Source organism: Nitrospira sp. (genome assembly GCA_015709715.1).
GTDB lineage: Bacteria > Nitrospirota > Nitrospiria > Nitrospirales > Nitrospiraceae > Nitrospira_A.
The window spans coordinates 1,776,027-1,891,369 of the sequence record CP054184.1; the positions used below are offsets into that span (position 1 = coordinate 1,776,027).

A 115,343-nucleotide genomic window follows, 5' to 3' on the forward strand; every position below is an offset into this window, starting at 1 on the left:
AGGCATTGACTTGGCTCGCGCCGACTCGCGGCTGGCAGGCAAGGTGCAGACGCTGCAGGGTCATGGTCTGCTGATGCAGCCGGATAAGGGCTTCTTCAAGAACGATCCGGGGTACGGGCACCGCACGATCTGGATCACGTTTTCGCAGGGGCAGGCTGGAGATCCGAAGTTCTGGGCCGTCGTGGACCTGACCGACGACCGCGTGTTGGAGGCGGGCGAAGAGCCGCCGCGTTAGGCGAAAGGAATCGGCATGAGACGGATGACATTCGGCCTCCTCCTGGGGCTCGCACTCCTCACACTTCCCCCGACCGGCTCCGCAGAAACGACGGCGGAACATCTGGAATGGGGCCGCTGGACCCTCGACTACGAGGTCAGGGACAACACCGGCCTCGCCCTGCGCAACGTCTCTTATGGCGGCGAGCTGGTGTTGGGCAAGGCCAGTATGCCGGTCGTGCGGGTCAAGTACGTCAAGGAGCGCGTGTGGTGGAATCCGTTTACGTGGTTCGGATCGCGCGCCGATAGCGGCCGCTGCGGGCCCTTCCAGGACCGGCTGCGATGGCAAGATCTGGCCCCGATCGCCAATTGCGCCGACAACAAGGTGTGCATCGAGAGCGCCACCGTGAACGGCGTGAAGTGGCTGGAGTTGGGCGTCTACGCGAGGATCGGAGAATACCACCTCTACCAGGCCTGGCACCTCTCCGAAGACGGCGAGATACGTCCCGTCCTGCATAGCCGAGGGCTGTCCTGTAACACCGACCACCATCATCACCCGTACTGGCGGCTGGATTTCGACGTGAACGGCAACGGTCTGGATCAGGTCTTCGTGCGCGATGACGGAGGGCCGGACATAGGCTGGGGACCAGGCTGGCGGAAATATACGAATGAACGGAACGATGTCAAAAGCCCCGCGACGCACCGAGTCTGGTTCGTCCGTGACCAACCGACCAGGCACGGGGTGTGGATTCTCCCTGGTGACGGCTATCTGCCCCTCAAGGACGACGGCGAACGGGACGAATTCGGTGATCACGACGTGGCCATTCGCCGAGCGAAGCCGACCGAAGATGTACCGTGGACCTTCGGCGCCAGAGGTCAACTCGGATACGACGAAGACAACCAAGGCGTACAGGAGCAGGACATTGTCTTCTGGTACGTCGCACACCTCCCGCACATGGCCGCACTCGGCCCCACCAAGTGGCTGACCCTGGGGCCGACCTTGAAAATTCAGCGCTAGGTTCGCCCTTCTCCCTCCTGCTTTCTTCCATTGCCGTTCCTACCTTAGGCACCTTATACTAGGGTCGAATGGCCCTATATACGGATTGCCATCGACAGTACAATCGGGTAGGGCTATCCGGTCGTAGTTGTTTGATTGTGACGCATCATCACTCCTGTGGAAGCACCGTGTTGAAACGTCTTCTCTATCATGAGTCGCCGCACTGACCGGGAGAGCACCAGATGAGCCAGGCCGCGTTTTCCCCAAAGGAATTTCAACGCCTCGGGGAAATCATGTATGAAGCCCGCGCCCTGAGCCGACCGGAGGGCGTGTGGCAGTTGGTCACAGCCGTACAACAGGTCGTCCCGTTCGAATTCTCCGGATGCGGCGCCGTCAACCTCCTACACGGCATTCAACCCTCCCTCGGCCACTCTACGTATCCCAAGGAGTTTTGTCAGCTCTACATGGGGCAAGGTCTGGCGACGGATCCCGCCGTGCATCGGCTCATCACATCCGGACAAACGGTCACGTCGAGCGCGGATCAGCCGGCCGCCGCCGAATCGAGAGAAGTGGCCTCCCTCAAGCTCGATTATGGCATCAAGACCTGCCTGTCCTCCGGAGTCCGCGGAGCCACCGGCACCTGCTCCTATTTCGCCTTCAGCAACTTCGAGCCCACACAAACGGATAGGCTCCGGCTGCTGCTCGACATCCTGACGCCGCACTTCCATCTGAGTTTCCAACGCTGCCTCTCTACGTGGAAGCCACAGGCCCCCGCCACGGTCCTCCTCAGCAAACGCGAGGAGGAGATTCTGCGCTGGGTCGCCGCAGGCAAAACAAACTGGGAAATTTCCGTCATTCTCAAGGTCAGTCTGAACACCGTCAAATTCCACCTGAAGAACATCTTTCAGAAAATCGGCGTCGAAAATCGGTGGAGCGCCATCGCCTATTGGCAGAACGGCGAACAACACCGAGCCACGCCCCTGTCGCCGTCGAGCGACGATCGCTTCGCCTCACCCGACCAACCCAACTAACGCACGCGAGCCTCAGTGATTCGTTCTCCCCCGCCCGTCACCCAGTGACCGATCCGGGGAGGCGGAACCGGCCCACTCCTGTCGGCCTACCCCGACGGGTAGGTGACGTCTACCCGCGCCTCTAGTAGGGTGCGTCCACGAGAGCTTGTGCTTCGTGGAACGCATCAAGTCCCCAACGATTGAAGAACCCGGACCGGCCCGGAAGGCCTTCACAGCCCGGGAAGGAGGACCCTATGAAACAACTCGCGACGCATCCTGCCTCCATGGAAGCCACGTTCACGCTCCTCGATCTACTGCAGCAACGAAAGACCCGACGATTCGGCCGCGGCATGACGCTGCCCGACGGCCCTCTTCAGTATGTGAGCCGGCACGAACCGCTGCCGCTGAGCCGGGAAGAGGAGCGGTATCTGATTTATGCCGCAGTCGGTAAGACGGGCCGCAATCTGGGCGACATGCACTTCACCGGTCGTCCCGGCGCCAACCACGGCCAGGGCAACGCCTTGATGAACTTCCGGAGCCGCACGGTCCCCAGCCCCTGTGCCGCCCATACGACCCAGCTCTTCTACACCAACGACGACGGCGTCTTCTTCGTCGCCGAGTCCGCATCCCCCGACCACCCCTGGGATCTGGAGGTGGTACAACTGCAAGACTCGCGGCTGGAGATCCCGCGGCAGGCGCCCTTCATGCTGCCGTTCAATCAGTGGTACACGAACCGTCCCGGCACAACCCTCTTCATCCCCGTCACGAACCTCGCGCTCCTGTACCTCAACCTGCTGTTGATGATGTTCAGCGAAGAAAGCGGGTACTTCATCGTCGACACCGACAACGGCAACGCCGCCTGCGGGCTCGATGCGTTCCGGAAGAGCGCCGGCGGGCACCTGCACGATGATCTCGCCATGCGCCGCATGTTCAGCCTGCGCGAATTGGAGGCTGCCATCAGCGAAACGGCGGTTCAGGAACAAGGCATCATCTGCGAGCACATCGTGCTGATGCAGCAGGCGCTCGGCTTGGGCGGCGGCATTCAAAGCGTCGGCAGCGGGCGTCATCTGCTGGGGCTGGAGCCACACCTCTATCCGGGTCTAGGCTTCCGCTTCGTGGTGCCGCCCGGGAAACCCTTGCGCGCCAATCCGGTTGGTTTGCCAGACCTGTGGGAGGGGCCCACGCCGCCCTTCGTCCCTTCGATGACCGAGGCGGTGACCCGCTTGGTGGAGGCGAAGTTCGGACCGGAAGGCACCTATCGCAAAGCCGGCCAACAGCCGTGGACCGGCGCGGCCTCCGCCAGCCGGGTCCCGCAACATTCCGAGCGAGCGGTCGCCGCCACGATCGCCTTTGCCGAATATGTGCAGGCGACGTACGGACGATTCCCGGCGCACGTCGACGCGTGCAAGTCGGTCGTGGCCTGTCAAACGCACCATCTCGACGAAGACTTTTACGCTACCTTTTATCCTGAATCGGCCTTGCCGGAGGCGCATCGCGAACACATGCACGTCTGGCACGCGTCATGACGACACACAACCTTTCCTCTCTTGAACACACAGGAGGACATTATGAAGCGCTCTGCATCACGTCGAGTCGTCATCACGGGGATGGGCGTCGTCTCTCCCCTGGGCTGCACCGTCGATCTGTTTTGGCATCTGTTGAGCCGGGGCGAGAGCGCGGTGAAACCGATCACGTCGTTCGACACCTCTCCCTTTCAGGCCTGTCTGGCCGCCGAGGTCCAGGATTTCGACCCCGAAGACTTTTTGCACCGGAAACAGGCGCGCCGCATGGGGCGCGCCACGCAATTCGCTGTGGCTTCCGCCATGATGGCGGCCCGCGACTCGGGCATTGATTTGGAGCACGAAGATCGTGCCGCCATCGGCATCAGCATCGGCACCTCCATCGGCGGGTTAAAGGAAGCTTTCGATTTCCATGACGCCGCCAGGCAAACGGCCTATGGACGGGTAAATCCCTTTACCATGGGCATGACCTTCCCCAACGCCATCTCGTCCGAGGTGGCCATCGTGTTGGGACTGCACGGTCCCTGTGAAACCTATTCCATCGGCTGCTCCTCGACGGCCAATGCCATCGGCCGCGCCTACGAATGGATCAAGTCCGGCCAGTCCGCAATCGTGGTGGCGGGAGGCACGGAAGCTCCGCTGCATCAAAGCATTTATGCCGCGATGGATGCCGGCCGCGCGCTGGCGCCGGATGGTCGCGGAACCATCCGCAATCTCCCACGCCCCTTCGACAAGACACGCTGCGGCATGGTGCTGGGGGAAGGGGCCGGCTGCTTCATTCTGGAGGAGTACGAGCACGCGCGCGCCCGAGGCGCCAAAATGTACGCCGAGCTCGAAGGGTGGGGCTTCACCTGCGACGCCCATTCGATGATCAAGCCGGCGGCCGACGGGCACGAGCAACGTCGAGCGGCGGCGCTGGCCCTGTCGACGGCCCATTGGTTCCCTGAGGAAGTCGATTATGTCAATGCCTGCGGGCTCGGCACGATGGAGTTGGATGCGCTCGAGACCGAAACCTTGAAGCAGGTCCTGGGGGACCACGCCTACCGTGTCCCGGTCAGCTCGTTCAAGGCGGCGCTGGGACATGCCTTCGCGGCCAGCGGAGCCTTCCAAGTCATTGGCACCGCCAAAGCCATGGAGCACCAGTTCATTCCTCCTACCCTGAACCTGACAACGCCGGACCCCACCTGTGACCTCGACTACGTCTCGGGACGGGGACGCTCGGTCCACCTCGACCGGGCGCTGATCAACAGCTTTGGATTCGGGGGCAAGAATATCGTCCTCGCGCTCTCGCGTGTGGATGTGGGCGTCGCGGGCACCGCCCCGATGGCCGCCACACAATCCCACCATATGAGCCACTTGGTCGGAGTGTCCTAGGTGCGCATGGCAGAGACCATCAGCAAGACAGCGACGAGCGGCCGGGAACGGGATCGGACGGGGCGGCGGCATCACCGTCGCCGCTCCGTGACGGGCCCGGCCCGGAGCATGCAATCATTCACTGGAGCAGAAGGAGACCATCCACAAGAGTTGGGTACCACATCATGACCATGACACAAACCAAGACCACACAGGTATTCATCGTCAATCCCCAGGAACTCGTTCGAGTCGGACTGCGTACGCTCTTGGCGACGCAGGACGATTTCGCCGTCGCCGGCGAATCGTCCTCCCGCGGGGAGGCGCTGCCGCTCCTCCTTCACACCAAGCCCGACATCGTCATCCTGGACCTCCGGGCCCAGGACGGGAAGAGCATCAACACCGCCAAGGAAATCCTGGCGCATCTCCCGCACACACGGCTCCTCTTCCTCGCGGACAACCTCAACGACACCATTCTCCTGTCCGCCGTCGCGACCGGGGCACATGGGTATGTTCTACAAGACGCAGGCAACGAGACCCTACTCCAGGCCCTACGCTCGCTGGCCAAGGGGCAATCCTTCCTCGATCCGGGAGCGACGCGCCAGACGTTCGCCTATCTTCGCAAGATTGCAGACCGGGAACCGGAATGGGGGCAACATCTGCTGTCGCCGCAAGAGCGACGACTCTTGCCGCTCGTGGCCCAGGGGAAGACCAACAAAGAAATCGCCGCCGAACTCGGGTTGAGCGACAAGACGGTCAAAAATTACCTCGCGAACGTCTACACCAAACTCCATCTGACCAGGAGGTCCCAAGCCGCCGCCTTCTATCTGAAACATTTGTCCTGAGCGGCGGCGTTCCGCGCCGTCGCTCAAGTTCGCCTTTCTCACTGCCGACAGAGTAGCCACACAGCCCCTCGGCCTTCACGAGGCACTCTGTCGGCATGTACCATTTCCCCTCTTTCCATCTCGGCGACATGACGGCCTGCAGCGCGGCCCTGCGCCGGCTGGGCGACGATGCAACCGGCCTCCAGGACGTGGCCGGCCGCATCGTCGCGCATCTGTACCGCTCCTTCACCATACTCGGCACCGATCAGCCCGCCTGCGTACTCGTTCGGTTGTTCAAAACCATCCGCTACGACCGGCTCGCACCCGAACTGCAGCGCCTGGCCGCCCAACGGATAGGCGGCGCGCCTGCCGATCCCTCCATCGCCTGCCTGACCCTGCTGGGCAGCGCGGGAGTGATCCCCGGCTGGAATGATCCCACCCAGTCCGGTCGATTTCGGGTGATCCCGCTCAGTTCTCCGGAGGAAGTCGATCGGCTGCCCATGTTCAGCCAACTCTTTCATCAAATCGGTTGGTCCCTTCCCTCTCGCACCCAGCCGTCCGCCGACCTCTTGGTCGATCGGCAGGAACACGCCTTCAATGTGTTCCATATTCTCCAGGCCGCCGGCAGCCCCTATGTGCCGGCGCAGGAGGAGTTTGTCGGACCGTTCGGCGTCCGTTCCGTGCTGGGATTCGGTGCCGTCCTGCCCGACAACGAACTGTTCACCGTCATCCTCTTCAGCAGAGATACGATTCCTGAGAGCGTCGCCCAACTGTTCAAATCCCTCGCCCTCTCCGTACAAGTTGCGCTGGCTCCCCATGTCGATGGAACGGCGGCCCCCGAGAACCGCGCCGGCTCATCCGTCCGCGGCGCCCAGCCCATCAACGCCCTGTGCGGCGCCGATCCGAAACAGGCGCGCATCGACGAGTTGGAACGACTCCTGAGGGTGCACGAGGAAACCGCCAGAACCCAAGCCGAACAGATCGACATGATCGTGAAGGGCTCCGGAATCGGCACCTGGGATTGGCACATTCCCAGCGGCCAGGTGGTCTTCAACGAGCGGTGGGCGACAATGCTGGGGTACGAGCCGGCGGAGATCGAACCGCATGTGCGGGCCTGGGAGCGGCTGGTCCATCCCGACGATAAACCGGCAATCATGCAAGCCGTGGCCGCTCACCTGCGAGGAGAAACCCCGGTATATTGCAGCGAACATCGATTGCGTCACAAGTCGGGAGCTTGGCACTGGGTCTACGATAGCGGGAAAGTTCTGGTACGCGATGCCGGCGGAGCCCCCATTCGCGCCGCCGGCATCCATCTGGACGTTACCGAACGCAAACAACTTGAACAGGCACAGGCCAGGGCGCAACAGGAGATTCGCGATCAGCAGCAGGCGCTCCACCATGCGCAAGCGTTGGCCCATCTAGGCTCCTGGGAATGGGATATCGTCACAGGGGCCGAACGCTGGTCCGATGAACAGTTCCGGGTCTTCGGCTATGCGCCGAACCAAATCTCCCCCACGTACGATCTTTTTCTCCGCGCGCTCCATCCGGATGATCTGCTGCGGGTGCGAGAGGCGGTCGACGCTGCCCTCCATCGGCACGTCTCCTACAATATCGACTGCCGCATCATCCGTCCTAGCGGTGAGGTTCGCCATGTGAATTGCCGCGGCCTCGTCCACCGCAATGCCGAAGGGCAGCCGATCCGGATGGCGGGCACCGTCCTGGACCTGACCGAATCGAAGCAGGCGGAGTCGGCCCTGCGCGCCAGCGAGACCCAGATCCGCTCGATTTTTGAGACGGCGATCGAAGGAATCGTCGTCATCGACGACCATGGCAAGATCGAACAGGTCAATCCCGCCCTGGTCACTCTCCTGGGATACGAAGAACAGGAGTTGGTCGGACAGAACATCAGCATGATCATGCCTTCGGCGCACCGCGGGGACCACGACGAGTACCTCGCCAACCATCTGATCATCGGCAGAGGGTCCATCATCGACATAGGCGGGGAAGTCGTAGCTAAAAGAAAAGACGGTCTCTGTATCGACATTCATCTGTCGGTCAGTGAAATGCAGGTGGGGAGCGCGCGCAAGTATACCGGGATGATCCGCGACATCACGGGACGGAAACGGATCGAGGCCAATCTCCGAAAAAGTGAGGAGCGGTTCCGTCAACTCGCCGAACATATCGATGCCGTCTTTTGGCTCACGACCCCGGACAAGCATGAAGTACTGTACGTCAGCCCGGCGTTTGAAACGATCTGGGAATGTCCGCGGGCCACCCTCTACGCCAGAGCGGATTCTTGGCTCGAACATGTCCATCCCGATGATCGGGAACGTATCGCAAACGCCTCAGCCTGTCAGGCCTCCTTCCCCTACGACGAGGACTACCGCATCGTGACACCGAGCGGAGCCGTCCGCTGGATTCGAGACCGCAGCTTTCCAATCAGGGATGAGAAGGGTACGGTCTCTCGCCTGGCCGGAATCGCAGTCGACATCACCGCCGCCAAAACCATGGCGGAGAAGGTGGGGGCCAGCGAAGCCCGATACCGCGCCCTGGTGGAGCTCTCCCCCAACGCCATCTTCGTCAACTGCGGGGGACAGATCGTCTTCGCCAACCAAGCCTGCCTGCAATTGCTGGGCTGCAAGACCGCACACGACCTCCTGGGAAAACCCGTCATGCACATCGTCCATCCCACCTTCCGTTCGCGGGTGGCAGAACGGATCGTGGCAATGGAATCCGGCCGGCAAGTAGCTTCCCCCATCGAGGAGCAATTGGTGCGACTCGACGGGACTGTCATCGATGTGGAAGTAACCGCCGCCGCGATCACCCACGAGGGGCGACCCGCCATACAGGTCATCGCGACGGACATCAGCGCCCGCAAACATCTTGAGCAAGCCCTGCTCTCCACGAACCTGCAACTGACCGCCATCCTCAACGGCGCAACCCACGAATCCATCATCGCCACCGATCCGAAGGGCCTGATCACCACCTTCAACGCCGGAGCGGAACACCTCTTGGGGTATGCCGCGTGCGAGATAGTCGGCGAGCGATTCTTGCCCCACTTCCACCTTCCCGGAGAATTGGAGGCCCGTAGTCGTCAGTTGAGCGAACTGTATGACCGCCCCATCCAGGGGTTCGAGGTCTTGACTCGGAACGCCGAGAGCGGAGGCTTCGACGAGCGGGAGTGGACCTATGTATGCAAGAACGGCGCTCACCGGACCGTCCTGCTGACTATCACGGCGCTGCGTCAGGAAAACGGCACGCTGACGGGCTTTCTGGCCATGGGCAAAGACATCACCCGCCGCAAGGAAGCCGAGGCGGCGCTGGCCCAAGCCCGTGATGAGGCCCTGCGCATCGCTCAACTCAAGACCGACTTCCTTGCCACCATGAGCCACGAGATCCGCACGCCCATGAACGCCATCATCGGCATGACCGATCTCCTGCTCGAAACGGCCCTCACCGAGGAGCAACGAAGTTTTGCCGACACGGTGCGCCGCTCCAGCGATGCCTTGCTGACGTTGGTGAACGACGTTCTCGATTTCTCGAAAATCGAGGCGGGCAAACTCCACTTCGAAAACATCGACTTTGACTTGCGACTGACGGTGGAGGATACGCTCGACCTGCTCGCGGATCAGGCGCAGGGGAAGGGGCTCGAACTGGTCGGCTTGGTCGAGGCCGCCGTCCCGATGGGGGTACAGGGCGATCCGGGGCGTCTCCGGCAAATTCTGGTCAACCTGGTGGGCAACGCCATCAAATTCACCCCGTCGGGCGAAGTGTTCGTCCATGTCAGACGAGACGACAGCGGAGATCCGAACCTCCTCCGCTTCAGCGTCACCGATACCGGCATCGGCATACCCACGGAAGTCCAGTCACGCCTATTTCAAGCCTTCGTCCAAGCCGACAGTTCCACGACGCGTCGCTTCGGAGGGACCGGGCTGGGACTTGCCATTTGCCAACGACTGGTCGCGCAGATGGGCGGCCAGATCGGCATCGAGAGCCAGCCCGGTGAAGGCAGCACGTTCTGGTTCACCGTACGCCTCCCCGAAGCAGCCATCGCGCCGCCCGCCTCGGCGGGTTCGTGGGCCGCACTCAACGGTTGCCGCGTGTTGCTGGTCGAGCAGAACGGCAGGGCCGAACGCACCCTTCGACAACAACTGACGAGTCGCGGGATGGATTGCACCTGCGCGCTCAACGGCAATCAAGCCATCGACATGGCCATGACGGCTTCGGTCACCCAGAAACCCTTCGACGTCGCCTTGATCGAACTCTACCTGCCCGGCATGGATGGATTCGAGACGGCTCGTCGCTTGAAGAACGATCCGCTCACCTCCGGGCTGCGGGTGGTCATCCTCACGACGGTCGGCCGACGCGGCGACGGCGAGAAGGCCCAGGCCCTCGGCATCGACGCCTATCTGACGAAGCCGATCCGTCAGGCCCAACTGTTCGACTGCCTGACCCTGCTCCTGAAGGGGCCGAGTCCGGTCTCCCAACCGGGCGTCGTAACGCCACAACCGTTGATTACCCGTCACACCTTGGCGGAGTCGGGCGGGTCCGGCACACCGCGCCTCCTGCTGGTAGAAGACAATCCGGTCAACCAGAAAGTCGCCTGTAAGATGCTCGAAAAGCTGGGGTATCGAGTCGATGTGGCGGCCAATGGGCTGGAGGCCGTCACAGCCCAGGAACGAAGCCCCTATCCGCTGATCTTCATGGATTGCCAGATGCCGGAAATGGACGGGTTCGAGGCGACGGCTCTGATCCGTAAGAAAGAAGGCAGAACGGCACACACGCCGATCATCGCCATGACGGCGAACGCCCTGTCGGGGGACCGCGAACGATGTCTCGCCGCAGGGATGGACGATTACCTGGCCAAACCGATTCGTCCGACCGACCTGCAGGCGATCCTTGATCGCTGGCTCGTCCAAACACACAGCAAGACGGGGACTGAGGGATAACCGGAACGATGCCTCACGCCCGTCCATCCATTGCCCCATAGACCGCGACCGGACAGCGCGCTGCCCCCCACATCCTCAACGTCCTGCCGGCCAATGTCGCCGTGCTCGATGCCACGGGGACCATTCTCGCCGTCAACGAAGCCTGGAAGCGCTTTGCCGCCGCCAACGGCTTCAACGGCGAGGGCCACGGCGTCGGGCTCAACTACCTGCACATCTGCGACGCGGCCGGTGCCCACCAGGACGCCTCGCACATAGGCCAGGGCATTCGCCACATCCTGGACGGCACCATCCGCGCCTTTTCCTACGAATACGAAAGCTCCAGCCCGTTCCTTCGCCGTTGGTTCCGCGTGATCGTCACCCCGCTCCAAGGCCATCAGAGTTGCCCGAGCCCTACCATTCCGAGCACGATCAATACCTGTTCAATTACCTTTCGTCGGATCAGAAAAAGGTCATCGGGGTCGGCCGCGAGGTGATGGGCCTTCGCAGCAATGATGCTGGTCGATGGCGGCAAGAAATTCACCGGCATCGTGCGCGATATCTCCTCCCGCAAGCAGGCCGAGAAGAACTGGGAGTTGTCGGAGCCCGTGATCAAGCCATCCGCGCCGGGCAGGCAAAGGCCGATTTTCTCGCCACCATGAGTCACGAAATCCGCACCCCCATGACCTGCGGCTCACCATCGAAGACACGCTGGACATGTTGGCGCCGACCGCCCAGTGTAGAGAACTGGAATTGGTCGGGCTGATCGACGCCCAGACACCGCGCAAGGTGATGGGAGACCCCGGCCGGATCCGTCAGGTCCTGCGCATCGACGATGATCCCACCTCCGTCACACTCCGCTTTGAGATCATCGACACCGGCATCGGCCTGAGTCTCGAAGCACAGGCCAAGATGTCCACATGCCGGGGATGGCCGGTGCGGTAGCCTACCGCACGAAACCGATCCGCGAACGCCAACTGGCCGACTGTATTCTGGCTCACTGGTCCCGGGCGTCGCTTTCAGCCACACGACTCCTTCGCCGGACAGTCCCTCGATGACGAGGCCGTCGCAGGAAGCGGTCGGACCGCTCGTGCTGCATGCCGAGCGATTTTCTCCGCGCCCCACGATTGACAGAATCACACGCGCCCACTAGGATACGCGCTCACCAGGAGGTCGAGTGCACGCGTGAGTCATCCGTCCCCGTCCCAACCCGCATCGTCGTTCTCAGCTCCCCATAATCGAGTCGAACAGTTGTTCGAAGCCCTGGTGTTCGGCAGCCGCTGGATCCAGGCGCCGCTGTATGGGGGCCTCATCGTCGCGGAACTCCTCTATGCCTACAAATTCCTGGCGGAACTGTGGGACATGGTCTTCCATATTCGCGACCACAGCGAAACGCTGTTCATGCTGAGCATCCTCTCCTTGATCGACATTACGATGGTGGCCAACCTGCTCACCATGGTGGTCATCGGGGGGTATGCCACCTTCGTGAGCAAATTGGATCTGGAGCACCATCCCGACCGGCCGGATTGGCTGAGTCATGTCGATCCCGGCACGATCAAGGTCAAACTCGCCGCCTCCCTGATCGGCATTTCCAGCATCCATTTGTTGAAGGCCTTCGTCAACGTCGCCAATGTGCCCATCGAGCACATCAAGTGGCAAATCTTCATCCACATGACCTTTCTGGCGTCGGCCATCCTATTGGCCTACACCGATAAGCTCATGCAGCGCGACCGGCGGCATTAATCCACGCGTATCGGTTGCGATACAGCCTGTATCCAATTCGATAAGACCGGCGCGTAGCGGCGGCAGAGACCTTCGGAGCGCCTTCTGTCTCCCCGACTGTGCGTGGGCGGCACATGCCTTGCTTTCCATCAACGTGAGCAGGCGGAGCGGCCGGAGCTTCCCACCATGAAGCAAGGCAAGCACCTCAGACTCGCTGAAATTCTTACAGAAGAAACCGAACTGCTGGATGGCCCCTTCCCGGATCACCACCCCGTGAAGGTACTCTCCAAGGACGATCCCGCCGGAACGCGAGACAAAGAGCTTCTCGACGAACTCCGTCGGCACGTCCACGCCCGACACCCGAAACGCGCGGGGCTCTGCTTCTCGGGCGGCGGCATCCGCAGCGCCACCTTTGGGCTGGGGGTCTTGCAGTCCCTCGCCCGCCTGCAGCTGTTGGATAAGTTCGATTACCTCTCGACCGTGTCGGGCGGAGGCTACATCGGCAGCTGGCTCACCGCCTGGATCCACCGTCACCCTCGGGGACTCTCAGGCGTGATAGACGACCTGAACCACGCCCCCAAGACCGGCTCGGCTGAAGCGCCGCCACCGATCCAGTGGCTCCGAAACTACAGTAACTACCTCAGCCCGCACTTGGGATTTTTCTCCGCCGATTCCTGGACGCTGTTGGGGATCTATCTGCGCAATCTGCACCTCAACTGGATGGTCCTGTTGCCCCTCCTGCTCTTCCCGCTGCTGATCCCGCGTTGGACCATTGCGCTGACGCAGTTGAACACCTGTACGCAATCGCTTCCGGCTTGCGGGGCGTCGCTTCAGAGCTATGCGCCCTTCCTGGTAATAGGCGGATTGGCCTTGGCCGTCGTCGCGCTCATTTATCTCCATCTCTGCCGTCCCACGCTTCGTACGTATCGACGGGACCGCTGGTGCCAACAGTTGGAATCACAAGGATGGTTTCTTCGCGTCTGCCTGGTCCCCTTGATCCTCTCGGTCTTCTGCCTCACCACGGCTTGGGCCTGGTATCGGAACGGCGGCGGAGCGCCGGAGCGGTTCACCTATGGACAGGCCATCGTGGGCGGCATGGTCCTTCATACCGGCAGTTGGCTCTTCGCCATGGCAGTGCTCAAACGTTGGGCCTCGCCCTCCTGGTGGTTACTCGGAGAAACCGGAGCTGTGATTGCCACGGGAGGCCTGGGCGGCTTACTGCTTCGAAGCGCCCTCGCGAAAGTGCCCGATCACCTCGTCGTCTCAACGTATGCCGAATGGTTCGCCGGTTTTGCGGTACCGGCCGTCCTGGCGATCTTTCTGTTGACCGCCACGGTATTCATCGGGCTCGCCAGCCGGTTTACGGAAGAGCAGGATCGCGAATGGTGGGGCCGCACCGGTTCCTGGATGCTGATCGTGATGGTCATCTGGTCGGGGCTTTCGACCATCGTCATCTTTGGCCCAGGCCTCGTCAGCTGGCTCACGCCGACCGTCGCCGCCTCCCTTGGCGGCCTCTCCGGCCTCGTGACCTTGGTCTTGGGATTCAGTGCCAAGACCACCGCGCAACAGCAGGAAGAACGGTCGACGGTCACCGCGCTCACCGACCTAGTGGTGCGGGCGGCCGCCCCGTTGTTCATGGTCTGCGTGCTTATCGCCCTGGCCCTCGGCGCCAGCTGGCAATTGGACCTCTTCGCCCACCAGTACCACATGCACCTGAACGATCTCGTCGATCCCAAGCAGACCGGCCTGGGAATCTGGACCGATCCCTGGGGCCACGATCAAGTCCTGCACCATACACCTTGGTGGCTGCTGTTCCGGTTCACATTGACCGTGCTGTTGCTCGGGCTGGTCATGTCCGTCTTCATCAACATCAACCGCTTCTCACTCCACGCGATGTACCGCAACCGCCTCATCCGCGCCTACCTGGGGGCTTCACGCAGGAAAGCGGAGCGGGAAGGAACCTTCAACCCCTTTACCGGCTTCGACAACCTCGACAACCCGGCGATGAGCGACATGCGGTTCGACGAGGTGCGCATCGCCCGGTGGTTCCATGCGAAACACATGACCGTTCCCACCCGCAAAGCACTGGATCTCTATCGGCGGATCCCTCACCCAACACAGGACCAGCAGCAGACCATGCGGACGACGCTGCAGAAGGACCTGGCGGACGCTCGCCAGCGCAAGGTCTTCAGCCACGTCGCGCATGAGTTGCGTCTCGGGCCGGCTTCCACGGCGCCCCTCACCGCGTTGCAACAGCCGGGCACGGTCGGCGGACAGAAGGCGAGCGAGTGGTTTACCGCGCTGTTCTTGAACGGCCTGCACGAGCATACCCCGCGCCCCCTTCACCTGATCAACGTCGCGCTGAACCTGGTAAAGGGTGACAACCTGGCATGGCAACAGCGGAAGGCCCAATCGTTCACCATCAGCGCCCTCCATAGCGGCAGCTGGAATCTGGGGTACCGCCGATCCGAAGACTACGGCGGCAACCGCTACATCGGCCAGCCGCTCTCTCTGGGCACGGCGCTGGCGATTTCAGGAGCCGCCGCCAGCCCCAACATGGGCTACCACTCATCCTCCGCGGTGACCTTCCTGTTGGCGCTGTTCAACGTGCGGCTGGGCTGGTGGCTCGGCAATCCGGGACCGGCCGGCGCCGACACCTATCGGAAGGCGTCGCCCACATTATCGATCAGACCCCTGCTGGCCGAAGCGTTCGGACTCACGGATGCCTGCCACCCCTATGTCTACCTATCCGACGGCGGACATTTCGAGAATTTGGGTCTCTACGAAATGGTGCTCCGCCGCTGCCACTGCATCCTCGTGGTGGATGCCGGCTGCGATCCTCGGCTCAATTTCGAGGATCTCGGCAACGCCATCCGCAAGATCCGGATCGATCTCGGCATCGATATCGAAATCGACCTCGAGCACATCAAACCACAAGGCGAGGCAACAGCCGGCAGCCGCCACCATGCCATCGGCTTGATCCGTTACGACCGGGTGGACGCGAACGCCACCGCCGGCACCTTGATCTACCTGAAGCCCTCGCTGACCGGCAACGAGCCGTCGGACGTGCTGGACTATGCCGCGCGCCACCCCGCGTTCCCCCATGAATCGACGTCGGACCAGTTCTTCGACGAAGCGCAGTTCGAATCCTATCGCCGGTTGGGCGAGCACGTGACCCAGGAAGTGCTGCGCCCCGCCGTTCACGCAACCCGTCAGGACTTTTCCACCCTCTGCCATGCCCTCCGCTCCCACTGGGTAGCCACGCCTCCGGGCATGCGCGAGTCCTTTCTCGGAGAAACGGACGACCTCAGGGACCTCGAACGGCTCCTGCGCGACGACCCGGATCTCCTTCGGTACGATCTGGAAATCTACCCGGAACTGCGGACGGTGTTCGGCATCGATCCGGGCGACACCCCCATGAACCCTCGCGCCGCCCTGCACACGTGCAACCTGCAAATCCAGTTGATGGAACAGGTCTACCTCGCCGTCCATCTGGACGAGTTTCACGTCCACGCGCTCAACCGCGGCTGGATGAACCTCTTCCGTCGCTGGACCTCCACGCCGACCTTCCGGCTCTTCTGGCCCACGCTCTGCGGCATGTACAGCCAGCAGTTCGTACGCTTCGCCGAACAGCACCTCAATCTGGGTCTCGACCACGTCGTGGTGATCGAACCGATGGGCAGGACGAACGACCTTGCCTCGCTGTTCAGGGAATTGTCGATCGAATGGGGAAGTGAACCGGCGTACGCGGAGCGGTTTCTCGAAGCCGTGCGGCACCCGCTGCCCTTGGAGGAACCGACCGGCGACCACATCCGCCGCGCGGCCTGGCAAGCGCGGCTGAATGCCCAGCCATCCGGTCCCGACCGGTCCGGTTCCGGCGAGGTCCTGGCGGTGGTGGCGGCCATTCGTCTGTCGGTTGAGGGCCATCGGCTCGCACTCTATGGCTGGGTGAGACCGGCCTACCGCGGCTTGGGATTCGGCGGGCGGTTGTTCCAGACCGCCATTCAGGAACTCCAGCGCTCCTATCCCGGCCATGGCTTGATCGTGGATCTAGGCCCCGAGGACCCGTCCTGGGCCGGCACGTCCGCGCGCAACCTCGGCTGGCTACGGTTCTATGAGCAGTTGGGGTTCACCAGGGACCGGACGGATGCGAGCCGCTTCCGCATGTGCCGGCTGCTGTCGTTGAACGTGGACCAGACGGACCGGGCGTCGTAAGGCTGCGCCGTCACTGCCAGGCGGACAGGAGGCCCCCGTCGGCCTCTTGCCAATGCGGCACCCAGGCGAGGGCCACGAGCTTGACCGTAATGTTCGATTTGGTGGGTTTCAGCGACAATCGATCCAGTTTTTCGGTGAGGGGATCGGTGGCCGACGCCAAGGCCTCGGCTTCGGCCTTGAATTGCGCCTCCAACTCGGCCAGCTGCCGTTGCAAAGCCGCCACGTTTTCCTCGGCTTGGCCCACGTCTTTCGATTCCTTGAGCACCCGGCCTGCGCCGCGAATGGCGGTGGTCGCCTTGCCGAGATTGCCGGCGCTGATCGCCTTGCGGCCGAGAAACGCGCCAAGGATCGTGGCGCCGACCGAGATCGCCGCCTGCAGCTGACTGCTCCGCGCTTCCGTCTGTTGCCGTTCCACCATCTGCTCGGCCCGCCGAATGCGGTCCTGGAGGCTCGAAATTTTGGGCGCATACTTCTTGCGCAGCATGTCGCTCTGGCGGTCGCGCTCTTCCCGTCCGGCCTGCTGCAACCGCACGCGAAAATCCCGTTCCGACTCGCCGGGTGTCGAGAGGAGCCCGGTACCGGGACTTCGCCACAGCTCGACCTTTTGCGTCCGGAACAACCAGGCCGACAGGTCGCCCTTCCAACCATCGTACTGTTTCGCCTTGCTCGCCACAGCGGGGAGCCGGCCGAACCGCGCGCCGCCTACCGGCTCACGCTCTAAATCATCCAAGACCAGATCGACGAGCGTGGCCTGATCCCACTCGACAGGGACCGCGGCATCCGTAACCGGCGCCAGCAGCGCCAGCCGTTCCGTCACATCGACCCCGGCCTTGTTGTCCGCCACCCGCACCTGCGCCACCCCCAAGACCATGGGCTGGTAGAACAGCGTCTGCCCCGACGAGGGCCGCCCGCGCAGCGGCACCACATATTGCGGCACCTCCGGCGGCAACATGGGCCGTTGTTCCTGCGCGGTTGCCCGAGCCATCCCGGCTGATGGCGTCCCAGCCATCCCGCTCCTGCCTCCTGCCGCAGCGGCGGCCTGCTTGACGGGATCCATGAGCTGTTTGATCTGTGTGCGCGTGAGCGGCCCACGGAGGTACGACAATGTCCAGCGGGTTTGAAACACCGCGGGCGCGTCTTCATGGACATTGTTCAAGAGGAAGACGCGATTCCCCAGCCCCGCGAGGATTTGCTCCATCCGCTGCCGATCGAACTTCTTCCCGCTGCTTGCGGCGGCACCCTCGAGGCCCTCGATCACCCGTGCCTTATCGCGCTCCGTCTGCAGGCGGCCGATAAACCAAGTCCCGGTATTGGCGAGTCCTTTGTAATCGAGATCGACCGGGTTCTGCGTCGCCAACACCACGCCGAGCCCGAAGGCGCGGGCCTGCTTCAGCAGCGTCAGCAACGGGCCTTTCGACGGCGGATTGGCCACCGGCGGAAAGTAGCCGAAAATCTCATCCATATAGAGAATGGCGCGCAGGCTGGTCGTCCCGGATTGGCCGCGCACCCATCCCAGGGTCTGGTTCAACAACAACGAGACGAAGAACATCCGCTCGGCGTCGTTCAGGTGGGCGATGGACAGGATCGCAATGCGCGGTTTTCCCGAGGGGCCGTACAACATCCGCCCCACGTCCAACGGTTCCCCTTCCATCCAGGCGGCAAACCCCGGCGCGGCCAGCAAATTGTTCAGCTGCATGGCCAAGGCGAACCGCTCCTTCGCCGGGAAGAAGGATTCGAGATCGAGCACGCCCACCTTCGTCAGGGGCGGAGATTGGATCTGATGGATGAGGGCCGCCAGATCGAGATCTTGGCCTGCGCGCCAGGCCTGATCGAGGATCGAGGACAGCAGGATGTGCTCGCGGCTTGTGATCGGATCAGCTTCGACGCCGATCAGGCCCAACAGACTGGTGACGGTCGTGCCGATCCGTTCCCGCAGCAGTTCGGCATCGTCGAGCAACTCCGGCCCCGGCGCAGCGAAGGATTTCAGGATTGAAACCGGGACACCCGCCTGGCTCCCCGGCGTGTAGACGACGAACTCTGCGGCCTCGCGTAACTTTTGGATACGTTCGCCGCTCTGTCCCCACTCGGCCAAGCCCTTCTGCCACAGGCCGGCCTGCTGCGCGGCATAGTCCGCCGCGGAGAGGCCCTTCTTCCGCGCATCGTCTTCATTGATCCAGGGCGCGAAATCCTCCCCGCGCAAGTGCGGAAAGGTCAGCAAGAGGTTGGCGAGGTCCCCCTTCGGGTCGATCACCAACGCGGGGATGCCGTCGATGGCCGCCTCTTCCAACAGGCCCAGGCACAGGCCGGTCTTGCCGCTGCCCGTCATACCCACGCAGACCGCATGGGTCACCAGATCTTTGGAGTCGTACAACAGCCAACCGGGCTTGCCCTGCTTGGCTTCGAGGTCGTACGGCCGACCGAGATAAAACACCCCGAGCTTTTCGAATTCGGCGGCGCTGCCTGCCGCCGCACTCGTCGTACTCACGGAGGTCGTTCCGGCCTTCTCTCCGGCTTTGCCGATTGCATCCTTCTTTTTCGTCGGCATCGATCACCCCGGGATGATTCGTCGCGCATTCTAGTGAGGGCAGCGGGGGACTGCAAGTCCGGCGGCACGGGCCGAGCCGCCCCTTGTGAATTCGCGTTGAGATTGGGCAGGATGCGCGGATGTTCTCTGCCGCCCGTCGCTACAGCCTGCTCCTTCTGGTCGGACTCAGCCTCGCGCTGCCGTCCCTGACCCGTGCGGAACCGCCTGCCCAGAGCGTCCACTGGGGCTCCATCGCCTACCCCGACCACGAGCAAACCCTCACGCTCGGCATGACGGTGGTGGACCGCTTCACAGAATTCGACGGCGAGGGCAAGCGCTACAACGACATCCGCGAAACGATGGGCTTCAATTTCTTCACGCTCAGCTGGACCCAACCACTGGCCCGCTTTCCCGGGTGGAATTTCAATTTCACCGCCGGCGGCGGCCCCACCAGAGACGGTCCCAGCCGATTCTTGCAAAACGACGTGGTGCACCGGTTTCGCGGCCTGACGGAAGTGCCGGTCGGCAACAAACGCGAAGCGAACGATTTCATGTTGAGCAGCTCGCTGACCCGCTGGTTCGGCCTCTTGGGAACGGATGATGTCTTTTTCGCCGGGATAGGCGGCGCGGGGGGCTCACTCTATTACGAACCCTACGCGCAGGCCGGCTTCAGACGACTGGCCCTCCTGAACGTGATCCCCTGGGTGGGAGACTATCTCCGGTTTTCGGCCATGGGGCGGTACGGCCGCCCTTACTCAGGCGCCGCCTTCCGACAAGTCGCGCCGCAGTCCTACATCGGGCAAGCTTCGGTCGGGATCGGCAACTATCGGCGCTGGGAGGACGGCACACCGTGGGAAATCGAAGTGGCCGTGACCTACGACTCCGGACTCTTCGTGGATCACCGGGGCGACTCGCTGGAGGAACGCTTCGTGTCGGTGGCCCTCCGCTACTCGGCCTTCACCTTCGAAACCTGGAACGACCTCATCAATCAGAAGGATTACGGGCCGACCTTCGGCGCGCGCCTGACGCTGGACTTGCTTTATATGTACGAGCGCTGGTTCAGATAGGAGAGTGCCGGGCGCCGGCACAACCTCACCACTCCTTGAACACCAGGAACACCGCGCCGATCATCAGGGCGAAGCCGGCGAGGTAATTCCACTTCAGCTCCTCTCTCAAGTAGAGCACCGAGAACACGCAGAACACCACGAGGGTAATGACCTCCTGGATCGTCTTGAGCTGCGCCGCCGTGAATACGTAATGTCCGATGCGATTCGCCGGCACCTGGAAACAATACTCCACGAACGCGATGCCCCAGCTCGCTAGAATCGCCAACCACAGCGGCGATTCTTTGTACTTCAGATGCCCATACCATGCAAAGGTCATGAAGATATTGGAAACGGTCAGCAAGAGAATGGTGTGCATGGGCCTCCTTCGTGACAAGCTCCGTTGTCAGACACATCGCCGAGGCGGGCTGGATCGTCCTTCACTGCGCGCATCGGACGAGCATCGTTTCACCGTGCGCGTTCTGCGAGCAAGGAGGGCAGCCCAAGCCACTCACACCCTCGCTTCCTTGAGCACCTGCCCCGTATAGGACCGCTTCACCTTGGCAATCTCTTTCGGCGGCCCTTCGGCCACGATCTCGCCGCCGCGGTCGCCGCCTTCCGGTCCCAGGTCGATGAGCCAGTCGGCGTTGCGGATGACGTCGAGGTTGTGTTCGATCACGAGGACCGTGTTGCCGGCCTCGACCAATCGGTCGAGCACGTCGAGCAGCCGTTGCACGTCGGCAAAGTGGAGGCCGGTGGTGGGCTCGTCGAGGATGTACATGGTGCGGCCGGTCGGCCGTTTGGAGAGTTCGCGCGAGAGTTTGACCCGTTGCGCTTCGCCGCCGGAGAGCGTGGTCGCCGATTGTCCGAGTTTTACGTAGTGCAGCCCGACGTCGTGCAGCGTCTGCAGCTTCGCTTTGATGTAGGGAATGTTCTCAAAAAATTCGAGTGCATCGTCCACCGTCATGTTCAACACGTCGGCGATGCTGCGGCCCTTGTACAGGATTTCGAGCGTCTCTCGATTGTACCGCTGCCCCTTGCAGACCTCGCAGGTCACGTAGACATCGGGCAGGAAGTGCATTTCGATCTTGATGAGGCCGTCGCCCTGGCAGGCTTCGCAGCGCCCGCCCTTCACGTTGAAGCTATAGCGGCCCGGTTTGTACCCGCGCACCCGCGACTCCGGCAGGTTGGAGAACAGATCGCGGATGAACGTGAACAGCCCCGTGTAGGTGGCGGGATTCGAACGGGGGGTGCGCCCGATCGGCGACTGATCGATGTCGATGATCTTGTCGAGCGCCTCGACGCCCTTCAGTTCCTTGCAGCCATCGATTTTCGGTTTCTTCTGATAGAGCAATTGCGACAGGGAGTGGAACAACACTTCGAGCACGAGCGTGCTCTTGCCGGATCCGGACACGCCGGTTACACAGGTGAGCAGTCCCAGGGGAACATTGGCGGTCACCCCCTTGAGATTGTGTTTGTTCGCGCCGACGACCGACAGGAATCCCTTCGGTTTCCTGGTGCGGGTGGGCAGCGACACCATCTGTGCGCCGCGCAAGTATCGCCCCGTGAGCGAGTCGGGGTTCGCCTTCACCTGCTTGGGCGTACCCTGCGCCACGATCTTGCCGCCGTGGGTGCCGGCGCCGGGCCCCAAATCCAGGATGTAGTCGGCTGCCTCCATGGTCTCCGCGTCATGCTCCACCACCACGACCGTGTTGCCGAGATCGCGCAGCCGAATCAACGTCTGGAGCAACCGTCGATTATCCCGCTGATGGAGGCCGATCGACGGTTCATCCAAGATGTACAAGACCCCGACCAGGCCGGAGCCGATCTGCGTCGCCAAGCGAATGCGTTGCCCCTCACCGCCCGATAGCGTGGCCGCGGGCCGGTCCAGCGTGAGGTAATCCAACCCGACGTTGACCAGGAACCCGAGTCGCTCTCGAATCTCCTTTAAAATCCGATGGGCGATGACGAGTTCCCGTTCGCTGAACGTGAGACGCTCGAACAGGTCGGCGGCCGCACGGACCGACAGGGCCGTCAGCTCGGCGATGGACTTCCGCCCGATCTTCACGGCGAGGCTTTCCGGCTTGAGCCTCGCCCCCTGGCAGGTCTCGCAGCGTTCCAGCAGGGTAAAGTCCTCTTCTTCGGGACAGCCCGGGGTCATGGCATAGCCGATGCCGTCGCAGGCCGGGCAAGCGCCGTGCGGGCTGTTGAACGAAAAGATGCGCGGCGTGAGTTCGGGATAACTGACGCCGCATTTGATGCAGGCGAGTTTTTCGCTGTAGAGCTGCACCTTTCCCGAGTCCGACAACACCCCCACCAACCCACCCGCCAACTTGAGTGAGGTGTCGACGGAATCGGCCACGCGGCGCATCAGCGCGTCACCGGGCTTCATGACCAATCGGTCCACGATGATTTCGATGGTGTGTTTCTTCTGCTTGTCGAGCGTGATGTCGTCGCCGAGGTCGACGATCTCGCCGTCGATCCTGGCCCGCACATATCCGGCCCGGCGCATCTCCTGCAACTCTTTGCGATACTCTCCCTTCCGCCCCCGCACGATCGGCGCCAGGATCTGGAACTTCGTCCCTTCCGGCAGGCTGCAGATGACGTCGACCATCTGCTGGACGGTCTGGGCGGTAATTTCTTCCCCGCATTGGAAACAAAACGGGCGGCCGACACGGGCGAACAGGAGCCGCAGGTAGTCGTAGATTTCCGTGACCGTGCCGACGGTCGAACGCGGATTGTGGCTGGTGCTCTTCTGTTCGATGGAGATGGCCGGCGACAGGCCTTCGATGGAATCCACATCGGGCTTCCCCATCTGCTCCAAAAACTGTCTGGCATAGGCCGAGAGGGATTCGACATAGCGTCGCTGCCCCTCGGCGTAGATGGTGTCGAACGCGAGAGAAGACTTGCCGGAGCCGCTCAAGCCGGTGATCACCACCAGCTTGTCGCGCGGGACCTCCACGTCGATATTCTTGAGATTATGTTCTCGGGCCCCTTTGATGATGATGGAGTGGCTCATAGGCGGCGGATTATATCACGCACTCGGCCCCGTCTCGGTAGCCGACGTGACGGCACCGTGACGGAGGAAGCTTTTGCCCCGTCAAAAATTCGACACACAATTGGAAGGATCGCCCGTCGCCCCCGCTTGAGTTTCGCCGCGCTCCGACCGATAGAGACGGCACGATTGTTTCAAGCGAGAACGCTCAACCACCCATCGACGTGGCCACCATGCATGACGCTCTGACCCTCTTCAAGCGCAACATCAACGAACTGTTCGGAATCTGCGTCGACATCCTCAACGTCGGGCGCTCGCTCCAACAACTTTCATGGTCGATGCAAATCCTGGCCAATAACGGCGTCGTGCAGGCGGCGAAGGTCGGCGGCGGGAAGGGCCGTCCCATGCTGGCGCTGGTCGAAATCCTCAACCACACCCCCAAGGAGATCAGGCCGGAAGTGGCGTCGTTGGAGCGGCTCTGCGCCACGCTCGCCAAGGTGACGGCCAGCAGCTCAAACATCGCCTGGCGCTATCATCAGCTGCTCGCCAGCCTGCTTTCCACCATCGCGCACAGCGAGCAGGCGTCGACGCCGGCTACCCACGATCTCCTCGCGCGACTGCGCTTCACGACCGCCGAGGACGTCGCGCAGTTGATGCGGCATCCGAGGTTTGCCGCGGAGGAGCGGCTCCAACGAGACAACCATACATTTATCGCCGATCTCTGCCAAACCAACCTCGTGCAACTGCACGAGCGGCTGAAAGATGCGGTGCGCTGTTTGGGCGAGACCCGCCAGGCTTTGGGCGGCTTGAAGATGATCGGGCTGACCAGCCGCTACATGGCGTTTTGCATCGCCTCGGAGGCGGCCGGGCTCGCGGAGGCGGAAGCGAACTTTCGCAACCTCTCGGCGGAAATCACCCGCGTCGTGGACGACCTTGACGCCAAGACCCGCGCCATGAAAGACGCCATCGACCACGGACAGGAGCTGTTGGAATTGCTGCTGAAAGGGCAGACCTATGCAAAGTAAGGTGTTGTTCAACGAACACGATCACCAGTGGATCGTCATCGGCCGGGATCCTGAAAAGGACAGTCACGTCATCGACACGAACGAGTATGTGATTCTGCATCGCGGCCAAGCCATGTTGCTGGATCCGGGTGGCATTCAAATTTTCCCCCAGGTCCTGTCGGAACTCGCCAAGTACGTGCGCATGCAGGACATCCGCGTGATTTTCGCCAGCCACCAAGACCCGGACATCTGTTCGTCGTTGGCGATGTGGTTGGATCTGAACCCGGCGATCACAACCTACTGCTCGTGGCTCTGGACCGGGTTCGTCAGTCACTTCAGCACCGGCACCGTCATCACGCTCACGCCGATCCCCGACGAGGGCATGCGCATCAAGATCGGCGACCAGGGCCCGGAAGTCGAAGCGGTGCCGGCGCACTACTGCCATTCGTCCGGCAACTTCTCCCTCTACGACCCGACAGCCGGGATCCTCTTCTCCGGCGACATCGGGTCAGCCCTCGTGCCGAGTCATGAAGCCAACCCGATGGTCACCGACTTCGAGCAACACATCCAATACATGCGCGGCTTTCATCTGCGTTGGATGCCCTCCACCACCGCCCTTCGGGCCTGGACGCAACGGGTCCGCGCCATCAAGCCTCGAATGATCTGCCCGCAACATGGCTCGATCTTCCAAGGGGAGATGGTCGGGAAGTTGCTGGATTGGCTCGACAGCCTGGAAGTGGGTCAGTGGAAGGACGCCAAAGCGACCGGCGAGAAGCGCGCGGCAGCGTGACGACCCAGGCCGCCGCACCGCGCCTCATTCTTTCCCTCCTCGTCACGCGCCACCTTGACAAAGCCTGAAAGCGGGTGCTACCACGCTCCGATGGTACGCGTGGAAAACAGCTCGCTCGCCGACCAGAAAACGGGATCGGCTCAGGCCGTCTCCACCTGGTCCGGCCAGGCTCGTGAACAGGCCGTGCAACGGATGTTCACAGCCATTGCGGGCGTCTACGACCTCAACAACACCCTGCTCAGTTTCGGCCTGCACCACCAGTGGAAACGGCTGACGGCCTCCTATGTGCCGACCGTCACACAGGGCCGGGCACTGGATATCGGCGCCGGCACCGCGGACTTGGCGCTCCTGATCGAGTCGAAAATGGGCGAGCGCGGCCACGTCGTTGCCTCCGATTTGAACCACGCCATGCTGGCCGAGGGCCTGCGGAAGGTGGCTAAACGCGGCTTGCTCGCGCGCATCACCTGCCTCCAGGCCAATGCCGAACAGTTGGGATTCCCCAGCGATACGTTCCACGCCGTCACCACCGGATTCTGCATGCGCAACGTCGGGAACCTGTCCCAGGCGTTCCGCGAAATCCATCGCGTCCTCAAGCCGAACGGCCGGTTCGTCTGTCTGGAGTTTTCCCGCCCGCCCGCCGCCTGGCTGCGAACGCTCTATGATTGGTATTCCTTCCGGCTTTTACCCTGGATCGGCACCAAGGTCGCCAGAGACCGAACAGGCGTCTACGAGTACCTGCCGGCGTCGATCCGGACCTTCCCCGACCAGGAACGCTTGGCGACCATGATGCGCGAGGCAGGGTTTCGTCAGGTGGAATACCGGAACCTCACCGGCGGCATCGTCGCAATCCATATCGCCACGAAGTAAGCACAGGATCGCATGAACGCCATCCTTTATATTTTTCTGCCCTGCAAGAAGGTCTATCCGATCGGGGTGACCTATTTGGCGGACTTCATCCATCGACGGAAGCCGGAGGTGCGCCAACGCATCCTGGACCTGTCCCTGTTTCCCGAATCACAACGCAGCCAAGCGGTCCGCGACGCCGCCCAGGAATTCAAACCGGATCTTGTCTGCTTTTCCTGGCGCGACATTCAGATCTTCTCGCCCCACGAGGGCGATTCGTCGTTGGAACATGCCTTCAACTTTTACTTCGCCAGCAACCCGATCAAGCGGGTGATGGCCTCGGTCGAGGGGCTCAAGCAGCTCTACCGCTACTACAGCCACATCCGGGCAAACCTCTCCTATCCCTGGTTGATCCGAAAGGAGTTCCCCAAGGCGCAGATCATGATCGGCGGCGGCGCCTTCACGGCCTTCGCCGACCAGTTGATCGAGAAACTGCCGGAAGGGACGATCGGCATCCTCGGCGAAGGGGAAGATGCCATCCTGAAGGTGGTGAGCGGCGACTCCCTGACGGGAGAACGGTACATCATCCGCGAGGGCAAGAAGATCCTCAAGGGAGAACAGGGGGCGCCGGCCCTCCTGGACGCCTTGACGGTCGATCTGCCCTATCTCACGTCGATTTTCCCCCAATACGGCGCCTATATGGACGAGTCCATCGGTGTCCAGACCAAGCGCGGCTGCCCCTACGACTGCGCCTTTTGCCTCTATCCCTACATCGAAGGCAAGCGGGTGCGTTACCGGCCCCCGGCCATGGTCGTGAAAGACATTGCCCAGCATTATCACCAATGGGGCGCGCGCCGGTTCTGGTTCACCGATGCCCAGTTCATCACGGGAAAAGAGGCCTACCCGCAATGCACGGAGATTCTGGAGCGCATTCTGAGCGAGAAGCTGGAGATCGAGTGGTCGGGGTACATCCGCACATCGCTGATCACACCAGATCTGGCCAAGCTGATGGTGCGGTCGGGCGTAGGAGATTTAGAGGTCGCCATCACCTCCGGCTCGCAGGAAGTGCTGAATAACCTCCACATGGGCTTCAAACTCGAACGGCTCTATGACGGCTGCCGGTACTTGGCCGAAGCGGGCTTCAAGGGGAAGGTGATCCTGAATTACTCGCTGAATTCGCCGAAAGAAACGGAGGAAAGCCTGCTCCAGAGCGTCGAGTCCTACAAGAAGGTCGCGTCGATCCTGGGCGAAGAGCGGGTGTTCCCCCTGATGTTCTTCCTCGGCATCCAACCCAATACGGACTTGGAGCACCGTCTTCTGGAGGAGGGGTATCTCTCGGCGGGCTACAATCCGCTGATGCTCACACCCACCAGCATCCGAAAACTCCTCTATAACCCGGCACCGCTCAACAAGCTCATCGCCAAGGCCTGCCTCACGGCGTGGCAACGCAAAGAGGGCAGCCGCGATCCGCGGGCCTGGACCGGCTCGCTCTCCCAGACCGCCACCGCCCAGGAACCGGCACCAGCCCATTACGCCGACGGCAACCTCATCCGTGGCGTGCACAACAACTCGGGACGCGATGCGCTGTTGACCCTGGAAGAGATTCTGCGAGCGCGGCGGCCTGCCCAACCGACCACCTCCGTGGCGGAAAAGACAGCAGTGAGTCCAACGAGTTAGGAGAATCTCTCACCCATCTACACCAGCCCCGGTTTGCTTGCATTCCCCGAGATCACGGTGCTATCATGCCGCTTCATTTTGGGGTGGAGTCCCTTTCAACCGTTTGAATTCCCGGCGGTTCTCTGACGTCATCCCCTGTAGCGCGTTTGCCTAGGAGGCATCTCGATGTACAAGACTATCTACATCCCGGTCGATAATTCCGACCATTCCAATACAGCCGTCGATGTCGGCGTGACGCTGGCCAAGACCTACGGTTCCAAAATCGTCGGAAGCCATGTGTACGCCGCCAAGATGCACGACAAACGCTTCAAGCAGATGGAAGCGGGGCTCCCCGAGGAATACCACGACGAAAAGGAACTCGACCGGCAACGTCAGATTCATGACTCCCTCATCACCCGCGGCCTCCAAATCATCACGGACTCCTACCTCGATTATGTCGACAAGAAGTGCTCCGAGGCCAACCTGCCCGTGGAACGCCGCTCGCTCGAAGGGCGTAATTGGAAGGTGCTTGCGGAAGACATCAATACCAACGCCTACGACCTCGTGATCATGGGGGCCTTGGGCGTCGGCGCAGTGAAGGACAGCGTCATCGGCAGCAACACCGAGCGGGTCCTGCGGCGCGTGCGTAATTCCGACATGTTGATCATCAAGCAGCCGAACCCGGTCGGCTCCGGCAAGATCGTGGTGGCCGTGGACGGCAGCCCCTACTCCTTCGGCGGACTCATGACCGGTTTGGCCCTGGGCAAGGCCTTCAACGTGCCGGTGGAAGTCATCTCCGCCTTCGATCCCTATTTCCACTATGCGGCGTTCCACAGCATCTCGGGCGTGCTCAATGAAGAGGCGGGGAAGGTCTTCCGCTTCAAGGAGCAGGAAAAGCTGCACGAAGAAGTCATCGACAGCGGCCTCGCCAAGATTTACCAGTCACATTTGGATATTTCCCGGGAAATCGCGCAGGCCGAACAGACCGACGTCAAGACGACCTTGCTCGACGGCAAAGCGTTCGAAAAGATCATTCAGTACGTGCGCAAGGAGACTCCTTGGCTCCTCATCGTGGGACGGATCGGCGTCCACAGCGACGAGGACATGGATATCGGCAGCAATACGGAAAATCTACTGCGCTCGGCTTCCTGCAACATCCTGGTCTCGAACCGGAAGTATGTGCCGCCCATCGACACTCAGGCCGAATACACCATCGCCTGGACCGAAGAGGCCTTGCGCCGCATGGAAAAGATCCCTGTGTTCGCTCGCGGGGTCGCTAAAACCGCCATCCACCGCTATGCCATCGAGAAGGGCCACACGATCATCAGCAATACGGTGGTGGATGCCGCCGTCGGCCACATCCTCCCCAAGGGCGCCATGGATGCGATGCGCGCGTTGGGCGGCAATCTGGATGCCGCCGGGATCGATCGCGACAAAATGCAAGCCGACGATTCGGTCGCCAAGGATTTGATGGGCTCAACCCTGAGCGGCATGATGACGCAGGTGGTCGAAGAGAAGCCGGCCCCGACGTCCACGACGCAGGCCTATTTGGATCGCATGAGCCAGAACTACTTCGTCTGCGACGGCTGCGGCTACATCGGCAAGGGCGACACGCCGGTCAAATGTCCCGTCTGTAGTGCCGAAGGAGACCGTTTCAAGCAGGTCGACAAGACCATCTTCGAAGCGGCGGCCAAGGCCGAAGGCGGACTCGAAACAGATGTGGCGTACGATGACATCCCGATGCAGTGGACCAAGGATGCCAAGGAAGCGATCCGCGCCGTGCCGGCAGGGTTCCAGCGGCGACGCGCCAAGGCCAAGATCGAAAAAAGCGCCCGCAAACTGGGCATGACGACGATTACCCTCGAATACGCCGGCCCCATGATTCGCGAAGCGGCCGCCGAGGATTACACCCCGATCTTTGCGAACAAGGGAACCGGTACCGCACCGCAGGCGGAAGCGGCCATCTCGAACGGAACCGAGTCCCACGCCGCCAACGGCGGCGTCGAAGAGCCGCAGACCGCACAGGCGAATCCCTCACCCTATACCTGGACGGCGGATGCCCAGGCGCGGCTGGAGCGGGCTCCGGAAGGGTTCATGCGCGACTGCACCAAGGCTCTCATCGAAAAACATGCGGACAAAATCGGCGTCACTGTCATTACGCTGGAAGTGGCGACCGAGGGCATCGAGCAGGCCAAGGGGTATATGGCCGATGCGATGAAGACCGGCAATCTGAAGGACATGATTGCCAACCTGACCGGCTCCTCCAAAACCGGGGCGAGCCGCTAATGGGAAAATCATTGCCGATCCTCAACTTTCCTCCGCTGGGAGGAAAGTTCGAGGCGCTTCAACAGCAGATCAGTCAATTTTTCACGCCGACATCACCCTCGGCCGGGCCGTACGACGGCCGGACCGTGGATGACTTCAAGCCCTATCTCATCGCCTTGAACCTCACCAAACGGTGCAACCTCAAGTGCGATCACTGTTATCTCGATGCCACAACAAAAGCGGGCGGCGGAACCGATGAGCTGAGCACCGAGGAATGCTTCCGGCTGATCGATCAGATTGCCGAGGTGAACAAGGGTTGCCTGCTGGTGATCACCGGCGGCGAGCCGCTTGTCCGACCCGACATCCTCGACATTGCTCGGCATGCGGTAGCCCTTGGATTCATCGTCGTGTTCGGCACCAACGGCATGCTGATCAACGACCGGATGGCCAAGACCCTGGTCGAGATCGGCGTCATGGGCGTCGGCATCAGTATCGACTCGCTGGATCCGGAGAAACACGACCGATTTCGTGGGGTGCCCGGCGCCTTTGCCAGCGCCTTGGCCGGGATCGAAGCCTGCAAGCGTAACGGGCTCCAGTTTCAGGTTCACTTCAGCGCCCAGCCGATGAACTACCAGGAACTGCCTGCGGTTGTGGAGTGGGCCCACAATCTCGGTGCGCGCGTGCTGAACGTGTTTTTCATGGTCTGTACCGGCCGCGGCGAAGAGTTGACCGACATCACCCCCCAGCAATATGAAGAGGTCTTGGGCTATCTGGTGGACTGCCAGGACCGCTACAAGGACATGTTGGTGCGGGCCCGTTGCGCCCCGCATTTCAAACGGCTGGCCTATGAAAAGGACCCCAATTCGCCCATCACCAAGGCCACCGGTTACATGGGGGGTGGCTGCTTGGCCGGCACGAATTACGCGCGGGTCACGCCGAACGGTGAACTCACCCCTTGTCCCTATATGCCGCTCTCGGCCGGCAACGTACGCGAGACGAGCTTTGTGGACCTATGGGAGCGGTCGGATATTTTCAACTCGTTCCGCTACCCTCAATTGAAGGGGAAGTGCGGCGATTGCGAGTATACCGATATTTGCGGCGGCTGCCGGGCCAGGCCTTACGTAGACCACGGTGATTGGCTCGACGAAGACCAGTGGTGCCTTTACACGCCGAAGGGTGGCGACAAGATCCAAGTGGCCTTCAATACGCCCGAAGAGGTGGAGGTGGCGTGGGATGAAGCGTCACAACTTCGCCTGAGCCGCATCCCCTATTTTCTCCGTGCCATGGTCAAGAAGGGCGTGGAGCGCCACGCCCGAGAGAACGGCGTCGAACTGATCACTGTGGGCTTGATGGAGGAACTCCGAAAGAAGCGGTTCGGTAACGATGCCCCGGTCTTCAACTTCGACATGAAAGGCAAGGACTAGGGCCTGATCTTCGACAATGGATTCCGTACAAAGCATCTTCCTCGATCTGAATCAGCTCATTCCGATCGTCAACCATTGGTTTCATCTCCTGTCGGCCGTCATCTGGATCGGCGGGCTGGCCTTCCTCGTCATGGCCGTGACACCGGGACTGCGGGACGGCGGCGTTCCCAAAGAATACATCCGCCCCATCACGGAAGCGTTCTACCGGCATTACAAACGGGTGGCCGGTATTCTCCTCGTGGTACTGCTCTTCACAGGCGGCGTCAATGTGCATTATGTAAACCAAATTCTCACGTCTCAGACCGGTCAGGGATTACAACATCACTCTAAGTACCTGTGGATCTTCTGCATCAAGCTCGTCTTGGTATTGGGCCTCCTCACCCTCTTCCTGTACAGCGTCATCTTCAAGTCGGACGCGGAGGAGGAAGAAGAGGGGGACCTTCACGAATCGATTCCCTTTCAACGGGCCGCGTTATGGATGGGCTTTTTCATCATCCTCTGCGCCGCCGCCATGAAGCATCTGCATCAGTAGTCTTTCAACCTCTGCCAATGGCCTTGTATCTGTTCAGATACCAGGTCGTTGCAGTCGACGCTGCGACATCCTCGGCCTCCCCATCCCCTTCAGAGTCCAAACACCCTAAAAAAATCATGGCATTCGCGTCCTGATCCAGGTACCCTTCCTCGCGCGAATTTGGCACATGTGTTGCTCTGTTCGGCATGACTAGTCATCATCCTGCGCCGCAATCCCAAGGAGGGGATACGCCATGCCGTTCCACCACACTCGCCTGCTGATCGTTTCCGGATTGTTGATGGCCCTGTCCACGATCCCTTGCCGGGCCATGGAGCCGGCTGCTTCACAAGCCCCACCGCTTCGCATAGTGGGAAAGCTCGACCAGGATCACCCACGCTGGTATCACGCGTCAGCCGGAACCCAACTCATGCCCTATGACTGGTTCGTGGCCCTCTTGGATAGCACGTCGAAAGAGTTCGAAAAGGCAGGCATCCTCGTCGACTCCATCCATCCGGACCGCCTGCCGGTCGGCATGTCCGAGCCACAGGCCGGAGCCCCATCGTCATCCCCCACCGGAATGAATTGCGCGTTCTGCCATACGACCGAATTCACATACGGGAACAAGGTATTTCGCATCGAAGGAGGTCCTTCGCTGCAATATAATCAACGATTCCTCGGCGTCCTCATTAAAGCGCTCCGGGGCCTCGTTCTGCCGGATCTCCCCACTCTCCTAAAGAGCATTCAAGCCGAACGGCCTCTTGAACCCTTCAAGACCTTCGCAACCAAGGTGCTGGAGCGTCGGCAAGAGGGTTCGAGCATTTCCAGCCTCAGCAAATTGGCCGGTGACGTGGACGCCTATAGCCGGTCCCTCGTCACCCGAGGCGCAATGGATAGCTCGCCCGAATGGTGGGGGCCCGGTCGGTTCGATGCACTGGGGCGCGGTGGCAATACGGTCTTTGGTCCGCTCAATCCGGACAACCTCAGACCCGCCAACGCGCCCGTGAGCATTCCACCGCTGTGGGGCGTCTGGGCCTATGACTGGGTGCAGTGGTCGGGATCGATCCAGCACCCCTTGGCCAGAAATGTGGCGCAGGTCATCGGCGTGGGCGCCAACCTGTTTGCCTGGACGAAAAAACCGCCGCTCGGTCCCATGGATGACGATCAAAAGTTCCGCTCATCCGTGGATTTCAAGGCACTGGAGGAATTGGAAGGCCTCGCAGGACGGCTGCAACCGCCGCGCTGGCCGGAGGAGTTCCCCGCCATCGACCGCAGCCTCGCCGCTCGAGGCAGGGACCTCTACCACGGCAACAAGGCCAAAGGGATTCCGAATCTCTGCGCCCACTGCCATGTCGCTCGGCATCTCGAAAACAGAGGCGAGTACGGGCCCGGCCTGCAGGTCACCATGATCCCTCAGAAGGAAGTGGGGACCGACCCACTCTATCTGGAAAGCTTTTCGCGCCGCACGGTCGACACGGGCCCGTTAGGGCGCGGAAGACTGTCCGCCAAGGATGCCTCACAATACGTTACCACCGAGCTCCTGGCTCGGAGTTCTGCCGCGCAGACAGAAGACGCTGCCAAGCCGAACGAATGGCGGGATTGGCCACAATACATCGCACGACCCCACCTGGCGGTTTGGGCCACCGCGCCGTTTTTGCACAATGGATCCGTTCCCAACCTCTATGAGCTGTTGTCGCCGGTGAGCGAGCGGCACCGCTGCTTCGCCCTCAGCCCCAGGATGGAGTTCGACCCCAAGCACGTCGGCTATTCCATCACAGAGTGCAACGCTGAATTACCCCAGGACCGGGTCTGGTTCAAATTCGACACCGCGTGGCCCGGCAACGGAAACAGAGGCCATGAATTCGCCGATCTCCCGGGGTGCGGAGGCCCGGCCGAAAACGGCCTGCTTGGCTGTGGAATTCCGCCTGCTGATCGACTCGCCATTATCGAATATTTGAAGACCTGCGATCTCGATCGACGGGTAATCCCCGGCGCACCGGCCTGTCATGATTTGGGCGAGGTGACACCGTAGCCGGCTCTCGCAAGGCGGTCGACCGGACGGGCCAGGCCCGCCCGGTCGACCCGGAGGGTGACCTATTCCTGCATGACTGAGCTGCTGTCCAAAGACCATTCCATCCTTGAACGGCGATTCATGGAGTTCCGCCCTTTCGGACTCGACGAACGCGGGGAGAAGATCTGCGACATCAGCGGGGTGATCGTTGAATCGAACGTCGCCTACCTGTGCGACTACCTCGAAGGCACGGCCGGCCCCGAGGCCGCGACCCAGGCCCTCCAGGAATTGTGCCGGCTCCTGAACGAGCGACAGCCGGACCGTACCTACCACGTGACCCCGGAATCGCTCCGCAACATCTGGAACAGCTACTCCTACGAGTTCGTATGCTACCTCCGGGAGTTTTGCGAGCGATTGTCCGGCGATCCGAACTTTCACGTCAACGTGGGGACGGAAAAGAAGGTCCCTCCGCTGATTCAAATCCTCGCGCGCCCCTTTTCCACTCCGCAGCTCTATAAGATGTGGCCCTATCTCGGCAACAAATATGTCCGGAGAGTGCTGGAGTTCGAAGTCGGTCGTGTGACCAACCGATCGGCGGTGTTGCGCATGACTTTCACTGACCGGGCCCTCGCGCAGTTCGGCCCCTATCGGAAGCGTTGCGTCGATGTCATCTGTTTGTCGTGCAAAAGCAGCATCGCGCGGGTGCCGACTCAGCTGCACGGCGTCCCTCCGGCCACGGTTCGGGACTTGGCCTGTACCGTCCACGGTGATCCCTATTGCGAGTGGGAGTTCACCTGGCTCCCGCAAGTGCGCAGTCCCCTCCCGCTCGTCATGTGGATGCTCGTGGCCGGAGGTACCTTCACGTACTTGCGGCTCCGCCTCCCCGGCCTTCCCTTCCTGGAAGATCTGGGACTGGCCGTTGTGCCCGCCTCATTGCTCTGGTGGGTCCTCACCACGCACATGCACCAGGCCGCCAAACCCCTCCAGCGCCTGATCCGCGACCAAGAACAGGCCGTCGATGCGCGTCACGAGGAATTGCGCGAAGCCTATCTCGAGCAACAGAGCACCGCGGTGACCCTGCGTCGGAAAGTCCATGAGCTCACCGCCCTTCACCGCGCCGGCCTGCTCTTCAGCTCCACCTTCGACCGAGAGGAGCTACTCACCAAGGTGTTGGATACCATCGTGAGCGAACTGCATTACGACCGCGCGAAGATCTCTCAGTTCGACAGGACCAGACAGGTCTCGCATGACTTCCGAGTACGGGGCGTGTCTCAAGATGTGGCAGACTTCCTGCGGACGCAGGAGGTTGAGATCACCGATCCGCACAGCGTGGAGGGAACGGTGCTCTTGCGTGGCGAGCCGGTCCTGACGAACAACATTCACGAGATCTGGGACCGGCTGCACCCCTTCAACCGACAACTTGCCACCATGGTGCAGATCAAGTCTTTCATCTCCGTTCCCTTAAAAACGCATGAAGGCGTGATCGGCGCGCTCTCAGCAGACCGCACACACGACCGGGCGCTCACGCAGGACGACCTCGATGTGCTCGTGACGCTCGCCAGCCAGGTGGCGACGGCCCTGGACAATGCGCAGGCCTATCGTGAGATTGAATCCTTGAATGCCCGGCTGGAAGCCCGTGTCCGCGAACGCACCGCCGAACTGGAGGCCGCCAACGCCCGCCTCAAGCAGATGGACCGGCTTAAATCGCAATTCCTCGCCCATGTGTCCCATGAGTTACGCACTCCGCTCACCAGCATCGTCGGATTCGCCGACAACATGATCGAAGGCCTCGTCGGCTCGTTGAACACCAAACAGGAGCAATACCTCACTCGCATCAAGGCCAACGGCACCAGGCTGGCCCGCATGATCACGGACCTCTTGGACCTCTCCAGGGTGGAAGCTGGGAAATTGGTGCTGTCTTTCGACCAGGTGACACTCGCTTCCCTCGTCGCCGACGTGATCGAACAACTGCGGCCCCTCGCCACAGCCAAGCAGATCCGCCTCGAACTCCAAAGCGACGATGTTGCCCTGACGGTCTGGGCGGATCCCGATCGGCTCAGCCAAATTTTGACGAATCTGGTGGATAATGCTATCAAGTACACGCCGGACGGGGGCCTGGTATCGGTCGATCTATCCGCCGAGGGCCGGGAGCGCGCGCGCATCGCCGTTCGCGATACGGGCCAAGGTATTCCTCCCGAGGCAATCCCGAAACTGTTCGATCCGTTCTTCCGGGTACAGCAGCAGGAGCGAAGTCAGACGAAGGGGTTGGGTCTCGGCCTGGCAATCGTCAAGGACTTGGTCGATCTGCATGGTGGCGCCATTGCGGTCCGGAGCGAGATCGGGCAAGGAACCGAGTTCACCGTGAGCCTTCCGCTCCGCTCGACGCAGGACGCGGCGGGCGGCGCGTCGCCTTCGGCCCGGCGCACGCTCCTGGTGGTGGATGACGATCCGGATATCTGCGCGGTCTTGCAAGACCGCTTGCTCTCGGAAGGATTTTACGTATTGACCGCGACGGACGGTCGCGCCGCCTTGAAAGCCGGCGAAGCAACGACCGTCGATGGCGTGCTTCTCGACATCGCGTTGCCGGACATGGATGGATTCGCCGTGCTTCGCCAATTGCGCGCCACACAGCCGACGGTCCCGGTCATCATGATGACAGCCGTGGAGGCGCTGGACCGCGCCATGGCCGCGGTGGAAGCCGGCGCCCAGGGATATCTGCTCAAACCGTTCGATGCCGCACGGGTGCGCCAGATCATCGACCGGTGGTTCATGGCCGGCGGCTCACCCGCCGATTCCTCCACAACGACGCCCTAATTCTATGCCGAGTCCTCTGCAATCTTGCTCTACCTTGGTTCCGGCTCTGCTCGTGGCGATGGTCGTGGCCTTCCTCCCGATGACGACCGCAGAGGCCCAAACGCCGCGTATTCACGGACAATCGGCCAGTGCCGCCGGCATGGGCAATGCCTTTGCCGCGCAGGCCGATGATCCATCGGCGCTCCACTACAACCCCGCCGGAATGACTCAACTCCCGGGCTTCCAGAGCCTCTTCGGTACGTCACTCATCGGCGGCACGACGCAGTTCACCGGCCCCACGGGCACCCAGGTGACCGGCGATCGGAACGGCAGCATCGCCTGGCCTCCACCGGGCCACGTGTACCTGGTAGCCAATTTGAAGGATCTTGGCTTATCGGCGCTCGAGAATTTCACCGCAGGCATCGGCCTCAACAGCCCGTTCGGCTCGTTGACCCGCTACCCCACGGACGGCCCGTTTCGCTCCGCGCTGTACTTCAACACGATGCCGCTGCTCGACATCAAACCGACCGTGGCCTACAAGGTCAACGAACAGCTCTCGCTGGGAGCGGGGGCGGACATCTACACCTTCTCGGGGCTGTTCGGCGAAGGCCACCTGGAACAACAATCCATCTGGCCCGGCGGCCTCGGCATTCCCGCCGGTTCACGACTGGAGATCAACGGCAGCGATACGACGGCCGGATTCAACGTCAGCCTGCTCTATACGCCGTTTCGCAACAGCGACGGGAAGCCGTTGGTGAATATCGGCCTCGTCTATCGGAGCCAGGCCAGGCTGCACTTGACCGGACACCTTCTCGCCAACGGCGCCTCGGTGGGCGAGGCCTCTGCGACCTTCGTGCTCCCGCAGATTTTTTCCGGAGCTATGGCCGTCTGGCCGGTCCGCACGAGAGAGCGCGAATGGAAGTTGGAACTGGACGTAGACTACACGGGGTGGAAATCCAACGGAGCCTTGGATGTCCGCGTGGCTAACCTGGGGGTACTCCCCTTCCCGCAGAATTGGCAGAGCGCCTACACCGTCATGGTGGGAACGGAATATCGTCTGCTCCACGTCGTATCAATGCCGGAATGGAACATCGCCCTTCGGGCCGGCTACATGAATCAGCAGACCCAGATGCCCGATCGTACCTTCAACCCAGGAGTCCCCTCGGCCAATGCGCATATTCCCTCTGCCGGCGTCGGATTCATCTGTCACGAGAACGGGGCCTTTCTCGGCATCATCCGCTGCGGAGATTTGGGCTTTGGCCCGCTCAAACCCAAACTGTTTGCCATCGACTTGTCGTACCAAGCCGGGCTCTACGAAGTTCGCACCATTGCCGGCAACCAAAATCCCACGGTGAACGGCCGATATGACACGCTGATCCACGCCGCCTCGCTCTCGCTACGATTCAATTACTAGGCGCCCTCAGCGGCATGACAGTTGCGTTTCGCTGCGAGTGGCGCGGTGCTGAGCCGGTCGCTTGCCGTCGGAGGGCAAGACCCCGCCGACCACATCCCTCGGCCTCCTGGATTGTGCCCATCCAGCGCTGATGAGACCGCCCATCCGCCCGCGCCATCGGCCGCGTCTTCGCCCATGGCGGAGACGCGGCCCTCGCCCTCACACCAGCCAACGCAAGACAACGGAGCCGTTCCCCACGCTTGCAGACCGTATCGTATCGGATACGGATTGCATCCGATCCGATACACCCCCTGCAATGGATTCCGTAGATCGCCCACAGTCCAAACGACAATCGATGTCCTGAAAATAACGACGAATCTTTTTTCGCAATCGAGCATTCGATCGCCCGTGCTCCCATGGCATAACCTTTGCGGCATCCCAAGAACATTTCCCTAGGAGGGGCACGCCGATGGGAGAATCGCGTACCCGCGAGGTTCACATGGTCGCACTCATCTTACTTCTTCTCGGCATGGTGATCCTCCTTGCGGCAGCCGGCCGCATCTGGATCGATCCCGGCTCCCTCAAGTTGAACCTGCGTGACACCGAGACGAGGCACCTCCCCGGTCAGCCCCACGAGTCCGCACAACTGTCCGGGAACCGAGACTCGTCCTCTTGAGCAGGAGACCAGTCAGACTGGTCCCCGTGTTGCGCCGACCGCGAGAATCGGAGATGATCGCAGGCGGTACGGTAGCCGACTTCCGACGGGCCGAGAGGAAGGCGCTATGGATGGTGCCCGCCGTTCTGTTTCCAAGCTCCGCTCATTCCTTTCGTCGGCTTTGCTGGCCGAGTGCCTCGTCATTTTTTGCCTGGTGCAGGGAGGGCTGGCTCAATCGACGGCGCCCATCACCTCGTCCGGCCTCAACACCGTCATCACCCCACAGGGCCACGTATTCGACATTACCGGCGGGACGAGGCCCGGCAACGGCCCCAATCTCTTTCACAGCTTCGGCGAATTCGGCGTGCCGCCCCATCACATCGCCAATTTCCTCAACGACTCGGGCCTCGCGACCGCCAACATTCTCGGTCGGGTGACGGGCGGCAATCCGTCCCAGATCTTCGGAACCATTCAAACCACCGGCTTCGGACATGCCAATCTCTTTTTAATGAACCCGGCCGGCATCGTGTTCGGTCCGACTGCCTCGCTGAACGTCGGCGGCTCGGTCAGCGTCACCACGGCGGACTATCTGCGCTTCGCCAACGGCGGAATCTTCAACGCGATGCCAGGCCCTCAGGATGCGACCCTTTCCAGCTCACCGGTGGCGGCGTTCGGATTTTTGGGCTCCAACCCGAACGCCGTCACCGTGCAGGGCGGGCAGCTGGTTTTGTCGGAAGGACAGAGCCTCTCGCTGGTCGGGGGAGATCTGACCATGACGGCCGGCGCACTCGAACACGGCGCTTCGCAGCCGGCTCGCCTCTCGGCACCGGGTGGTCAGATCAACTTGGTGAGCGTCGCCGCCGCCGGGGAAGTGCCGGCACTCGATGCGAAAAGTCCTGGGAGCGAACCTCTTGCGAATGGAATCGGCAGGTTCGGGACCCTATCTCTTTCTGAAGGGACGAATATTGATACCAGTGCCGACAAGGCCGGGCGAATCGTCATTCGCAGCGGGCAATTCACCATGAACGATGCCTCACTCACAGCCATTTCCGGAAACGCTTCGAATCGTGGGTCGGCCACATCGCCCGATTCACCAGCTATTGCCATCACAGCGGACACCGTCACCCTCTCCAATGGATCACTGATCATGGCGGATACTCATGGGACGGCTCCGGCAGGGGATATAACTTTCAATGTAGATACACTGAGCGCAATAGGGAAAGGTCCGATTCGTATTCAGGTTACCCCTGAGAGCCTTATCACGGGCCCCGACTTTTCCCAAACCGGAGTGCTCATTGAAAGTACAAGCCGTAGCCATGACATAGGGGCGGGAGAAGCTGGACGGATCACCATTCAAGGAATCGAGGGTCCAGGAAGCGTCGCGAGGACGGTCCATCTGGATGACACCATCATCCATACACGTTCGTTTGGTGGGACCGCGACCACTCCTCCAGGGAGGATCACCATCACGGCAAACTCATTAGCCCTCAGTGATCAGGTGGAGATCTATGCCACGACCAATGGCCCCGCGCCGGCAGGCAATGTGGCACTGAATGTCGACACGCTACGATCGAATTGGCATCCCGATGGGTCGTTCATCGAAGGGAGGCCCGTATTGATCGGCAGCCCCACTGAACATCCTGACCGTACGGCCGGACCGCCAGGAATCGTTACGATCTCGGGGCCTGGCGAGGAATCGACCGACCCGGCGACGTCCATCATGCTGAGCAATACGGAAATCGACACCTTTGCGGTAGGCGGATCGTCGCCGAGACCGGCTCCGATCATTATCACATCCGACACGGTAGCGCTCAGCAATCTGACTATCCTGGTGACAACTTCAGGCGGCGCGGCACCAGCACCGGCTGGAGACATCGTATTCAACGTGAATACTTTGCGGGTAAACATGAATCCGGACGGCACGCCGATCGCAAACGCCCATCGTGTTTACCTCAACAGTCCGAGCGGGCGATTGGACAGCACTGCCGGCCCACCGGGAACGGTGACCATTTCAGGAATCGCCCAGGAACCAACCGATGCGGCTCAATTGGTCGCACTATACAACGCACAGATTAGCACGGCAGTCGAGGGCGGTACAGCCGCGTTACCCCCTGGAACCATCACGATCACAGCAGACACCGTGACCCTGGGCGGAAGAACAGAAATCTTTGCCTTTACGACCAGCCCGGCTCCGGCAGGAGATATCGCCTTTAACGTGAACGTTCTACGAGCGAATGTGAATTCGGATGGCACGCTCATCAACGACGGTCGGCCTCGATCCCTTATCGCCAGCGTAGGTGGAAGGAGGGACAGTATCGGCGGACGCGCAGGCACCATAACTATATCCGGCGTGGCTCCTGAGGCGTCCGATTCAGCCAAGTTGATCGCGCTCAACAATACCGAAGTGAGCACGGCGGTGTGGGGCGGTGCGCCAACCACAGTCCCTGCCACCATCACCATCGTGGCAGATACGCTTCGACTGACAAACAGCCCCAAAATCGACACCGATACGACCGGCGGAGCCCCTGCCGGGAATATCACCTTCAAGGTGAATACTCTGATAGCGGATCAAGGCACCAATATCAGCAGTCGCACATCGGGGGAAGGTCAGGGCGGCTCGATCACGATCGATGCCGGCCGGTCCATTTCATTGCTTCACGGATCCTCCATCACGGCGAGCAGCGCAGGGCCGGCCGATGCCGGCAACATTACGATCAATGCCGGTGCGCATTTTACCGCTCAACAGGCCTCCGTCACGACCCAGGCCAGCCAGGGCAGCGGCGGCAACATCACGCTCCAAGCCACCGACTCGATCCAACTCGCCAACAGCCAGCTCAACACATCTGTCCAGGGCGGCCCGACCACTATCGGCGGCAACATCTTCATCGATCCCGCCATCGTCACCCTGCACAATAGTCAGATCTTGGCCCAGGCCGTCGAAGGCCAGGGCGGCAACATCAACATCGTGGCGGGAACGTTCTTGGCCGATCAGAGCAGCATCGTGAGCGCCTCGTCTCAATTCGGATTGAGCGGCACCGTGACGATCCAATCACCGGTTTCAAGCCTCAGTGGCACGTTGGCCTCCCTCTCGCAGCAGCCACTCCAAGTCCACCCTCTCCTTACCCAACGTTGCGCGGCGCGGGCCGACGGTCGGATGAGTAGCCTCGTGGTGTCGGGCCGAGACTCGTTGCCGCAGGAACCGGGCGGGTGGCTGTTCAGTCCATTGGCCCTCATGATCCAGGAGCCTGCGGCGCAGGACCGTGGCACGGGGCCTGCAATGGACGACGTGGCATCGCACAAGCTCCTCGATGGCCTCATTCGAGCCAGAGGCTGTCAGTCATGACAGAGATAGGGACATGAGTTGCCGTTCCACACCTTTCATACGACGGTCCGGAGGATGGGCCTTCTCATGAGCCTCTGCCTGATCCAGGACGATGCCTTGGCACAAGGTGTGCCGCCCCTGCCGCCGGTCTTCGACCCCAGCGGCCGGTCCGGCCTACCGCCGGCTCCCCTGAAGGAGGAGTTTCAACCTTCAGAGCGACTTCCTCCCAGCTCGATCCTTCCGCAGATCCCACTCGCGCCTCAGCAGCCGCTCGTGCCTCCATCTGGCGCGCTTCGGCTGTTCGTGCATGATATCCATGTGACCGGCAGCACCGTCTTCTCGGACGCGGAACTGGCTGACGTCACCGCCCCCTATCGCAATCGTGAACTCACCAGCGACGACCTCGAGCGCGTACGCCTTGCCCTCACGCTCCTCTACGTCAACCGAGGATACCTGACCTCGGGTGCCGTCATCCCGGATCAAGACGTGTCGTTCGGGGTCATCGTGATTCAGATCGTGGAAGGCACCCTGTCCCGCATCCAGGTGGAGGGAAACCGTTGGTTTCGCAGCGCCTATCTGCGCAACCGGGTGGCACGCGGCGTCTCGACGCCTGTCAGTATTCACCCGCTGCAGGAGCGGATCCAACTGCTCCAGCAGGATCCGCGAATCGAGCGGATCAACGCGGAGCTGCAACCGGGAGATCGGCGAGGAGAGAGCGTGCTGAACGTGCGGGTTCAAGAGGCGAATCCCTTCAAGGCATGGCTCGACTTCAATAATTACCAGACACCGGTGGTTGGGGCCGAGCGAGGCCTTGCCACCGTCGCGCATCAGAACGTGACCGGCCACGGCGACCAGCTCACGTTCACCTACGGTCGGTCGCGCGGCGTCAATCCCATTATCGATGCCTCTTACAATCTCCCGCTCACCGCCTCGGACACGACCTTCACCGCCTACTACCGGCGCAACGCCTTCCTGGTGGTCGAGAATCCGTTTCGAGCCCTGGATCTCAACGTCGACTCGGAAATCATCGGCATGACCCTTCGGCAGCCGATCTACCGCACCGTGACCGACGAAGTCGCCCTGTCTCTGACGGGCGAACACCTGTATCTCAAGACCACCTCGGCCTTCGACGTGCCGGGCCTGCCGTCGCTGTTTATCCCCGGTTCCTCGACCACCGGCGTGGCCACCGTCAACGCACTTCGCATCGGTCAGGAGTACACCCATCGCACGTCCTCGTTCGTATTTGCGGCCCTCTCCCGGTTCAGCATCGGCCTGAACGTCCTAGGCAGCACCATCAACAGCGCCCCGCTTCCCGACAGTCGATTCGTGTCCTGGCTGGGGCAAGCACAAGCCATGCAACGCTGGGACGACTGGGGCGGCCTGCAGCTGATCGGCCGCGTGGCGGCGCAGATCGCCGACGACCGACTCTTCCCACTGGAGCAGATGCCCGTCGGCGGCCGCTTCAGCGTCCGAGGATACCGTGAAAACAGCCTCGTGCGGGACAATGCCGTGCTGGCGTCTATCGAGCCACGTATCCCGCTCGTGCGGTTCGCTTCGGGAGAAGATCGCGTGCAACTTGCCCCGTTCGTCGACATCGGCCATGCCTGGAACGCCAAGGGAGCCACACCTGATGTAAGGACCTTGGCCAGTATCGGCGCGGGAATCCGCTGGATGATTCTGCCCCAAGAACGCGCCCGGTTCGAGGTCTATTGGGGCCAGCAGTTGAACCACCTCCGTAGCGGAGAAGGCAATCTCCAAGACCACGGCATCCATCTTCAACTCGTGTGGCAGGTGCTGTAAATGTGGAGGATTCGTCTCTGCGGCATGCTGCTGTGCTCCGCCCTATATGCACTCGCGTCGGCAGGCCAGCTTCCCGGCGATGCCCTCTTGGAGCGCGGACGTTCCGCCGCCCGGCAGGGGGCGCTGGAGGAGGCGCTCGTCGCGTGGAAAGAGGCCGCGCAGGAGTACGCACAGATCGACCACCGACAGGGACAGATCCAAGCACTCCTGCATGCCGCCGCTGTCGCCCGCACGTTGGGACACCTCAATCAATCCTTCCTCCACCTGGAGTTGGCGCTGCAACTTGCCCATCGAACCGGAGAACAGCAGTGGGTGACGCTCGCCCTCTCCGAACTCGGCAAAACCGCCCTCGTCAACCGGCAGTTTGAGCAGGCAACGGAGTACGTGACGGGCGCACTGGCGATGGCGCAGACACAACGCCATACCGTCCTGACCGCCTCGCTCCATAACGAGCTCGGTCTCGTCCGAGTCCTGCAGGGACAACTCCAAGACGCGCTCGCCTCATTTCACGAGAGCGCCGCCCTGGCTGAAGCGGCAGGGTTCTCCGCGCTTCGTATCCGCGCCCTGATCAATGGTGCGGGGGCCGCCATCCGCCTCCGGCAATTCGACGAGGGGGAGGCTGCGCTGAACGCAACGGATGCCCTGCTTTCTGGGAGCCCGGTCTCTTACGAGAAGGCCGAGGCCCTCATCAATCTCGCGTTAGGCTATCGCCATTTGGCTTTGAGCCATCCCACGGCCCGCGACAGGGCCCTCTCCCGATCGGCAACCCTCCTCCAGCAGGCCGCGAACCTCACCCCCCTGCCTGAGTTCGACCGGATCGCCTCCTATGCCTACGGCTATCTCGGCCAACTCTACGAAACCGACCATCGCCTGGAGGAAGCGCTCAGCCTGACCCGCAGAGCCATCTTCGCCGCTCAAGCCGCGCGTGCGCCGGAATCACTCTATCGCTGGCAATGGCAGAGCGGACGTCTCTTGACCAGGCTGGGCCAGTTGGACGACGCCCTTTCGGCCTATCATGCGGCGGCCGCCACCGTGCAACCGATCCGGCTCGAGATCGCCGCCGGCCCGGTTGCCGCTCCGGACCCGGACCAGCCTTCTCTCCGCACGCTGTATTTTGAGTTGGCCGACGTGCTGCTGAAACGCGCCGCCCTGTCGGACGACGACCGAACGGCGGAGCCGTATGTGCGGGCGGCGCGCGACGCGATCGAAGCCTACAAGGCCGCCGAACTGCGCGACTACTTCCGGGATGATTGTGTAGACCGGGTGCAATCTCGCATCACGGAACTCGACCGATTGTCCCCATCGACCGCCATCATCTACCCGATTGTCTTCGGCGATCGCACGGAACTCGTGGTAAGCGACCAGGACGGCCTCCGTCGTCTCGCCGTGCCGGTCACGGCCTCCGCCCTGACCGAGGAGGTACGGCGCTTCAGACATCGTCTTGAAAAGCGAACCACCAGAGAGTACCTCCCCCATGCCCAGCGGCTCTACGACTGGCTCCTCCGTCCGCTTACGGAGCGCCTAGACACCCTCCACGTGGACACGTTGGTGTTTGTCCTCGACGGCCCCCTGCGGACGATTCCGATGGCGGCGCTCCATGACGGCGAACGGTTCCTCATCTCGCGCTACGCGGTCGCCGTCACGCCGAGTGTCAACTTGACCGATCCGCGGCCGATCGATCGGACGAGAGCCCAGCTGCTGTCCAGCGGCTTGACCAAGGCCGTTCAGGGGTACCCTCCGCTGCCGCACGTCGCCGAAGAGGTCGCCTACATCCATTCGCTGTTCAAGGGAGAGCAGCTCCTCGACAAGAGCTTCATAGCGCCGCGCATCGAAACGGAGTTGCAGGACGGCCGATACGGGATCCTCCACATCGCCACCCATGGACGGTTTGCCACCGACATCACCCAGTCCTTCCTGGTGACGTTCGACGGGAAACTCACCATGTCGCAGTTGGAGCGGCTGGTCGGGCTCTTTCGTTTCAGGGAAGACCCCTTGGAGTTGCTGACGCTGAGCGCCTGCCAAACAGGCGTCGGCGACGAGCAGGCCGCGCTCGGACTGGCCGGGATCGCGATCAAGGCAGGGGCGAGAAGCGCCTTGGCGACGCTCTGGTTCATCAACGACGATGCATCGAAAGAACTGGTGTCGGAATTTTACCGACAGCTGCATGACACGGCTCTCTCCAAGGCGCAGGCCTTGCAACGTGCCCAGCTCAAACTGTTGGACGACCGCGTCTACGGCCATCCCGCCTATTGGGCGGCGTTTCTCTTGCTGAACAATTGGCTCTAGCGTGACCCGACTCTGCGACGCCATGCCTCTGAGCATTTCGAGGACCAAGCCTGCGAGGATGAGTCTCCTGCTGATGGCGGCTCTCTGGCTACTCTGCGTCGGCGTGCCGGGGGGCGGGGCGGAGACGGATGTCCCGGTCTACCAGGCTCCCCAGATCCTGGCACCGCGGGCTCGCCTTGGGGGGAGCTTGCGAGGCGGAGAGGGTGACGACCCGGCGATTGTGGCTCTGGTTCCCGACCATGTGGGGATGACGATCAAACAACGTCCGGCCTTCAATTGGTTCCTCTCGAAACACACGACGCTGCCGATCCGATTCACCCTGATCGATGAGCGTTCGGTGCACGCGCTGGTCGAACATACCCTCCCGCCGCCCGACCAAGCCGGCGTCCATGCCGTGCGACTCGACGAATTGCAGTTCTCGCTGCAGCCCAACGTCCAGTACCGTTGGTACATTTCGATTATCAAGGATGCCGCTTCGCCGTCGCACGATCTCGTGACCGGCGGCATGGTCGAACGATGCGATTTCAGCGAATGTTCGGTCTTGGGCGCCAGCACCGCCTGCACGCGTGACGCGGTGCTGACGAGCGCCGCCCGGGGCTTTTGGTATGACGCCATGGCCTGTCTCTGTGACCTGATCGAAGCCAATCCTTCCGACAGCGCCTTACGCAGGGATCGCGCCGCCCTGTTGAAGCAGGTGGGGTTGCGGGATGTCGCCGAATGGGACCTGGCACAATCCCACGCACGCCGCCCGGAACGCGACAGCTCCGCCATCCCGCTCGTCCGCTGACCTGGTACCCCCTTGACCGGAAGCAACTCAGGCCCCGCCATTCAAAGTGGCACGGCTGTTGCTGTTTTCTCCTGCAGCGGCCCCTTCCCTCATTGTGAGGGAACAACCCGTCACCTCGATCGAGAAAGGAGTCTGCCATGGAACTCGTAATGGGCGGTCTCTTGATGGGAACGAGCGGGATGTTGGTTCTCTTGGTCATTGCCGCATGGAAAGACATGGTCTCACGGTCATGACGGACAGGACCCTGGACGAAGGCGGCGGATACGCTCGCGGAACCGAGGAATAAGATTATGAACCAATTCGTATACCTGCGGTCGCACAAGCGGCAACGAATGACCGTGAGTTTGCCGACGGACCTCCTGGAACGCGTGCGTGATGCCGCCTATTGGACACCGGGCAGCACCATGGCCGGTCTGATCTCATCGGCGCTGGAAGATCTCTTGAAGAACTTGGAATCGCAGAACGGTCGCCCCTTCTCCCCTCGCCTCCAAGAGCTGAAACCGGGCCGCCCTCGCGTCGCCAAGACAGCGCTCCCCGCTGTATCGGAAGACATACATCCTGTATCCAACCAGATACGCGCCTGACGCCCTCGGCTTTCCACTCTAGTCTTCCATCGGGCACCTCGCCGGCAATCGCCGGTATTTCGGCGTAATCCCTGCCTCCGACACAACATTCTCGACAGCCGCCAAGCATGCCTTTTGCGAGTGGCTTGATGGAATCGCCGGTACGTTCATAGGCACCGCCACACGTCATAACCTCCAACCGCCGGCCAGGGTTCCACGAGATGCCATGCGCCTCTGGGCAGGGCGGCCCCACTCTCCACTCCGGCGCATCGTTACCGCGGACGCAACCTTCTCAGCGCCCGCGCGCCGGCCTGGCGCTCTCTGCTGGGGAAGCATGCTCCTCCTCTGTGGCGCCGCTACCGCCCATGCCACCGACGCGCCGACACCTCCACCGACCGCCTCCGAAACTTCTGCGCCGATCCAGGAGTTGGCACTGCTCAAGGAAGAAGAAATGGTGAGCATTGCCACGCGGTACGAACAGCCGATCTCCCACGCCCCCTCGAACGTCTACGTCATAACCGATGAGGATATCCGTCATTCCGGCGCGACCGATATCCCGACCGTCCTGCGCCGGGTACCGGGCCTTGACGTGATGCAGGTGACCGGAGCGGACTTCAACGTCAGTGCGCGAGGCGACAATCAGCTGTTCGCCAATAAGATGCTGGTGATGGTGGACGGCCGATCGATCTACATCGACGGCCAGGGCCTGGTGTTTTGGAAGTCCCTCCCGGTGACGCTTCCGGAGATCAAGCGGATCGAAGTCCTCAAGGGACCGGCCTCCGTCGTCTATGGATTCAACGCCTTCGACGGCGTCATCAACATCATCACCAAGTCGCCGCAGGAGATGAAGGGCACTACCCTGCAATTCGGAGGCGGTGAACTCGGCACGATCTCCAGCGCGGCCGTCCATGCCGGGTCGGCGGGCCATCTCGACTACCGTCTCTCGATCGGCCGCGACCAGAACCAGCAGTGGCGCAACGGCGATGCGCTGGCATTCCGTTCCCACAAGTTCAATGTGCAGACGCAATACAACCTGTCCTCGGATGCCTCGCTCCGGGTGGCCGGCGGCTTCATCGATACCAACCGGTTCGACGGCCCCGTCTCCAACGTCCAGATTCCCCAATCCCGGTTCAATCAAGGTTATGCCGATGTTCAGTACCAGCTCCGTAGCCTCTCCATTCGCGGCTGGTGGCAGGGCAACGATATCCCAGTCGACTCGACCACTCACCCGCTGCTGGCCCGATTCGTCCGCCAAACGAACGCTCTGGGGGGCACCGACGTGTCCTTCACCACCAACACGTATAACCTCGAAGCTCAACACAGCCTCGACTTCGGGGCGACCAACCGGCTGAGCTACGGGCTCAACTATCGCTACAACACGGTCGACGGCAGCGCCGTCTCCACGTTAGGGCGCGAAGACCGCTTCGGATTCCACCTGCAAGACGAATGGCGTCCCTTGCCGTCCCTGACCCTGGTCGCAGGCGTTCGTTACGACCTGCACAGCAAGATCGCCGGGACGTGGAGTCCGCGGGTCGCCCTCCTGTATGCACTCACCCCCGATCATTCGTTCCGCATCAGCGGGTCGGTGGCCTACCGCCCGCCGACGCTCTTCGAGTCGAACCTTGACCTCCGTATTCTGCCGACCGTTCCGCCCCTCTTCGCGCCCATTCCGCTGTTCGGCTCACAGGGACTGAGCCCTGAGCAAATCGTGTCGTACGAAGCCGGATATCAGGGCTGGTGGATGAAGCATCGCCTGCGCACCAGGCTCGATCTGTTCTTCAACCACCTCTCCGACCTGATCAACTTCCGCACCGTGGGGACCACCCGAACGTTGGTGAACGGCGGCGAGGCCGACATCTACGGCACGGAAGCGGGCGTGGAATGGCTGGCCGCCAAGTGGCTGAGCGGGTTCGCCAACGTCTCCTACCAGAAAATCGGCCAGACCTTTTCCGGCGTCGCTCGTCGCGGCGGCCCCGACTGGAAAGCCAATGTGGGGGTGCGCGGAGACTGGGAGAGCGGCGTCAACGCGGAAGTGACCGTCAACTATGTGGCGAGCGCGACCTACCCGTTGATCGAATTCTTCACGGCGCTGGCTCCTCTCCTCTCCCCGACCAGTCCGGTCGTGGATAGTTACACCCTGCTCAACCTCCGCGCAGGCTACCGGTTCTGGCATGACAAGGCGGAGGTGGCTGTCGCCGTGTTGAACGCCTTGAATGATCGTCATCGAGAGCATCCTCTCGGGGATGTGCTCGGCAGCCGGGTGATGGGATGGATGACCCTTACGTTCTGAGTCGCGTGTCATGAGCGCCGAGCGACAGAGGGCGGCCTCCCTCGTGCTGGTACTCCTTCTGACCGCCGACCTGGCTGCCGGGACTTCCCCCGCCCGGTCGACGGCGAAGGGAGAGGAGCGTTCCGTCGTTCCGTCCGGCGACGAACTGCAATTGCTGAAGGAAGAAGAGACGGTGAGCATCGCCTCCCTCTATGAACAGCCGATCTCCCAAGCTCCGGCGAACGTCTACGTGATCACCGACGAAGACATCCGGCAATCCGGCGCCGTCGATCTCCCAACGGTGTTGCGCCGCGTGCCGGGGCTGGAAGTCATGCAGATGACGGGCGCCGACTTCAACGTGAGCGCCCGAGGCGACAACCAACCGTTCGCGAATAAGATGCTGGTAATGGTGGATGGGCGCTCCATCTATCTCGATGTGCAGGGGAATGTGTATTGGAAGTCCATTCCGGTCACGCTCGTCGAGATCAAACGCATCGAGGTCCTGAAAGGCCCCGCCTCCGCCATGTACGGGTTCAACGCCTTCGACGGCGTGATCAACATCATCACCAAGTCGCCGGAAGAAATGAAAGGCACGACGCTGCAGTTCGGCGCGGGGGAATTGGGCACCATCACGAGTTCAGCGGTCCAAGCCGGCACGGCCGGAAAGCTGGGGTACCGCCTGTCGATCGGCCGCGACCAGACCCAACAATGGCGCGACCACGACGCCCTGGGGTTCAGGACTCACCGGTTCAATGTCCAGACCAACTATGCCCTCTCCTCGACCGCGAAGCTTCAAGTGTCCGGCGGCCTGGTCGATACGAATCGCTATGACGGGCAGGTCGGGGAGGTGACCAGCAACTCCCTTCGCCCGTCATTCGGATATGCCAACGCGCTCTATGAACAGGGCGCCTTTCTTGTCCGGGCCTGGTGGTCCGGGTATACGGACGATGCGACGATTGCTCCCACTCCGCCGTTGTCCAATCTGCTGCGCGTGACGGATCGTAACGGTCAGACGACCAATCCCTTCCGCGGCAATACATACAACCTGGACCTTCAACATGCCGCGACCCTCTGGGCCGGCAACCGCATGCTGTATGGTCTGACCTATCGCCACAATTCCCTTTCGAGCCCCGCCATCGATCGATTCAGCCGAGAAGACCGGCTCGGGCTGTTTCTTCAGAACGAGTGGCGTGCGGCCCCCACACTGACCCTGGTCGCCGGGATTCGTTATGACCTGCATAGCCAGATCAACGGAACATGGAGCCCCCGCGTCGCGCTCCTCTACCAGCCGATCGAGGGCCACACCTTCCACCTCTCCGGGTCCGTCGCCTATCGGCCACCGACGTTGTTCGAGTCGCATCAAGACCAACGGGTGACCACCACGATCCCCACGGGCCTGCCCTTTCCACCGTCTATCTCGACGACCATTCCGGTCTCGGGGTCCACCCGCCTCGCGCCAGAACAGATCCTATCCTACGAAGCGGGGTATCAAGGCTGGTACTGGAAGCATCGCCTTCGTCTCCGCGCCGATGTCTTTTTCAATCACGTCTCGGACCTAATCGGCAGTCGGGTCACCGCTGGGGGGACCTCCGAATTCGTCAACGACCAGGGCTCCGCCGACATCTATGGCGGCGAGGCGGGAGTGGAAGTCCTGGCCACCAACTGGTTGAGCGGATTTGCCAACTACGCCTACGAGGAAATCGGGCAAACCTTCACGGGAACGGTCCGCAGAGGCGCCCCCCGCTCGAAGATCAGCGCAGGCCTCCGCGCCGAGTGGGATAACGGCTTGAGCGGCGAAATCAGTTACTACTACGTCGGCGCCGCGACCTATCCTATTGCGCAAACCTTCACGAACCTCGCGGCGCTTCCCGGGACTGGTGTCCTGGTGCCGCTCGACCGCGTCGGCAGCTACAACCTGTTGAACCTCCGAGCCGGCTACCGGATTTGGCAACAGAAGGCCGCCGCCGGTTACCTGCGCGAGGCGGAACTGGCTCTGTCCGTGTTCAATGCGTTGAACGATACACACAAGGAGCATCCGCTGGGCGACGTGATCGGCCGGCGCGTGATGGGATGGGTAACCCTCAGATTTTAAGGCCGGAGTCTTCCGGGACTCGGGAGGATGTCATGACAATCACCGGCGAGAGCCGCTCCATTTTGGTCGTCGATGACGACCCCGACATCGTGCTCGGGCTGCAGGATTTTCTCGACCACGACGGGTATCAGGTGAGTATCGCCGGCAGTTGCGCGGAGGCCCTCGCACAGGCGCGTCGCCACCAATACAACGCCGTCCTCCTCGACTTGGGGTTGCCCGACGGCGACGGATCGACGGTGCTCAAGAGCCTGCAGGAGACGCACCCTCACCTGCCAGTCATCATTCTCACGGCCTTCACGAGTACAGATCGCACGGTGGGCTCGTTGACGCAGGGCGCCTTCGCCTACTTGACGAAACCTTACAATCGCGACGAGTTGCGCGCCGTCCTTCAACGCGCCGTGGGCGTGCAGGCCCTGGCCGCCAAGGTCGAACATGCCGAACACGCGCTCTCGGAAAGCGAGGCACGGTTTCGTTCGCTGGTGGAAGCCGCGACCGACTCGATCATTCTTGCCGACGGTCGGGGGACCATCCTCTCCTGGAATCGGGCCGCCGCCCGCCTGTTCGGGTATACCGACGAGGAAGTCCGCGGCCGTCCCATGACCATCCTGATGCCTCCTCGACATCGCGCCGCGCATGAACGGGGACTCGCGCGAGTCAGAGATACCGGACGTTCCCGCCTGATCGGCCACCTGGTGGAGTTGGAAGGCCTTCGCAAAGACGGCAGCGAGTTCCCCCTGGAACTGTCCCTGGCCATGTGGACCACGGACGGCGAAGTCTTTTACAGCGGCATCATCCGCGACATCACCCAACGCCGCCGGGCGGAGGACATTCTGGACCGGCTCCGGCACCTGCACGAGGTCATCCTCACGCAGGCCGGCGAAGGCATCTACGGTCTCGACAAGACCGGCACCTGCACCTTCGTCAATCCCGCCGCTGCGACGCTGCTGGGCTATGAACCGGCCGAGATCATCGATCGATCCATGCACAGCCTGCTCCATCATTCGAAGTCGGATGGCGGCGTGTATTCGCTGGACGACTGCCCGATCTATGCGTCGTTGCGCGACGGGTTGGTGCATCGCGTCTCGACCGACGTGTTCTGGCGCAAGGACGGCACCGCCATCCCCGTGGAGTATGTGTGCACGCCAATCATCGAAAAGGGCGCCGTGGCGGGAGCCGTCGTGGTCTTCCGGGACATCACCGAGCGCAAGGAGGCGGAACGCGCCATCGAGGAAAGTCGGGAGCGCTTCCGGCAGCTGGCTGAACACATCAAGGAAGTGTTCTGGATGACCGATCCGTCGAAGGAGCAGGTGATCTACATCAGCCCCGGATATGAGGAGGTCTGGGGCCGCACCTGCGAGAGCCTGTACGCTCGGCCGCTGTCCTGGCTGGAGGCCATCCATCCCGAGGATCGACAGCGGATCCTCGCCGCCGCCATGAACCAGCGCCAAGCGGTCCCCTACGACGAGGAATATCGTATCGTCCGCCCCGATGGCTCGGAGCGCTGGATCTGGGACCGTGCCTACCCGATCTACGATGACAAGGGCACGATCTATCGTCTCGTCGGGTTCGCGGAGGATATCACCGAGGACAAACGCGTCGAAGCCGCGCTGGTCGAAAGCGAGCGGCGATACCGCGCGCTGTTCGACGACAACCCCTCCATGTACTTCATGGTCGACACGGAGGGCACCGTCCTGTCGGTCAACCGAGCCGGCGCCGAACGGCTGGGATATGGGGTGGAAGAGTTGGTCGGCACCTCGGTGCTGCAGGTCTTTCACCCGGAGGACCGTGAGGCGGTCCGCAGCCACCTCGCCGAGTGCCTCGGCGACATGGGGCAGCCGAGGCGGTGGGAGTTTCGCAAGGTTCGCAAAGACGGCAGCATCATCTGGATACGGGAAACGGCGCAAGCCGTGCGCAATGAGCGGCAACAACCCGTCGTTCTCCTCGTGTGCGAAGACATCACCGCCATCAAGGAGGCCGAACTGGCGCTGCACGACAGCGAAGAGTTCAAGAATCAGATTCTCCGCAGCAGCGCGGACTGCATCAAGGTGCTGGACCTCGAGGGCCGGCTGCAATACATCAATGATGCCGGCCAAACGTTGTTGGAGATTGCCGATGTGGCGGCATATCACAACAAGCCCTGGGCGGACTTCTGGGTTGGTGAAGACCGTCATGCAGCCCTGGCCGCACTGGAAGCGGCCAAGGCGGGTGACATCGGGAAATTCGTCGGTTTCTGCCCCACCGCGAGCGGGCAGGCGAAGTGGTGGGATGTGCAGATCACGCCCATGTTCGACACCCAAGGGTTTTCCCGCCGGCTGCTGGCCATCTCCCGAGACATCACCGAGTACAAGCAGGTCCAGGAGTCGCTGCGGGTCAGCGAGGAGCGCTTGGCCGCCGTCATACGAGGCTCGAACGACGGCTTTTGGGACGGTCACGTGCTGCCGGGGATTGCCTGGCACGATCCCCAGACCCCGGTTTGGTGGTCGCCGCGCGTCCGCGAGATGCTGAGCTACAGCGAGGCGGAATTCCCGAACGTCCTCGACAGCTGGGCGTCGCGGCTCCATCCTGACGATCGCGACCGCGTCTTCCAACTGCTGTCGGACTGCACCCAAACGGAGATGTCGCAGTATGATGTGGAATATCGCCTGCTCAACAAACAGGGCGAGTACCTCTGGGTCCGTGCCCGCGCCGAGGTCTTGCAGCGAGACGAGCAGGGCCGTGCCGTACGGATGGCCGGCTCGCTCCAAGACATTACCGCACGCAAGTGCGCCGAAGAGGCGCTGCATCGCAGCGAGGAATTGCTGCGCTCGATCGTGAACAACGCCACCGCCGCGATATACGCCAAACAAGCCGACGGACGGTATCTCATGGTCAACTCGCGCTTCGAAGAATTGTTTCATGTGAGGGCGGAACAGGTGCCGGGGAAAACCGACCACGATCTGTTCCCCGCGGACATCGCCGACGTGTTTCGGCAGAACGACCGGTGGGTGCTCACCAACGGCCGGCCCCTGGAAATCGAGGAACTCGCACCCCATGCCGACGGCCTGCACACCTACCTCTCGGTCAAGGTCCCCATCCGAGACCGCTCCGGCCACGTGTTCGCCATGTGCGGCATTTCCACAGACATCACGGAACGCAAGCGAACGGAGGAACAACTGCGCCTCAGCGAAGAACGGCTGCGCCTGGCCCTCTCCGCATCGGACGTGGGTATCTGGGACTGGGACGTGGCGTCCGGACGCCTCTATTGGTCGGCCGGCGTCGAAGCGTTGTTCGGGCTTCCGCCGGGCTCCTTCCCGGGCACCTATGGCGCCTATCTCGACCTGATTTATCTGGAGGATCGGGGCTCGGTGCTCGCGCATCTGGACCAGAGCCTGGCCGCCCAGTCTGCCGTCAATGTCGCGCACCGCGTCCTGCGGCCCGACGGCTCGCTGCATTGGCTGGCCTGGACCGGACGCATTCAGCGGACTCCCGAAGGAAGTCCGATCCGCGTGCTGGGCATCGTTCATGAAACGACGGGGCCCTCCATCGGTCGGCGGTAACAACGTGCCCTGCGTCAGCCGCGCCGAACGCTCGCTTCGATGAGGACCAGACTTGTGACCAAACCGCCCACAGACCGCGGCCCATTCTTCCCGTCATCGGCTCGTCCCTGGCGTCGCTGGGGGCGGATGACGGCCGCGCTGATCATCGCGCTGCTGAGCCCGTCTCTGGCCGTCGCCACGGAGGTGGTCATTCTGAAGTCCTCGGATATCGCCGCCTACAACCAAGCCATCGGCGGCTTCAAAGCGGCCCTTCCGAGCGATGTGACGCTGTCCGAGTACGATCTGCAGGGCGACTTGGAGAAGGGACGCAAACTCGCGAGAAAGATCCGCGCATCGGACACGGCCCTGGTCTTCACCGCCGGGGTGAAGGCGGCGAAGGCGGCGCAACTGGAGATTCTGGATATCCCGATCATCTATGCCATGGTGCTGGACCCGGCCAAGTATGGGCTGAATACCTCCAACATGACCGGCATCTTGCTCGAGGTGCCGCTGGAGCGACAATTGGCGCTCATCCGTCCCTTGCTGACGAGCCTGCCCCTCAAGCGCGTCGGCGCCCTCTACGATCCGTCCAAGACCGGACACGTCATCGAGGAGATCAAACGACTGACCAAACAGCAGGGCATGGAATTCCTCCCCGCGCAAGTCGGCAGCGAACGGGATGTACCCGGCGCGTTGCGAACGCTCTTGCCGTCCGTCGGGGCGCTGATGCTCGTGCCGGACTCCACGGTCCTGACCGACGAATCCCTCCGCTTCATTTTGAACTCGTCGTTGGAAGCGCGCGTTCCGGCCATCGGCTTTTCGCGGGAATTCACCAAGAGCGGGGCGCTCCTGTGTCTGTCCGTGAACTACCACGACATCGGTCGCCAAGCCGGCCAGTTGGCCCGCAGGATTCTGGACGGGCAGGTCGTGCTGCCGGCGAAGCCGCTCGCTCCCGATCGCATCGAAACCAGCATCAATCTCAAAACGGCCAAGTTCCTCGGGATCGACATCCCCAAAGAACTCGAATCCAAAGCCGACGAGGTCTACTGATGAACGGCACCCCGCAAGGCACACCCGCCGCCCACCGAACGAAGCCGCCGTCCTTCGCCGGCGTGCACGGCCGCTTCGTGGGCCTGCGGACCAAATTCGTCGTCTTTTTCAGCTTGATCATCATCCTGACCTGTTCGGGCTTGAGCTGGTATTTCATCCGCAGCAAGCAGACCGCCATGACGGAACGCGTGACGGATCTGGGGATGATTTTGGTCAAAAACCTGGCGCACAATGTCCGGTACGGGATCATCACCGAGGAACAGACAATCCTCGAACAGTTCATCACCGGCGTGATGGACGTCGACGAAGTGGTGTATGTGGTGATCACCGGCGCAGACGGCCGCGTGCTCGTCGCCAGGAGCAAGGGCTCGCTCAACGACGCCCACAGCCGGTCCCGTTCGGCGGCACACGCGTTCTATCCTCAATCGAACCTTGCCGCATCCCTGCTCAAGAATCCGAGCACGCACCCGACTGTCACTCGCATGCGTCTGACCGGCTCCGGGGCGGTGCCGATCCAGGACGGCGGGGTGACGATCTACCTGTCCGGCGGCGGACCCCGCGAAGAAACGTTCTATGATTTCGCGCTCCCTGTCTTACGAGGGGCGCCGTCGCGCCTGGACGCACTGGCGCTTCAAGAAGAGGAAACCAAACGGCCGGGATCGTCTTCCGCCCCTCACCAACCCTACGGGGTGGTGCAAATCGGCCTGACCGAGGTACCGATGCAGGGAGAGTTGGCCAAGGTGCTCCGCAACGTGCTGCTCTTGACCTTAGGCATCATCCTCACGGGTATCCTCTTCACCAGGCTGCTGGCCGACCGCATCATTATGCCTCTGCGAAACCTCGCCAGCGGGGCGCGCAAGGTCAGCGAAGGCGACCTCTCCACCTTCGTCGCGCCGACGACACAAGACGAGGTCGGCCAGCTGACCTCGCTTTTCAATTTGATGATTCAATCGCTCCAGGACCGCGACCAGGCGATTTCCGCGAACCTCGAAACCATCAGGCGGCATGCAGCCCAGCTGGCCACGCTCAATCAGTCGAGCGCCGCCATCACCTCCACCCTGGACCCGCATCGGCTCCTGTCCGCAGTCCTGCAACTCCTGATCGACAATCTGGGTTTCACGGGCATGGTGTTGATGCTCTGGGACCGCGAACGCGGCGTCGCGACCGTCGCCCAAATCGCAGGAGTCCCCTCGCAGATCGAACAGGCAGCCAGGCAACTGGAGATTCCCGTTGAGGATGACGGGTCCGTTCAGGCAGAGATGCTGATCCATGGCCGCTCGGTTCATATTGTGACCGTCGAGGACGTGATGCACCGCTTCTCTCCCCTGGCGCAACCGCTGATCAAGGAAGCCGAGATCAAATCATTCGTCGGAGTCCCGCTCCGCAGCCAGCAACGAATCCTGGGGTATCTGGCCGCCCATCGCGGCGCTCAGATCTGCAGTCAGGAAGACCTGGACCTCTTGATGACCATCGGCAGTCACGTCGCCGTCGCCATCGACAACGCCAGAGCCTACGTCGAATTGGAAACCCTGACCGAGCACCTGGAACAGCGCGTTCAATCGCGCACGCAGGAACTTCAATCGGCCAACGAGCGGCTCCAAGAGCACGACCGGCGTCGCTCCAAATTCGTCTCGGTCGCGTCCCATGAACTCCGTACGCCGATGACCTCCATCAAGGGGTTCGTCGAGAACATGCTGGACGGCCTCACCGGCCCTCTCTCCGAACGCCAGGAACATTATCTGCAGCGCATCAAGCACAACGTGGATCGCCTCACCCGCATCATCAATCAGCTCCTGGATTGGTCTCGCCTCGATGTGGGGCGGATCGACGTCAAGCCGGAGCCGCTCCCTATCGGGGAATTCATCACCGAAGTGGTGGAGAGTTTCCAAACCTTGGCGGCCGAGAAAGCCATCATCCTGGAAGTGACGCCCTGCGATCGAGCGCTCCTGGTGCGGGCCGACCGCGACAAACTGGAGCAGATCCTGTTCAATCTGGTCGGTAATGCCATCAAGTTCACCCCGAAAGCGGGGCACGTCGCAGTGCGTTGCGAGGGGGTGGACGGACACATGGTCCGGATCATCGTGGCCGACACCGGATGCGGCATCGCCCCCCACGAACTGCCGAAAGTCTTCACGGAGTTCTCCAAGGTGGAGTCGGCCGTGCCGACCGCGCAGGGCGCACAGCTCGGCCTCTTCATCACCAAGAGTCTCGTCACCCTGCATGGAGGAACCATGGGGGTGGAAAGCCTGCTAGGCGTCGGCACGCAGTTTTTCTTCACGCTCCCGCTGGCGCCCCGCCCTCCCCGCTGACAGCCGGATCGCCCGCGCGCCATCCGGGGCTGTATCTCATCCGATAATACACGCATACTTTTGCACGGCGCCGAGATTCCTCCTCATAGCCATTCTCCGGCACATTCCCTCCAACCGTCTGAGAAATCAGCATCCTGAATCTTCGGCATGGGTATTGCGCCTCGTCGAAGCCAAAACCCATTCAACCACGGAGGGCGTCGCCGTGCGTCCCCATATTCTCATCGTCGATGACGATCCCGACATCCGCGAATCGCTTGGCGACATGTTGTCGCACGAGGGCTACATTGTTGAAAGCGCCGCCTCCGGCACCGAAGCTCTGCAACAGGCCAAACAGACGCAATATGGCGCCGCGCTGCTCGACATTCATTTGCCGGACTTGAGCGGGCTCTCCGTTCTCAAGGTGATGATGGAGCTGGACCCCTCGTTGCCCGTCATCATCCTGACCGGCAATGCGACCCCGGAGAACACCATCGGATCCCTCGCCAAGGGGGCCTTCGCCTACCTCACCAAACCCTACAACTCGCAGGAATTAAAAGCCGTGCTCCGCCGAGCCGTTGCCGTGAAGGGGCTGGCCGTACGGGCGGAGTATGTCGAGCAGGCCCTGCATGCCAGCGAAGAACGGTTTCGGGCGCTCGTCGAATCCGCCACCGATGGCATCGTCCTGGCCGACCAGAACGGACACATCATTTGGTGGAACGGCGCGGCCGAGCGCATGTTCGGATACAACAAGCAGGAGGCCTTGGGGCACCCCCTCACCATGTTGATGCCGGAACGTTTTCGGTCTGCGCATACCGCCGGCATCAGCCGCCTCGTGCAAGGAACCGCCACGACGTTCATCGGCAAGACCACCGAACTGGTGGGGCTGACCAAAGCGGGCGAGGAGTTTCCCATTGAACTCTCCCTGGCCTCGTGGCATGCCAAGGAAGGCATATTTTTTAGCGGCATCGTCCGCAACATCGCCAGGCGGAAGCGAGCAGAAGAGGCCGTCGCCCGATTGAGCCACCAGAACCGGTTGATCCTGGACGGTGCCGGGGAGGGCATCTTCGGACTCGATCTCCAGGGCTGCGCCACCTTCGTCAATGCCACTGCGGCGCGGATGCTCGGCTGGGGCCCCGAGGAGTTGTTGGGCAAGCCGATGGCCCCCCTGCTGTACCAGGCGGCATCGGGACCGTCTGTGATGCCGCCGGACCCCTTCTCGCTGCAGGCGGCGTTGCGTGATGGCGCCATCCATCGCATCCAGAACGAAACTTTTTTCAAGAAGGACGGCACCTCGTTGCCGGCGCACTACGTCACCAGCCCGATCCACGAGCAGGATCGAACGGTCGGCGCCGTCGTGGTGTTCCAGGATGGCACGGAACGCGCGCGCCAAGAGCGACTGCAACAGGCGCAACTCTCGGTCAGCCACATCCTCGCGCAGGCCGATCACATCGAGGAGGCCATCCTGCCCATCCTGCGTGTGACGGCTGAAATGGGGCCGTGGGACTTGGCCCTCTGGTGGCAGCCCCCATCCGCAGACGCCAATTTGGTCTGCCGCGGTGACTGGCTGCGCCCCGGTCGCCACTGGCAGGATTTTGTGACCCTCTGTCGTAACAGCGCCATGCCGCCTGGTCTCGATTTTCCCGGCATCACGAAGACAAGCAAACTGCCCCTCTGGGTTCCCGACGCCATGGTTGACGGCCGCTTCACCCGCAGGCCGACTGCGGCCCGCCTGGGAATCCATACAGCCTGCGCCGTGCCGATCCGCACAGGCAACCTGATTCAGGGCGTCCTGGAACTCTTTTCGGACAGCACGCTCCCCCCCAGCACCGGTCTGCTGCAGGCCTTGACCGACACGGGCATGAAGGTCGGTCAGTTTATCGAACGCACCTGCGCCATCCAAGCGCTGCGCAGTTCCCATGAAATGACGCAGGGGCTGCTCGCCAGCTTACCCGGCGCGATTCTGCTCTGTGACCGGACACAGCGCATCCGCTACACCAACCCACTGGCCGCTCAGTATTTCGGCGAGGGAAGGTCCTTGATCGGCCGCCTGCTCTCGGACTGTCTGGCTCTTCCCGAGACAGCCATTCGCTATCTGAACAATGCAGCATCCCCACCTCTCGCCGAAACCGGGCCCAGACCGCCGGAAGGCGAATGCGAGCTTGCGGGGCGCACCTATCGCTATCGCTTCTTCCCTGTCGCCGCAGCCGAGTCCGGTGAGCATCACACCGGCATCATGCTGTGGGACATTACGGAAGACAAACAGCTCCAGGATCAACTCATCCAGACTGAAAAACTCTCCGGTCTGGGGACCATGGTGTCGGGGATGGCCCATGAGATCAACAATCCAGCTCAGGCCATCCTCAGCATGGCGGAGTTGATCCAAGACGAAGAAGACCCTCGCCGCATCAAGGAATTCGCCGCCGACATCGTGGGCTATGCACGCCACGTCTCCACCGTGGTGCGCGATTTCGTCAGTTATGCGCGCGCTACCGGACGTGACGGAGAGACGGCGCTTGATCTGGCGGAACGTCTGGTGGAGGCCCTCAAGATGGTCCGGCGGGGCCCGCACTTCGAGCGCCTGGAGGTAGTGACGCAGTTCGACGTGCCGGCCTTCCTCCGTGCCAGAAAGGGTGAAATCGATCAGGTGTTCGTCAACCTCATCAGCAACGCCGCCCAAGCCATGCGCGGCAACGGTCGCTTGGTACTGACGACGAACCAAGAGGGCCCGTGGGTCACCGTCACCGTGGCCGACAATGGACCCGGCATTCCACCCTCCATCTTGCCGCACATCTTCGATCCCTTCTTCACGACCAAAGAGGCGGGGCAGGGAACCGGGCTCGGCCTCAGCATCGTACGAAAGATCGTCGCCAAGTATGACGGCACCGTGACGGTGGAGAGCCTCGTGGGGCACGGCACCACCTTCCAATTGCGGTTTCCTTCCGCCGCTCTGTGAGAGAACTGTATGGTCGCACCCAAACCGAGCCCGCCGAAATCCCGCGAGGGTTGCGTCCTCCTCGTCGAGCACGAGCCCTACGCCCGCAACACGATCCGGCTGGCCCTCGCCCAGGCAGGGCACAAGGTCCTGGAGACAGGCGATGGGCAGGAGGCCGTCGAGGTCATGAGGAGCGGCGACCGTTCGCGCATGGTCACTGCGATTCTTGTTGATATCGGCCTCCCGCGAAACAGCGGCGTGGAAGCGATCGCGTTCTTCCGTCTGCAGTATCCGTCGATCCCCGTGGTCGTCTTGACCGGTCAGCGAGACTGCGATCTTGCCATCACCCTGATGAAGATGGGCGTGCGCGACTACGTGGTGAAGCCGGTCGTGAAGCAGGACCTCCTGCGGGTCCTGGCCGGAGCGGTGCAGGGAGATCACACGGCACGGAGCCAGTGTGTCGCCTGAGCGGCTGGATGGGGCCTGGCGCTTGCCGGAACCGACCGGTTCCGGCGATGCCTAGGATCGCGCGGAGTAGGCGCGCTTGAATACCGAACGGAGACCGAAGTAGGCGAAGGAGTCCTTGAGATTCGAATAGAGCCGCTTCAACGGGCCCATATCGGGGTTGGTGACATATTCCATCGTCAGCACGATTCGCTCCTCCTGCTCCCCCAACGGCGTGACCGCATGCCATAGCTTGTCGCCGTTGAAGATCACGAGGTCGCCCGGGGCCGTCGCCAATTCCATATGGATCGGTTGTTTGCCGGGCACATCCTTGAACAGATCACAGACCAGCCGACAGTGCTTGGATTGATCCAGCAATCCCATCAAGATCGTATAACGGGCGCCCTTGTAGTAAGAGGTATCGTAATGGTACCCGATGTGGTCCCCGGCTTCCGTATAGTAGTAGAGCGCACAGGAGTGCGGATCGTTGGCGGGGCAGAGCAGCAGATTGACGTGCGTCAGCCGATTGAGCATCGCGCGAAAAGCATCCGAGCGGTAGAGGTCGATGAATTCGGGCCCCCGTTCCATCACGGTGTAGTAACTGACGCTGCCACCCTTCTTGTGGCCGGGAATATAATTACGATTCAATCCTGACTTGAGGACCTGGGCCTGGGTCACGAAGGTGCGTTCGACGAGTGCGCGCGGCAGGAATTCGGGAATGTAGAGGAACTCGTTCTGGTCCCAATAGTCCCGTTCCAACCGATCCAGATCCAGGGCCGCGACCGCTCGTTCCACCGCTTCGGTCACTTCGCTCGTACAGGTCTGATTCATACGTTCCCTCGCCGAGTCTGAGTTGCTGCTGTCGCCGCTAAAGGGTGTCATCCGAGGTCGGCTAGGGCCGACTCAGCACCGGAGCCCTGACGATTTCTACATCGGACGGCGCCTTGAAATCAAATAGATCGTCCTTGAGACCGCTGTTGGCCTTCAACTCGACAAAGTCGAAGGTCGCTACGTTGCCGCTGACCTCATGGAGCGCGATAGTCTTGAGGAAATAGGTCTTCGGCTCCACCTCTATCACGATCCGCTGGATGGCCCGCTCCGGTTCCGCCCGCCCTTCCTTGGGGGTCAGCGTCAGCACAGGAATGCCTCCCGCCCCGCGATCCTTGCCGGCCGTGGGGGTGATGTCGAACTCTTCGTCGAGCTTTGCCACGCCTTGCAAGAGCTGCAGCGGCGCCTGGGAAGCCGCCATATAGGTCAGTTTGCCCACCAGCACCTGCTTGTGCTCGGGCACATACATTTTGACGTCTTCTTTGTTGACGTAGATCTCCTCCGTCGCCGGTTCGATGTAATCCCAGCGGAGACGCCCTGGCTTCTTGATGTAAAAACGTCCGGTCGACAGCACGGGGGTGGCAAAACCCTCAATCCTAGTTTTCTGCGTGAAGGAGGCTTGGAGATCCTTCGTTTTTTCGTACCGGGCTTGGATCTTCTTCACCACCTCGCGCACTTCCTGCACCATCGGATCTTCAACGGGCTGGTCTTCCGCTCTCACCCATTCAGGCGCCGCGAGCCATCCGCACCAGGCTACGAGCACCATCGTCATCAACGTCCGCATCATGCTTCCTCTCCGCCGACCGGCCCACGACGGCCGAGGACCTCCCGGCGCCCGTCGCGTCCTGCCGCCCCGACCACCCCTTCCGCCTCCATCTGCTCGATCATGCGGGCCGCGCGGGGATACCCCACACGGAGGCGCCGTTGGATCAAGGAGGCTGACGCTTGGCCGGTCGACAAGACGAGGTCCTTCGCCTGTTCGTACACGTCGTCTTTCTCCTGCTCCTCTTCCGCCTCTTCCTGTTTGAGCGACTGCAATTCCCGGCAATAGGACGGCAACGCCTGCTTCTTCACAAACTCCACCACGCGACGCACATCGTCGTCCGACACATAACAGCCGTGGATCCGCATGAGCTTGCCGGTGCCTGAGGCCAAGTACAGCATGTCCCCGCGACCGAGCAGCGCCTCCGCGCCGTTGGCGTCCAGAATGGTGCGGGAGTCCGTCTTGGAAGAGACCTGAAACGCGATGCGAGCCGGGAAGTTCGCCTTAATGAGGCCGGTCAACACATCCACCGACGGCCGCTGGGTCGCCAGCACCAGATGGATGCCCGAGGCCCGGGCCATCTGCGCCAGCCGTGCGATCTTGTCCTCCACATCTTTCGGCGCCACCATCATGAGGTCCGCCAATTCGTCGATCATGACCGTGATGTAGGGCAACGGCTCAGGCAGCGTAGATTTCACTTTGTCCCTCGGCCCGTTCTCGCCCGCCGGTTCGGTACTCTCCCCTTGTGAGAGCCGGTCTTCTTCCGGAAGAAATTTCAGCTCAACCTGTTCGGGCTTGCCCGATTGCCAGGCGTCCGAAACCACTCCCTGCATCTCGGCGATCTTCCGGTTGTAGGCATCGATGTTCCGCACTCCGGCATCCGCCAGGAGCTTATACCGCCGCTCCATTTCCTGCACCACCCAACTGAGGCCCCGCGCCGCCGACTTCGGATCGGTGATAACGGGGCGCAACAGGTGCGGAATGCCGTCGTAACTCTGAAACTCGAGCATCTTGGGATCGATCAGGAGGAGTTTCACCTCGTCAGGCCGGGCACTGAACAAAATGCTCAGCAACATCGTGTTGAGGCTCACGCTCTTGCCGGCGCCCGTGGCTCCCGCCACTAGAAGATGAGGCATGGTTTTGAGGTCCGCGCTGACGGCCGCACCGAAGATGTCTTTCCCGAGGGCTAAGCTCAGCTTCGAGCGAGAGCGAGAAAAAGACGCACTCGTCACGACCTCCTTCATCGACACCGTCTCGCGATACGGGTTGGGCACTTCGATCCCCACGACCGATTTTCCCGGCAACGGAGCCACGATGCGCAGACTGATCGCCTTGAGGGCCAAGGCCAAGTCGTCGGCCAGATTCACGATGCGTGCGACCTTGGTCCCAGGCGCCGGCTCGAATTCGTACATCGTCACGACCGGCCCAGGACGCACCTCCGTCACCCGTCCCTCAATGGCAAAACTCCGCAAGGCCTTGGTGAGGATTTCGGATTGCAACTTGAGTTCTTCGTCGCTCAGGCGGGCGAGCGGTCCGGAAGGGTCGCTCAACAGCTCCTGCGGATCCGGCAATACGTACCCGTCCGAGACGGAGGGGCTCACCGCGACCGCAGCCGGTTCTTCGACCGGAGTTTGACGCTTTTCGACCTTGAGGGGCGGTTGGATTTTCGGCGGAGCGAGCGGCACCTCGATCTGCTCCAGGGCTTCGGCCACGACATCCACCTCGCGCGCCAACTGCGGCGCTCCTGCATCGCGAAGCGGTCGCGAGGCCTTCGGCCGCACCCGCTTGGACTGCTCCGCCTGCTGAGTCGGCCATTCCGGCCGTAAGGCAGCGGCACGCTCTCGAAGGGTCATCCACCAGCCGGGTACCCGCTGCAACAGCAGCGTCAGGGAAACAGGCACCGCAAACAAGAGCGCCACCACCAATCCCGTCAGGATGATGATGTGGGCCCCCGTGCTGGCAAAGTAACTTCTGGCGCCATCAGCCAGGACTTGGCCGATCACTCCACCGGCCATCCCGCGATGGACCCACCCGCTGGAGAGGGTCGGGACCCCCGTGACCTCCAAATGCAGCAGTGCGCTTAGGAACACGATGGCCGCCACACCGCTCCCGGCATTTCTGAGCCGCACGGTGAGAGGAATCGGCGTGAAGCAACGTGCGCCGAGGAGGCCGAGCAGGAGCGGAATCAGATACGCGGCCCCGCCGATCGTGAAAAAACAGGCGGCCGCAACCAGCGCCCCGACCGAGCCGATCATGTTCTTCGGCTGACCGCTCGCCGCTCCGATCGCTTTGGCGTCGCCGGGTACGAATGAAACCAGGCTGAGCAAGATGAGGAGACCGGCCGCGACCAGGAGAACCCCGATCACTTCACGTTTGACATGTGAGGAACGGGAAGGGGCTGAGCGGGCGTCACCGCGCTTTGCCGTGGTGGATACACCCATGCGGCGGATCGTAGCATAGGGTCTATGCCTTTTCAAACAAAGGCGCGACGCGTGCAGCGACAGACAGCGAGCTTACACAAGATCGGCGTCGAGCACCTGGGCCAACGCTCGATAGTCTTCCAGCGCCAGCATTTCGGCCCGGGCCTGCGGCGAGACACCGGCTGATTCCATGGCGGACATCAGCCGATCGAACGGGAACCCCTCGTCGCGAAGCGAATTGATCACCGTCTTTCGGCGGTGGGCGAACGAAGCCCGCACGAGGCGTCGAAACCGGCCCTGCCGAATCGGGTCGATCGTCTCATGAGTATGGAGCACCAGCCGGACCACTGCGGAGCCGACGGTCGGTCTCGGCCGGAAGCAATTCGCCGAGACGGTGAAGGCCAGGTCGACCGTCGCCACATCTTGCGTCAACACCGATAACACGCCATAGTCGCCCTGATTGGGTCGGGCAGCCAACCGCCGCGCCACCTCGGTTTGCAGCATCAGCACCATGCGGCTGAAGGAGGCGCGGGCATCCAGGAAGGCGAACAGCAGCGGCGTCGAGACATAATACGGTAGATTGGCTACCACAACCGTTCCGGCAGGCAGGCTCTCGAAGGGAAACTGCAAGGCGTCGCCGATGCGCAGATCCAGATTCGGACGGTGACCAATCTGCTCCCGCAGGTGCGGCTCCAACTGCGGGTCGATTTCGACCGCGATGACCCGAGCCGCCCCCATGCACAGGCCCTCCGTGAGCGCCCCTCGACCAGGCCCGATTTCCAGCACCGTCTCGCCTGGGCGAAGGGCCGCCAGCGCGATGATCTTGCGAACGATGTTGGGATCAATGAGAAAGTTTTGGCCGAGTCGCTTGAGCGCCGGGGGGAAGGGTCGAGCCATGGTTCCGCGCCTACCCAGACGCCGAACCAGCCGCACGAAGCCGTTTCGCCAGCGCCGCCAGATGCGATCGATAGCAGTCCACCTGATCGGAAAACTCTTCGACCAGATCGTTGGTGAAAGCGGGACCGGGATTCTTACCGGAGAACGCGTCGGCCTCCGTCGCCCCCACCTGCTGCCGAAGCAGGGCCACCGTGCGGACTTTCCACTTGGTGATCCGCTCCGACCCCATGACCGTATTCAAGTCCTGCGCCGTTTGTGATGCGATCGCGTCAAGTTCTTTGATCTGCTGTTCGACCATCGAGACAGCCGATGATCCTGTCGTGTTCATGCCGTAGCCCCTTTCCCTTTCCTTCGCGCGCCGGACTTCATGGACCAGGTCCCGGCCAGACGCGCCGCTACCTTCACCGCTTCCAACAAACTGCCGTGCTCGGCCACCCCTTTGCCTGCAATGTCATACGCCGTGCCATGATCGACCGAGGTGCGAATGATCGGCAACCCGACGGTCAAATTGACACAGGTACCGAACGCCACCAGTTTGAGCGGAATCAGGCCTTGATCGTGGTACATCGCCACCACGCCGTCGTAGGCTCCGCGCGCCGCCTTGCCGAACAAGGTGTCGGCCGGCAAGGGATCGCTGGCTTTGATCCCGACCGCTCGCGCCTTGAGGACGGCAGGAGCGATGTACGTCGCCTCCTCGTTTCCGAACAGACCATGTTCGCCGGCGTGGGGGTTGAGCGCGGCCACACCGATTCTCGGCTTGGCGATGCCGAAGTACCGGGTCAACCCGAGATGCGCCAACCGAATGGCCTTGGTGATCCGTTCGGTCGTCAATAAGGACGGCAAGTCCCGAATCGCCACATGGGTCGTGGTGAACATGATCTTCAATGGGCCGCCGACGATCATCATACCGAACTCCTCCGTTCCGGTCAGTTTGGCCAGGAGTTCCGTGTGGCCCGGATAGTGATACCCGGCCATGTGCATGGCTTCTTTATTGATCGGCGCCGTCACGATCCCGGACAGGATCCCCGCCTGCGCCAAGTCCACGGCCGCTTTGATGAAGGCCACGGAGGCCGCTCCGGTCTCCTCCGACGCTCGGCCCAGGCGAAACCTTGTCAGGGGTGTCGCCAAGGGATCCATCACCGCCACTTGTCCCGCCTTCGGCTTCGCGCCTTGCGGGTCGAAGGCGACGACCTCCAGCGGCAGTTTCAACCAGGCTATCGTCCGTGCCATGACCAGCCGTGAGCCGATGACGACCGGGCGGCAGAGCCGGCCCAAGGCCCTATCTGCCAAAGCCTTGGCAATCACCTCCGGTCCGATGCCGGCCGGATCTCCCATCGTCAACCCCAGGAGAGGCAGCGGGGAGCCTGTCGTATGGTTAGGAGCCATTCGTATACAGATACAGGGTGTACCCAAGGTACAGAAGCGCACTACCGCTCAGCAACCAGGGGCGCCAATGTCCCGACCAGAGGGCCTGAAGAAAACTCATGCCCATGGCCAAGACAGCCAAGACCATCGTCGCCAGCGCAGTCGTGCCCAAGCTCCATTCCGTGCCGAACAAGCCGACGGAAACGGGAATGGTCCCTTGGAACACCATCGCTCCGGTGACATTGCCGACGGCCAACCGATCTTTCTTCCGATAGAGCCACAGGAAACTATTGGACATTTCCGGCAACTCCGTCGCCAGGGGTGCGATCAAGAGCGCCAGGATCAGCGGCGACACCTGCAAGGCCCCCGAAATCGAATTGGCCGCCGTCACGAAGAGATGGGCCCCGCCCACCAGGCCCAGCAACCCGACCAGCCCCTGCGCGGCGATAAGGACATAGGGTGGCTGCGCCGACCGTCCGGCGAACAACAGCGGCTCCAATTCTCCCCCTCCCTCGCTCTCCTCATCCTCCGCCGAGAATTTAAGCTTCATATAGTAGACGTAGAGGCTCAACAGGCCGACCGCCACCCCAATGTGGAGCGCGCGAGACGGCACGAACGCGCAGATCAAGGCGAGACTATATCCGATGAGGAAAAACAGGATATCGGTTCGGACTTCTCCATAATGGAGCTTGAAGACCGGCGTTCGTTTGCCCAATCGCGCATACAGCATCAACAGGAGCGCCAAAATGGGCAGCACGAGCGTGCTCAACATGAAGGGCGCTCCAAGGATCGCGCCCAAACCGACTTCCACCTGCTCGCGGCTCGCCCCGAAAAAGATCGCGATGATCGGGATCGACGTCTCCGGCAGGGTTGTCCCCACCGCAGCAAAAATGCTCCCGACCGCGCCCTCTGAAATGTGTAGACGTTTCCCCAGCCACTCGATGCCGTTGGTGAAGAGGTGACAGCCCGCGAGGGTAATGACCACCGAGGCCACGAACATGCCCAGATACAGCAGGATCGTCACGGTTTCGAGAATCCCTTTCGCCGCTTGTCCTGCGTCCGGCCGTAGGCCGACAGGGCCGCTTCCCAGATGTCCTTCACCGGTCGGCCGACCTGCTCGGCCACCCGCCTGCAGTCGTCATATTCCGGCGCGGCCTTGCTGTAACCTGGCCGAACGTCGGCGACCTTGATGCGAATGTCCTGTCCATTCACCTGCACCGCGGCGAACCGGCGGGGCAAGACCCGCCGCTGCATCTCGACGACCCGCACACCGAGCGCGGTGGTCTCGGCGAACAGCACCGCCAGCACCGCCCCCGACTTTTCCCGCGGAACCAGCACGGACAACACGTGGCCGGGGCGGCTCTTCTTCATCATGACCGGCGTGAGTGTCGCATCCACCGCACCGGCGGCAAACACCCGCTCGAAGACCATCTCGTAACATTGGGGGTTCAGGTCGTCGAGATTGGTCTGCAGTTCGACAATCGTCTCCACCGACCCGACGGTGGAATCGGCGCCCTCGCCGAGAAAGACGCGCAGCACATTCGGCCATTGCGGCGGGTCGGCCGTCCCGGCTCCATACCCCACTTGTTTCATCTGCATGGCCGGAAGCGGACCGAACTCCGCCGCCAGGGTCCGCAGCAAGGCCACACCCGTCGGGGTGGCCAATTCACGCGCCGGTCCCTGCACATAGACCGGCAGACCGCAGGCGAGCGCCGCCACGGCAGGACCAGGCACGGGCAACGCTCCGTGAGCCGACATCACCGTACCGGAGCCGACATTGATCGCCGACGCCGTCACCCGTTCCACGGCGAGCAGATGCAGCCCCAACACACTCCCCACGACATCAACGAAGGAATCGATGACACCGACCTCGTGAAAATGCACCTTCGCCGGTTCGACGCCATGCGCCTTCCCTTCGGCTTCGGCCAAGGTGTCGAATACCGCCAGACTCCGTTCCTTGACCACAGGCGGCAATCCGCTCTTGGTCAGAATCCGCCGGATCTGCGCCAGGGTCAGCGGGCGCTCGAAGCCCTTCTCGATGTGCACGTCGACTTTCGTCGCCGTGAGCGCGCCTCGGTCCACCGTCCGCTGCTGAAGGCGGAATCCGTCGATCCGCAAGTGTGACAACCCGCGAATCAATTCCTTGAGCGGCAAGCCGACATCCACCAACGCTCCAAGCGTCATGTCGCCGCTGATGCCGGAGAAACAATCGAAATGAAGATGGTGCGTCATAACGTTCCTCGCATCACCTGACGCGATGCGAGCGGCATCTTACCGGAGCCGCATCCGGACGGCAATCATTGCACTCGTTCGTTGACAGCCCACCGACGCTGTGTTATCCCCACAACAAGATTGAATCCGGATCACTCGGCCAGCCGGCCGCAGCATAGGGACCCATGCGTGCGCTGACTCCAACTCCCGACGCCACCGCTCTTCCCCGTCCGCAATGGAAAGGATTCGCATGGCTGATGCTAGTCAGCCTCGTCGTGATCCTGATGGGACAGAGCACGGAGGGCTTCGCGAAACAGAAGGGGAAAGGTGTTCCGCGCCCCGAGCCGGAACTCAAGATCGTCGAGTTCTCGGCCTCCCCGATCCCCTACCATCCGCAAGAAGGACCGTTTCAGTTCGTCGCGACGGTACAATTGCCCAAGGAAGTCGACGAGCAATGGATGCTGGAAGTGTCCGCCCTCGTCACCTCGCCCTCGATGACCTCTTTGCGGTTTCTGTCCATCAGGCAACCGGTCAACGAACATGTGCAAACGAACGAGGCTACAAACGGTGATGCAGCGCCCAAACGTGTGCGGGTCGACCTCACCTGGGACGGACTGGACCACAACAAGCAGCAGGCTCCGGCCGGTTCTTACGAATATGAGGTGCGGGTGAAGTTGCTCAGCAATGGGGAAAAGGGGCAGCGCACGCAGATGCTCTCGTGGCCGAAACGCGGCAAGTTTGCCGTGAAGGAGTAACGAGAGCCCGGCTCCTCACTCGACCGTTTCCTCTCCCACCATGTTGATCCGATGGGCCAGGCAACCGGCGCCGAAGCCGTTGTCGATGTTCATCACCCCCACACCGGCCGCGCAAGAATTCAACATCGTCAACAGCGCTGCCAGCCCCCCGAAATGCGCGCCGTACCCTCGGCTTGTCGGGACGGCAATCACCGGCTGTCGCACGAGCCCTCCCACGACGCTCGGCAAGACACCGTCCATGCCGGCGGCAACCACCACGACACGCGCGCCATGGAGCCGATCCTGTTGACCCAACAGGCGGTGAAGCCCTGCCACGCCCACGTCATACAGCGTCTCGGTCCGACTGCCCATGATGTCGGCCGTCACGCGCGCTTCCTCCGCCACGGGAATGTCGGCGGTCCCGGCCGTGACGATCAGCACCGACCCGCGGCGAGCCAACTTCAGCGGAGCAATCGCCACAACCCGCGCCTCTTCATGGTATTCGGCCCGTTTGCTCATCTTGAGCAGCGCTCGCGCCACCGGCGGATCGACTCGTGTCGCCAGCAGCGAATTATTTTTCCGCAGGAGCGTCTTGGCAATGGCCACCACTTGACGCTCCGTCTTCCCTTCGCAAAAGATGACCTCGGGAAACCCCTGCCGGATCGCGCGATGGTGATCGAGCGACGCAAACCCCAAATTTTCGTAGGGCAGGGTGCGGAGCTGACGAAGCGCATCGGGCACGTCGATGACGCCTCGCTGCACCTGCGTCAGCAATGCCTGCAAGGATGCTTGATTCATGACAGGGCTTTCTCTCCCTTGGCCTCTCGCTCCATGAGGTCGCCCACCGCCTGCCGACAGGATTTCTCGGCAAACAACACCGCGTTGACCTCCTGGACGATCGGCATGTCCACGTCATAGCGCCGAGCCAAGCCCAGCGCCGCTTTGGCGGTTCGCACTCCTTCGGCCACGGCCTGCATGCTCCCGAGAATGGCCGCAAGCCCTTCACCACGACCTAACCGCATACCCACGGAGTGGTTGCGACTGAGCGGCCCGGTGCAGGTCAGGATGAGGTCGCCCACCCCGGACAGGCCGTAAAACGTCCTGGGGTCAGCCCCCATGGCGGCACCCAACCGAATCATCTCGGCCAACCCTCTGGTGATCAGTGCAGCGCGGGCATTGTGTCCGAGTTCCAAGCCGTCCACCACCCCGGCGGCTAGGGCCATGACGTTTTTCAGCGCGCCGCCGAGTTGCACACCGATCACATCGTCATCCGCATAGACACGAAAACTCGGTGTCATGAACAACGACTGCGTCTGCTTGACCAAATCGGCATGCAACCCGGCGAGGGAAATAGCCGTCGGTTGCCCCTGGCTGACTTCGGCGGCGAAACTCGGGCCCGACAGGACCAGCAAGAAGTCCTGCATGGCGGCCGGCAACTCCTCCTGCATGACCTGGGTCATGAGCTGCAGCGTCTCTTCTTCAATACCTTTGGTCGCACTGATCAAGGGAAGGGGCAAGGAAAGCAGCGGCGCCATGCGGCGCAAGACTGCTCTTGCCACATGGGAGGGAACGGCAAAAACCAGATAATCCGCCTCGGCCAGCGCCTCCTCCAAGCTGGTGGTGGCGGAGAGGCCTGACGGCAGCGCCACACCCGGCAGATAACGATGATTTTCCCGCCGCTGCTCGATGGACTCGACCACATCGGATTCATACGCCCAAAGGCATACCGGCAGCTGCTTCTCGGCCACATGCCGAGCGAGGGCCGTTCCCCAGGCTCCGGCACCGATCACCGAGACACGCTGCTTGGCCGGTTGAGTCATCGCCGCGGATTATAGGAAGGGGCTTCAAAGACTGTCAACGAAGCGGCCCGCTCCCGTGAGACTGGAATTCCTCAGCGCCCCACGCTACCCTGTGGAAGCCATTCGTGAACGGAAACGATGAAAGCCTGTCCATCCTGTGGGCGCGCCCTGCCTGAAATCAGCCGGTACTGCACCTTTTGCGGCGCTGGAGTGGCGAACGACGCCCCCGCCACGCCGCACCCCTCGGCAACGAACCAGAACAAGGAACAGCTCAATCTGCGCATTCTCTATGGGATGGTGACGGTCCTGCTCCTCGAACTCCTCATGCCGCCTTGGGAAACACCACCGGCACAACCGGCTGCGTTCCTCGGCTTTCATTTCATTCTGTCCCCGCCCCAGGCCGATGCCCTCGTCAGCCGCCTCTTGCTGACAATCGAACTCACCACCACAGCCATCGCCGGCCTGTACCTGTCGTTTCTTTTTCGATCGCGCTAGGCGGGATCGGCGGAAGGGGTCAATCGAGAGCCAGGGTCAGGCACTTGGCGGCACCGCCCGATTTGATGAATTCATCCAACGGCACGGGATGGGTGCGATACCCTCGTGCCTCCAGCAGTCGCATGGTGCGAGGGCAGCCGGATGGAATCACCACCGCGTCGCCGACACAGACGGCATTGCAGGCGAACCGGAGCGCATCCTCCTCCGGGACCTCCACACGGCGATCCTCCGGGATCAACCGCGCAATGGCGGCGCGGCCATAGGAGTCGAAGGCCGCTGGGTAATAGAGGAGTTCCCCGCCGCTCAGCGGGCAGAAGCAGGTATCCAGGTGATAGAACCGGCCGTCGATCAACTCGAGCGGAATGATCTCACGCTGGAAGATCTCGCTCAGCCGTGGAAAGGCTCGAATGTCCGATCGCTGCCGGTACCCGCCGAACCAGGTCTCTGGAAATCCGAGGAGATCGCCGGCTCCTTCGAAATACAAGTCCTGGTCGAACGGCACCACTTCATACCCGTGCTCGTGAAACCACTGAGCGAAATACTTCTCCTCCCGTTGTCGCTCCGGATGGCGGAAGCGGCTCACTAACGCGCGCCGGCCGGCCACCACCCCGGCGTTGGCGGTGAACACCAAGTCCGGCAACCCTCGGACCGGCTCCATCCGCTCAAGTTTCGCGCCGACATCCCGCTCCAAGACCTGCATCAACTCCTGCCACTGGGTGACGGCACGCGCCGGATCCACAGCATTCGCCCGCCGCATCCAGGGATTGATTTCATAATCGATCTGAAAATAGTCCGGAGGACAGACCAACAAACGACTCATGGGCGCCACCCGAGTGCGCGGGCCAACTCCGACAGAAATGAGGCGGCGTCCATGACCAGCCCCACGGCTTGGAAACTGCCGCGATCAGCCAGCTTCGTCGGCACCGCTGGATTCACATCGACACAGACGGTCGGGATCGTCGCCGGCAATAAATTGCCGGTGGCAATGGAGTGGAGCGTGGAGGCCACCAAAAGCGCAAGGCCGACGCCGGGAATGTGTGCGCGCATGGCCTGCTGGGCCGCCATCGAGTCGGTCAGCACGCCCGGGAGCGGGCCGTCGTCTCGGATAGTTCCCGCCATCACCAGGGTGACATGTTGCCGCACACAGGCCGCCATGATGCCGTCCCGAACCAGCCCAGAACACACAGCCTCTTCGATGCTGCCCAACGCCCGCACCCGATTGATGGTGCGCAAGTGGTGCTCATGGCCATGGGGCACCGACCGCCCAGCCGACAATTCGTACCCGAGTGACGTGCCGTACAGAGCCGCTTCCATGTCATGGGCAGCTAACGCATTCCCGCAGAACAACACCTGCACATACCCTTCCTCAACCAACCAGGCCAACGCCTCCCGCCCTCCGGCATGGATGATGGCCGGGCCTCCGGCGAAGAGAATCTTCGCATCGGCCTCGCCCGCCCTGTGACGCGCACGCAGACGCTGCATGCGGGCGGCGATATCGGCGAGGACCGGCTGATGTGGGCGCTCCGACGACACGACGGATTCCATGAACCCAAACACATCACGTTCCGTCGGGCGGGCTAGGGGCGTCACCCTGATGCCGTCCCGCCCGATCACGATCAAATCTCCTTCCTTCACCGCGGCCATCGGTACCGTCCTCGCGCGGGCCTTGGCCGGATCCACGCAGATCCCCACATCCATTTCGATGCCCTCGACCGTCACCCATTCGCCGTCCAGGCGAATCTCCGTGGACAAGTGGGTCGTCGCGTAAAACTGCTCGGGGAACACGCCGGCGGCCGGAGCCGGTTCAAACCGGCAATCCTCTTCCCGCTCCACGGTAGCCCCATGCGGCTGAATCGCTCGAAGGATTTCGGCCAATTGTCGGCCGGAGGAGGCACGAACGACGATTCGCGCGTGAGAGGGCGCATCCCTCGTCGCTCCGATGCGCACATCCTGCAGGTCGAAGGTGCCGCCCATCATCAAAATGGTATCCAGCACCTTCGCCAGGATCAGCGAGTCGATGATGTGGCCCTGCAGCAACACGGTTTCTTCCGGCGCCGTCATCGGCAGCTCCTCCTGTATATGTGGTGGTCTTGCCAAATTTTACCATGCGCCAGGCGACGAGCAGGCGGTCACGCAGCCGTTTTGATGATCTCCCGCAGCACGCTCGTCGCGTAGGAGCCGGGAGGCAGCCAGAAGGAGAGGGTGAGGGCGGAGCCTTCGAGGGACCAATTCAGGTCATTGAGACGCACCCGAAGCGCCCGGCGTTCCCCGCGGAATCCGCACTCGGCGCCCGCCTTCGATAGTGCCTCGGGCGTGGTGCCCAACTCGGCCACGACCGACCGTTCGAGCTCGCCGGGTGTTCCCGTCGACCAAGGCGCACGCGATCCGAAGAGCGGTCCCGTGGGGCTGATCTCGAATCGATCGACGCGAGGCTGTTCCACCTCGGGCAGCTCGACGACAAAACAGGCGCCATTGTCCGTCTTCATGGCCCAGTCTCCGGCGAAAACCCGGTCGAGGCTGTCGATTCGCTTCGCCACGATCCGGTTGAACAGATGCGACTGGTAGGCATTCATGAACCAGAGTCGCTTGGCGCGGCTCATCTTGTTTCGGCGGGCGGCGTCCCGCAGCAACTCAGCCCCAACCGCAAAATTATTTCCCGCCCGTCCCTGACGCTGCGGCCCGAAATAATTCGGCACCCCTCGGCGTTGCAGCTGCTCGAAGATCTGCTCTACATCGGCATCACATCCCTCGCGAACGTCCCGCACCACCAGACGAAACTGATTCCCGGCATGGTGCCCCTTGCGTAAGCGGTTGCGGTGCCGGCCCAGGACTTCCACCTTCAGGAGACGGTCGTCGGTGGCTAAGGCTGCCACCGTCTCCGGCTTCACTCCCTGCAGCGACACCATTTGAGTCGTGACCGCCTGGGCATCTTTCAGCCCGGCAATTCCGATGGACATCGCCTTGACGTGAAGGTGGGACGACAACCTCAACACCAGATCCGGCGTGGAAAGGCCGCGTTTCGTCACGCGGATATAGAGGTGCTCCCCTTCGCCGCAGGGCAGGTAGAGGGGCCGTTCTTCGACTTGAAAATCTTCCGGCGAGCTGCGAATGCGTCCTCCGAGCGCCGGAACTGCTGCGGTCAGATAGGGTAACGTCTCATCGAGTGCGGAGGAGGTGGTCATACGGTGTCCTTCTTCTCGCTTGCTCCAATTTGAGGCAATACAGTGGGTCCCAGCGGGACCCCATGTTATACTCCGGTCGAGTTGTACCACGCCTCCGCGTCCGTTCCCGAAAGAACTCAAATGCCCTTCCCGATTACGCACATCACCCTTGGGGCCTGGATATTCTGTTGGACTCTCGCGCCGGGCCTCGTCCCATCGGCCCTGACGGCAACCAGAATGAACGGGGTGGATGTCTTCGCCCGGTTCACTCAGCATATCGAGCGGCAAACTGAGATCGACAAACGGGCCTTTGCGGTCGCCAGCAAATGCATGACCTGGTTCTACAAGCAGCTGCGGGAACGGCCGGCTCCGCCGGCGATGCAACGCATCGCTTGGAGCGATGCTCCCATCATTCACGCCGCGGACCAACCACAGGACGAGTCCGCCGAATGTCGCGCCCTCTATCCCGGCGGCCTCGAAGCCGTGCGTACCGACTTTCAGCGGACGCAATCGTTCCTCTCCCTCTCGCTCACGTTTTATGAGTTCGCCCTGGTCGGGGACGGAGACGACAATTCTCTCTACAGCACTCGTGAGCTTCAGGATCTATTGTTGGCCCTGAGCCTGTCCGTCGAACCCTCGCTGGATTCCGAGACTCACCTTCGGCTGCTCACCTCGCGATTCGACATGCTGCACGAGGCGCGCGGCATGGAAGCGCTGATGGCCGGAATGAACAAGCTGTATGACCAGGGCTATCGCGTCACTCCCGCGGACAAGGCGCATCTCAACCGAGTGATGGAATGATCGCTCGCCTGATGCGCTGGCAGGAACTGGGACGGGTCTGGATCGGCCACTGGCTCAGCCGCCCCTTTCATCAGCTCTTCAACCTCATCCCGGGCCTGGAGTTGGGACTCGCCGAAGCGGCGATCACCTCGCTGCCCCTCAGCCACGCCCCGCTGGCCGGTCGGCGTGCGGTTCACCTCAGCGACCTGCACCTGGATCGGTACCGTCCCAGGCACCACGCCCTCGTCCGGACGGTGGAGGACCTTGGGCCGGACTGGATTTTCATCACCGGTGATCTCCTCAACGTCCGTGACGGCTTGCCGCACATGGTCCGCTTCCTCTCGGAGCTCCGCCGCCTGGCCCCCGTCTTCGTCACGCTCGGCAATCACGACCACTATAGCGGATTGCGTGTGGATGAATTCGCCGAACAGCTCGACCGCATCAAAGTGACGCTCCTGGTCAACCAGGTCACCTTCGTCCCCCTGGAAGACGGAGAACTCGCCATCGTCGGCCTCGACGATCCTTCCCTCCATCGGGCAGACCTGCGCTGCATTCCGTCATACCGACCCGGACGATTCACGCTCCTGCTGGCCCATGCGCCCAACATCCTGGAGCAGCTTGAATCACAGCATCACATCGATCTGGGCCTCTGCGGCCATAGCCATGCGGGCCAATGGCGTATTCCGTTCATCCCGACCTTTTGGCTGCCGCCCGGCTGCCACGGACGCACGAACGGCCTCTACCGGAACGGTGCCCACCGACTCTATGTCAACCGAGGCATCGGCTGGTCGGTGTTTCCCGTTCGACTCAACTGCTCGCCCGAAATCGTCGTCCTGGACTGGTCATCCTGACGCCTCGGTCTTCATCACGTGATTCGTTCCAGTGCCTCCCGGGCTCGGCTTCGCACCGTTTGATCCCAATCTTCCTTGCTGGCGTACAGCAACTTCTCCTTCGCGGCGGAGGCTCGAAGCCGACCGAGGCCGAGCGCGGCGCTGGCCCGCACATAGGCATGGTCGTCTTCCAGCGCCTTCAGCAGAGGCGGCACGACCGATTCGTCTCCGATGACGCCCAAATGGCTCGCCGCCATCCCACGCACACGGTGCTGCTTGTCTCCCAAGGCACGCTTCAGCGTCGTCAAGAACAATTCCTGGAGCCGGGGGGCAATGGTTTCCAGCCCGGCACGCTGATAGTCGTTCACTTCGATCAGCGCGAAGGCCACCTCGAGACGTTTATCGTGTGACGATTGGTTCTCGAACAGGGTGATCAACCGCGCTCGCTGCGCAACCCGTCGACGCCGCTGCTGAATCTTTCGCACGATGATCCAGGCGGCCACCGCAACGGCACAAACCAGAGCCGCGATAGGAATGGCCTGATCGATCACCACATCCTGCACCTCCGGCGAGAGGCGCTTCCAGATCCAGACGCCGGAGATCACCAGGCCCAGCAAGAGAAAGATAGCGGTCAGATTGGCATGGCCCGATTGAGCGTGGCGCGGCATGGCAGGCGCCATGATAGGAGGATGGTCCTCATGGCGTCAACGCGACGCCCACCCGCTCTTGACAGGCACCAGCCATGATGACTAGGCTTCGCATCCGTGGAACTACCGGATTTCCAGAACGATCCGCATTTGAAGGTCCTACGCCCGCTGGTGGAAACGTACCTGGCCTTCTGGCGCATGGATAGCCGACATATCCGTTCGCTGCGCCTCACACCGTCACAATTCGACGTCATCGCGACCCTCGGCGATACCAGCGGGCTGACCTGTGCGGAACTGTCTACTGCCACCCTGGTGACGAAAGGCACGCTGACCGGAGTCCTGGACCGCCTGGAGGAGAAGGGGCTCATTCGACGAACGCCGGTCGAATCCGACCGGAGAAGTACCAGAATCTGCCTGACCGCCAAGGGCGAGGAGCTCTTCAGAAAGATTTTCGCGGCGCACACGGCCTTCCTCCGTCCCTACTTTGAGCGCGCCCTCACCGCGGCAGAAGCGGATCAGCTGCGGCTACTGCTGCTTCGCTTGCGACAGAGCTTCCTGGAGGCCCCCAGTTCATGATCCGAGTCACGGTGCTGGGCTCCGGCACCAACCTCCATCCGCGCCGCGCCGCCGCGGGGTATGTAGTCCAGACGGACCACATCTTCTTGTTGGACTTCGGGCCCCGCACGCTGACTAACCTCATCAAGAGCGGCGTGGACCGACATCGGATCACCCATCTCTTGTTCTCGCATTTTCACGCCGACCACTTTGCCGATTTTATCCCGTTTTTTTTCGACGCGGTCATTTTCTGCAAGTATGAAGCGGGCACCAGACCGCCGTTGACGATCATCGGCCCCCGCGGCACCAAACGCGTGATGGGAGCGATGTTGTCCACCTTCCCCAGTTTCAACCGCGCGCCCTTCCGAGTCACCATTCGCGAGGTTGCCGATCGCGCCATCAGGCTCGGTGACACCGTGATCCGTCCTGCGACGGTCACCCACGCTCCCCGACTCCACTGTCTGGGCTACCGCATCGAATATGGCGGACGGGCTCTCGCCTATTCGGGCGATTCGTTGTATTGCGACGGCCTGATCCGGCTCTGTTACGAGGCGAACCTCGCCATTTTGGATTGTTCCTTTCCGGAAAATCGCCCGGGATCCGGCCATCTCCACGCGGGCCTCTGCGGTCGCGTGGCGCAGGAAGCCGGAGTCGACCGGTTGGTCCTCTCCCACTTCTATCCCATTGCCGAGCGGTATGACGTTCGAGCACAGGCCGGGCAATACTTCTCCGGCCGTATTCGTAAGGCGCGGGACCTGCTCTCCCTACGGGCCTGACTTCTGCCCCGACAAATGCGATGGCGCCAACAGCGGCACTCTACCTGACGAGCCGTAGCCGGGTAATGGCCGGCCTTAGAGGCCGCCCTCTCGTTGTTCACAACCGAGAATTTCGACGAACCGAGACAGCCGGTTCTTTTTCAGAGGATCATCGAGCTTGTTGTAGATGGCCAACAGGTTCTTGATCATGCGGGTGAGGATGGCACGCGGTGGGCTTGGCTGGAGGAACCGGTCTTCGAAGCCGTATCCGGCCTCCGTGAGGAACCGGGCACAATTCTTTTCTGTCAGGAGCGCGCCGCCGTTAAAACAGTCGATGAAGATCTTGTACTTGTCGGAATCGTACTTGACGAGGAAATGGCCGGGCATCCCGATACCTTGGACCGGCAGGTGCAACCGTTTTCCAATCAACAAATACACAGCGGACAGACTGATCGGAATGCCGGTTCGGCGGTCGAGCACGCAATTGAGATAACTGTTCTCAACTTCATAATAGTTCTTGGTATTGCCCCTGAACCCGGCTTCCGTAAAGAGATACCGATTGAGCGCCTTCACTGTCTCTTCGCCCGAGACCCTGGACCCGATCTGATCGCGCACTTCATGCGCCATGTGGTCCAACTGACGACGATACGACGGCACCTCCAGCATCGGATAGGCGTACCGCGCGAGGATGAAGGCGCCCGCTTCCAGATCGATACGATCGTCCGGCTGCGCCACCAGATCACGCAGTTCGTCCTCCAGCCTCGTCCCGCGGATTTCCTCCAGCACGGTGACGATGCGGTCGGACATTTCCGGCTGCTCGATCTCCGCTTCCTGCAGCAGCGGGACCGCGCAGTCCCCGTAGTCGATCAATTTTCCGCTGATAGTCTTGACGATGCGCTCATCCTCGTCGCCGAGGAGTCGAATCAAGGCGCGGATCTGGCTTTCATTCGCGAACATGGCGCATCCCCTGGATTCGGACGCCTCAGCCCATCGCGCGCCGGAAGACGCGGGCGCCGCCGTAGAGGCAGAGGGCGTCGAACAGCACCATCACAACGATGACCATCCCGACATGGGGCAGCGCTTCGGCCCACCCTTGTAGGATCAACGGGCGGACAGCGTCGATCGCCCAGGTCATGGGGTTGAACTGGGCCAGAAATCCCATCCACCCCGGCATGGCGCTCAACGGCACCAGCGCGGAACTCAAAAAGATCATCGGCAGCGACAGGAACCCCAATACGGAGAAAAAGTCGCCATGGCTCTTCACCGAGAACGCCATGGCCATGGAAATCGCGGTCAATCCGACCCCGAACATCATGCCGATCAGCAGGATCGTCGCCACCCCCGCCAGGCCCGTCGCCGGCTGGACGCCGAACAACCAGGCCACGCCTAGAATCACCAGGACCTGCAGGGAGGTAATGGTCATCACAAAGATGAATCGGCTGAGAATGACCGAGGTCCGATGGATCGGCGTCGACATCAACCGCTCCAGGAACCCGTTTTCCTTGTCGAAGAGCAGATCGACCCCGCCAGCCAAGCCGTTGTTGAGCACGGTCATGACGACCACGCCCGCCGCCAGGAAGCTGATGTAATTGGGCGCCTGGGTCACCTGCATATCGGCGGCGCGTTGGAACAAATTGCCGAAGAAAATGAGCCAGAACAGCATCGGCTGCACCAGCGTGAAGAGCATGCTGAACTTCTCGCGGCTCAACCGCCGCACCCAGCGCATAGTCAAGGCCCGGATTTCCTGCCAATACTCCTGCATAACGGCTCGTGGGCGAGGTGCGTGTCGCTACCTCTCCTCCTCCTTGGGGGTCTCGTCTTTGATGGATCGCCCGGTATGGGCGATGAATACGTCGTCCAGCCGCGGCCGGTGATAATCGATGAACTCCAGTCGGCAGGCCAGACGGTTGGCTGCTTCGAGAATGGCCGGCAAGGCCTTCTCCGGAGAGTCGACCCGGATATCCAATCCGTTCGGCTTAACCGCCACGGCCCGGATCGCAGGCAGATTCTTGACCGCCGCTTCTAGGCCCGCCACCCGGTCATGCTCATGGATCGTCAGCGACACCAAATCGCCGCCTAATCCAACTTTCAACTCTGTGGGCGATCCTAGGGCCTTGATCCGTCCGCCGTCGATGATGGCGATGCGGTCGCAGAGCTGATCCGCCTCGTCGAGATAATTGGTCGTCATTACCACGGTGATGCCCCGTTCCCGCATCGCCCGCACATGGTCCCAAATCCGCAGTCGGCTCTGGACATCCAAGCCCAGCGTCGGTTCGTCCAAAAAGAGGATCTTGGGATCGGGCAACAGCCCGCAGGCGATATCCAGTTTCCGCTTCATGCCCCCGGAGTAAGTCTTAGCCGGCCGGTCGGCATGTGGTTCGAGTTCGACCAGTTTAAGCAGGTGGGCGATACGGGTGTTTGCTTCGTCCGTGGCCAGGTGATAGAGATCCGCGAGTAGTTCCAGATGTTCACGCCCCGTAAGGAACCGATCAATGGCCCGCTCCTGGGGCACGTAGCCGATGGTCTTGCGCACCCGGTCTGCATCCTTCACGGTATCCAAGCCGAGGATGGTGGCTGAGCCGGAAGTGGGCTGGAGCAGCGTAATCAAGATGCGAAGCGTAGTGCTCTTGCCAGCGCCGTTCGGGCCGAGGAGTCCAAAAATTTCGCCGCCGTAGACTTGAAACGACAGATCATCCACGGCCCGGACCTTGTCATAGACCTTACCTAGGTGCGCAACGTCGATGGCGATCGACCGCGACATCAACTCCACCCGCCGGAGCCGCGCCGCTCGGCCACTTTGAATTGGATCAAATCACTGAGCCGCCGGGCCTGCTGCGGCAGATGTTCGGCCTCCAATAGGAATTGTTTCTCCAACGGCGTACAGTCCAGGTAGGTCGAGAGGGAGTTCACGAACACTTCGTCGCTCACGTCAGGGCGAACCAAGCTGTGGAGCGGTGACGCTTCTTCGTCCGCCTGGAGATATTCGTCGAGCACCTCCGTCAAATATCGGCGCAGCGCCGGATCCAACGGCAGGGATGGTTCGTGCGGTTTCAGGACGATGCGGGCCTCCCGATAACTTTTTTCATAGAACTCTTCGCGCACTTCGTATCGATCCAGGCCCTGCAGCAGAATATTGGATCGGCCGTCCGGCAGCATCTGCACGCTGGCCAAACGCCCGACACAGCCCATCGAAAAGATAGGTGGATTCCCATCGTACTGCTCTTCCCAGCCCTCCTTGAGCAGAGCCATGCCGATACATTGCCCTCTCGCCGCCGCATCCGCTACCATTTGACGGTACCGCGGCTCGAAAATGTGGAGCGGCAAATAGGTCTTGGGGAAGAACACGACATTGGGGAGGGGAAACACCGGAATGCGGGACGGAACGGGAAACGGCTGAGGTTTTCCCGATGTCTCGCGGGTCGGTTGCTCGCGCTCCGGTTCAAGAAACATGGCCCACGATAGCCGATGCTTTGCAAAATTGTCAACGCCACGAACGTGCCTTCCGGTCGCGACGATCGGTCGAAAACCCTTATGAATACTGGCGTTCTCTCCTCTCGCCCTCCGGCGAGAAAGGGCGCATTCGCAGATGGATTCCCTGGCACGGCAGGGCGGCTGATATGAATCCGATCGTCGTTCGAACGATGCGGCTGTTTCCTCTTTTGGCCCTCCTGCTGTCCTGTTCCGCCGTCTCTTCCGTCGACGTGGGGGCGGCCGACGGTGGGCCGGCGGAGTCGCCCATCTCCTTCCAACGTGCCTTGCCCGGCTATCAGTACCACTTTCCGTACGACCATGGCGCGCATGAAGCCTTCCGCACGGAGTGGTGGTACTACACCGGCCACCTCACCGACGCCAGCGGACGACGCTTCGGCTTTCAGCTGACCTTTTTCCGGCGCGGCATTCCGCCGGAACAGGTCAAGACCCTGCCCTCAGCCTGGTCCATCCAGCAATTGTACCTGGCCCATGTCGCGGTGACGGACCTCTCGAGCGGTCGATTCCATTACGCCGACAAACTCAGTCGTGGCGGTCTGGGCAAAGCAGGCGCGGACAGCGGGCGTCTCCATGTGTGGATCGATCGGTGGTCGCTCTCCATGGACGATCAACACCGGCAACTGCTTCAGGCCGACACCGAGGACTTCGGCCTCGACCTGCAAGTCACACCGCTCAAGCCCCCGGTTGTGCACGGCAACCAAGGGATCAGCCGCAAAGGGGGCGACCCGTCGGAAGCCTCTCACTATTATTCATTCACTCGGTTGCGGACGGAAGGTCGGTTGCGCCAAGGCAGCGAGACCGTGACCGTGACCGGCATCGGTTGGATGGACCACGAGTTCGGCTCCGCCGACCTGGGGCGAGACATCGTCGGGTGGGATTGGTTCAGCCTTCACTTCAACGACGACCGTGAACTCATGTGGTATGCGTTGCGCCGCGCCGATGGCTCCACCGATCCCGCATCGAGCGGCACGTTGGTGTTTCCGGACGGCCGCACCCAGCCGATCAACGCGGGCGACCTCTTGATCACCCCCGAAGCCTATTGGACCAGTCCTCGGTCGAAGGCGCGCTACCCCCAACGGTGGCGCCTCAGGGCTCCGTCGCTGGATCTGGATTTGGAGGTGCGTTCGCTGCTCGACGATCAGGAGTTGGACACCGCCCGCAGCACACGCGTGACTTATTGGGAGGGAGCCGTCTCGGCGGCAGGCCAGGCAGGGGGCAGAGCCGTGACGGGTCAGGGCTATGTCGAGTTAACCGGCTACGCCAAGCGATTTACACAACGACTCTGAGGCCTCCCGCTCGACTCGATTGTCACCTTGACTCGGCTATCTTCCTATGGTTAGGTCTCCGGCCATCGTGATATGCCGCGTCCCTCAATGGCTCGGACTGCCCCGTTGCACGCTCCTTGTGCTCGGGCTCCTTCTGCTCGCCTGCGGGAAGCAGGAGGCCGCGGTCGTCTCGATCGCGCTCCATCCCTCCAACCCCAATATCCTCTACATCGCCACAAATGAGGCCGTCCACAAGAGCCGAGACGGCGGACAGACGTGGGAACAATTCCCGAACTTCAGTGCACGCCGCGTGACGACCCTCGCCATCGATCCGAAACTCCCCGCCACCGTTTACGCCGGCACGATGGGCGACGCGGTCTACAAGAGCCCCGACGGTGGGCAACACTGGCTGCCGCACAACGTCGGGCTGAAGGAACACGTGTCGTTCGTGAACGAGATCATCTTCCATCCGGAGAATACCGAGTTGATCTATCTCGCCACCACGGTCGGCGCGTTCGTCTCGAAGAATGGCGGGCGCGAATGGGAAGAGCGCATGGCGGGAATGAAGGAAGTCCACATCGTCACCTGCATCGCGTTGGATCCTGCCCATCCCCGCCTCCTCTATGCCGGGACGACCGGTGGAACCTATCGCAGCGACGACGGCGGGAATTCGTGGCAAAAGGTGAACCGCGGGCTCATCCCCGAGGATGTACTCAACGCCGCCATGGCCCTCGGCGTGAACGTGTTGGTCGTCGATCCGACGAATCCCGACGTCATCTATGCGGGAACGACCAAAGGCCTGTTCCGCACCGGCAATCGCGCGGAGTCCTGGGAGACGATCGGGCAAGGACTCGCAGATCAATTTGTCAGCACGTTGATTCTCCATCCGTCGATCCCCGGCACCATGTATGTCGGCGGCCCCGCCGGGGTCTATGAGACGACGGACGGCGGCAAGACGTGGCACGCGCAGAACGAAGGGTTGGCCAGCCTGAACGTCCGCACCCTGGCGATCAGTCCGCTCGATCCACACGTGCTCTATGCGGGCACGAACGGCAGCGGTCTCTATCGATCCACCGACGGGGGGGCGCACTGGGTCCCCGTTCCGCTCACCGCTCGGCCTGCAGCCCATCGGGATCCCTAACCGCCGCATAGGTCCGCGATGCCAAAAATCCTGCTCGTTCGCCATGGAGAGACCGATTGGAACCGCAGCGGTCGCGTCATGGGCAACCAGCCGATTCCGCTGAATCCCGTCGGTGAACGGCAAGCTCGAGCCTGCGCCGAGGCGCTGGCGCACACGCCGATCGCGGCGATCTTCACCAGCCCAGTCTTGCGGGCCGTACAGACCGCGGAGATCGTCGGAGGCCCGCATGGGCTACCGTTACGACCGTTGTCCGGGCTGAGTGAAATCGGCGTGGGGGAATGGATCAATCGCTATTGGCAGGACTTTGCCGACGACCCGGCCAAGCGTGATTGGTACAGCCATCCGGATCGCGCGCGCCCCGCTGGTGGGGAAACTTTACGGGAGGTACAGGCGCGGGCGGTGGCGGCAGTGCAGCAGGCGCTCGAATCCGTCAAGGACGGCGCTTGTCTCTTCGTCTCGCACGGCGACGTCATCCGAGCGATCCTCTCCTACTACCTTGAGCTTGAGTTGGCATTCGTCCGACGGGCGCTGATCGACCACGCGTCGGTGAGCGGCTTGGAGGTCGCCGGGGAGTCGGCCCAACTCCTGTTCTTGAACCATCGAGCAGGGTTGGACCGACTGGTATAACCCGCCTCGCAACAGCTTCCCTCAGTGAGGGGCGGGAGCGGTTGTCTCGGCACCTTTGCCGTAGTACCGGCTTCCATACTCCTTCATCTCTCCCGACAAAGCGGCCCATTCCTCAGCCGTCATCAGGCCCTTCATCTTGAAGCGGAGTCCCAAAATCTTCCCTGCCGACCGCATCCGGCTGTTGTTCAATTCGTCGAGGATCTTGGTGAAGTCTTCCGGTGGAGCCGCATAATTCGCATTCAATTCATAAAGCGCACGGTGATACTGCCGATGCTGTTCACGCGCGGATTTCAACTCGGTGATGATCTCGCCCAGGACCTCGTTCACCTGCTTGACCTTCTCGGGATCCTTGACATGTTTTTCGATCAGGCCGCTCATGTCCTTGCCGGCCTTGCTCCAGTAATAATCGCCCTTTCCATACCCGTAACTGCCGTGGTGATGCGACGAACAACCCACCATGCCGGTCAGCATCAATCCGATAACGAGAACGAGAATTCGACGGCTCATCAGTCCCTCCCTAAGAATAAGATAAAGAATTCCTTGCCTCATTGGAAACGCATTGCGCCAGGCCTCACTCCTGCCGTAAGCTGCGGTGGGTTTGCGAACCGACCGAATACGCCATGGACCATTCTCCCGCTCAATCCCAGGTCAACCCCGTCGACCTGCTCCGCCAAGAGTTCCGAGAACACCTGGACCTGTTCTACAACCGACTTAAGCTGGCCGCCCCCTACCACAGCGTGGAAAAGGCCCTGAACACCCTCGCTCAATCGCTCAAAGGCTTGCCGCCTGCGGAACTCGAGCGGTTGACCACCGATCAGACTCTGCGTTGGATTCGTTTTCGACAAGCCTTCGTAGACTCCGGGTTGCATCTGAAACACCGAGGCATCATTGCAGGTCTGGTTCGCTCCAGGCAGTCACTGAATCTGCCGCCGGAGTTTGACCACCTCCTCAATCTCTACATCTCCCCATCCTAAACGCCTCGCTTGCCGTCCGTCAGGACCGTTCGAAGTTCCTCATAGACCTGCATCAACCTGGTGTTTTCGATGCGATAGGCCACGGTGATGGTCAAGAGACCAAACGCCACCACGATCAGCCCCACACCTGTCACCCCGACACCCAGCAACAGTCCTCCCAGTGAGGCCAGGCCACCCTCCATGGCATAACTGATTAGAAACCCGAGGGTGCCCAACCCGACGAGCGCAAACCAGAGGAAGGTGAGAATGGAGGAGGACCACGGCACCCGTTTGGTGCAGGTGAGCTGAAGGCCATCCTGCTCCGATGCCCATTCGATTGAGCCCTTCACAGGCCAGGCCGTACGAAACCCCATGGAAAACAATCGATAGGTCGGTCGGATTACCATGCGATTCCGCTCGGGAAAGATTCGCGCAACGCCGTGCGGCAAGGCAAGAAATCCGTTTGGGTCACAGCGTCGCACAAGGGTCTCCGCGGTGAGGGCCGCGAAATGGTCCCGGACCTGTCCGATGCCATATCCATAACGGCTGGCGTCGGAGGACAGCCGGGTGAAATACATCCAGTCACCGACGAGCAGTCCCACGAACAACACGACGGCAAAGGTTCCGGCCAAAAGCATAGCGGGCAACTTCCCACAGGCCTAGACGGAGAATCAAGCCTGCTCCTCCCAGGCTCTCGATCAGGTGGAGGAATTTGTTGACTCATCCGCAAGGCTTTGGCTACATTAGGCCCGGTTTATCCCGGCGGGTACGAAGGGGTTCGTCTGGTAGGGTCCCGCCTTCATAGATTTTTCCACGCCACACGTTTCGGTTCCCGGCACGTTCCGCGGAGGAATGTGAGAACGGAATGCTGTGATCTTGCGGAGGGACGATGGATATCGCCAAAATCGAGCGGGTGTACACAAGTTATTCCGGCATCTACGATCACATCTTCGGCAAGATTTTTCACGAGTCGCGCGAATCGGCCGTGCGTAATCTGCGCATTCGACCCGAGGAGAAGATCTTGGAAGTCGGGGTGGGAACGGGCATTGCCCTGGAGTACTATCCGAAGAACTGCGAGATCATCGGTATCGACCTTTCCTCCGGCATGCTGGCCAAGGCCCGTCAGCGCCAGTCTCACTACCACCTTGATCATGTGCGGCTGATGTTGATGGATGCAGGACAGATGGACTTTGCCGACAACACGTTCGACACCGTGATGGCCGCTTACGTCGTGACTGCCGTGCCGGACTACCGTAAAGTCGTGAACGAAATGATCCGCGTGTGCAAGCCGGGCGGCCGCATCATCATGCTCAACCACTTCAGCAACGGCAACAAGTTGATCGCGGCCGTGGAAAAAGTCATCTCTCCCCTCTGTAAACACATCGGTTTCCGGACCGACTTGTCACTGAGTCACGTCCTCGAAGGCACCAATCTCCACGTCGCTAGAAAAGAGAAGGTCAATCCCATGAAATTCTGGCATCTGGTGGAATGCGTGAACCAAAAGAACGGCAGCATCAACGGAACCGGCAGGAACGGTCACCACAGCTGAATCATTCCGACGCACTACGGGGTGAGAGGCGCGAAAGCACTTAGCGCTTCCGGCCCATCCCTCGCGGCAGGGTCCCACGCTGCTCACCGGGCGCACAGGCGTGCTCCTCAATCCACACGTCCTCGCAGACCACGTAAAAGACCCCCTGCGGATCGAACCAGAACCGGAATCGCCCATCACACAACTCCACCTGAACCGTACTGAGCGCAGACCAGTCCGCGCCATCCTGTTCGAGGAGAGACAGGTCGGAAACGCCTTGCATCGTAAGGGTCGCAAGGCGCGGCACCCCATGCGTCTCGTACCATACGACGACTGAGACCGCACTCCCAGCCGGCACTTGACGCATGGACTCTTCATCGAAGACCCAGCGCTTGGACAGGTGCACCTCCAACACGTGCCCGCCGGAAAATCCTTGCGTGTGAGTAAGAAACCACCGCAGATCGTCCGCTGTCTTAATGGAATATCCCATGGAGGAGAGAGGTCCAACAGACCTGTGAATGTAAGCCTACCCGCCCACCTTATCACGCCATGAGATAAGAGAATATGGGGAAAAGAACGTGCGGCGGGGGAACAGGGCGCTGCGGCGACTAGAAGAGGAGGTGCTGCTGTTTGAGTTCCGCCACTTGGCGTTCGAGATCACCTACCCGTTCCTGGAGTCGTTGGTTCTCCAAGCGAAGCAGATCCAGGCGATCCAACAGCTGTTCGCGCTGGATTCTCGTCCATTCCAGCGTACGCCGCAAACCGGCCAACTCCAGTTGCGCCTGTTGTCCGTCCTCAGTCCGTACACCCATAGTCACGCCTCGCGCGAAGATCACCGGCCACAGCTAGGCGGAATGGTAACGCAGTCTGATTCCGTTGCGGAGCGATTAGTGAATTATGGACGGCGGCAGAAAAAAACGGAAAGAGGCAGGGGGCCGGCGAAGCGGCCTCAGTGAGACTGAGCGGCGCGCCTCATCCTGCGCTGGTCTTGCTCACAGGATGGTTCCCACCGGTATCGAAGCAGCACCCCGTTGGCTTCCCAACCGGGAGGACAGAGTTTTCCAGTGCCATAATAGTCGGCATCCAACACGGAAAACGGCGCGACATTCTTGATCCAATCTTGCGCGTGGCCATTGGATTCAATATAGGACTGAAAAAAGTAAGCTCCCCCGGTCAAGGGTAGTTCCGGAATCACAAAATCCACGTACCCTTCTTCCTGTAGCGTAAGCGGCATCGGATCTACGACATCGGTCGAAAGGATGAACAGGTCCTGGCCCTTCCGCCCGTTGACGGAGATGCTGAGATGACAATTGCGGAACTCTTTCCCCGCCGCACAACGGTAATGCATGCGAATGACGATCTCCCGGCCGGTGATGGCCGCCGTGACAGGGTGTCGCTCGCTGTCCAGGAGTTCGATCTTGGTGAGTCGAATCTCTCCCAGACCGACTCGATCGTGGCGGGCCTCGATGGCCGTGCCCGCCGACTCGCGAATAGCATCGGCATACCCCTGCACCACCTCCTGCGTCGCCCCGATTCGAGCCACCCGTCCCTTCTCCAGCAGGATGGCCCGCTCGCAGAGGCCCTCGATGACCGTCATATTGTGACTCACGATGAGCACGGTCCGTCCGCTCCGACTGACCTCTTCCATCTTGCCGAGACATTTCTGTTGAAAGCTGGCATCTCCGACGGCCAGTACCTCGTCGACGATCAGGATCTCAGGCTCAAGATGGGCCGCCACGGCAAAGGCCAAGCGGACATACATGCCGCTGGAATACCGTTTGACCGGCGTATCGATGAATTGTTCCACTCCGGAAAAGGCGACGATCTCATCGAACTTGCGCTGCACCTCTTGTCGGCGCATGCCCAGCATCGCGGCATTGAGGTAGATATTCTCTCGCCCGGTCAGTTCCGAGTGAAACCCCGTCCCCACTTCCAAGAGGGAACTGACACGTCCGTAAAGATCCGCCGTTCCGCTGGTGGGCTGGGTAATCCGTGACAAGATCTTGAGCAACGTGCTCTTGCCGGCCCCATTGTGTCCGACGATCCCCAGCACCTCGCCGTGCTTCACCTCGAAGGACACATCGCGCAAGGCCCAAAACGCATGGTCTTCGGCCCCCCACCCTGCCCTCCACCGCACCAATGCTGTCAACCCGTGCATGACCTGATCACGCAGGGTGTTGTGCCGAACGGTCGCGGCCCCCAGCTTGTATTGCTTCGACAGACCCTGGGCGGAAATAGCCAGATTCCCCATTCAGATCACATCCGCAAAGACGCGCTCCATCGAGCGGAAGTACAAGAGGCCGCCCACGAAAATAACGAGCACGATGGCCAGGCTGGGCATGAACAGGGCGAAATCCACTTGGAACCCTGGAATGAGGGCCCACCGAAAGCCCTGTACCACGCTGACCACCGGATTCAAGGAATAGAGAAATCGCCAAGCCTCCGGCACCTTGCTTGCCGGGTACAGAATCGGCGAGACGAACATCCATAGTTGAATGAAGAGCGGCAGCACGTGCCCCACATCCCGGTATTTCACATACAGAGCCGAGACCCAAAGCCCGCAGGCCAGGGTAATCACGCAGGCCAGCAGGGCAAACAGCGGCAGCAGCAACACCCGCCAGGTCGGCATCACTCCAAACCACGCCATCAATCCCATGAACGCGACGAAGGCCAGGAACAAATCGACCAAGGGCGCAAGCGTAGCGGACAGGGGAAGGATCAGCCTGGGGAAATATACCTTGCTGATCAGGGGCGCCTCGCCCACTAAACTGGTCCCCCCCCGGCTCAATGCTTGGGAAATGTAGAGCCAAGGCAGCAGCCCGGCGTAGAGGAAGAGAGGGTACGAAAACCCATCCGATGGAATTTTCCCCATGATACTGAATACGGCGGTGAACACCAACATGGTCGCAACCGGCTGAAACATGGCCCAGACGATGCCTAGCAGAGTCTGTTTATACCGTACCATGACATCGCGCCACACGAGGATGTAGACGAGTTCCCGGTATTGCCAAAGCCCAGCCCAATCAAGGTCCAGCAAGCCTTTGGCGGGGCGAATTTGAATGTGAGGGAGCACGGCCGGGCTGCTGGATTGAAGGTTCACCGCAGACATCGTATTCAGTTCACTCGCTTGCGATTTGCAGCCACTCGATCGCACTATCAGTGGTTGTGTGAGCGGGAAAGGCGGACGGGCTTAGCTCGCCCAAACAGGAAGTCATCCTAACTGGAACATCCGCGAAGGTACAGACTTAATTCATTCCCTGATGCAACTGTAGCAGATGACCCGGCCAGGCGGCCTCAATTCATGACAAGGCCTGCATGGGGTGCCCCTGTTTCTGCAAGGTCTTGATGGAAGGCGCCCGATGGAGCCTCGGACGGAACAACTCAGGGAGCGCCTGCCTTTCAGCGGCGAGGAGCATCAGGTGCGGGATCAGGGCGTAGAGGAGGATTTCGTATCGAGCGCACGACGCTCGTCTTCCGATACGTATCGAATGGCCAGACCCGACATATGCAACATCCAGCTCTGGCCGCCTCCAGCTCCCTGTGAGAAGCTCCAGGCATCCATCCGGAAAGGATTCCAATAACCACTCCGATAGGATGTGGCGGCATTGGCACCGGAGACAGCGGACCCCATGGTGGATTGGAACACCGGCCCTCGATCCGCAACGCGCCGGACGTCCGCTTCCCCTAGAACTACCGCATCGGCCCCCAACTCCTTCGCTTGTGACAGAATTCGATCCCGCAACGTATCCTCACTGGCATATTCGCTCGTGGCTACGATTCGGGCAATCTGCACATACCCGTGATTCGGTTCTCGAGCCAGGGTCTTCACATCCTCTCCCCCCCTGCGCGGCTCGAAAGAAGCGCTGGTCAGGGGATCGACCTGTACCGACACACAGGCGCTGGAGGACATGAGGAGTGCGAGAGAAAGAAGGCGGAGCAGCGGTCTCATAAGAATATCCTTCGACGGTTGCTATGAAGCCCCATCCTGAAGATACGCCGACTCCGGTTATACTGACGGAGAATCAGCCGCTAATTCAAGAGGAACTTCCCCCATTCCCTACAGGTGGCCTTCAAGCAGGCCGCGGACCTGCTCCATCCGTCGGCGGTTCACCCCTAAATCGCCATAACCAACCCGCGAAGCCGATCGAAACTGGATCAGCTTGTGGTCATCGTCGAACAGAAATTCGACATCGTCGGCAAAGCGCAACAGGAAGCTCGTGCATTCGTAATGTTGATAATGGTCGTCCTCGTCCACGAGGACCGTCCGCGGCAAAGACAGCATGGCACGCTTGACCTCCGCTTTCGCCAGAGCCAGTTCGACCCGATAGGGCCACGGCGCCATTCCATGCCGCGAATCTTGCGCCTGCGTCGACACGCAATTGGGGCTGGAGGGACAAGGGGGCAGCTGTCTCACGACCACCTCATCCCCACCATATACCGCACCGCAGCGAGCCGGAACAAGGTAGGGCTCATGCTCCTCCGGGCGATGGGCTCGTTGATTGCGGCAGCGGTCCTGAGGTACGCTACCCCCTTGCCGAGTCCATGGTGACGGCTTGTCGCCGTTTATACTTCCTACACAGCTGAGCGTCTCGGCTCAGGTCAACAAAGGAGTCCTTGCGCATGTCCGGTTTTCCGATCGAGTATGCCACCCGTATCAAGACGCTGCCTCCCTACCTCTTTGCCGCCATCGACAAGATGAAGCAAGATGCGATTGCCCGCGGCGTCGATATCATCAACCTCGGCATCGGCGATCCGGACCTCCCGACACCTGATCCCATCATCGAGAGCCTGCGCCAGGCCGCCGGCAATCCGAAACACCATCAATATCCATCCTATGAAGGCATGCTCTCCTTCCGAAGGGCCGTCGCCGATTGGTACCAACGGCGGTTTCACGTGACGCTCGATCCGGCCAGCGAAGTGCTGACCTTGATCGGCTCCAAGGAAGGCATCGGCCATGTCCCGTTGGCCTTCATTGATCCGGGTGATGTGGTGTTGGTCCCCAGCCCGGGGTATCCCGTGTATCCGGTGGGAACCGCCTTTGCCGGCGGGGTGTCTCACCTGATGCCGTTGACGAAGGCCAATGGATTTCTTCCAGACCTGAACGCGATTCCCGCGGACGTCGCGAAAAAGGCTAAGCTCATGTGGCTGAATTCCCCGAACAACCCGACCTCGGTCGTCATGACCAAGGACTATTTCAAGCGCGTCGTCGAATTCGCCAACGCGAACCGGATCATCGTGTGCCATGATGCCGCCTACTCGGAAATTTTTTACGATGGCCGCCCGCCCGCCAGTTTCATGGAGGTGGACGGAGCCAAGGATGTGGGCGTGGAGTTTCACTCCCTCTCGAAGACCTACAACATGACGGGGTGGCGGCTCGGCTTTGTCGTGGGAAATGCCCAGGTGCTCGCCGGATTGGGCAAGGTGAAGAGCAACCTGGACTCCGGTGCATTTCAAGCCATCCAGGAAGCCGGAATCACGGCGCTGAACCTCGACGACACCGTCACCGACAGCTTGCGCCAGATTTACCAGGAGCGGCGAGATGTGCTGGTGCCCGGCCTGAAGAAGCTCGGCCTCGAGGTCGATCCCCCGCCCGCAGCCTTCTACATCTGGGTCACCGTTCCGAAGGGCTACACCTCCACCTCTTTCACCGCACACCTGCTGGAGAAGGCCGGCATCGTCACCACGCCAGGGAACGGCTTCGGCGCTCCGGGTGAAGGCTATATCCGCATGACCGTCACCACCCCCAAGGATCGCTTGGCGGAGGCGGTTGAACGCATCCGAAAGATTGGGTTCTAGAACGGGCAACGATGGCCACGGCATTCATCGGGTTTGGTTCCAACTTGGGTAACCGGGTTGATTTCTGCGATCGCGCCGTGACCCTGCTCAGCCTCCTCCCCCATTCACGGCTCCACGCCGTCTCCTCGCTCTACGAGACGGAACCGGTCGACGACGGCGCCGCCCCGGGGCCCGAGTGGTTTCTGAATGGTGTAGTGCAGATCGAAACCGATATCGCTCCCAAGAGTCTATTAGAAGTCTGCCGTGAGATCGAGCGCGCCTTGGGGCGAGACCCTGAATACCGTAGAGGCCCCAGGACACTCGATCTTGACCTGCTGCTCTATGACGATGCGGTGCTCGACGAACCGGACCTGATCCTCCCTCACCCACGTCTCCACCAGCGGCGATTCGTTCTCACTCCGCTGGCAGAACTGGACCCGGACCGACGGCACCCGGTCATCGGCCTCCCCCTGCGCGCTCTACTGGAGGATCTCCTAGATCCATCGGTGGTCCGCCGCCTCTCGCCTCAACCCAACAGCCGCTATGCCTCGCGCCCCTCCTGCAGCCCTCCATCTGTCGGAACCCCACCATCGTGAAGACGATTCGCTCGACCGCCGCCATGGCCGCCTGGAGCAAGCGCCTCCATCGGGAAGGTGTCACAATCGGTTTCGTTCCGACTATGGGCGCGCTCCATGCGGGACATCGAGCCTTGATCCGCGCCGCGCGCCTGGCTTGTGACGCCGTGGTGGTGAGTATCTTCGTCAACCCAACACAATTCGGACCGACGGAAGATCTCTCGAAATACCCGAGGCGGCTCGGCCTCGACCGATCACTCTGCCGAGCGGAGGGAGTGGATGTGGTGTTCGCACCGGACCGGGACGCCATGTATCCGCCCGGCAGCCAGACCATCGTGACGGTGCCGGCTCTTTCTCGGCGTTGGGAAGGAGAAGCACGGCCCCATCATTTCCAGGGCGTGGCCACGATCGTGACGAAGTTGTTGTCGCTCGTCCAGCCTGATACCTCGTGGTTCGGTCAAAAGGACTACCAACAAGCGGCGCTCGTCCGGCAGCTGGCTGCCGATCTCAATTTGTCGGGACGCATCATCGTCCACCCCACGGTGCGTGAGGCGGATGGGCTGGCCCTCAGTTCACGAAACGTCTACCTCTCGGCGCAGCAGCGGCAGGCCGCTCCCGTCCTTTTCCGAGCGCTGCAGGCCGGTGCCGCCGCGCTTCGCTCCGGTGCCAGAAAAGGTCCGCAGATCCGACGCCACATGGTCCGCCTCGTCGCACAGGAACCGATAGCCACGATCGATTACTTGGCCGTGTGTGATCCACGCAGCCTGGAACCCCTAGCCACGGTCCAGTCGCAAGCCGTTCTGCTGGGAGCGATTCGTATCGGAGGTGTCCGGCTGCTCGATAACCTGCTGGTGACCGTGCGCACATCATCGCGTCGACCACGTACGGCACTCCACGAGAGCCGATGACTCAGCCGCCCGGATGGGTCTGTTGATAGGCGAGCAGATCGAGCACCAATTGCCCCATCCGCGGCTTATCCTCTGGATGGAACTCGAGAAACTTGACCCCGATGGAGAGGGGCTGGATGGAAGAGATCATCGCCGATTCGATCTTGATATCCGGCTGACCGCCGGGCACCCGCACCAACACCTTCACGAAGGTACCCCGGGGGAGGGGGGTCGTCGCCTGCAGGGTACAGCCGCCCATCGAAATATCGCTGACCAGCGCATCCATCGTCGGCTGGTCCCAGACCAACGAGGCCACCAGGTTGGCGCGCAACCGCCGATATTCCCGGCGATCGAACTCTTGGGACGTGAGGCGCTTTCCCGGCCGCCGCGCACGAAAGCTGGCCGTGCAGAGCTGGCAACGAAAACGGAAGACGTGCAGCCGGGTTAAGGCCTTTTCAAGGAGGCTGGTCCCTGAGGTCACGCGCACAAAGGGCGTCCCGCAGGAAGGACAATGCAGTTCTTTCATATCAGGGCTCTGCCTTCGGCATCTCCGTCACCACCTCCGAGGAGGCACGGCCACGACCGACAACCTGAGCAGCCACGATGGGCTCAACCTGCGCGGGGGAATAGGTCGGTGGCTTCACCCACTTGCCGTCGGCGCGCTTGTAGCCTCCCACCTTGCTGAGGTTCGACCGATGGACCTCGCGAAAGATCGGCTCCATATCCATACCGTAGGAGACCGCCGTTCCGTAGACGACATACAGCAGGTCGGCCAGTTCCTTGGCAATTGCGGAGAGATCCTTGCCGTCCAAGGCCTCCTTGAGTTCGTCGAATTCCTCCTGAATGAGACGCACCCTCAGTCGGCGCGTCTCATCCGCCGGGATCGTCGGACGCTCATGGATGGCAATCTCAAATTTGCGGTGGAATTCCTCCACCATCGCTTGGGGATCGATCATCCCAATGTCCTGAGGTCGTCCACGGAAAGCGAAAGGCTCACCCTGGGTGCGACATCCGAGGTCTCCAGCATCCCGATCTCTTTGTCCGATGAGATGCCCAACTCTTTGAACTTTCTCGCCGCAGGCAAGACCCTGGATTCCAGCGATCCCACCGCCTTGTTGTAGGCCCCCACGCTCTTGCTCAACGCATGACCGATGTCGTTGAGGTGGCCGACCAACAACGCCATCCGTTCATAAAGCTCCTTCCCGAGACGGCCGGCCCGTTCCGCATGCTGCGTCAATTGCTCCTGCTTCCAACCATAGGCCACCGCGCGCAACAGCGCCATCAGCGTGGCGGGAGTCGCAACGACCACCCCCTGAGCGAATCCATCTTCGATCAAGGTGGAGTCCTGCTCCAAGGCCGCGCCGAGAAACTGCTCACCCGGCAGGAAGAGCACGACGAACTCCGGCGCCTGCGCAAACTGATTCCAATAAGCCTTGAGGCTCAATGCCTCCATCCTCGCCCGTACCTGATCGGCGTGTCGACGCAAGTGTGCCTGGCGCTGTCGATCGTCCTGGGCTTCATAGGCATCGAGATAGGCCGACAACACCGTTTTGGCATCCACGACTACCTGGCGTCCGCCCGGCAGATACACGACCATGTCGGGTCGCAGAAGACCTTCCATGGTGCCGACCGTATCCTGCTCGATGAAATCGCAATGCACCACCATCCCGGCCAGCTCCGCCACGCGACGCAAGGTCATCTCACCCCACCGTCCTCGGACCGACGGAGCCCGGAGCGCCTTCACCAAGTTCCCGGTTTCCTGCTGCAGCCGCTGATGGGATTCGGCCATGAACTTCAACTGCTGGTCCAGACCGCCGTACTCCCGCTGCCTCATCTGCTCGGCCTGCCGCAACTGCTCTTCGTATCGGCGGAGCGACTCCTCCAATGGCCTTACCAATTCACCGATCGCCTGCTGGCGTTGCGACAACTCTCCCTTAGCCTCAGCCTGGAGCGCCGCAAACGACGTTCGTGCCAAATTCAGGAAGGCTTCGTTGTTCTGCTTGAGGGCCTGGCCGGACAGGGCTTCGAAGGATGCCTGCAATTCCTGCCGCGCTTGCGCCAGCAGCGATTGCTGCTCCTCGAGATTGCGGACCAGCGCCTCCATTCTCGTGTCGGTCTTGGCTCGCGCCAACTGCGACTCCGCCACTTCCTGCCGGAGTTGCTCGACCTGCCGTTGATGTTCGTCCGACTGTTGTTGCCACAGGACGGCCGACGCTTCGGCGCGTTGTGCATGTTCCCCGCTCTCGATCAGCTGGGCATGAAACCTGGCGTGGAGGCGAGACGACACCCACCAACCGGCCAGCAACAGGCCCACCATCAGCCCGAGGACGAGACCGATTCCAAATGTCGCGGAGGTAAAGTCGATCATGGCAGTTTCCCTACAGGCTTCACCAGGAAGCCGGCATCCCGATCACCTATTGTAGGGAAATCCCGTAGAGACTACGAAAAACAGATCTAAAGGTCAAGCGGCCGATCGCCGAACGATCCCTTCCGTACAGTCAATTTTCACCTGTTCGTTTTCGGACAACCGCTGCGTGACATGGGGCACATTGACCAGAACTGGCAGGCCATACTCACGAGCCATGATGGCTCCGTGCGACAAGGTACCGCCCATCTCGGCGACCAATCCGGCCGCCACGCTGAAGAGCGGCGCCAACCCGGGATCGATGACCGGAACGACGAGGATATCACCCTGCCGCACCCGTCCCCAATCGGTCGGCGATCGCACAATTCGAACAGGCCCCTCGGCCTGGCCGGCACTGATGGCGACGCCGCGCAGCTGCCTCCCCTCGCCCTGGCTACCTCCAGCTTCTTCCCCCTCAATCGGCTCCTGCCAATCTCGAATCGTATCCGGCACCTGAACCAACCCGTAGCGGGAGTGCTCCTCACGACGCGCACGGGCCAAGTCCTTCCAATTTCTCTGCTCACCCGCACACAACGCCTCAAACTCCTCCAGCGCGAGGTAAAAGAGATCTTCCCGCAGAGCCAGGAGGCCCTGTTCGACCAGATGGTCTCCGAACCGTAGCAAGAGATGCCGGACAGCGGTCGAGTAATACATCAAATGGTGCCGGTTCGCTTCCCGAAGCGCGGAGAACCGATTGAGCCGCCGATACCACCACTGAAACCACCACCAACGCAGCGGCCAGTGCCCCACTCGTCGTTTGATTTCCTCCAGAGCCTCCTCACGGCGAGCCGCCTGGCGCCGCAACACCTCGTCGGCAGAATCGGTTGCGTCACCCCGCACCTGCGCCCGCACGACTGCCAGAACGCTGGCCGGCTGCTCCGCAATGCGCGGCGACATGATGTCCGATTCGCCGACCGCTCGATGGCCATAGTCCTCCAGATACCGGTCGAAGACCGTGAGAAACTGCGAATGAGACAGGGCATCGCGATATTCGCCGGCATCCCACTGTGGCGACAGAAACCATTCTCGAACCTGCCGTTCGGTACGCGCGAGGTCGGCGAGCTCGGCTACGCGAAGGATGTGTTGGGCGCTGACCACGACGCCCTGGCCTTGCATCGAGGCATTCAACAAGACTCGCCAATCTGGACCGAGCCAGCCGGGCAGGCTCGCGCTGAGCGCCTGGAGACTTTGAGCCACTCCCCCGACAATCCCGAAGGTCATCTCGTGACGATCGAGCCAGCGACGCATCTCAGCAAGCGCGTCGAGAAGGTCCTGCGGCGACCGATCGCGAAGACGGTCCGGACGAGAAACCTCGGCCATCTTTTTCATCTCCGCAAAATGGCCACCGTTCCACCTTGCCACCCGCCGCCACTCACGCAACATGGCATACCCAGCCCGTAGGAGGTGGAACCATCCCAAGGGTTTCACAGGCGGCATGAAAGACAACGACTCTCCTCCTGCCTGCTCGGTGAAGAGGAGGGGATTTCCCCGCAACTGAACGGTAAACGAGTAAAACAGGGTCAGGTTCAAGTAGGGGCGACCATGTCGCACACGGACGGACGTCACCCCCTCGTCGATGTTGCACCCCAAGCAACGATAATGCGCAATGAGATGGTCTTCCATAAACCGTTCTAAGAATGAGAGCCCCAAAGGGCTGGGAAGTTCTGGCAGCGTCTCTTTGAGGTTAGCCCTCGTCCATTCACAGTCATCGTTGGTCAGGGCATCAGACGGGTGCACGCCGGTGATCGGCCGAACCTGCATCACCCAGAGCCGCTCTGCATCCCACACCCACTCGAGATCGACGGGGTGCCGGCAGGTCTGCTCGATCTGCTTGCAGAAACTTGCAAGCTCCAGGAGTTGCGAGTCAGACAGCGAGGACCGACATTGGTCGGGTTCCGGTATTGCTTCCGTCCGGAGGCCTCCTGTGTCCTGCACTAACTGCTGAACTTTTTTCGCCAGCAGTTTCCGACGAATGATCGGTGGGCGAACACCGTCCTGTATCTCGACCATATAGTAGTCCGGCGAGGCTTCCCCACTGACCAACGGCGCCGCAAGACCCGGCACCGCATTGACGACGACTTGAGAGCGACGCCCCGTCGACGGATGGATCGAATAGGCCACACCCGCGGCCTTTGCCTGCAGCATCGGTTGAATCACCACGGCCATGTCCGGGCCGATCATATTTACCCCAAACCGTTGGAGGTACTGGCACACGTGGGGCGCCCAGAGCGATATCCAGCAGTCCCGGGTAGCCTGTGCGACGTCTTCCGATGCGCAGCCCAGGGTCGTGCGGTACAGGCCTGCCGCACTGGCTGTCGCCGCATCTTCATTGGTTGCGGAAGAACGTACAGCCCATCGGACTCCCGGCGCAGGCTCGAGCGATTTCAGGCGGCCGGCCAGCTCGGCCGTAAACCCCGGCGGCCATGGTTGCTCCGCCAACAACCGCTGAACACGCAGACGCACCACCGCTTGCTCCACATCGCTCGCATGAAACAACTCCTGCCAAGCCGCCGCCACATCACAACCGGCGGCTTCAAGGATTCGTCGGTAGACAACCGTCGTGATGCACAGACCGCGCGGGACCGCGCAACCGGCCGTCCACAGCTTCGCAAGACCGGCAGCTTTTCCACCGACCAGACGCAGATCACAACTTGCCTCCAAAGGAAGCAGCAGCGGTTCAGCCATGGGAGGGATAGTAGCTAAAGGACGAGGAGGAGATAAAGGTCGTTGACGTTGGTCCCGGTCGGGCCGGTGATAATGTGACCGTCGAGGGTTTCAAAAAAGGGGTAGGCGTCATTGTTGAGGAGCGCGCGGATGGGATCTTCGCCTTTCCGATGGGCCCGCGACACGGTGTCACCGCTCACGATCGCACCGGCTCCCGGAGTGGGTCCGTCCGTGCCATCGGTCGCAAACCCCACCACCCAGACGTTCGGCAGACCGGCAATCTCCAGAGCTGCCGCCAGGGCAAACTCCTGCGCCCGACCGCCCTTGCCCACGCCTCGCATGGTCACCGTCGTCTCCCCACCCGCGATCACGCAACAAGGTGACGGGACGGGACGGCCGCGCACGACGATTTCCCGTGCGATGGCTCCGAACACCTTGGCGACCTCCCGTGCTTCTCCGGTCACCGTGGTGGACAGGACCAGGGAGTGAAGTCTTTGCGCCCTCGCAGCCTTTCGCGCCGCCTCGACTGCGGCCTCGTTATTTCCAATCAAGCAGTTGTGGACCCGACGGAAGAGGGCGGCTCCCGGTTTGGGCGTTTCCGTGATGGTACGTTCCATGCCGCTTTGTAGTCTTTTCCGTACCGCGGCCGGCACCTGCGTCGCCACTCCATACCGTTCCAGAATCCTCCAAGCTTCCAAGAACGTCGTGGCGTCGGGGGCGGTCGGCCCGGAGCCGATAGTGCTCAGATCGTTGCCAATCACATCGGAGAGAATAATGCTCGTCACCCGCGCCCGTGTTGCCGCCGCTAATTGTCCCCCTTTCACCAGAGAGAGATGCTTTCGAACGGCATTCATCTCTTGGATAGTGGCACCCGATCGCAGCAGCAATTTCGTGGTCTGCTGTTTGTCTTCGAGGGTCAGACCTGCCGCGGGAGCCGGTAACAGGCTGGACGCCCCGCCCGACAAGAGGACGATCAACAGATCGTCACGGTTCAGCGTTCGAACCAGCTCCAACACCTGCCGAGCGGCTTCTTGCCCCCGCGCATCAGGTACCGGATGCCCTGCCTCTACGATGCGGATTCTTTCAGTGGGGGCACCATGTCCATCCTTCACCACCACAAGGCCGGCTTCGATTCTCCTTCCCACTCGACCTTCGAGGGCTTGGGCCATTCGCGCCGAGGCCTTGCCGGCACCGACGACTACCACCCGCCGGTCTGCGCCGATCCGATAGTGCCGGTCGCCGATGGTCAGTGAGCCAGGCCTCCAGCGAACCTGTCGGCGAACAGCCTCGTAAGGATCAACCGCCCGCAAGGAGGCCTGTAACAGACCGGTCAACAGCCTTCGCGTAGAGGGATGGGAGACGCCGACATGCATGGCGGCTTACGGAAGCTTGTCCTGCTTGAAGCACCGATTCGGGCAGGTCTGTCGAGGCACCTTCACCTGGTAGCTTCCCTTGGGCAGGTAATCTTTGGTGAATTCCGGATTGAGCATCTTGAGCTCAAGAAAGTAGGTCCCATACTCCTCTGCAATGGAGGTGAGTCGCCGCTGAGGCTCCTTGATCGTCACCGTCACCGTCTCCGTCTCCAGCGGTGAATAGAGGTCCTTTTTGGTCAAACCCAGATACTTTTCCGGCTGGGAATAGATCTCTTTGGCCGCGATGATACGCGGCACGTAGCGCATGGTTTCCCGTGGGCCGTGCATACGCCAATAATCGGGCACCTTTTGTTCTTTCAGCAGTTTCCGCACCCGATCTTCTCCGGCATTGTAGGAGGCCATAGCCAGAAACCAATCTCCCTGCTGCAGGTCCCGAAGATAGCGCAGATACTTGATCGCCGCCTCGGTGGACATTTCTAGATTCCGCCGCTCATCGAGCCAACGATCACTGTGTAGTTTGTATCGCTTGCCCGTTGAGTTGATGAATTGCCAGGGACCTGAGGCCTTGGCCCGAGAGTAGGCCGCGGCAATGCACTTGCTCTCGACCAACAACATATATTTTAGGTCGTCGGGCAACCCAGCTTCAGCAAGCTGCTTTTCGGCCGGCGCAAAACAACGACCCGTGCGCTTGGCTAGGATGATACTCTCTCCTTGATCTTCCAAGAATTGATAGAACTCATATTCGATGCGCTCGCGCACCTGCCAATTGTCCAGAGGAACCGATTGGCCGGCAAAGGTCAGTTTATCCGGCAGCTTGAAGGAGCTCAGGAAAAACCGTTCTCCTTCCCGCTTGATTTCCGGAAGAATCACCAGACGATCTTCCACTTCGGCAGCCTGATCGAGCTCGCCCGCAGACCCTGCAGCTGCTCGGTCGGATTCCGATCCGTTCTGGCCGTGATCAGGCGGAATCGCCGGAGCCGGCTCGACACCCTGGAGGTTCGACGGCGCCTCCGCGCGCAGGGGCATGGCCGGCGTCAGAGAGAAAGACAACAACACCAGGAACCAGAACATTCGTTGCCGCATGTAGTTCATGATCCTTTCGTCCGTGCGAGAGCCCCCATGCTACCAACAAGGTCGGCGAGGGACAAGCACCCTCACGCTTTGCTACACTCTTCCACGATGTCCTCGCTGGCCTCTCTGCATGCCGAGATTGTCTCCTGTCGACGCTGCCCGCGACTGGTTGCCTATCGGGAAGCGGTTGCCAGAAACAAACGGCGCCAATTCCAACACTGGACCTATTGGGGGAAACCGATATCCGGCTTTGGGGACCCCCACGCGCGCCTCTACGTGCTAGGCCTAGCACCGGCGGCCCATGGGGGCAATCGAACCGGGCGGATCTTCACAGGAGATCGAAGCGGAGACTGGTTGTATGAGGCCTTGCATCGATTCGGGTTCGCCAATCAAGCCTCTTCCACCCACGTCGATGATGGCCTCAAACTCACCGACTGTTATATCGCCGCAGCCGTACGTTGCGCCCCGCCGGACAATAAGCCCAGCCCGGGTGAATTCACAGCCTGTCGGCCCTACATTCTGAGTGAGTTGCTCTACCTGTCGCGGGTGCAGGTCGTTGTCGCATTAGGGAAGATCGCCTTCGACCAGTATCTTCGGGCCTGGCGCGAGCGAGGGCACACCGTCCCCTCTCCCGCCCCCAAATTTGGTCACGGGAAGGCCTATGCCTTGCCAGGAGGCATCACATTGATCGGCTCTTACCATCCAAGCCAGCAGAACACGTTCACCGGCAAGCTGACCAGACCGATGTTCCACCGCATCTTTGCTGCGGTTCGCCGCCACCTTGGCGTAATTCCTTTCAGCGGCTAAATTTAGTGCCTTATTTCTTGGCCAGGCCTTCCCAATCGGCAAGGAACTTCTTGAGACCGTTGTCCGTAAGAGGATGTTTCACCAGTTGCTGGAAAACGGGATACGGCATCGTGCAAATGTCTCCCCCGGCCAGCGCCGCTTCCACGACATGCTGGGGATGCCGCACACTCGCCACCAGCACCTTGGTCTTGAATTCGTAATTCTTATAAATGGTGACGATTTGTCTGATCAAAGCCATGCCGTCGGAACTCACGTCGTCAAGGCGACCAATAAAGGGTGAGACGCACCACGCCCCGGCTTTCGCTGCAAGCAAGGCCTGTGTGGGGGAGAAACACAAGGTCACGTTGACTCGGATCCCTTCCGATGCCAGCTTCTTGGTAGCGCGCAAGCCTTCAGGAATCAATGGGACCTTGACCACGATGTTCTTGTGAATCTTCGCGAGGTCCCGGCCTTCCTTGACCATCGCCTCGGCTTCGAGCGCCACGACCTCAGCGCTGATCGGGCCATCGACCATCTGGCAAATCTCCGCCAGCATCTCTTTGAAACTCCGCCCCTCTTTGGCGACGAGAGACGGATTGGTGGTGACCCCGTCGATCAGACCAAGGCTCGCGCCCTCTTGAATTTCCTTCACATTGGCTGTGTCCAGATACAGGTGCATGGTGATGTCCTTTCCGCGCTAAATGGCCGTCTCCTACCGAAATTCCATTGTAAAAAGGATGCCAGGTACAAGGCAATCCGTCAGCGGACGCCGGTCTGATTCGTTGACAGGATCAAACCATGCCCGCTAGACTTTTTTGGGTGCTATTGGTGTCCGCAACATCCCCGTCGCGTAAAGGAGAGGCCTATGCGCATCCCTGCAGTCAGTCTCGCCTTCTGGTTTTTCGTGCTCACCGGCTGTAGCCACAATCCTTATCTCGACGCCTCATTGACGCGTTATCAAGGGAAAGACAAACGATGGATCGAAAAGGAACTGGGCGCTCCCGACGCCAAAACCTCACGATTTTTCGGAGGCGAAAAGTGGATGTACAATCGAATTGCGGGCGGAAAAACGAGTCCACCGTTGTTTAACTTCAAAGCGAATGAATGTCAGACGATTTTGTATTTCAATAAAGAGGACATCGTCACCGACACCTCATATTCCGGCTGTTAGCCGGAGAGTTGCTTCTGAAAGGCTTGCGCGCAATCCCGGCTGCAGAAAAAATACGTCTGCCCACCGATTTCCTCCCGAATCGCGTTTCCTCGCGGAATAAAAACTCGGCAAACCGGGTCTTGAATCATCTGGTCGGCCGTTCCTTCCCTTCGTTGGTTGTTCGCAACACCCACGCTCCCCCTAATCTCCCGAAAGGCCCTTCGGACCAAGTAATAGAAAAGAAGCACCAAGCCTGCTATCAGAAGAAGCCTATACATGGTGGCGTCTTTCTAAACTCACCACTAAGGACGGGATGTCCAGATTATTGGAACGGTAAAGGAGTTAGTAACAACCCGTTGTCTTACTAGTCAACCTGCATTCCCTACGGGGCATTCTTAGGACCAAACGGCCCAGATACTTTCACCCTGATCAGGACCTTTTCCCACTCGTGACAGTACTTCAGATGGATGGTTTGTCCTACAAGGCGGTGCTATAACGCCTCTATGCATAAATGTGACAAATGCCGCGGAACGATGTTGCCGGAACGGGCGGTTGATCTGAACGCTGGTCTGGCGATCACAGTGTTGGCCTGCCTCAACTGTGGTCGTCGCAAGTCAGCGGATGCTGAACCACGCCCCATCACCTCGCGACACTGAGCCGCTGAATAACGAATTACAGCATAATCTTCCTGCATTCTGCCGGGATTGGCCTCAGACGTTTAATCCATAGTCGTCATGGATTGAACAGGGCGTTAGCTCGCCCTCAAGCCCTTTCGCTGATAAGCCCTACCTGGAAGACTGTGCCGACAGCGATGGTCGCCTGCCGATCAACCAGACGATTTTAAACTCAAAACATCGAGCATATCGTAGAGACCAGGCGGCTGTTTCACGACCCAGCGTGCGGCACGCAGTGCCCCTCTGGCGAAGGTATCCCGGCTGCTGGCCCTGTGAGTCAATTCGATGCGCTCCCCCATTCCACCGAACATGACGGTATGGTCCCCAACGATATCTCCAGCCCTGATGGTTTGGATTCCGATTTCGCCCCGCTTCCGCTCCCCGATCAATCCCTTGCGGGCATAGACCCCGACTTGCCCCAAATCTCGATTAACCGCACGCGCCAGGACATCCGCCATTTTCAAGGCCGTCCCGCTCGGCGCATCCTTCTTGAGGCGATGGTGCGCTTCAATCACCTCGATGTCATAGTCCTCCCCAAGAGTTTTTGCCATCTCTGCGATCACTTTGTAGATCACATTCACGCCCACACTCATATTGGGAGAAAACACACAGGGGACCTGGCGCGCAAACATCCGCAGTTCGTCCAACTCCGATGGAGCAAATCCGGTTGTCCCTACCACAATGGCCCGGCGCTGCTGTGCCACGACTCCCAAATGCCCCAAACTGGCAGCAGGAGTGGTGAAATCGATCACGACTTCGCCACGGTCCATCACCCCGGCGAGGTCATCCGTGATGGGGACGCCAGTCCGTCCGCAACCGGCAATCTCTCCGGAGTCCTCACCGACCGCGTGGTGCCCCTTGCTTTCGACCGCACCGGCTAAGGTAAGGAATGCCGAGTCCTTGACGAGCGACACAAGACGCGCCCCCATTCGTCCCGCAGCCCCTGTAATCACAACCCTTATCATGGTCACAACCCTTGACGATCAATGGCCCAATTAGACGAGTCCGGCTTCCTTCATGACACGCAACAGCTTGTCCCGATTGTCGCTGCCCATGGGACAGAGTGGCAAGCGTAGCTCGCGCTCGATCTTACCCATCATATGCAAGGCTTCCTTCACGGGAATGGGATTCGTCTCATAGAAGAGTGCCGTGAAGAGCGGATACAATTGATAATGTTTTACCCGAGCCTCTTCTATCCGACCGGCTAGAAATAGGTTCACCAGTTCGGCCATCTCCTTCGGCAGCAGATTGGCCGTCACGGTGATGACACCCTTTCCGCCCACCGCCATCATCGGTAGAGTTAAGGCGTCGTCACCCGCCAACACAGTGATTCGGTCTCCACACAGCTGGATGATTTCAGAAGCTTGCTGAACCGAACCGCTGCCTTCCTTCACGGCCACGATGGTCCGGCACGTCATGAGCCGGGCAATCGTACTCGGCATCATGTTCACCCCGGTCCGCCCCGGGATGTTATAGAGCACGAGCGGAAGATCCACTGCCTCCGCGACGGCCTTGTAGTGCAGATACAAACCCTCTTGCGTGGGCTTGTTGTAATACGGCGTGATCAGCAGGGCTCCGTCCACACCGGCAGCCTTCGCATGTTTCGTCAGCGCAATGGCTTCTTCGGTGCTGTTCGAGCCGGTCCCCGCCACCACCGGGACACGACCGCGGACCACTTCGACAGTAAAGGCAACGACCCGGTCATGCTCGGCGTGGGTCAGAGTAGCCGACTCACCAGTTGTGCCACAGGGCACGATCCCGTGCGTCCCACTGGCAATCTGCCATTCGATCAGATCACCGAAAGCCCGCTCGTCTAATTTTCCATTCTTAAACGGCGTAACAATCGCGACCAGGGATCCGGTAAACATGGAAGACTCCCTCCCCTATACAATAAGGCCGCTCGTCTATGCCAAGAAGGCCGGTATGTCCTCGCCCCGCACAAGATCTTCGTACCGTTCGCGCGAACGGATGACATGGAACTGTCCTCCCTGCACCAGGACCTCCGGCACTCGCGGCCGAGAATTGTAGTTCGACGACATCACAAACCCATAGGCGCCGGCGCTCATGACAGCCATGAGGTCGCCCTCGCTCATCTCGGGCAACGCTCGATCCTTGGCCAGGAAGTCGCCGGATTCGCAGACCGGGCCGACCACGTCGACGGTTTGCTTCTGCGCCTGAGCCACACGCTCGCTTAACGGTCGGATATCGTGATAGGCGTCGTAGAGGCTGGGGCGAATCAAATCATTCATCGCCGCATCCACGATCAAAAAGCGCTTGGTTTCACCGGTCTTTGTGTACAGAACTTTGGTCACCAAGACCCCGGCATTCCCGACGATGACGCGACCAGGCTCCATGATCAGGACGCACTTCAAATCGCGAACCAGCGGAGAAATTGCTGCCGCCAGATCCTTGGGATGAGGTGGCGTTTCATCCAAATAGGTAATCCCCAACCCCCCACCGATGTTGAGATAGCGGATGGGAATGCCTTGCTCAGCCAAGGCTTGCACCATTCCCAGCACCTTCTTCAAGGCTTCGACGAACGGCGTCACCTGTGTCAGTTGCGAACCGATGTGGGCATGCAAACCGACCACCTCGATGTAACTGAAAGAGGCGGCCAGCTTAAATTCCTCGATGGCACGATCCGCCGCGATTCCAAATTTGCTCTTCTTGAGACCGGTGGAAATGTAAGGATGCGTTTTCGGATCGATGTCCGGATTGATCCGGAGTGCGACCCGTGCCCTCACGCCCAGCGACGCCGCGACCTCGTTGATGGCCTGGAGTTCCGCGGACGACTCCACATTGAACATCAAGATATTTGCCTTGAGCGCATCACGAATTTCCTCGGGGCTCTTTCCGACACCGGCAAACACAATCTTCTCGGCCGGCACCCCCGCCTTCAAGGCGCGAAACAGCTCTCCTCCCGACACGATATCGACCCCGCTACCTTCCTTCGCCATGAGACGCAGGACCGCAAGGTTCGAGTTCGACTTCATGGCGAAGGCCACAATGTGCGGGATGTCCTTGAACGCGCCATCGTACGTGCGAAAATGCTGCACCAATGTATTGTGGCTGTACACATAACAGGGAGTCCCGACTTCTTTGGCAACACGGGAGAGCGGCACCTCCTCGCAGTACAGTTCGCCTTGTTTGTATTGGAAATCATGCATGGTGGTTATCCTCGATCAATAATTATACTTCGTCGCGCATCATCGGACCTCTCTCGGCGAGGCCCAAGGCGATCGGGCTGCTGCCCGCTGCCGTTCGGCGGGTGGGGACTACCTGGTTCCCATCTGCCGTAGCGGAGGATCCGGGAGGGGATCAGGTTCCGGCGCGGACAGCACGTCCTCGATCCTCACGGCAGTGGGTGGCATGGGTCGCGAGGCCGATCCCCACACGCTCGCACCAGGCGCCAACAATCCTTCGCGCCTCAACTGCCGCTCCACAATGGGGCTCACGCCGACATCTTCAGGCGGGATCGGCGCACCCAAGACGCCGCATCCTCCCATATTCACGAAAAGCAGCACAACCCACGCGCCGAAACGGTAGGACGGCCTCATGCCAGAGCCTTCTCGAGCTCCTTGATCCGCGCCTCCACGCGCTGCCCGGCAGTTCCACCGAGTTGTCGTTTGCGCGCAATGGCCCCCTGCACTGTGAGGCAGGTCAGGGCATCACGTTCGAAACGGGTCGAAAAGGTCCGCAACTCCGCCAAGGTCATTTGTTGGAGCGGCCGCTGTCGTTCCAGCGAGGATCGCACAATCTGTCCGGTAATGGAATGGGCCTCCCGGAAAGGAACCCCCTTGGTCACGAGATAATCGGCCAGCTCCGTGGCCAACATCCCCCCCCCTTCTGCGGCTTCAGCTAACACCGCCCGGTTGACAACCAAGCGCCGCATAAGTTCTGTGCAGAGGACCAGCGACGACTCCGTCGTATCGACCGCATCGAACAGCGCTTCCTTGTCTTCCTGTAAGTCCCGGTTATAACTAAGGGGCAGCCCCTTGAGCAGCGTCAGAGTCCCCATCAAGTGGCCATACACCCGACCGGTTTTTCCCCTCACCAGTTCCGGCACATCCGGGTTCTTTTTCTGCGGCATCATGCTGCTACCGGTGCAGAAGCTGTCCGGCAAATCCACGTATCTGAATTCCTGGGAGGCCCAAAGAATCAGCTCCTCACTTAAGCGGGAGAGGTGCATCATGATCAGAGACAGGGCACCGAGCACTTCCACCACCCCGTCTCGGTCGGACACCGCATCCAAGCTGTTCTGAGTCAGGGCAGGAAAATCCAACAGCGAGGCGGTATAGCGCCGATCGACCGGATAGTTCGACCCCGCCAACGCCCCGGACCCCAGGGGCATCACATTGAGCCGTTTACGGCAATCCTGCAATCGCCCGTAATCGCGATCAAGCATTTCGACGTAGGCCAGAAAATGGTGCGCCAGCAAGACCGGTTGCGCCCGTTGCAGATGGGTGTATCCGGGCATCACGACATCCACATATGCCCGCGCCTGCCGCACCAACACCCGCTGAAACGCGCGAGCCTGCCCCATCAGCCGCGACAACACATCCCGCAAGAACAGGCGAAGGTCCAACGCCACCTGATCGTTCCTGCTGCGTCCCGTGTGGAGTTTGCCCCCCAAGGGGCCGATCACCTCCGTCAGCCGGCGCTCGATCGCCATGTGGATGTCTTCGTCCTGTGGCAAAAAGAGGAACGCCCCTTGATCCAATTCTCGCTTCACCGCTTGCAATCCCTTGACGAGTCGGGCGGCCTCTGTACGGGTGAAGACCCCTGCCCGCTCCAACGTGCGGCAATGGGCGATGCTGCCTTGGATATCGTAGGGATACAGTCGTCGATCGAAGGACAAGGACGAGGTGAACTGTTCCACCAGTCGATCGGTCTGTTCAGCGAACCGGCCCCCCCAAGCCTTGCCTTTGGGAAGGGCACGACCCACGCCCGACGTCGACTCACCGGACTTGCGCGCGCGCGGCGCAGCCTGCTTGGACCTGGCCATTACTTGCCCGATCGCTTCTTGTTACGTTGTGCCCGAATGGCCAGCCTGAGCGCATTGAGTCGGATAAAACCCTCCGCATCCTTCTGCCGATAGACCTCGTCTTCTTCGAATGTGGCCATGTCCAACCGGTAGAGCGACCGGGGGGACTTGCGGCCGACCACGGTACAGGTGCCTTTATAGAGCTTCACACGAACGGTGCCGGTCACGTCCCGCTGGGCCTCGTCAAGGGCCGCTTGGATCATTTCCCGCTCCGGCGCATACCAATAGCCGTAGTAGATCAGTTCGGCATACCGAGGGATGAGGCTGTCTCGCAGGTGCAACACTTCGCGATCCATCGTCAACGATTCAAGCCCGCGATGGGCCGCATGAAGGATCGTGCCGCCCGGGGTCTCGTACACCCCACGAGACTTCATGCCGACGTAGCGATTCTCCACCAAGTCCACTCGTCCCACACCGTGTTCGCCTCCCAAGGTATTGAGGTGGGCCAGGAGCTTGGCGGGACTCATCTTCTTACCGTCCACCGCCACAGGGTCGCCCGCGACATAGTCGATCTCCACCTCGCGTGCCTTGTCGGGCGCCCGCTCCGGAGACACGGACATCACAAAAATTTCCGCGGGGGGCGCGGCCCAGGGATCTTCCAAAATCCCGCCTTCATAACTGGTATGAAACAGGTTCATGTCCATGCTGTAGGGCTTTGCCTTTGTCGCAGTCACCGGAATGCCGTGTTTCTCCGCATACTCGATCAACTCCCGCCGCGACCGCATGGTCCATTCCCGCCAAGGCGCGATGATCTTGATCTGCGGATGCAGGGCCATGTAGGTCAACTCGAACCGGACTTGATCGTTTCCCTTGCCGGTCGCCCCATGGCAGACCGCTTCCGCTCCTTCCTTGGCGGCAATCTCGATCTGTCGACGCGCAATCAGGGGCCTGGCGATGGACGTGCCGAGAAGATAACTCCCTTCGTAGATGGCGTTCCCGCGTAACATAGGGAAGACATGGTCCTTGACGAAGACCTCGCGCAGATCTTCGACATACACCTTCTTCACCCCCAGGGACTGCGCCTTCTTCTTGATAGCCTTCAGGTCTTCCCCTTGCCCGAGATCGGCGCAAAAGGCCACCACCTCGCAGCCGTACACCTCTTCCAGCCACTTCAGAATGACCGACGTATCCAGCCCGCCGGAATAAGCCAATACGACTTTCTTATAGGATGACCGACTCATGCGACTCCTCACCAAGATCTACGGGTTACGGCGTCCTGCTTCGCGTATGCTTCCCTAACAGGCGCACCAGAATAGCCTTCTGCATATGCAGGCGGTTTTCCGCCTGATCGAACACGACCGACTGCGGCCCATCCAAGACCTCGGCACTGATTTCCTCTCCCCGATGGGCGGGGAGGCAGTGCATGACCAGAGCATCTGGCTTGGCCCGCTTGAGCAGCCGCTCGTTGAGCTGGTAGGGCGCCAAGGTCTTGAGGCGCCGCGCCTGCTCGCGTTCGCGGCCCATGCTGATCCACACATCCGTGTAGAGGACATCGGCATCCTTCACGGCCACGAGCGGGTCTGTGCCGATTTCAATCACCGCGCCCGTCTGCTGGGCCTCTAGCCGAGCACGATCGACGATGTGCTGATCGGGTTGATACCCGGCCGGGCACCCGACGGCGATGGTCATGCCCATCTTCGCCGCGGCCTCGATCAGCGAATTGGTCACGTTGTTGCCATCGCCCACATAGGCAACTTTGACGCCTTTGAGCCGCCGCTTCTTCTCCTGAATCGTCAGGAGGTCCGACAAGGCCTGGCAGGGATGGCTGAGATCCGTGAGGCCGTTGATCACGGGGATGGTCGCCTCACGTGCCCACTCTTCCACAATGGCGTGGTCGAAGGTCCGTACGACGATGGCGTCCAGATACCGCGAGAGCACCCGCGCCGTATCGGCCACGCTTTCACCGCGCGACAGCTGAATGTCCCCCATCGGCAGCACCATGGCCTGCCCACCGAGCTGATTCATGCCGGCTTCGAATGACACTCGCGTCCGGGTGGAGGGTTTCTGAAAGAGGAGGCCGAGCATCCGCCCCGGCAACAAGGGATGGGGCAGCCCGCGGCGCTGCTTGGCCTTGAGTTGAGCGGCCAGCCGCAGCAGGGCCGTGAGTTCTTCACTGGGGATCGAGAGCAGTTCCAGGAAGTCTTTGTCGAGTCCGATCTTCCTGGTTGAGCGACGAGGACGCTGCGACATACGCGCCCCTAGTGTGAATGGGTGGACGAAACGGCGGTCCGTCGCCCCAGGCTCTGCGCCAATGCGTCGAGCAACCGATCGATGTCGCGTTGCGTGATGATGAGTGGTGGCACGAACCGTAGCACCCGGTCGCCCGTGCAGTTGATCAAGAGGCCGCGCGCGAGGCAGTCGGCGACCACGGTCTTCGCATCGAAGTCCAGTTCGAGGCCCTGGAGCAGCCCCAGACCGCGGACTTCCTTGATGCAGCGAAACCGTTCCTTCAAGTCAGCCAAACCCTTCGACAAACTTTCCCCCATACGCCGCCCTTGCTCGAGGATCTTTCCATCCAACAAGACCCGCAGCACCGCTAGGGCGGCCGCGCAGGCCAACGGATTCCCGCCGAAGGTTGAGGCATGGGTGCCGGGGACGAAGGCGCGGGCCACGGCATCCGTCGCCAGACAGGCGCCGATCGGCACGCCGCCGCCGAGCCCCTTTGCGAGTGTCATGATGTCGGGCTGCATCCCATACTGCTCGTAACAGAAGAGCGTCCCGGTCCGTCCCATGCCGGTTTGGACCTCATCGAAAATCAGCAGCACGTCGCGCTCCCGGCACAACTCGCGCAGTCCCTGTAGGTACCCCCGTTCAGCGACGTGGACGCCCCCTTCGGCTTGGATGGGTTCCAGCATGATAGCCGCGGTTTTCGACGTGATCGCCCGTTCAACCTCCGACAGGTCGTTGAAGGCCACGTACGAGAATCCTGGCATCAGCGGCGCAAACCCCTTCTGAACCTTCTCCTGCCCCGTCGCCGTCACAGTGGCCAGGGTCCGACCATGGAAGGAATTCTTCATCGTGATGATTTCGTACCGGTCGGAGCCGTATTTATCGTAGGAGTATTTGCGGGCCAGCTTGATGGCCGCTTCGTTCGCCTCTGCCCCGCTGTTGCAGAAAAACACCTTCTGGGCAAACGAATGCTCCACCAGCGTCTGCGCCAACCGCACCTGCGGCTCGGTATAATAGAGATTCGAGGTGTGAATGAGGTGCTGCACCTGTTTCTGAATCGCCAACACCAGATCCGGATGCCCATGCCCCAGCAAATTCACCGCAATGCCCGCCACAAAATCGATGTACTCCCGTCCCTCCAGGTCGTAGACCCTGGTCCCGCGCCCGCGCACGATGGAAATCGGCTGGCGCATATAGGTGTTCATCAAGTACTGTTCGGCGTTCTGACGCAACTCTCCCGTCGGCATGGCACACCTCTCCCCGCGTGAGTCGGCGAAGCTACCATAGGGAAAACGTGAAAGCAACCGAACGAGTGTCGTTCCGAGGCCGAGGACGCTGCGGACCGGGCGTCGGCCCAGGGGACCGGGCGCAGCCTCCCTTGACGGGGACAGACGGCGGATGGGATAAGGTGTCGCTATGAAGACCTGCGTCCGATGTCAGCAGCAGAACCAGGACGAATCCCGCTTCTGTCACCAGTGCGGGGGAGCCTTTGCCGTGGAG

General features: G+C 61.4%; 97 protein-coding genes (2 of these 97 cut by a window edge). 53 read left to right on the top strand and 44 right to left on the bottom strand.

The annotated features are described in order from the left end of the window. The 12 genes from HRU82_08430 to HRU82_08485 all read left to right on the top strand — a co-directional run. A protein-coding gene (locus HRU82_08430) for a hypothetical protein (GenBank protein ID QOJ34969.1) crosses the window boundary here: on the top strand, positions 1–235 show its final stretch. Its footprint begins 533 nt before the window's first position; only the last 235 of its 768 coding nucleotides appear in the window; the start codon falls outside the window, past its left edge; its stop codon occupies positions 233–235. Positions 236–250: 15 nt separating this feature from the next. Next, the gene (locus tag HRU82_08435) at positions 251–1,231 is read left to right on the top strand and encodes a hypothetical protein (protein ID QOJ34970.1); all 981 of its coding nucleotides are present in this window, start codon (positions 251–253) and stop codon (positions 1,229–1,231) included. A gap of 221 nt (positions 1,232–1,452) precedes the next feature. After that, positions 1,453–2,241 (top strand): autoinducer binding domain-containing protein, encoded by a 789-nt coding sequence (locus tag HRU82_08440; protein QOJ34971.1) that lies wholly within the window; start codon positions 1,453–1,455, stop codon positions 2,239–2,241. A gap of 233 nt (positions 2,242–2,474) precedes the next feature. Beyond that, positions 2,475–3,746: a hypothetical protein gene (locus HRU82_08445; protein QOJ34972.1), complete on the top strand. Its 1,272-nt coding sequence runs from the start codon at positions 2,475–2,477 to the stop codon at positions 3,744–3,746. 42 nt (positions 3,747–3,788) lie between these two features. After that, positions 3,789–5,114, top strand: a complete 1,326-nt coding sequence (locus HRU82_08450; GenBank protein ID QOJ34973.1) for a beta-ketoacyl-[acyl-carrier-protein] synthase family protein — start codon at positions 3,789–3,791, stop codon at positions 5,112–5,114. Positions 5,115–5,278: 164 nt separating this feature from the next. Beyond that, entirely contained in the window at positions 5,279–5,935 is a 657-nt protein-coding gene (locus tag HRU82_08455; GenBank protein ID QOJ34974.1) for a response regulator transcription factor, read from the top strand. 95 nt (positions 5,936–6,030) lie between these two features. Next, the gene (locus HRU82_08460; GenBank protein ID QOJ34975.1) at positions 6,031–10,863 is read left to right on the top strand and encodes a PAS domain S-box protein; all 4,833 of its coding nucleotides are present in this window, start codon (positions 6,031–6,033) and stop codon (positions 10,861–10,863) included. Between the two features lie 101 nt (positions 10,864–10,964). Further along, positions 10,965–11,336, top strand: coding sequence for a hypothetical protein (locus tag HRU82_08465; GenBank protein QOJ34976.1), 372 nt, complete (start codon positions 10,965–10,967; stop codon positions 11,334–11,336). 15 nt (positions 11,337–11,351) lie between these two features. Beyond that, a complete protein-coding gene (locus HRU82_08470; GenBank protein ID QOJ34977.1) occupies positions 11,352–11,501 on the top strand; it encodes a hypothetical protein in 150 nt (49 codons plus the stop codon). Positions 11,502–11,556: 55 nt separating this feature from the next. Continuing rightward, on the top strand, positions 11,557–11,784 hold the full coding sequence (locus HRU82_08475; protein QOJ34978.1) for a hypothetical protein: 228 nt from the start codon (positions 11,557–11,559) through the stop codon (positions 11,782–11,784). Between the two features lie 240 nt (positions 11,785–12,024). Next, positions 12,025–12,582: a TIGR00645 family protein gene (locus tag HRU82_08480; GenBank protein ID QOJ34979.1), complete on the top strand. Its 558-nt coding sequence runs from the start codon at positions 12,025–12,027 to the stop codon at positions 12,580–12,582. Between the two features lie 165 nt (positions 12,583–12,747). After that, positions 12,748–16,776 carry a patatin-like phospholipase family protein gene (locus HRU82_08485; protein ID QOJ34980.1) on the top strand — a complete coding sequence of 1,343 codons (4,029 nt, stop codon included), beginning with the start codon at positions 12,748–12,750 and terminating at the stop codon, positions 16,774–16,776. A 10-nt stretch (positions 16,777–16,786) separates the two neighbouring features. Here the strand turns inward: HRU82_08485 and HRU82_08490 are convergent, their stop codons facing one another. Next, on the bottom strand, positions 16,787–19,261 hold the full coding sequence (locus tag HRU82_08490) for an ATP-binding protein (GenBank protein ID QOJ37154.1): 2,475 nt from the start codon (positions 19,259–19,261) through the stop codon (positions 16,787–16,789). Positions 19,262–19,440: 179 nt separating this feature from the next. On the opposite strand from HRU82_08490, the gene HRU82_08495 reads away from it, so the two are divergent. Further along, positions 19,441–20,367 (top strand): hypothetical protein, encoded by a 927-nt coding sequence (locus HRU82_08495; GenBank protein ID QOJ34981.1) that lies wholly within the window; start codon positions 19,441–19,443, stop codon positions 20,365–20,367. A gap of 25 nt (positions 20,368–20,392) precedes the next feature. On the opposite strand, the gene HRU82_08500 is transcribed toward HRU82_08495, so the two are convergent. After that, complete coding sequence (locus HRU82_08500; GenBank protein QOJ34982.1) at positions 20,393–20,722, bottom strand: DMT family protein; 330 nt, start codon at positions 20,720–20,722, stop codon at positions 20,393–20,395. A gap of 132 nt (positions 20,723–20,854) precedes the next feature. Further along, entirely contained in the window at positions 20,855–23,362 is a 2,508-nt protein-coding gene (gene uvrA / locus HRU82_08505) for an excinuclease ABC subunit UvrA (protein QOJ34983.1), read from the bottom strand. A 200-nt stretch (positions 23,363–23,562) separates the two neighbouring features. On the opposite strand from uvrA, the gene HRU82_08510 reads away from it, so the two are divergent. The 23 genes from HRU82_08510 to HRU82_08620 all read left to right on the top strand — a co-directional run bounded on the left by HRU82_08510 (position 23,563) and on the right by HRU82_08620 (position 62,052). Beyond that, on the top strand, positions 23,563–24,363 hold the full coding sequence (locus HRU82_08510; GenBank protein QOJ34984.1) for a hypothetical protein: 801 nt from the start codon (positions 23,563–23,565) through the stop codon (positions 24,361–24,363). Beyond that, a complete protein-coding gene (locus HRU82_08515) occupies positions 24,353–25,132 on the top strand; it encodes an MBL fold metallo-hydrolase (protein ID QOJ34985.1) in 780 nt (259 codons plus the stop codon). Before HRU82_08510 ends, HRU82_08515 begins: the two co-directional genes overlap by 11 nt. 90 nt (positions 25,133–25,222) lie before the next feature. Continuing rightward, a complete protein-coding gene (locus HRU82_08520) occupies positions 25,223–25,999 on the top strand; it encodes a class I SAM-dependent methyltransferase (GenBank protein QOJ34986.1) in 777 nt (258 codons plus the stop codon). Between the two features lie 12 nt (positions 26,000–26,011). Next, positions 26,012–27,652, top strand: coding sequence for a radical SAM protein (locus HRU82_08525; GenBank protein QOJ34987.1), 1,641 nt, complete (start codon positions 26,012–26,014; stop codon positions 27,650–27,652). Between the two features lie 165 nt (positions 27,653–27,817). Beyond that, positions 27,818–29,917, top strand: coding sequence for a universal stress protein (locus HRU82_08530; protein QOJ34988.1), 2,100 nt, complete (start codon positions 27,818–27,820; stop codon positions 29,915–29,917). After that, a complete protein-coding gene (locus HRU82_08535; GenBank protein QOJ34989.1) occupies positions 29,917–31,320 on the top strand; it encodes a radical SAM protein in 1,404 nt (467 codons plus the stop codon). Before HRU82_08530 ends, HRU82_08535 begins: the two co-directional genes overlap by 1 nt. 16 nt (positions 31,321–31,336) lie before the next feature. Further along, entirely contained in the window at positions 31,337–31,852 is a 516-nt protein-coding gene (locus HRU82_08540) for a hypothetical protein (GenBank protein QOJ34990.1), read from the top strand. A gap of 232 nt (positions 31,853–32,084) precedes the next feature. Then, a complete protein-coding gene (locus HRU82_08545) occupies positions 32,085–33,860 on the top strand; it encodes a hypothetical protein (GenBank protein ID QOJ34991.1) in 1,776 nt (591 codons plus the stop codon). Positions 33,861–33,932: 72 nt separating this feature from the next. Beyond that, positions 33,933–36,653 carry a response regulator gene (locus HRU82_08550; protein QOJ34992.1) on the top strand — a complete coding sequence of 907 codons (2,721 nt, stop codon included), beginning with the start codon at positions 33,933–33,935 and terminating at the stop codon, positions 36,651–36,653. 4 nt (positions 36,654–36,657) lie between these two features. Next, positions 36,658–38,046 carry an outer membrane protein transport protein gene (locus tag HRU82_08555; GenBank protein ID QOJ34993.1) on the top strand — a complete coding sequence of 463 codons (1,389 nt, stop codon included), beginning with the start codon at positions 36,658–36,660 and terminating at the stop codon, positions 38,044–38,046. A 448-nt stretch (positions 38,047–38,494) separates the two neighbouring features. Beyond that, entirely contained in the window at positions 38,495–38,701 is a 207-nt protein-coding gene (locus HRU82_08560; GenBank protein ID QOJ34994.1) for a hypothetical protein, read from the top strand. Between the two features lie 106 nt (positions 38,702–38,807). Continuing rightward, complete coding sequence (locus tag HRU82_08565; GenBank protein ID QOJ34995.1) at positions 38,808–42,023, top strand: filamentous hemagglutinin N-terminal domain-containing protein; 3,216 nt, start codon at positions 38,808–38,810, stop codon at positions 42,021–42,023. A 66-nt stretch (positions 42,024–42,089) separates the two neighbouring features. Then, complete coding sequence (locus HRU82_08570; GenBank protein ID QOJ34996.1) at positions 42,090–43,802, top strand: ShlB/FhaC/HecB family hemolysin secretion/activation protein; 1,713 nt, start codon at positions 42,090–42,092, stop codon at positions 43,800–43,802. Further along, complete coding sequence (locus HRU82_08575; GenBank protein ID QOJ34997.1) at positions 43,803–46,088, top strand: CHAT domain-containing protein; 2,286 nt, start codon at positions 43,803–43,805, stop codon at positions 46,086–46,088. 58 nt (positions 46,089–46,146) lie between these two features. Further along, on the top strand, positions 46,147–46,875 hold the full coding sequence (locus tag HRU82_08580) for a DUF928 domain-containing protein (GenBank protein QOJ34998.1): 729 nt from the start codon (positions 46,147–46,149) through the stop codon (positions 46,873–46,875). 290 nt (positions 46,876–47,165) lie between these two features. Beyond that, positions 47,166–47,459, top strand: coding sequence for a hypothetical protein (locus HRU82_08585; protein QOJ34999.1), 294 nt, complete (start codon positions 47,166–47,168; stop codon positions 47,457–47,459). 313 nt (positions 47,460–47,772) lie between these two features. Next, the gene (locus tag HRU82_08590; protein QOJ35000.1) at positions 47,773–49,728 is read left to right on the top strand and encodes a TonB-dependent receptor; all 1,956 of its coding nucleotides are present in this window, start codon (positions 47,773–47,775) and stop codon (positions 49,726–49,728) included. 10 nt (positions 49,729–49,738) lie between these two features. Further along, positions 49,739–51,799 (top strand): TonB-dependent receptor, encoded by a 2,061-nt coding sequence (locus HRU82_08595; protein ID QOJ35001.1) that lies wholly within the window; start codon positions 49,739–49,741, stop codon positions 51,797–51,799. 32 nt (positions 51,800–51,831) lie between these two features. Beyond that, positions 51,832–55,335, top strand: a complete 3,504-nt coding sequence (locus HRU82_08600; protein ID QOJ35002.1) for a PAS domain S-box protein — start codon at positions 51,832–51,834, stop codon at positions 55,333–55,335. Positions 55,336–55,374: 39 nt separating this feature from the next. After that, positions 55,375–56,364 (top strand): ABC transporter substrate-binding protein, encoded by a 990-nt coding sequence (locus tag HRU82_08605; protein ID QOJ35003.1) that lies wholly within the window; start codon positions 55,375–55,377, stop codon positions 56,362–56,364. Continuing rightward, positions 56,364–58,673, top strand: coding sequence for a GAF domain-containing protein (locus HRU82_08610; protein QOJ35004.1), 2,310 nt, complete (start codon positions 56,364–56,366; stop codon positions 58,671–58,673). Before HRU82_08605 ends, HRU82_08610 begins: the two co-directional genes overlap by 1 nt. Positions 58,674–58,875: 202 nt before the next feature. Further along, entirely contained in the window at positions 58,876–61,605 is a 2,730-nt protein-coding gene (locus tag HRU82_08615) for a PAS domain S-box protein (protein QOJ35005.1), read from the top strand. A gap of 9 nt (positions 61,606–61,614) precedes the next feature. Further along, complete coding sequence (locus HRU82_08620) at positions 61,615–62,052, top strand: response regulator (protein ID QOJ35006.1); 438 nt, start codon at positions 61,615–61,617, stop codon at positions 62,050–62,052. A 51-nt stretch (positions 62,053–62,103) separates the two neighbouring features. Here HRU82_08620 and HRU82_08625 read toward each other — a convergent pair whose 3' ends face one another. From HRU82_08625 to larC, 8 genes are all read right to left on the bottom strand, one after another. Next, positions 62,104–62,859 (bottom strand): 2OG-Fe(II) oxygenase, encoded by a 756-nt coding sequence (locus HRU82_08625; protein ID QOJ35007.1) that lies wholly within the window; start codon positions 62,857–62,859, stop codon positions 62,104–62,106. Positions 62,860–62,920: 61 nt separating this feature from the next. Then, the gene (locus HRU82_08630) at positions 62,921–63,643 is read right to left on the bottom strand and encodes an outer membrane lipoprotein carrier protein LolA (GenBank protein QOJ35008.1); all 723 of its coding nucleotides are present in this window, start codon (positions 63,641–63,643) and stop codon (positions 62,921–62,923) included. Then, the gene (locus HRU82_08635) at positions 63,640–66,060 is read right to left on the bottom strand and encodes a DNA translocase FtsK 4TM domain-containing protein (GenBank protein QOJ35009.1); all 2,421 of its coding nucleotides are present in this window, start codon (positions 66,058–66,060) and stop codon (positions 63,640–63,642) included. Before HRU82_08635 ends, HRU82_08630 begins: the two co-directional genes overlap by 4 nt. A gap of 72 nt (positions 66,061–66,132) precedes the next feature. Next, positions 66,133–66,936 (bottom strand): ribosomal RNA small subunit methyltransferase A, encoded by an 804-nt coding sequence (gene rsmA / locus HRU82_08640; GenBank protein QOJ35010.1) that lies wholly within the window; start codon positions 66,934–66,936, stop codon positions 66,133–66,135. A 10-nt stretch (positions 66,937–66,946) separates the two neighbouring features. Further along, the gene (locus HRU82_08645; protein QOJ35011.1) at positions 66,947–67,264 is read right to left on the bottom strand and encodes a hypothetical protein; all 318 of its coding nucleotides are present in this window, start codon (positions 67,262–67,264) and stop codon (positions 66,947–66,949) included. Further along, on the bottom strand, positions 67,261–68,322 hold the full coding sequence (pdxA, locus tag HRU82_08650) for a 4-hydroxythreonine-4-phosphate dehydrogenase PdxA (protein QOJ35012.1): 1,062 nt from the start codon (positions 68,320–68,322) through the stop codon (positions 67,261–67,263). Before pdxA ends, HRU82_08645 begins: the two co-directional genes overlap by 4 nt. Beyond that, positions 68,312–69,325: a sodium:calcium antiporter gene (locus tag HRU82_08655; GenBank protein QOJ35013.1), complete on the bottom strand. Its 1,014-nt coding sequence runs from the start codon at positions 69,323–69,325 to the stop codon at positions 68,312–68,314. The genes pdxA and HRU82_08655 overlap by 11 nt, the downstream gene beginning before the upstream one ends. Next, on the bottom strand, positions 69,322–70,533 hold the full coding sequence (gene larC / locus HRU82_08660) for a nickel pincer cofactor biosynthesis protein LarC (protein QOJ35014.1): 1,212 nt from the start codon (positions 70,531–70,533) through the stop codon (positions 69,322–69,324). The genes HRU82_08655 and larC overlap by 4 nt, the downstream gene beginning before the upstream one ends. A 236-nt stretch (positions 70,534–70,769) precedes the next feature. Between larC and HRU82_08665 the strand changes: the two genes are divergently transcribed. Next, a complete protein-coding gene (locus HRU82_08665) occupies positions 70,770–71,267 on the top strand; it encodes a hypothetical protein (protein ID QOJ35015.1) in 498 nt (165 codons plus the stop codon). 15 nt (positions 71,268–71,282) lie between these two features. Here the strand turns inward: HRU82_08665 and larB are convergent, their stop codons facing one another. Beyond that, entirely contained in the window at positions 71,283–72,044 is a 762-nt protein-coding gene (gene larB / locus HRU82_08670) for a nickel pincer cofactor biosynthesis protein LarB (protein ID QOJ35016.1), read from the bottom strand. After that, entirely contained in the window at positions 72,041–73,066 is a 1,026-nt protein-coding gene (locus tag HRU82_08675) for an NAD(P)-dependent glycerol-3-phosphate dehydrogenase (GenBank protein QOJ35017.1), read from the bottom strand. Before HRU82_08675 ends, larB begins: the two co-directional genes overlap by 4 nt. Before the next feature lie 117 nt (positions 73,067–73,183). Here HRU82_08675 and HRU82_08680 point away from each other — a divergent pair, with 117 nt between their 5' ends. Continuing rightward, positions 73,184–73,540, top strand: coding sequence for a zinc ribbon domain-containing protein (locus HRU82_08680; protein ID QOJ35018.1), 357 nt, complete (start codon positions 73,184–73,186; stop codon positions 73,538–73,540). A gap of 19 nt (positions 73,541–73,559) precedes the next feature. On the opposite strand, the gene HRU82_08685 is transcribed toward HRU82_08680, so the two are convergent. The 3 genes from HRU82_08685 to HRU82_08695 all read right to left on the bottom strand — a co-directional run bounded on the left by HRU82_08685 (position 73,560) and on the right by HRU82_08695 (position 76,722). Then, positions 73,560–74,360: a hypothetical protein gene (locus HRU82_08685; protein ID QOJ35019.1), complete on the bottom strand. Its 801-nt coding sequence runs from the start codon at positions 74,358–74,360 to the stop codon at positions 73,560–73,562. Then, positions 74,357–75,601 carry a TIGR00300 family protein gene (locus HRU82_08690; protein ID QOJ35020.1) on the bottom strand — a complete coding sequence of 415 codons (1,245 nt, stop codon included), beginning with the start codon at positions 75,599–75,601 and terminating at the stop codon, positions 74,357–74,359. The genes HRU82_08685 and HRU82_08690 overlap by 4 nt, the downstream gene beginning before the upstream one ends. Before the next feature lie 68 nt (positions 75,602–75,669). After that, positions 75,670–76,722 (bottom strand): tRNA pseudouridine(13) synthase TruD, encoded by a 1,053-nt coding sequence (locus HRU82_08695; protein ID QOJ35021.1) that lies wholly within the window; start codon positions 76,720–76,722, stop codon positions 75,670–75,672. 120 nt (positions 76,723–76,842) lie between these two features. Here HRU82_08695 and HRU82_08700 point away from each other — a divergent pair, with 120 nt between their 5' ends. Together HRU82_08700 and HRU82_08705 are read left to right on the top strand one after the other, a co-directional pair. Beyond that, positions 76,843–77,502 (top strand): hypothetical protein, encoded by a 660-nt coding sequence (locus HRU82_08700; GenBank protein QOJ35022.1) that lies wholly within the window; start codon positions 76,843–76,845, stop codon positions 77,500–77,502. Beyond that, entirely contained in the window at positions 77,499–78,332 is an 834-nt protein-coding gene (locus HRU82_08705) for a metallophosphoesterase (GenBank protein QOJ35023.1), read from the top strand. Before HRU82_08700 ends, HRU82_08705 begins: the two co-directional genes overlap by 4 nt. Positions 78,333–78,346: 14 nt before the next feature. On the opposite strand, the gene HRU82_08710 is transcribed toward HRU82_08705, so the two are convergent. Further along, complete coding sequence (locus HRU82_08710; GenBank protein QOJ35024.1) at positions 78,347–78,979, bottom strand: HEAT repeat domain-containing protein; 633 nt, start codon at positions 78,977–78,979, stop codon at positions 78,347–78,349. 96 nt (positions 78,980–79,075) lie between these two features. Between HRU82_08710 and HRU82_08715 the strand changes: the two genes are divergently transcribed. Then, positions 79,076–79,534, top strand: coding sequence for a MarR family transcriptional regulator (locus HRU82_08715; protein QOJ35025.1), 459 nt, complete (start codon positions 79,076–79,078; stop codon positions 79,532–79,534). Next, positions 79,531–80,289 carry an MBL fold metallo-hydrolase gene (locus HRU82_08720; protein QOJ35026.1) on the top strand — a complete coding sequence of 253 codons (759 nt, stop codon included), beginning with the start codon at positions 79,531–79,533 and terminating at the stop codon, positions 80,287–80,289. Before HRU82_08715 ends, HRU82_08720 begins: the two co-directional genes overlap by 4 nt. A gap of 75 nt (positions 80,290–80,364) precedes the next feature. Here the strand turns inward: HRU82_08720 and HRU82_08725 are convergent, their stop codons facing one another. Genes HRU82_08725 through HRU82_08740 form a run of 4 tightly spaced genes read right to left on the bottom strand, consistent with a single transcriptional unit; the run spans position 80,365 to position 83,718 of the window. After that, positions 80,365–81,225, bottom strand: coding sequence for a hypothetical protein (locus HRU82_08725; GenBank protein QOJ35027.1), 861 nt, complete (start codon positions 81,223–81,225; stop codon positions 80,365–80,367). Positions 81,226–81,250: 25 nt separating this feature from the next. After that, positions 81,251–82,030, bottom strand: a complete 780-nt coding sequence (locus tag HRU82_08730; protein QOJ35028.1) for an ABC transporter permease — start codon at positions 82,028–82,030, stop codon at positions 81,251–81,253. 27 nt (positions 82,031–82,057) lie between these two features. Next, positions 82,058–83,029, bottom strand: coding sequence for an ATP-binding cassette domain-containing protein (locus tag HRU82_08735; protein QOJ35029.1), 972 nt, complete (start codon positions 83,027–83,029; stop codon positions 82,058–82,060). Beyond that, a complete protein-coding gene (locus HRU82_08740; GenBank protein ID QOJ35030.1) occupies positions 83,029–83,718 on the bottom strand; it encodes an LON peptidase substrate-binding domain-containing protein in 690 nt (229 codons plus the stop codon). The genes HRU82_08735 and HRU82_08740 overlap by 1 nt, the downstream gene beginning before the upstream one ends. Positions 83,719–83,909: 191 nt before the next feature. Here HRU82_08740 and HRU82_08745 point away from each other — a divergent pair, with 191 nt between their 5' ends. From HRU82_08745 to HRU82_08755, 3 genes are all read left to right on the top strand, one after another. Beyond that, the gene (locus HRU82_08745) at positions 83,910–85,043 is read left to right on the top strand and encodes a carotenoid 1,2-hydratase (GenBank protein ID QOJ37155.1); all 1,134 of its coding nucleotides are present in this window, start codon (positions 83,910–83,912) and stop codon (positions 85,041–85,043) included. 118 nt (positions 85,044–85,161) lie between these two features. After that, entirely contained in the window at positions 85,162–86,163 is a 1,002-nt protein-coding gene (locus tag HRU82_08750; GenBank protein QOJ35031.1) for a hypothetical protein, read from the top strand. Positions 86,164–86,181: 18 nt separating this feature from the next. Next, positions 86,182–86,790, top strand: a complete 609-nt coding sequence (locus HRU82_08755) for a histidine phosphatase family protein (protein ID QOJ35032.1) — start codon at positions 86,182–86,184, stop codon at positions 86,788–86,790. 21 nt (positions 86,791–86,811) lie between these two features. On the opposite strand, the gene HRU82_08760 is transcribed toward HRU82_08755, so the two are convergent. Further along, complete coding sequence (locus tag HRU82_08760) at positions 86,812–87,297, bottom strand: hypothetical protein (GenBank protein QOJ35033.1); 486 nt, start codon at positions 87,295–87,297, stop codon at positions 86,812–86,814. Positions 87,298–87,410: 113 nt separating this feature from the next. Here HRU82_08760 and HRU82_08765 point away from each other — a divergent pair, with 113 nt between their 5' ends. After that, on the top strand, positions 87,411–87,764 hold the full coding sequence (locus HRU82_08765) for a hypothetical protein (protein QOJ35034.1): 354 nt from the start codon (positions 87,411–87,413) through the stop codon (positions 87,762–87,764). Here HRU82_08765 and HRU82_08770 read toward each other — a convergent pair. Beyond that, positions 87,761–88,381 (bottom strand): hypothetical protein, encoded by a 621-nt coding sequence (locus tag HRU82_08770; protein QOJ35035.1) that lies wholly within the window; start codon positions 88,379–88,381, stop codon positions 87,761–87,763. The genes HRU82_08765 and HRU82_08770 overlap by 4 nt on opposite strands. A 251-nt stretch (positions 88,382–88,632) precedes the next feature. Here HRU82_08770 and HRU82_08775 point away from each other — a divergent pair, with 251 nt between their 5' ends. Further along, entirely contained in the window at positions 88,633–89,292 is a 660-nt protein-coding gene (locus HRU82_08775; GenBank protein QOJ35036.1) for a methyltransferase domain-containing protein, read from the top strand. A 40-nt stretch (positions 89,293–89,332) separates the two neighbouring features. On the opposite strand, the gene HRU82_08780 is transcribed toward HRU82_08775, so the two are convergent. From HRU82_08780 to HRU82_08805, 6 genes are all read right to left on the bottom strand, one after another. After that, a complete protein-coding gene (locus tag HRU82_08780; GenBank protein QOJ35037.1) occupies positions 89,333–89,761 on the bottom strand; it encodes a hypothetical protein in 429 nt (142 codons plus the stop codon). A gap of 118 nt (positions 89,762–89,879) precedes the next feature. Continuing rightward, positions 89,880–90,083 (bottom strand): hypothetical protein, encoded by a 204-nt coding sequence (locus tag HRU82_08785; GenBank protein QOJ35038.1) that lies wholly within the window; start codon positions 90,081–90,083, stop codon positions 89,880–89,882. Positions 90,084–90,220: 137 nt separating this feature from the next. Next, a complete protein-coding gene (locus HRU82_08790) occupies positions 90,221–91,522 on the bottom strand; it encodes an ABC transporter ATP-binding protein (GenBank protein QOJ35039.1) in 1,302 nt (433 codons plus the stop codon). Further along, entirely contained in the window at positions 91,523–92,380 is an 858-nt protein-coding gene (locus tag HRU82_08795; GenBank protein ID QOJ35040.1) for an ABC transporter permease, read from the bottom strand. A gap of 318 nt (positions 92,381–92,698) precedes the next feature. Beyond that, entirely contained in the window at positions 92,699–93,220 is a 522-nt protein-coding gene (locus HRU82_08800; protein ID QOJ35041.1) for a hypothetical protein, read from the bottom strand. A gap of 108 nt (positions 93,221–93,328) precedes the next feature. Next, complete coding sequence (locus tag HRU82_08805) at positions 93,329–93,691, bottom strand: DUF1499 domain-containing protein (GenBank protein ID QOJ35042.1); 363 nt, start codon at positions 93,689–93,691, stop codon at positions 93,329–93,331. Between the two features lie 200 nt (positions 93,692–93,891). On the opposite strand from HRU82_08805, the gene HRU82_08810 reads away from it, so the two are divergent. From HRU82_08810 to HRU82_08820, 3 genes are read left to right on the top strand one after another with little or no spacing between them, the layout of a single operon-like run. Beyond that, positions 93,892–95,067, top strand: coding sequence for an LL-diaminopimelate aminotransferase (locus HRU82_08810; GenBank protein ID QOJ35043.1), 1,176 nt, complete (start codon positions 93,892–93,894; stop codon positions 95,065–95,067). Between the two features lie 11 nt (positions 95,068–95,078). After that, positions 95,079–95,642, top strand: a complete 564-nt coding sequence (gene folK / locus HRU82_08815; GenBank protein ID QOJ35044.1) for a 2-amino-4-hydroxy-6-hydroxymethyldihydropteridine diphosphokinase — start codon at positions 95,079–95,081, stop codon at positions 95,640–95,642. Continuing rightward, positions 95,639–96,529 (top strand): pantoate--beta-alanine ligase, encoded by an 891-nt coding sequence (locus tag HRU82_08820; GenBank protein QOJ35045.1) that lies wholly within the window; start codon positions 95,639–95,641, stop codon positions 96,527–96,529. Before folK ends, HRU82_08820 begins: the two co-directional genes overlap by 4 nt. 1 nt (position 96,530) lies before the next feature. On the opposite strand, the gene HRU82_08825 is transcribed toward HRU82_08820, so the two are convergent. The 6 genes from HRU82_08825 to HRU82_08850 form a co-directional block, all read right to left on the bottom strand. After that, a complete protein-coding gene (locus HRU82_08825; GenBank protein ID QOJ35046.1) occupies positions 96,531–97,034 on the bottom strand; it encodes a PilZ domain-containing protein in 504 nt (167 codons plus the stop codon). A 1-nt stretch (position 97,035) separates the two neighbouring features. Further along, positions 97,036–97,464, bottom strand: a complete 429-nt coding sequence (locus HRU82_08830) for a hypothetical protein (protein ID QOJ35047.1) — start codon at positions 97,462–97,464, stop codon at positions 97,036–97,038. Continuing rightward, a complete protein-coding gene (gene rmuC, locus HRU82_08835) occupies positions 97,461–98,876 on the bottom strand; it encodes a DNA recombination protein RmuC (protein ID QOJ35048.1) in 1,416 nt (471 codons plus the stop codon). Before rmuC ends, HRU82_08830 begins: the two co-directional genes overlap by 4 nt. A gap of 93 nt (positions 98,877–98,969) precedes the next feature. Then, positions 98,970–101,597 (bottom strand): hypothetical protein, encoded by a 2,628-nt coding sequence (locus HRU82_08840; protein ID QOJ35049.1) that lies wholly within the window; start codon positions 101,595–101,597, stop codon positions 98,970–98,972. Between the two features lie 14 nt (positions 101,598–101,611). After that, positions 101,612–102,949 carry a glycerate kinase gene (locus tag HRU82_08845; GenBank protein QOJ35050.1) on the bottom strand — a complete coding sequence of 446 codons (1,338 nt, stop codon included), beginning with the start codon at positions 102,947–102,949 and terminating at the stop codon, positions 101,612–101,614. A gap of 6 nt (positions 102,950–102,955) precedes the next feature. Beyond that, the gene (locus tag HRU82_08850) at positions 102,956–104,032 is read right to left on the bottom strand and encodes a lytic transglycosylase domain-containing protein (GenBank protein ID QOJ35051.1); all 1,077 of its coding nucleotides are present in this window, start codon (positions 104,030–104,032) and stop codon (positions 102,956–102,958) included. A 96-nt stretch (positions 104,033–104,128) separates the two neighbouring features. Here HRU82_08850 and HRU82_08855 point away from each other — a divergent pair, with 96 nt between their 5' ends. Further along, on the top strand, positions 104,129–104,827 hold the full coding sequence (locus HRU82_08855; protein ID QOJ35052.1) for a uracil-DNA glycosylase: 699 nt from the start codon (positions 104,129–104,131) through the stop codon (positions 104,825–104,827). A 10-nt stretch (positions 104,828–104,837) separates the two neighbouring features. Here HRU82_08855 and fsa read toward each other — a convergent pair whose 3' ends face one another. Further along, positions 104,838–105,485, bottom strand: coding sequence for a fructose-6-phosphate aldolase (gene fsa, locus HRU82_08860; GenBank protein ID QOJ35053.1), 648 nt, complete (start codon positions 105,483–105,485; stop codon positions 104,838–104,840). A 186-nt stretch (positions 105,486–105,671) separates the two neighbouring features. On the opposite strand from fsa, the gene HRU82_08865 reads away from it, so the two are divergent. Then, a complete protein-coding gene (locus tag HRU82_08865) occupies positions 105,672–105,977 on the top strand; it encodes a hypothetical protein (GenBank protein ID QOJ35054.1) in 306 nt (101 codons plus the stop codon). A gap of 805 nt (positions 105,978–106,782) precedes the next feature. Here HRU82_08865 and dapB read toward each other — a convergent pair. The 8 genes from dapB to HRU82_08905 form a co-directional block, all read right to left on the bottom strand. Next, positions 106,783–107,595: a 4-hydroxy-tetrahydrodipicolinate reductase gene (gene dapB / locus HRU82_08870; protein QOJ35055.1), complete on the bottom strand. Its 813-nt coding sequence runs from the start codon at positions 107,593–107,595 to the stop codon at positions 106,783–106,785. Positions 107,596–107,625: 30 nt separating this feature from the next. After that, positions 107,626–108,498 (bottom strand): 4-hydroxy-tetrahydrodipicolinate synthase, encoded by an 873-nt coding sequence (locus tag HRU82_08875; protein QOJ35056.1) that lies wholly within the window; start codon positions 108,496–108,498, stop codon positions 107,626–107,628. 36 nt (positions 108,499–108,534) lie between these two features. Beyond that, positions 108,535–109,797, bottom strand: coding sequence for a diaminopimelate decarboxylase (lysA, locus tag HRU82_08880; protein ID QOJ35057.1), 1,263 nt, complete (start codon positions 109,795–109,797; stop codon positions 108,535–108,537). Between the two features lie 108 nt (positions 109,798–109,905). Further along, entirely contained in the window at positions 109,906–110,187 is a 282-nt protein-coding gene (locus tag HRU82_08885; protein QOJ35058.1) for a hypothetical protein, read from the bottom strand. Beyond that, a complete protein-coding gene (gene argH, locus HRU82_08890) occupies positions 110,184–111,635 on the bottom strand; it encodes an argininosuccinate lyase (GenBank protein QOJ35059.1) in 1,452 nt (483 codons plus the stop codon). Before argH ends, HRU82_08885 begins: the two co-directional genes overlap by 4 nt. Beyond that, complete coding sequence (locus HRU82_08895; protein QOJ35060.1) at positions 111,635–112,855, bottom strand: argininosuccinate synthase; 1,221 nt, start codon at positions 112,853–112,855, stop codon at positions 111,635–111,637. Before HRU82_08895 ends, argH begins: the two co-directional genes overlap by 1 nt. A gap of 25 nt (positions 112,856–112,880) precedes the next feature. Further along, entirely contained in the window at positions 112,881–113,864 is a 984-nt protein-coding gene (gene argF / locus HRU82_08900) for an ornithine carbamoyltransferase (protein QOJ35061.1), read from the bottom strand. 8 nt (positions 113,865–113,872) lie between these two features. Continuing rightward, positions 113,873–115,090: an acetylornithine transaminase gene (locus tag HRU82_08905; protein ID QOJ35062.1), complete on the bottom strand. Its 1,218-nt coding sequence runs from the start codon at positions 115,088–115,090 to the stop codon at positions 113,873–113,875. A gap of 169 nt (positions 115,091–115,259) precedes the next feature. Between HRU82_08905 and HRU82_08910 the strand changes: the two genes are divergently transcribed. Then, on the top strand, positions 115,260–115,343 hold the 5' portion of the coding sequence (locus tag HRU82_08910) for a DUF2628 domain-containing protein (protein ID QOJ35063.1). It continues 561 nt past the right edge of the window; only the first 84 of its 645 coding nucleotides appear in the window; it begins with the start codon at positions 115,260–115,262; the stop codon falls past the right edge of the window.

What these genes read in the sequence shown, in the direction of transcription:
- HRU82_08525 (QOJ34987.1), top strand. Translation starts at nt 26,012, where the DNA reads ATGAACGCCATCCTTTATATTTTTCTGCCCTGCAAGAAGGTCTATCCG.
- lysA (QOJ35057.1), bottom strand. Translation starts at nt 109,797, where the DNA reads ATGCATGATTTCCAATACAAACAAGGCGAACTGTACTGCGAGGAGGTG.
- dapB (QOJ35055.1), bottom strand. Translation starts at nt 107,595, where the DNA reads ATGATAAGGGTTGTGATTACAGGGGCTGCGGGACGAATGGGGGCGCGT.
- HRU82_08755 (QOJ35032.1), top strand. Translation starts at nt 86,182, where the DNA reads ATGCCAAAAATCCTGCTCGTTCGCCATGGAGAGACCGATTGGAACCGC.
- HRU82_08885 (QOJ35058.1), bottom strand. Translation starts at nt 110,187, where the DNA reads ATGAGGCCGTCCTACCGTTTCGGCGCGTGGGTTGTGCTGCTTTTCGTG.
- HRU82_08905 (QOJ35062.1), bottom strand. Translation starts at nt 115,090, where the DNA reads ATGCCGACGGGAGAGTTGCGTCAGAACGCCGAACAGTACTTGATGAAC.
- HRU82_08795 (QOJ35040.1), bottom strand. Translation starts at nt 92,380, where the DNA reads ATGTCTGCGGTGAACCTTCAATCCAGCAGCCCGGCCGTGCTCCCTCAC.
- HRU82_08620 (QOJ35006.1), top strand. Translation starts at nt 61,615, where the DNA reads ATGGTCGCACCCAAACCGAGCCCGCCGAAATCCCGCGAGGGTTGCGTC.
- larC (QOJ35014.1), bottom strand. Translation starts at nt 70,533, where the DNA reads ATGACGCACCATCTTCATTTCGATTGTTTCTCCGGCATCAGCGGCGAC.
- HRU82_08450 (QOJ34973.1), top strand. Translation starts at nt 3,789, where the DNA reads ATGAAGCGCTCTGCATCACGTCGAGTCGTCATCACGGGGATGGGCGTC.
- HRU82_08590 (QOJ35000.1), top strand. Translation starts at nt 47,773, where the DNA reads ATGCTCCTCCTCTGTGGCGCCGCTACCGCCCATGCCACCGACGCGCCG.
- HRU82_08540 (QOJ34990.1), top strand. Translation starts at nt 31,337, where the DNA reads ATGGATTCCGTACAAAGCATCTTCCTCGATCTGAATCAGCTCATTCCG.
- HRU82_08765 (QOJ35034.1), top strand. Translation starts at nt 87,411, where the DNA reads ATGGACCATTCTCCCGCTCAATCCCAGGTCAACCCCGTCGACCTGCTC.
- HRU82_08635 (QOJ35009.1), bottom strand. Translation starts at nt 66,060, where the DNA reads ATGGGTGTATCCACCACGGCAAAGCGCGGTGACGCCCGCTCAGCCCCT.
- HRU82_08825 (QOJ35046.1), bottom strand. Translation starts at nt 97,034, where the DNA reads ATGAAAGAACTGCATTGTCCTTCCTGCGGGACGCCCTTTGTGCGCGTG.
- HRU82_08555 (QOJ34993.1), top strand. Translation starts at nt 36,658, where the DNA reads ATGCCGAGTCCTCTGCAATCTTGCTCTACCTTGGTTCCGGCTCTGCTC.
- HRU82_08455 (QOJ34974.1), top strand. Translation starts at nt 5,279, where the DNA reads ATGACCATGACACAAACCAAGACCACACAGGTATTCATCGTCAATCCC.
- HRU82_08610 (QOJ35004.1), top strand. Translation starts at nt 56,364, where the DNA reads ATGAACGGCACCCCGCAAGGCACACCCGCCGCCCACCGAACGAAGCCG.
- HRU82_08720 (QOJ35026.1), top strand. Translation starts at nt 79,531, where the DNA reads ATGATCCGAGTCACGGTGCTGGGCTCCGGCACCAACCTCCATCCGCGC.
- HRU82_08745 (QOJ37155.1), top strand. Translation starts at nt 83,910, where the DNA reads ATGCGGCTGTTTCCTCTTTTGGCCCTCCTGCTGTCCTGTTCCGCCGTC.
- HRU82_08850 (QOJ35051.1), bottom strand. Translation starts at nt 104,032, where the DNA reads ATGCGGCAACGAATGTTCTGGTTCCTGGTGTTGTTGTCTTTCTCTCTG.
- HRU82_08785 (QOJ35038.1), bottom strand. Translation starts at nt 90,083, where the DNA reads ATGGGTGTACGGACTGAGGACGGACAACAGGCGCAACTGGAGTTGGCC.
- HRU82_08550 (QOJ34992.1), top strand. Translation starts at nt 33,933, where the DNA reads ATGACTGAGCTGCTGTCCAAAGACCATTCCATCCTTGAACGGCGATTC.
- HRU82_08790 (QOJ35039.1), bottom strand. Translation starts at nt 91,522, where the DNA reads ATGGGGAATCTGGCTATTTCCGCCCAGGGTCTGTCGAAGCAATACAAG.
- HRU82_08605 (QOJ35003.1), top strand. Translation starts at nt 55,375, where the DNA reads ATGAGGACCAGACTTGTGACCAAACCGCCCACAGACCGCGGCCCATTC.
- HRU82_08710 (QOJ35024.1), bottom strand. Translation starts at nt 78,979, where the DNA reads ATGCCGCGCCACGCTCAATCGGGCCATGCCAATCTGACCGCTATCTTT.
- HRU82_08855 (QOJ35052.1), top strand. Translation starts at nt 104,129, where the DNA reads ATGTCCTCGCTGGCCTCTCTGCATGCCGAGATTGTCTCCTGTCGACGC.
- argH (QOJ35059.1), bottom strand. Translation starts at nt 111,635, where the DNA reads ATGGCCAGGTCCAAGCAGGCTGCGCCGCGCGCGCGCAAGTCCGGTGAG.
- HRU82_08500 (QOJ34982.1), bottom strand. Translation starts at nt 20,722, where the DNA reads ATGCACACCATTCTCTTGCTGACCGTTTCCAATATCTTCATGACCTTT.
- HRU82_08435 (QOJ34970.1), top strand. Translation starts at nt 251, where the DNA reads ATGAGACGGATGACATTCGGCCTCCTCCTGGGGCTCGCACTCCTCACA.
- HRU82_08840 (QOJ35049.1), bottom strand. Translation starts at nt 101,597, where the DNA reads ATGGCTGAACCGCTGCTGCTTCCTTTGGAGGCAAGTTGTGATCTGCGT.
- HRU82_08725 (QOJ35027.1), bottom strand. Translation starts at nt 81,225, where the DNA reads ATGTTCGCGAATGAAAGCCAGATCCGCGCCTTGATTCGACTCCTCGGC.
- HRU82_08695 (QOJ35021.1), bottom strand. Translation starts at nt 76,722, where the DNA reads ATGACCACCTCCTCCGCACTCGATGAGACGTTACCCTATCTGACCGCA.
- HRU82_08515 (QOJ34985.1), top strand. Translation starts at nt 24,353, where the DNA reads ATGCAAAGTAAGGTGTTGTTCAACGAACACGATCACCAGTGGATCGTC.
- HRU82_08875 (QOJ35056.1), bottom strand. Translation starts at nt 108,498, where the DNA reads ATGTTTACCGGATCCCTGGTCGCGATTGTTACGCCGTTTAAGAATGGA.
- HRU82_08895 (QOJ35060.1), bottom strand. Translation starts at nt 112,855, where the DNA reads ATGAGTCGGTCATCCTATAAGAAAGTCGTATTGGCTTATTCCGGCGGG.
- HRU82_08445 (QOJ34972.1), top strand. Translation starts at nt 2,475, where the DNA reads ATGAAACAACTCGCGACGCATCCTGCCTCCATGGAAGCCACGTTCACG.
- HRU82_08565 (QOJ34995.1), top strand. Translation starts at nt 38,808, where the DNA reads ATGGATGGTGCCCGCCGTTCTGTTTCCAAGCTCCGCTCATTCCTTTCG.
- rmuC (QOJ35048.1), bottom strand. Translation starts at nt 98,876, where the DNA reads ATGATCGACTTTACCTCCGCGACATTTGGAATCGGTCTCGTCCTCGGG.
- HRU82_08645 (QOJ35011.1), bottom strand. Translation starts at nt 67,264, where the DNA reads ATGAACACGACAGGATCATCGGCTGTCTCGATGGTCGAACAGCAGATC.
- rsmA (QOJ35010.1), bottom strand. Translation starts at nt 66,936, where the DNA reads ATGGCTCGACCCTTCCCCCCGGCGCTCAAGCGACTCGGCCAAAACTTT.
- HRU82_08600 (QOJ35002.1), top strand. Translation starts at nt 51,832, where the DNA reads ATGACAATCACCGGCGAGAGCCGCTCCATTTTGGTCGTCGATGACGAC.
- HRU82_08570 (QOJ34996.1), top strand. Translation starts at nt 42,090, where the DNA reads ATGAGCCTCTGCCTGATCCAGGACGATGCCTTGGCACAAGGTGTGCCG.
- fsa (QOJ35053.1), bottom strand. Translation starts at nt 105,485, where the DNA reads ATGCACCTGTATCTGGACACAGCCAATGTGAAGGAAATTCAAGAGGGC.
- HRU82_08530 (QOJ34988.1), top strand. Translation starts at nt 27,818, where the DNA reads ATGTACAAGACTATCTACATCCCGGTCGATAATTCCGACCATTCCAAT.
- pdxA (QOJ35012.1), bottom strand. Translation starts at nt 68,322, where the DNA reads ATGGCTCCTAACCATACGACAGGCTCCCCGCTGCCTCTCCTGGGGTTG.
- HRU82_08535 (QOJ34989.1), top strand. Translation starts at nt 29,917, where the DNA reads ATGGGAAAATCATTGCCGATCCTCAACTTTCCTCCGCTGGGAGGAAAG.
- HRU82_08595 (QOJ35001.1), top strand. Translation starts at nt 49,739, where the DNA reads ATGAGCGCCGAGCGACAGAGGGCGGCCTCCCTCGTGCTGGTACTCCTT.
- HRU82_08665 (QOJ35015.1), top strand. Translation starts at nt 70,770, where the DNA reads ATGCTAGTCAGCCTCGTCGTGATCCTGATGGGACAGAGCACGGAGGGC.
- HRU82_08680 (QOJ35018.1), top strand. Translation starts at nt 73,184, where the DNA reads ATGAAAGCCTGTCCATCCTGTGGGCGCGCCCTGCCTGAAATCAGCCGG.
- HRU82_08625 (QOJ35007.1), bottom strand. Translation starts at nt 62,859, where the DNA reads ATGAATCAGACCTGTACGAGCGAAGTGACCGAAGCGGTGGAACGAGCG.
- HRU82_08520 (QOJ34986.1), top strand. Translation starts at nt 25,223, where the DNA reads ATGGTACGCGTGGAAAACAGCTCGCTCGCCGACCAGAAAACGGGATCG.
- uvrA (QOJ34983.1), bottom strand. Translation starts at nt 23,362, where the DNA reads ATGAGCCACTCCATCATCATCAAAGGGGCCCGAGAACATAATCTCAAG.
- HRU82_08585 (QOJ34999.1), top strand. Translation starts at nt 47,166, where the DNA reads ATGAACCAATTCGTATACCTGCGGTCGCACAAGCGGCAACGAATGACC.
- HRU82_08485 (QOJ34980.1), top strand. Translation starts at nt 12,748, where the DNA reads ATGAAGCAAGGCAAGCACCTCAGACTCGCTGAAATTCTTACAGAAGAA.
- HRU82_08845 (QOJ35050.1), bottom strand. Translation starts at nt 102,949, where the DNA reads ATGCATGTCGGCGTCTCCCATCCCTCTACGCGAAGGCTGTTGACCGGT.
- HRU82_08470 (QOJ34977.1), top strand. Translation starts at nt 11,352, where the DNA reads ATGATGCTGGTCGATGGCGGCAAGAAATTCACCGGCATCGTGCGCGAT.
- HRU82_08700 (QOJ35022.1), top strand. Translation starts at nt 76,843, where the DNA reads ATGCCCTTCCCGATTACGCACATCACCCTTGGGGCCTGGATATTCTGT.
- HRU82_08810 (QOJ35043.1), top strand. Translation starts at nt 93,892, where the DNA reads ATGTCCGGTTTTCCGATCGAGTATGCCACCCGTATCAAGACGCTGCCT.
- HRU82_08760 (QOJ35033.1), bottom strand. Translation starts at nt 87,297, where the DNA reads ATGAGCCGTCGAATTCTCGTTCTCGTTATCGGATTGATGCTGACCGGC.
- HRU82_08580 (QOJ34998.1), top strand. Translation starts at nt 46,147, where the DNA reads ATGAGTCTCCTGCTGATGGCGGCTCTCTGGCTACTCTGCGTCGGCGTG.
- argF (QOJ35061.1), bottom strand. Translation starts at nt 113,864, where the DNA reads ATGTCGCAGCGTCCTCGTCGCTCAACCAGGAAGATCGGACTCGACAAA.
- HRU82_08705 (QOJ35023.1), top strand. Translation starts at nt 77,499, where the DNA reads ATGATCGCTCGCCTGATGCGCTGGCAGGAACTGGGACGGGTCTGGATC.
- HRU82_08730 (QOJ35028.1), bottom strand. Translation starts at nt 82,030, where the DNA reads ATGCAGGAGTATTGGCAGGAAATCCGGGCCTTGACTATGCGCTGGGTG.
- HRU82_08830 (QOJ35047.1), bottom strand. Translation starts at nt 97,464, where the DNA reads ATGATCGATCCCCAAGCGATGGTGGAGGAATTCCACCGCAAATTTGAG.
- HRU82_08630 (QOJ35008.1), bottom strand. Translation starts at nt 63,643, where the DNA reads ATGATGCGGACGTTGATGACGATGGTGCTCGTAGCCTGGTGCGGATGG.
- HRU82_08780 (QOJ35037.1), bottom strand. Translation starts at nt 89,761, where the DNA reads ATGGGATATTCCATTAAGACAGCGGACGATCTGCGGTGGTTTCTTACT.
- HRU82_08475 (QOJ34978.1), top strand. Translation starts at nt 11,557, where the DNA reads ATGTTGGCGCCGACCGCCCAGTGTAGAGAACTGGAATTGGTCGGGCTG.
- HRU82_08770 (QOJ35035.1), bottom strand. Translation starts at nt 88,381, where the DNA reads ATGCTTTTGGCCGGAACCTTTGCCGTCGTGTTGTTCGTGGGACTGCTC.
- HRU82_08775 (QOJ35036.1), top strand. Translation starts at nt 88,633, where the DNA reads ATGGATATCGCCAAAATCGAGCGGGTGTACACAAGTTATTCCGGCATC.
- HRU82_08560 (QOJ34994.1), top strand. Translation starts at nt 38,495, where the DNA reads ATGGGAGAATCGCGTACCCGCGAGGTTCACATGGTCGCACTCATCTTA.
- HRU82_08800 (QOJ35041.1), bottom strand. Translation starts at nt 93,220, where the DNA reads ATGAGACCGCTGCTCCGCCTTCTTTCTCTCGCACTCCTCATGTCCTCC.
- HRU82_08545 (QOJ34991.1), top strand. Translation starts at nt 32,085, where the DNA reads ATGCCGTTCCACCACACTCGCCTGCTGATCGTTTCCGGATTGTTGATG.
- HRU82_08690 (QOJ35020.1), bottom strand. Translation starts at nt 75,601, where the DNA reads ATGACGGCGCCGGAAGAAACCGTGTTGCTGCAGGGCCACATCATCGAC.
- folK (QOJ35044.1), top strand. Translation starts at nt 95,079, where the DNA reads ATGGCCACGGCATTCATCGGGTTTGGTTCCAACTTGGGTAACCGGGTT.
- HRU82_08495 (QOJ34981.1), top strand. Translation starts at nt 19,441, where the DNA reads ATGTTCTCTGCCGCCCGTCGCTACAGCCTGCTCCTTCTGGTCGGACTC.
- HRU82_08440 (QOJ34971.1), top strand. Translation starts at nt 1,453, where the DNA reads ATGAGCCAGGCCGCGTTTTCCCCAAAGGAATTTCAACGCCTCGGGGAA.
- HRU82_08675 (QOJ35017.1), bottom strand. Translation starts at nt 73,066, where the DNA reads ATGACTCAACCGGCCAAGCAGCGTGTCTCGGTGATCGGTGCCGGAGCC.
- HRU82_08740 (QOJ35030.1), bottom strand. Translation starts at nt 83,718, where the DNA reads ATGTTTCTTGAACCGGAGCGCGAGCAACCGACCCGCGAGACATCGGGA.
- HRU82_08685 (QOJ35019.1), bottom strand. Translation starts at nt 74,360, where the DNA reads ATGAGTCGTTTGTTGGTCTGTCCTCCGGACTATTTTCAGATCGATTAT.
- HRU82_08735 (QOJ35029.1), bottom strand. Translation starts at nt 83,029, where the DNA reads ATGTCGCGGTCGATCGCCATCGACGTTGCGCACCTAGGTAAGGTCTAT.
- HRU82_08460 (QOJ34975.1), top strand. Translation starts at nt 6,031, where the DNA reads ATGTACCATTTCCCCTCTTTCCATCTCGGCGACATGACGGCCTGCAGC.
- HRU82_08575 (QOJ34997.1), top strand. Translation starts at nt 43,803, where the DNA reads ATGTGGAGGATTCGTCTCTGCGGCATGCTGCTGTGCTCCGCCCTATAT.
- larB (QOJ35016.1), bottom strand. Translation starts at nt 72,044, where the DNA reads ATGAATCAAGCATCCTTGCAGGCATTGCTGACGCAGGTGCAGCGAGGC.
- HRU82_08865 (QOJ35054.1), top strand. Translation starts at nt 105,672, where the DNA reads ATGCGCATCCCTGCAGTCAGTCTCGCCTTCTGGTTTTTCGTGCTCACC.